This window comes from Burkholderia sp. YHN3-13 (genome assembly GCF_055810675.1).
The window spans coordinates 112,483-224,072 of sequence record NZ_JBVVNQ010000008.1 but is presented as its reverse complement, the minus strand read 5'-3'; the positions used below and the strand labels follow the sequence as shown (position 1 = coordinate 224,072).

At 66.4% G+C, this 111,590-nt stretch carries 105 protein-coding genes, 5 tRNA genes and 1 pseudogene (1 of these 111 running past the window's edge); 70 read left to right on the top strand and 41 right to left on the bottom strand.

The features are described from left to right. On the top strand, positions 1–472 hold the 3' portion of the coding sequence (locus AC0KUR_RS20100; protein WP_034190116.1) for a DUF2968 domain-containing protein. It extends 236 nt beyond the left edge of the window; 472 of the gene's 708 nt are visible here — the last part of the coding sequence; its start codon lies off the left edge, out of view; the stop codon is at positions 470–472. A 77-nt stretch (positions 473–549) separates the two neighbouring features. Here the strand turns inward: AC0KUR_RS20100 and hfq are convergent, their stop codons facing one another. Next, positions 550–1,104 (bottom strand): RNA chaperone Hfq, encoded by a 555-nt coding sequence (gene hfq, locus AC0KUR_RS20095; protein WP_034190115.1) that lies wholly within the window; start codon positions 1,102–1,104, stop codon positions 550–552. 295 nt (positions 1,105–1,399) lie between these two features. On the opposite strand from hfq, the gene AC0KUR_RS20090 reads away from it, so the two are divergent. After that, positions 1,400–1,678 carry a PXPV repeat protein gene (locus AC0KUR_RS20090; RefSeq protein ID WP_069705262.1) on the top strand — a complete coding sequence of 93 codons (279 nt, stop codon included), beginning with the start codon at positions 1,400–1,402 and terminating at the stop codon, positions 1,676–1,678. Positions 1,679–1,705: 27 nt separating this feature from the next. Here the strand turns inward: AC0KUR_RS20090 and AC0KUR_RS20085 are convergent, their stop codons facing one another. The 4 genes from AC0KUR_RS20085 to AC0KUR_RS20070 all read right to left on the bottom strand — a co-directional run bounded on the left by AC0KUR_RS20085 (position 1,706) and on the right by AC0KUR_RS20070 (position 6,822). Next, the gene (locus tag AC0KUR_RS20085; protein ID WP_175026993.1) at positions 1,706–2,623 is read right to left on the bottom strand and encodes a DUF1571 domain-containing protein; all 918 of its coding nucleotides are present in this window, start codon (positions 2,621–2,623) and stop codon (positions 1,706–1,708) included. A gap of 29 nt (positions 2,624–2,652) precedes the next feature. Then, positions 2,653–4,407: an AMP-binding protein gene (locus tag AC0KUR_RS20080; protein WP_473376341.1), complete on the bottom strand. Its 1,755-nt coding sequence runs from the start codon at positions 4,405–4,407 to the stop codon at positions 2,653–2,655. Positions 4,408–4,564: 157 nt separating this feature from the next. Then, the gene (locus tag AC0KUR_RS20075; protein ID WP_049035420.1) at positions 4,565–5,386 is read right to left on the bottom strand and encodes a helix-turn-helix domain-containing protein; all 822 of its coding nucleotides are present in this window, start codon (positions 5,384–5,386) and stop codon (positions 4,565–4,567) included. Positions 5,387–5,601: 215 nt separating this feature from the next. Next, a complete protein-coding gene (locus AC0KUR_RS20070) occupies positions 5,602–6,822 on the bottom strand; it encodes an MFS transporter (protein ID WP_049031897.1) in 1,221 nt (406 codons plus the stop codon). A gap of 282 nt (positions 6,823–7,104) precedes the next feature. Here AC0KUR_RS20070 and AC0KUR_RS20065 point away from each other — a divergent pair, with 282 nt between their 5' ends. The 3 genes from AC0KUR_RS20065 to AC0KUR_RS20055 all read left to right on the top strand — a co-directional run bounded on the left by AC0KUR_RS20065 (position 7,105) and on the right by AC0KUR_RS20055 (position 10,159). Further along, positions 7,105–7,647 carry a GNAT family N-acetyltransferase gene (locus AC0KUR_RS20065; RefSeq protein ID WP_049031896.1) on the top strand — a complete coding sequence of 181 codons (543 nt, stop codon included), beginning with the start codon at positions 7,105–7,107 and terminating at the stop codon, positions 7,645–7,647. A 130-nt stretch (positions 7,648–7,777) separates the two neighbouring features. Further along, positions 7,778–8,404, top strand: coding sequence for a ParB-like protein (locus AC0KUR_RS20060; RefSeq protein WP_034190110.1), 627 nt, complete (start codon positions 7,778–7,780; stop codon positions 8,402–8,404). Positions 8,405–8,428: 24 nt separating this feature from the next. Further along, positions 8,429–10,159: a SulP family inorganic anion transporter gene (locus AC0KUR_RS20055; RefSeq protein ID WP_473376340.1), complete on the top strand. Its 1,731-nt coding sequence runs from the start codon at positions 8,429–8,431 to the stop codon at positions 10,157–10,159. Between the two features lie 22 nt (positions 10,160–10,181). Here AC0KUR_RS20055 and AC0KUR_RS20050 read toward each other — a convergent pair whose 3' ends face one another. The 5 genes from AC0KUR_RS20050 to AC0KUR_RS20030 form a co-directional block, all read right to left on the bottom strand. Then, positions 10,182–11,117 carry a carbohydrate kinase family protein gene (locus AC0KUR_RS20050; protein WP_034190171.1) on the bottom strand — a complete coding sequence of 312 codons (936 nt, stop codon included), beginning with the start codon at positions 11,115–11,117 and terminating at the stop codon, positions 10,182–10,184. 130 nt (positions 11,118–11,247) lie between these two features. Next, complete coding sequence (locus tag AC0KUR_RS20045; protein ID WP_034190108.1) at positions 11,248–12,192, bottom strand: ABC transporter substrate-binding protein; 945 nt, start codon at positions 12,190–12,192, stop codon at positions 11,248–11,250. 83 nt (positions 12,193–12,275) lie between these two features. Continuing rightward, positions 12,276–13,313, bottom strand: a complete 1,038-nt coding sequence (locus tag AC0KUR_RS20040; RefSeq protein WP_034190107.1) for an ABC transporter permease subunit — start codon at positions 13,311–13,313, stop codon at positions 12,276–12,278. 40 nt (positions 13,314–13,353) lie between these two features. Continuing rightward, positions 13,354–14,907, bottom strand: coding sequence for a sugar ABC transporter ATP-binding protein (locus AC0KUR_RS20035; protein ID WP_034190106.1), 1,554 nt, complete (start codon positions 14,905–14,907; stop codon positions 13,354–13,356). Next, positions 14,894–16,141, bottom strand: coding sequence for an ROK family protein (locus AC0KUR_RS20030; protein ID WP_034190170.1), 1,248 nt, complete (start codon positions 16,139–16,141; stop codon positions 14,894–14,896). The genes AC0KUR_RS20035 and AC0KUR_RS20030 overlap by 14 nt, the downstream gene beginning before the upstream one ends. 361 nt (positions 16,142–16,502) lie before the next feature. Here AC0KUR_RS20030 and AC0KUR_RS20025 point away from each other — a divergent pair, with 361 nt between their 5' ends. After that, complete coding sequence (locus AC0KUR_RS20025) at positions 16,503–17,006, top strand: Ohr family peroxiredoxin (RefSeq protein ID WP_473376339.1); 504 nt, start codon at positions 16,503–16,505, stop codon at positions 17,004–17,006. Positions 17,007–17,225: 219 nt separating this feature from the next. Here the strand turns inward: AC0KUR_RS20025 and AC0KUR_RS20020 are convergent. Then, a tRNA-Leu gene (locus tag AC0KUR_RS20020) sits at positions 17,226–17,312 on the bottom strand. Positions 17,313–17,549: 237 nt separating this feature from the next. Between AC0KUR_RS20020 and AC0KUR_RS20015 the strand changes: the two genes are divergently transcribed. Next, positions 17,550–18,113, top strand: a complete 564-nt coding sequence (locus AC0KUR_RS20015; protein ID WP_473376338.1) for a flavodoxin family protein — start codon at positions 17,550–17,552, stop codon at positions 18,111–18,113. A 161-nt stretch (positions 18,114–18,274) separates the two neighbouring features. Here AC0KUR_RS20015 and AC0KUR_RS20010 read toward each other — a convergent pair. The 3 genes from AC0KUR_RS20010 to AC0KUR_RS20000 form a co-directional block, all read right to left on the bottom strand. After that, positions 18,275–18,361: transfer RNA gene (locus AC0KUR_RS20010), tRNA-Leu, on the bottom strand. Between the two features lie 109 nt (positions 18,362–18,470). Next, positions 18,471–19,460 carry an aliphatic sulfonate ABC transporter substrate-binding protein gene (locus AC0KUR_RS20005; RefSeq protein WP_059557801.1) on the bottom strand — a complete coding sequence of 330 codons (990 nt, stop codon included), beginning with the start codon at positions 19,458–19,460 and terminating at the stop codon, positions 18,471–18,473. A gap of 186 nt (positions 19,461–19,646) precedes the next feature. Continuing rightward, positions 19,647–19,733: transfer RNA gene (locus AC0KUR_RS20000), tRNA-Leu, on the bottom strand. 250 nt (positions 19,734–19,983) lie between these two features. On the opposite strand from AC0KUR_RS20000, the gene rnr reads away from it, so the two are divergent. From rnr to AC0KUR_RS19970, 6 genes are all read left to right on the top strand, one after another. Beyond that, the gene (gene rnr / locus AC0KUR_RS19995) at positions 19,984–22,461 is read left to right on the top strand and encodes a ribonuclease R (protein ID WP_034187001.1); all 2,478 of its coding nucleotides are present in this window, start codon (positions 19,984–19,986) and stop codon (positions 22,459–22,461) included. A gap of 148 nt (positions 22,462–22,609) precedes the next feature. Further along, positions 22,610–23,353 carry a 23S rRNA (guanosine(2251)-2'-O)-methyltransferase RlmB gene (rlmB, locus tag AC0KUR_RS19990; RefSeq protein WP_034187000.1) on the top strand — a complete coding sequence of 248 codons (744 nt, stop codon included), beginning with the start codon at positions 22,610–22,612 and terminating at the stop codon, positions 23,351–23,353. A gap of 99 nt (positions 23,354–23,452) precedes the next feature. Beyond that, a complete protein-coding gene (locus tag AC0KUR_RS19985; RefSeq protein ID WP_034186999.1) occupies positions 23,453–24,325 on the top strand; it encodes an N-acetylmuramoyl-L-alanine amidase in 873 nt (290 codons plus the stop codon). Positions 24,326–24,416: 91 nt separating this feature from the next. After that, positions 24,417–25,112 carry a ribose-5-phosphate isomerase RpiA gene (gene rpiA / locus AC0KUR_RS19980; RefSeq protein ID WP_034186998.1) on the top strand — a complete coding sequence of 232 codons (696 nt, stop codon included), beginning with the start codon at positions 24,417–24,419 and terminating at the stop codon, positions 25,110–25,112. A 280-nt stretch (positions 25,113–25,392) separates the two neighbouring features. Continuing rightward, positions 25,393–26,109, top strand: coding sequence for a FadR/GntR family transcriptional regulator (locus AC0KUR_RS19975; RefSeq protein ID WP_034186997.1), 717 nt, complete (start codon positions 25,393–25,395; stop codon positions 26,107–26,109). A 101-nt stretch (positions 26,110–26,210) separates the two neighbouring features. Beyond that, entirely contained in the window at positions 26,211–27,197 is a 987-nt protein-coding gene (locus tag AC0KUR_RS19970; RefSeq protein ID WP_059557797.1) for a Gfo/Idh/MocA family protein, read from the top strand. Between the two features lie 56 nt (positions 27,198–27,253). Here AC0KUR_RS19970 and AC0KUR_RS19965 read toward each other — a convergent pair whose 3' ends face one another. From AC0KUR_RS19965 to AC0KUR_RS19935, 7 genes are all read right to left on the bottom strand, one after another. After that, a complete protein-coding gene (locus AC0KUR_RS19965; RefSeq protein WP_034186995.1) occupies positions 27,254–27,946 on the bottom strand; it encodes an amino acid ABC transporter permease in 693 nt (230 codons plus the stop codon). 122 nt (positions 27,947–28,068) lie between these two features. Beyond that, the gene (locus AC0KUR_RS19960; protein ID WP_034186994.1) at positions 28,069–28,863 is read right to left on the bottom strand and encodes a cystine ABC transporter substrate-binding protein; all 795 of its coding nucleotides are present in this window, start codon (positions 28,861–28,863) and stop codon (positions 28,069–28,071) included. Positions 28,864–28,963: 100 nt separating this feature from the next. After that, positions 28,964–30,001: a quinone-dependent dihydroorotate dehydrogenase gene (locus tag AC0KUR_RS19955; RefSeq protein ID WP_059234588.1), complete on the bottom strand. Its 1,038-nt coding sequence runs from the start codon at positions 29,999–30,001 to the stop codon at positions 28,964–28,966. Between the two features lie 98 nt (positions 30,002–30,099). Beyond that, entirely contained in the window at positions 30,100–30,930 is an 831-nt protein-coding gene (locus AC0KUR_RS19950; protein WP_034186992.1) for an arginyltransferase, read from the bottom strand. Between the two features lie 33 nt (positions 30,931–30,963). Further along, complete coding sequence (gene aat, locus AC0KUR_RS19945) at positions 30,964–31,728, bottom strand: leucyl/phenylalanyl-tRNA--protein transferase (RefSeq protein WP_034186991.1); 765 nt, start codon at positions 31,726–31,728, stop codon at positions 30,964–30,966. A gap of 11 nt (positions 31,729–31,739) precedes the next feature. Continuing rightward, positions 31,740–32,285: an NUDIX hydrolase gene (locus AC0KUR_RS19940; protein WP_021161562.1), complete on the bottom strand. Its 546-nt coding sequence runs from the start codon at positions 32,283–32,285 to the stop codon at positions 31,740–31,742. Positions 32,286–32,471: 186 nt separating this feature from the next. Then, positions 32,472–32,548: transfer RNA gene (locus AC0KUR_RS19935), tRNA-Met, on the bottom strand. 197 nt (positions 32,549–32,745) lie between these two features. Between AC0KUR_RS19935 and AC0KUR_RS19930 the strand changes: the two genes are divergently transcribed. From AC0KUR_RS19930 to AC0KUR_RS19920, 3 genes are read left to right on the top strand one after another with little or no spacing between them, the layout of a single operon-like run. Then, on the top strand, positions 32,746–33,243 hold the full coding sequence (locus AC0KUR_RS19930; RefSeq protein WP_034186990.1) for a heme-degrading domain-containing protein: 498 nt from the start codon (positions 32,746–32,748) through the stop codon (positions 33,241–33,243). Positions 33,244–33,252: 9 nt separating this feature from the next. Beyond that, positions 33,253–33,585 carry a DMT family transporter gene (locus tag AC0KUR_RS19925; RefSeq protein WP_376698763.1) on the top strand — a complete coding sequence of 111 codons (333 nt, stop codon included), beginning with the start codon at positions 33,253–33,255 and terminating at the stop codon, positions 33,583–33,585. 31 nt (positions 33,586–33,616) lie between these two features. Continuing rightward, complete coding sequence (locus tag AC0KUR_RS19920; protein WP_175026983.1) at positions 33,617–34,771, top strand: enoyl-CoA hydratase/isomerase family protein; 1,155 nt, start codon at positions 33,617–33,619, stop codon at positions 34,769–34,771. Positions 34,772–34,879: 108 nt separating this feature from the next. Here the strand turns inward: AC0KUR_RS19920 and AC0KUR_RS19915 are convergent, their stop codons facing one another. After that, positions 34,880–35,308: a hypothetical protein gene (locus tag AC0KUR_RS19915; protein ID WP_034186987.1), complete on the bottom strand. Its 429-nt coding sequence runs from the start codon at positions 35,306–35,308 to the stop codon at positions 34,880–34,882. Positions 35,309–35,649: 341 nt separating this feature from the next. Here AC0KUR_RS19915 and ssuD point away from each other — a divergent pair, with 341 nt between their 5' ends. From ssuD to AC0KUR_RS19875, 8 genes are all read left to right on the top strand, one after another. Continuing rightward, the gene (gene ssuD / locus AC0KUR_RS19910) at positions 35,650–36,807 is read left to right on the top strand and encodes an FMNH2-dependent alkanesulfonate monooxygenase (protein WP_473376337.1); all 1,158 of its coding nucleotides are present in this window, start codon (positions 35,650–35,652) and stop codon (positions 36,805–36,807) included. A 17-nt stretch (positions 36,808–36,824) separates the two neighbouring features. Then, entirely contained in the window at positions 36,825–37,637 is an 813-nt protein-coding gene (gene ssuC / locus AC0KUR_RS19905) for an aliphatic sulfonate ABC transporter permease SsuC (protein WP_049036196.1), read from the top strand. Further along, positions 37,634–38,593, top strand: a complete 960-nt coding sequence (locus tag AC0KUR_RS19900; protein WP_473376336.1) for an ATP-binding cassette domain-containing protein — start codon at positions 37,634–37,636, stop codon at positions 38,591–38,593. The genes ssuC and AC0KUR_RS19900 overlap by 4 nt, the downstream gene beginning before the upstream one ends. Positions 38,594–38,650: 57 nt before the next feature. Next, complete coding sequence (locus AC0KUR_RS19895) at positions 38,651–38,866, top strand: TOBE domain-containing protein (protein WP_006476104.1); 216 nt, start codon at positions 38,651–38,653, stop codon at positions 38,864–38,866. Positions 38,867–39,008: 142 nt separating this feature from the next. Then, a complete protein-coding gene (locus tag AC0KUR_RS19890; RefSeq protein ID WP_034187036.1) occupies positions 39,009–39,206 on the top strand; it encodes a hypothetical protein in 198 nt (65 codons plus the stop codon). 55 nt (positions 39,207–39,261) lie between these two features. Continuing rightward, positions 39,262–39,510 carry a hypothetical protein gene (locus AC0KUR_RS19885; protein WP_034186983.1) on the top strand — a complete coding sequence of 83 codons (249 nt, stop codon included), beginning with the start codon at positions 39,262–39,264 and terminating at the stop codon, positions 39,508–39,510. Between the two features lie 128 nt (positions 39,511–39,638). Then, a complete protein-coding gene (gene dusA / locus AC0KUR_RS19880) occupies positions 39,639–40,625 on the top strand; it encodes a tRNA dihydrouridine(20/20a) synthase DusA (RefSeq protein ID WP_034186982.1) in 987 nt (328 codons plus the stop codon). 54 nt (positions 40,626–40,679) lie between these two features. Next, positions 40,680–40,755 (top strand) — tRNA-His (locus AC0KUR_RS19875). Positions 40,756–41,119: 364 nt separating this feature from the next. On the opposite strand, the gene AC0KUR_RS19870 is transcribed toward AC0KUR_RS19875, so the two are convergent. Then, positions 41,120–42,208 carry a methyltransferase domain-containing protein gene (locus tag AC0KUR_RS19870; protein WP_473376335.1) on the bottom strand — a complete coding sequence of 363 codons (1,089 nt, stop codon included), beginning with the start codon at positions 42,206–42,208 and terminating at the stop codon, positions 41,120–41,122. A gap of 417 nt (positions 42,209–42,625) precedes the next feature. Here AC0KUR_RS19870 and AC0KUR_RS19865 point away from each other — a divergent pair, with 417 nt between their 5' ends. Both AC0KUR_RS19865 and AC0KUR_RS19860 read left to right on the top strand, forming a co-directional pair. After that, a complete protein-coding gene (locus AC0KUR_RS19865; RefSeq protein WP_049036176.1) occupies positions 42,626–43,738 on the top strand; it encodes a hypothetical protein in 1,113 nt (370 codons plus the stop codon). A gap of 615 nt (positions 43,739–44,353) precedes the next feature. Next, positions 44,354–44,869 (top strand): GNAT family N-acetyltransferase, encoded by a 516-nt coding sequence (locus AC0KUR_RS19860; protein WP_124607997.1) that lies wholly within the window; start codon positions 44,354–44,356, stop codon positions 44,867–44,869. Between the two features lie 42 nt (positions 44,870–44,911). Here AC0KUR_RS19860 and AC0KUR_RS19855 read toward each other — a convergent pair whose 3' ends face one another. Beyond that, positions 44,912–45,376, bottom strand: coding sequence for a plasmid fertility inhibition factor family protein (locus AC0KUR_RS19855; protein WP_034186978.1), 465 nt, complete (start codon positions 45,374–45,376; stop codon positions 44,912–44,914). Between the two features lie 313 nt (positions 45,377–45,689). Here AC0KUR_RS19855 and AC0KUR_RS19850 point away from each other — a divergent pair, with 313 nt between their 5' ends. Continuing rightward, entirely contained in the window at positions 45,690–46,091 is a 402-nt protein-coding gene (locus tag AC0KUR_RS19850; protein ID WP_034186977.1) for a hypothetical protein, read from the top strand. Positions 46,092–46,879: 788 nt separating this feature from the next. Here AC0KUR_RS19850 and AC0KUR_RS19845 read toward each other — a convergent pair. Then, positions 46,880–47,623 carry a DUF695 domain-containing protein gene (locus tag AC0KUR_RS19845; protein ID WP_473376334.1) on the bottom strand — a complete coding sequence of 248 codons (744 nt, stop codon included), beginning with the start codon at positions 47,621–47,623 and terminating at the stop codon, positions 46,880–46,882. Positions 47,624–47,808: 185 nt separating this feature from the next. On the opposite strand from AC0KUR_RS19845, the gene AC0KUR_RS19840 reads away from it, so the two are divergent. From AC0KUR_RS19840 to AC0KUR_RS19825, 4 genes are all read left to right on the top strand, one after another. Further along, complete coding sequence (locus AC0KUR_RS19840; RefSeq protein ID WP_034187035.1) at positions 47,809–48,117, top strand: hypothetical protein; 309 nt, start codon at positions 47,809–47,811, stop codon at positions 48,115–48,117. 190 nt (positions 48,118–48,307) lie between these two features. Continuing rightward, a complete protein-coding gene (locus AC0KUR_RS19835) occupies positions 48,308–48,547 on the top strand; it encodes a hypothetical protein (RefSeq protein ID WP_320338947.1) in 240 nt (79 codons plus the stop codon). Positions 48,548–48,650: 103 nt separating this feature from the next. Next, positions 48,651–49,190 carry a hypothetical protein gene (locus AC0KUR_RS19830; RefSeq protein WP_034187034.1) on the top strand — a complete coding sequence of 180 codons (540 nt, stop codon included), beginning with the start codon at positions 48,651–48,653 and terminating at the stop codon, positions 49,188–49,190. Between the two features lie 178 nt (positions 49,191–49,368). Beyond that, on the top strand, positions 49,369–49,842 hold the full coding sequence (locus AC0KUR_RS19825; RefSeq protein ID WP_034186975.1) for a VOC family protein: 474 nt from the start codon (positions 49,369–49,371) through the stop codon (positions 49,840–49,842). A gap of 65 nt (positions 49,843–49,907) precedes the next feature. On the opposite strand, the gene AC0KUR_RS19820 is transcribed toward AC0KUR_RS19825, so the two are convergent. Next, positions 49,908–50,879, bottom strand: a complete 972-nt coding sequence (locus AC0KUR_RS19820) for a sensor domain-containing diguanylate cyclase (RefSeq protein WP_124669104.1) — start codon at positions 50,877–50,879, stop codon at positions 49,908–49,910. Between the two features lie 263 nt (positions 50,880–51,142). On the opposite strand from AC0KUR_RS19820, the gene AC0KUR_RS19815 reads away from it, so the two are divergent. Next, positions 51,143–51,358 (top strand): hypothetical protein, encoded by a 216-nt coding sequence (locus AC0KUR_RS19815; protein ID WP_034186973.1) that lies wholly within the window; start codon positions 51,143–51,145, stop codon positions 51,356–51,358. 150 nt (positions 51,359–51,508) lie between these two features. Here AC0KUR_RS19815 and AC0KUR_RS19810 read toward each other — a convergent pair whose 3' ends face one another. Both AC0KUR_RS19810 and AC0KUR_RS19805 read right to left on the bottom strand, forming a co-directional pair. Continuing rightward, positions 51,509–52,132 carry a phospholipase D family nuclease gene (locus tag AC0KUR_RS19810; RefSeq protein ID WP_034186972.1) on the bottom strand — a complete coding sequence of 208 codons (624 nt, stop codon included), beginning with the start codon at positions 52,130–52,132 and terminating at the stop codon, positions 51,509–51,511. A 140-nt stretch (positions 52,133–52,272) separates the two neighbouring features. Beyond that, positions 52,273–52,761, bottom strand: a complete 489-nt coding sequence (locus AC0KUR_RS19805; protein WP_034186971.1) for a winged helix-turn-helix transcriptional regulator — start codon at positions 52,759–52,761, stop codon at positions 52,273–52,275. A gap of 176 nt (positions 52,762–52,937) precedes the next feature. Here AC0KUR_RS19805 and AC0KUR_RS19800 point away from each other — a divergent pair, with 176 nt between their 5' ends. Beyond that, positions 52,938–53,375, top strand: coding sequence for a PaaI family thioesterase (locus AC0KUR_RS19800; protein ID WP_034186970.1), 438 nt, complete (start codon positions 52,938–52,940; stop codon positions 53,373–53,375). Positions 53,376–53,521: 146 nt separating this feature from the next. Then, positions 53,522–54,574, top strand: a complete 1,053-nt coding sequence (locus tag AC0KUR_RS19795; protein ID WP_473376333.1) for an NADP(H)-dependent aldo-keto reductase — start codon at positions 53,522–53,524, stop codon at positions 54,572–54,574. Positions 54,575–54,651: 77 nt separating this feature from the next. On the opposite strand, the gene AC0KUR_RS19790 is transcribed toward AC0KUR_RS19795, so the two are convergent. Then, on the bottom strand, positions 54,652–55,938 hold the full coding sequence (locus AC0KUR_RS19790; RefSeq protein ID WP_175026920.1) for an MFS transporter: 1,287 nt from the start codon (positions 55,936–55,938) through the stop codon (positions 54,652–54,654). A 35-nt stretch (positions 55,939–55,973) separates the two neighbouring features. After that, entirely contained in the window at positions 55,974–57,395 is a 1,422-nt protein-coding gene (locus tag AC0KUR_RS19785; RefSeq protein WP_473376332.1) for a M20 family metallopeptidase, read from the bottom strand. Between the two features lie 165 nt (positions 57,396–57,560). Here AC0KUR_RS19785 and AC0KUR_RS19780 point away from each other — a divergent pair. The 4 genes and pseudogenes from AC0KUR_RS19780 (at position 57,561) to AC0KUR_RS19765 (ending at position 61,281) form a co-directional block, all read left to right on the top strand. After that, positions 57,561–58,510: pseudogene (locus tag AC0KUR_RS19780) on the top strand (LysR family transcriptional regulator). A 69-nt stretch (positions 58,511–58,579) separates the two neighbouring features. Further along, positions 58,580–59,707: a tRNA 2-selenouridine(34) synthase MnmH gene (gene mnmH / locus AC0KUR_RS19775; protein ID WP_034186966.1), complete on the top strand. Its 1,128-nt coding sequence runs from the start codon at positions 58,580–58,582 to the stop codon at positions 59,705–59,707. Continuing rightward, a complete protein-coding gene (locus AC0KUR_RS19770; RefSeq protein ID WP_473376331.1) occupies positions 59,704–60,762 on the top strand; it encodes a permease in 1,059 nt (352 codons plus the stop codon). Before mnmH ends, AC0KUR_RS19770 begins: the two co-directional genes overlap by 4 nt. A 96-nt stretch (positions 60,763–60,858) precedes the next feature. Further along, positions 60,859–61,281 (top strand): hypothetical protein, encoded by a 423-nt coding sequence (locus AC0KUR_RS19765; protein WP_034186964.1) that lies wholly within the window; start codon positions 60,859–60,861, stop codon positions 61,279–61,281. Positions 61,282–61,318: 37 nt separating this feature from the next. Here the strand turns inward: AC0KUR_RS19765 and AC0KUR_RS19760 are convergent, their stop codons facing one another. Beyond that, entirely contained in the window at positions 61,319–62,152 is an 834-nt protein-coding gene (locus AC0KUR_RS19760) for an ABC transporter permease (protein WP_034186963.1), read from the bottom strand. Between the two features lie 12 nt (positions 62,153–62,164). Beyond that, on the bottom strand, positions 62,165–63,079 hold the full coding sequence (gene nodI, locus AC0KUR_RS19755) for a nodulation factor ABC transporter ATP-binding protein NodI (protein WP_034186962.1): 915 nt from the start codon (positions 63,077–63,079) through the stop codon (positions 62,165–62,167). Between the two features lie 332 nt (positions 63,080–63,411). Between nodI and AC0KUR_RS19750 the strand changes: the two genes are divergently transcribed. Continuing rightward, positions 63,412–63,909: a universal stress protein gene (locus AC0KUR_RS19750; RefSeq protein ID WP_034186961.1), complete on the top strand. Its 498-nt coding sequence runs from the start codon at positions 63,412–63,414 to the stop codon at positions 63,907–63,909. A gap of 83 nt (positions 63,910–63,992) precedes the next feature. On the opposite strand, the gene AC0KUR_RS19745 is transcribed toward AC0KUR_RS19750, so the two are convergent. From AC0KUR_RS19745 to lexA, 3 genes are read right to left on the bottom strand one after another with little or no spacing between them, the layout of a single operon-like run. Beyond that, complete coding sequence (locus AC0KUR_RS19745) at positions 63,993–64,697, bottom strand: DUF2939 domain-containing protein (protein ID WP_367189557.1); 705 nt, start codon at positions 64,695–64,697, stop codon at positions 63,993–63,995. Between the two features lie 29 nt (positions 64,698–64,726). Next, on the bottom strand, positions 64,727–65,062 hold the full coding sequence (locus AC0KUR_RS19740; RefSeq protein WP_006476078.1) for a hypothetical protein: 336 nt from the start codon (positions 65,060–65,062) through the stop codon (positions 64,727–64,729). 26 nt (positions 65,063–65,088) lie between these two features. Continuing rightward, positions 65,089–65,736: a transcriptional repressor LexA gene (gene lexA, locus AC0KUR_RS19735; RefSeq protein WP_006754655.1), complete on the bottom strand. Its 648-nt coding sequence runs from the start codon at positions 65,734–65,736 to the stop codon at positions 65,089–65,091. Positions 65,737–66,000: 264 nt separating this feature from the next. Here lexA and AC0KUR_RS19730 point away from each other — a divergent pair, with 264 nt between their 5' ends. The 16 genes from AC0KUR_RS19730 (at position 66,001) to AC0KUR_RS19655 (ending at position 86,926) form a co-directional block, all read left to right on the top strand. Next, positions 66,001–67,038 carry a sulfate ABC transporter substrate-binding protein gene (locus tag AC0KUR_RS19730; RefSeq protein WP_175026918.1) on the top strand — a complete coding sequence of 346 codons (1,038 nt, stop codon included), beginning with the start codon at positions 66,001–66,003 and terminating at the stop codon, positions 67,036–67,038. A gap of 121 nt (positions 67,039–67,159) precedes the next feature. Continuing rightward, complete coding sequence (cysT, locus tag AC0KUR_RS19725; protein WP_473376330.1) at positions 67,160–68,044, top strand: sulfate ABC transporter permease subunit CysT; 885 nt, start codon at positions 67,160–67,162, stop codon at positions 68,042–68,044. Beyond that, complete coding sequence (gene cysW / locus AC0KUR_RS19720; RefSeq protein ID WP_034186956.1) at positions 68,041–68,982, top strand: sulfate ABC transporter permease subunit CysW; 942 nt, start codon at positions 68,041–68,043, stop codon at positions 68,980–68,982. The genes cysT and cysW overlap by 4 nt, the downstream gene beginning before the upstream one ends. Positions 68,983–68,995: 13 nt before the next feature. Beyond that, positions 68,996–70,054, top strand: coding sequence for a sulfate/molybdate ABC transporter ATP-binding protein (locus AC0KUR_RS19715; RefSeq protein WP_473376329.1), 1,059 nt, complete (start codon positions 68,996–68,998; stop codon positions 70,052–70,054). 75 nt (positions 70,055–70,129) lie between these two features. Then, a complete protein-coding gene (locus AC0KUR_RS19710; protein WP_301742550.1) occupies positions 70,130–71,056 on the top strand; it encodes a CysB family HTH-type transcriptional regulator in 927 nt (308 codons plus the stop codon). 303 nt (positions 71,057–71,359) lie between these two features. Beyond that, a complete protein-coding gene (locus tag AC0KUR_RS19705) occupies positions 71,360–71,746 on the top strand; it encodes a DUF805 domain-containing protein (RefSeq protein ID WP_059557770.1) in 387 nt (128 codons plus the stop codon). A 313-nt stretch (positions 71,747–72,059) separates the two neighbouring features. Next, positions 72,060–73,010: a sugar ABC transporter substrate-binding protein gene (locus AC0KUR_RS19700; protein ID WP_034186953.1), complete on the top strand. Its 951-nt coding sequence runs from the start codon at positions 72,060–72,062 to the stop codon at positions 73,008–73,010. Between the two features lie 145 nt (positions 73,011–73,155). Further along, on the top strand, positions 73,156–74,769 hold the full coding sequence (locus AC0KUR_RS19695) for a sugar ABC transporter ATP-binding protein (protein ID WP_473376328.1): 1,614 nt from the start codon (positions 73,156–73,158) through the stop codon (positions 74,767–74,769). Next, positions 74,766–75,785: an ABC transporter permease gene (locus tag AC0KUR_RS19690; RefSeq protein WP_059557765.1), complete on the top strand. Its 1,020-nt coding sequence runs from the start codon at positions 74,766–74,768 to the stop codon at positions 75,783–75,785. The genes AC0KUR_RS19695 and AC0KUR_RS19690 overlap by 4 nt, the downstream gene beginning before the upstream one ends. 35 nt (positions 75,786–75,820) lie before the next feature. Continuing rightward, positions 75,821–76,852 carry a LacI family DNA-binding transcriptional regulator gene (locus tag AC0KUR_RS19685; protein ID WP_034186950.1) on the top strand — a complete coding sequence of 344 codons (1,032 nt, stop codon included), beginning with the start codon at positions 75,821–75,823 and terminating at the stop codon, positions 76,850–76,852. Further along, a complete protein-coding gene (rbsK, locus tag AC0KUR_RS19680; RefSeq protein WP_059557763.1) occupies positions 76,849–77,778 on the top strand; it encodes a ribokinase in 930 nt (309 codons plus the stop codon). Before AC0KUR_RS19685 ends, rbsK begins: the two co-directional genes overlap by 4 nt. Positions 77,779–78,079: 301 nt before the next feature. Continuing rightward, entirely contained in the window at positions 78,080–79,849 is a 1,770-nt protein-coding gene (locus AC0KUR_RS19675; RefSeq protein ID WP_069705257.1) for a methyl-accepting chemotaxis protein, read from the top strand. 545 nt (positions 79,850–80,394) lie between these two features. After that, the gene (locus AC0KUR_RS19670) at positions 80,395–82,317 is read left to right on the top strand and encodes a PrkA family serine protein kinase (RefSeq protein WP_034186948.1); all 1,923 of its coding nucleotides are present in this window, start codon (positions 80,395–80,397) and stop codon (positions 82,315–82,317) included. Between the two features lie 125 nt (positions 82,318–82,442). Continuing rightward, positions 82,443–83,711: a YeaH/YhbH family protein gene (locus AC0KUR_RS19665; RefSeq protein ID WP_034186947.1), complete on the top strand. Its 1,269-nt coding sequence runs from the start codon at positions 82,443–82,445 to the stop codon at positions 83,709–83,711. Beyond that, positions 83,708–85,387: a SpoVR family protein gene (locus tag AC0KUR_RS19660; RefSeq protein ID WP_049029302.1), complete on the top strand. Its 1,680-nt coding sequence runs from the start codon at positions 83,708–83,710 to the stop codon at positions 85,385–85,387. The genes AC0KUR_RS19665 and AC0KUR_RS19660 overlap by 4 nt, the downstream gene beginning before the upstream one ends. A gap of 234 nt (positions 85,388–85,621) precedes the next feature. Beyond that, entirely contained in the window at positions 85,622–86,926 is a 1,305-nt protein-coding gene (locus tag AC0KUR_RS19655; protein ID WP_034186945.1) for an MFS family transporter, read from the top strand. Between the two features lie 75 nt (positions 86,927–87,001). On the opposite strand, the gene AC0KUR_RS19650 is transcribed toward AC0KUR_RS19655, so the two are convergent. After that, the gene (locus AC0KUR_RS19650; protein ID WP_034186944.1) at positions 87,002–87,931 is read right to left on the bottom strand and encodes a LysR family transcriptional regulator; all 930 of its coding nucleotides are present in this window, start codon (positions 87,929–87,931) and stop codon (positions 87,002–87,004) included. A gap of 101 nt (positions 87,932–88,032) precedes the next feature. Here AC0KUR_RS19650 and AC0KUR_RS19645 point away from each other — a divergent pair, with 101 nt between their 5' ends. The 8 genes from AC0KUR_RS19645 to AC0KUR_RS19610 all read left to right on the top strand — a co-directional run bounded on the left by AC0KUR_RS19645 (position 88,033) and on the right by AC0KUR_RS19610 (position 96,653). Continuing rightward, positions 88,033–89,070, top strand: coding sequence for an agmatine deiminase family protein (locus tag AC0KUR_RS19645; protein WP_124669097.1), 1,038 nt, complete (start codon positions 88,033–88,035; stop codon positions 89,068–89,070). A 45-nt stretch (positions 89,071–89,115) separates the two neighbouring features. Further along, a complete protein-coding gene (aguB, locus tag AC0KUR_RS19640) occupies positions 89,116–90,030 on the top strand; it encodes an N-carbamoylputrescine amidase (RefSeq protein ID WP_059557758.1) in 915 nt (304 codons plus the stop codon). A gap of 10 nt (positions 90,031–90,040) precedes the next feature. Further along, positions 90,041–91,153, top strand: a complete 1,113-nt coding sequence (locus tag AC0KUR_RS19635) for a polyamine ABC transporter substrate-binding protein (protein ID WP_473376327.1) — start codon at positions 90,041–90,043, stop codon at positions 91,151–91,153. A gap of 50 nt (positions 91,154–91,203) precedes the next feature. Next, the gene (locus tag AC0KUR_RS19630) at positions 91,204–92,316 is read left to right on the top strand and encodes an agmatine deiminase family protein (protein ID WP_124607962.1); all 1,113 of its coding nucleotides are present in this window, start codon (positions 91,204–91,206) and stop codon (positions 92,314–92,316) included. 151 nt (positions 92,317–92,467) lie between these two features. Beyond that, positions 92,468–93,973 carry an agmatine deiminase family protein gene (locus tag AC0KUR_RS19625; protein WP_473376326.1) on the top strand — a complete coding sequence of 502 codons (1,506 nt, stop codon included), beginning with the start codon at positions 92,468–92,470 and terminating at the stop codon, positions 93,971–93,973. 315 nt (positions 93,974–94,288) lie between these two features. Next, positions 94,289–95,104 carry an ABC transporter substrate-binding protein gene (locus AC0KUR_RS19620; protein ID WP_034186939.1) on the top strand — a complete coding sequence of 272 codons (816 nt, stop codon included), beginning with the start codon at positions 94,289–94,291 and terminating at the stop codon, positions 95,102–95,104. Between the two features lie 101 nt (positions 95,105–95,205). Further along, positions 95,206–95,928, top strand: a complete 723-nt coding sequence (locus AC0KUR_RS19615; protein ID WP_069705165.1) for an amino acid ABC transporter permease — start codon at positions 95,206–95,208, stop codon at positions 95,926–95,928. A gap of 2 nt (positions 95,929–95,930) precedes the next feature. Further along, positions 95,931–96,653, top strand: coding sequence for an amino acid ABC transporter permease (locus AC0KUR_RS19610; RefSeq protein WP_034186937.1), 723 nt, complete (start codon positions 95,931–95,933; stop codon positions 96,651–96,653). A gap of 28 nt (positions 96,654–96,681) precedes the next feature. Here AC0KUR_RS19610 and AC0KUR_RS19605 read toward each other — a convergent pair whose 3' ends face one another. Continuing rightward, positions 96,682–97,947, bottom strand: a complete 1,266-nt coding sequence (locus AC0KUR_RS19605) for a M23 family metallopeptidase (RefSeq protein ID WP_059557754.1) — start codon at positions 97,945–97,947, stop codon at positions 96,682–96,684. Positions 97,948–98,282: 335 nt separating this feature from the next. Continuing rightward, complete coding sequence (locus AC0KUR_RS19600) at positions 98,283–98,933, bottom strand: TetR family transcriptional regulator (protein WP_034186935.1); 651 nt, start codon at positions 98,931–98,933, stop codon at positions 98,283–98,285. Positions 98,934–99,083: 150 nt separating this feature from the next. On the opposite strand from AC0KUR_RS19600, the gene AC0KUR_RS19595 reads away from it, so the two are divergent. From AC0KUR_RS19595 to AC0KUR_RS19585, 3 genes are read left to right on the top strand one after another with little or no spacing between them, the layout of a single operon-like run. Continuing rightward, on the top strand, positions 99,084–100,283 hold the full coding sequence (locus tag AC0KUR_RS19595; protein WP_034186934.1) for a MexX/AxyX family multidrug efflux RND transporter periplasmic adaptor subunit: 1,200 nt from the start codon (positions 99,084–99,086) through the stop codon (positions 100,281–100,283). Positions 100,284–100,298: 15 nt separating this feature from the next. After that, the gene (locus tag AC0KUR_RS19590) at positions 100,299–103,436 is read left to right on the top strand and encodes a multidrug efflux RND transporter permease subunit (protein ID WP_473376325.1); all 3,138 of its coding nucleotides are present in this window, start codon (positions 100,299–100,301) and stop codon (positions 103,434–103,436) included. Then, a complete protein-coding gene (locus tag AC0KUR_RS19585) occupies positions 103,436–104,896 on the top strand; it encodes an efflux transporter outer membrane subunit (RefSeq protein ID WP_473376357.1) in 1,461 nt (486 codons plus the stop codon). The genes AC0KUR_RS19590 and AC0KUR_RS19585 overlap by 1 nt, the downstream gene beginning before the upstream one ends. 615 nt (positions 104,897–105,511) lie before the next feature. On the opposite strand, the gene AC0KUR_RS19580 is transcribed toward AC0KUR_RS19585, so the two are convergent. After that, positions 105,512–105,730: a hypothetical protein gene (locus AC0KUR_RS19580; protein WP_473376324.1), complete on the bottom strand. Its 219-nt coding sequence runs from the start codon at positions 105,728–105,730 to the stop codon at positions 105,512–105,514. 23 nt (positions 105,731–105,753) lie between these two features. Between AC0KUR_RS19580 and AC0KUR_RS19575 the strand changes: the two genes are divergently transcribed. From AC0KUR_RS19575 to AC0KUR_RS19560, 4 genes are all read left to right on the top strand, one after another. Further along, entirely contained in the window at positions 105,754–106,266 is a 513-nt protein-coding gene (locus AC0KUR_RS19575; protein ID WP_034186931.1) for a fimbrial protein, read from the top strand. Positions 106,267–106,354: 88 nt separating this feature from the next. After that, positions 106,355–108,841 carry a fimbria/pilus outer membrane usher protein gene (locus tag AC0KUR_RS19570; RefSeq protein WP_473376323.1) on the top strand — a complete coding sequence of 829 codons (2,487 nt, stop codon included), beginning with the start codon at positions 106,355–106,357 and terminating at the stop codon, positions 108,839–108,841. 16 nt (positions 108,842–108,857) lie between these two features. Beyond that, the gene (locus AC0KUR_RS19565; RefSeq protein WP_034187029.1) at positions 108,858–109,604 is read left to right on the top strand and encodes a fimbrial biogenesis chaperone; all 747 of its coding nucleotides are present in this window, start codon (positions 108,858–108,860) and stop codon (positions 109,602–109,604) included. An 8-nt stretch (positions 109,605–109,612) separates the two neighbouring features. Beyond that, the gene (locus tag AC0KUR_RS19560; RefSeq protein WP_167361867.1) at positions 109,613–110,623 is read left to right on the top strand and encodes a fimbrial protein; all 1,011 of its coding nucleotides are present in this window, start codon (positions 109,613–109,615) and stop codon (positions 110,621–110,623) included. A 385-nt stretch (positions 110,624–111,008) separates the two neighbouring features. Here the strand turns inward: AC0KUR_RS19560 and AC0KUR_RS19555 are convergent, their stop codons facing one another. Together AC0KUR_RS19555 and AC0KUR_RS19550 are read right to left on the bottom strand one after the other, a co-directional pair. Further along, the gene (locus tag AC0KUR_RS19555; RefSeq protein ID WP_167361868.1) at positions 111,009–111,146 is read right to left on the bottom strand and encodes an HHHH-motif protein; all 138 of its coding nucleotides are present in this window, start codon (positions 111,144–111,146) and stop codon (positions 111,009–111,011) included. 46 nt (positions 111,147–111,192) lie between these two features. After that, on the bottom strand, positions 111,193–111,420 hold the full coding sequence (locus AC0KUR_RS19550) for a hypothetical protein (RefSeq protein ID WP_034187028.1): 228 nt from the start codon (positions 111,418–111,420) through the stop codon (positions 111,193–111,195). Positions 111,421–111,590: the final 170 nt, after the last annotated feature.

Sequence of the window (111,590 nt, the reverse complement as noted above, 5' to 3'; positions counted from 1 at the left end):
GCACTCGCTGACGGAAATGCGCACGAGCTACAACGGCAGCTACGGCGCGAGCCTGCTGTTCAATGTGAAGGACGGTGCGTACTTCGTCGCGCTGTTCCAGCAGAAGGCGTTCTGGCGCGTGATCAAGACGTACGACGAAACGCGCGCGGAAGCGATCTATCGCGATTTCTCGCGCCAGGCGGAGCGGTTGGCCGTCAACGAACTGCGGGCGGCGAAGCTGGAATCGCAGAAGGCGCAATTGGACAAGCAGCTCGAGGTCACGCAGGATCGCGCACGACGCCTGCAGGCCGACATCTCGATCGCACGCCAGCAGCAGGCGGCGGTCGCGGATCGCCAGAAGAGCGTTCGCAGCGAGACGGCGGCATTGCAGGCGCAACAAGCCGAACTCCAGTCGCAATTGCGCGCGTTGCAGCAGCAGGTGCGCTCGTTGCAGCGTGAGGCCGACGCGGGCCTGCCGACGTCGGCACGCTGAACCCGGCGGCGGTGCGGCGACATGCCGCGCCGGCTGCACAAGCGAAAAGGGCAAGCCGGTTGGCTTGCCCTTTTGTTTTACTGGCCGTCCGGCACGATCCGCCGGCGGCGTGTGACGATCACCGGACCGTTGCCGCCGCGTGTATCCGGCGACGACGTGTTGCCGGAGGCATCGCCGCTGTCGCGCGGCGCGCCATAGCTCTCGCGCGGTTCACGGGGTTCGCGCGGGGCGCCGTAGCCTTCGCGCGGCTCACGCGAGCCATAACCTTCACGCGGTTCGCGGGAGCCGTAGCCGCCGCCGTCGCCACGCGATTCGCGCGGGCCGCCGTGCGAGCCGTACGGGCTGTGACCGCCGCCTTCACGACCGCCGGGGCGGCCGCCGGTGCGCGGCCCGCGGGGGCCGCCGCCGCCCGGGCGCGAGCCGCCCGTGTCGAGCTGGATGGTGGAAATCGCGCGCTTGTAGATGCCTTGCAGACCCACGGGGGTGCGCAGCATCACCAGGTACTGGTCGAACGACTCGATACACCCCGTCAGACGAATGCCGTTGACGAGATAGATTTCAACGCGCTTACGTTCCTTGCGCGCCGAATTGATGAAGTCGTTTTGCGGATGGGATTCTGCGGGATTGGCCATTGAGGTGCGGCAGGAGCCTGCGTCAGAGAATATGTTGTGCGTGTGTGTGGCGTGTTCGTCCACAAGGTGTTTGGCGGGATTCTACCCTGTTCAATAGGGAAGCGCGCAGTCGTGATTGTGTCGAACCGTAACCCACTATAGACGTTCCAGCGCATTTTCGCGATTCGGCCGAATGGCCGAAGCCGTTTCGTTACGTCGCGTTACGACTCTCGCAGCGCCGTATCACCTCGTCGCGTGCGGTGCGCTTACATTGGCCGCGCGAGCCGGGCAGGCCGGCGTACCAGGGGTGCAGAACATGAACACGAGGCAATGGGCGGGGTGGGTCGGGGGTGTGGCGTTGCTGGCCTCCGGCAGTGCAATGGCGCATGTCGACCTGTCGGTCGGCATCGGCGTGCCGGTCGCGCCGGTCTATGTCGAGCCGGCACCGGTCTATGTGGCGCCGCAGCCGGCCGTCGTCGCCTATCCGGGCTACGGATACGGCTACTACGGCGATGACGACGACGACCGCTACCGGAAGTGGCGCAAGCACTATGACAAGCATTGGCGCAAGCACCACGGCGACGACGACGATTGATCCCGACTTCAGCCGCGCCGGCGCGAATCAGAATGCGTAGTCGGGGTTTTTCGGGTCAAATGCGGTGTCGTCGAGCGTGGCCGGCGCGATTTTCTCGATGACGATCCGCTCGAAGATCCTGCCGTCGTTGTCATAGGACTCGACGGTCCGGAAATAGGGCGCGTGCAGGTCGAGCCCGAGGACTTCCTTTTTCGCATAGAACTGCGGCCGGCCGGTCGGCGTCTCGTAGGTGAGCGCGACCACGCGCACGCCGCCGATCGATTTTGCCTCGATCTGGGTCGGTCGCTGCACGCCGGCTTCCAGGTACTTCTTCCCTTCGGTCAGGTACAGGTTCGTGATGAACTCGGTGCCGAGATCCTTCACCTGGTGATTCGACTGGGCACGCGCCAGCGCGCCGTCGAGCGACGTCCACAGCGGAATCTTGCCGAGCAGGCCGCCCAGGTGGCCATACATCTCGTCCTTGCGCTGCGTCGTGTCGTAGATGGTTTCCTGTCCCGCGTGCGCGCCGCCCGGCAGCCATTTCGCATAGACGCGCAGCGGCTCGCGGGTGGTCTTCACCAGCATGCGGTCGGGCGTGTCGGACCATTTTCCGCTGATGCGCTCCTGGCGCACCATCGTGAACTGGTACGACGGATAGCCGTTCGGACCGTTACGGATATAGAGCGGCACGGCAAGCGGATCGAGCGCCTTGAAGAGCGCGGTGAGCGTCGCGTCGTCGAGCTGCGCGAGCGTGCCGCGCTGCGCGGCCGTGCGCAGCCAGCGTGCCTGTTGCGCGAGCGGCTCGCGCGCGACTTTCGCCAGGTCCGCCGGCAATGCGGCCTCCTGCGCCGCACTCGCGGCATCGGCCGTTTCCTGCGCATGCAGGCCCGCGTGCGCGAGCGACAGCAGGCAGGCGACAGCCGCGGCGGCGGCATGTCGTGCGCGGCGCTTCATTCCTTCGTTCATCGACAGTGCCTCCCGGAGCGATGGATCGTTCAGCCTTGCTTCGCGGCCTTGATTTTGGCGAGCTCCTCGTCGCGCAGCGCGCGGCGCAGGATCTTGCCGACGTTCGTCTGCGGCAGCGCGTCGCGGAACTCGACGAATTTCGGCATCTTGTAGCCGGTCAGGTTCTTGCGGCAGTGCGCGAGCACGTCGTCGACCGTCAGCGACGGGTCGCGGCGCACGACGAACACCTTGATCCTTTCGCCCTGGACTTCGTCCGGAATGCCGATCGCCGCCGCCTCGCTGATGCCCGGATGCATCACGAGCACTTCCTCGATCTCGTTCGGATACACGTTGAAACCCGACACGAGGATCATGTCCTTCTTGCGGTCGATCAGGCGGATGAAGCCGCGTTCGTCCATCACGCCGATGTCGCCGGTGCCGAGCCAGCCGTCGGCGTCGAGCACCTTGGCGGTCTCGTCGGGGCGCTGCCAGTAGCCGCGCATCACCTGCGGGCCGTGCACGCACAGTTCGCCCGGCTCGCCGACGGGCGCCCAGGTGCCGTCCTCGCGGCGAAAGCGCACGGAGGTGGATGGCGCGGGCAGCCCGATCGAGCCGCTGAACGCGGCCATGTCGTTCAGGTCCACGGGGTTCATCGTGACGATCGGCGAGCACTCGGTGAGCCCGTAGCCCTCGACGACCGGCCGGCCCGTCACCTGCTGGAAGCGCTCCGCGACCGCGCGTTGCATCGCCATCCCGCCGGCCATCGCAAGCTTGAGCTTCGAGAAGTCGCGCTTGCGGAATTCCTCGTTGTCGAGGAACGCGTTGTACAGCGTGTTGATGCCGGTGATCCCCGTGAACGTTTCGTTGCGGATGATCTTCATCACCATCTTCATGTCGCGCGGGTTCGCGATCAGGATGTTGCGTCCGCCCAGTCCCATGAAGATGAACGCGTTCACCGTCAGCGAATAGATGTGATACAGCGGCAGCGGCGTGAGCACGGTCTCGACGTCGCCCGACACCTGGTCGGCGATCCACGCCTTCGCCTGCAGCAGGTTCGCGATCAGGTTGCCGTGCGTGAGCATCGCGCCTTTCGCGACCCCGGTCGTGCCGCCCGTGTATTGCAGGAACGCGAGGTCGTCGCGCGTCGTCTGCACGGGCTGCGGCTTGCCGTGCGCGCCGAGCGCGAGGGCGGAGCGCAGCCGGATGGCCTGCGGCAGGTGGTAGGCCGGCACGAGCTTCTTCACGTGCTTCAGCACGAAATTGATCAGGCGTCCTTTCGCATTGAAACCGTCGGCGAGCAGGTCGCCGAGTGCTGTGACGATGATGTGCTTCACCTGCGTTTCAGGCAGCGCGTCCTGCAGCGTGCGTGCGAAGTTCTCGAATACGACGATCGTCTGCGCGCCGCTGTCCTTCAGCTGGTGCGCGAGTTCGCGCACGGTGTAGAGCGGATTGACGTTGACGACGATCGCACCGGCCTTCAGCGTGCCGAACAGCGCGACCGGGTACTGGAACGTATTCGGCAGCATGATCGCGACGCGATCGCCCGGCTTCACGCCGAGGCTTTGCAGGTACGACGCGAATGCGTCGACCTTCCGCGCGAGCGTGCGGTAGGTCATCGACGCGCCGGCGCTCACGTATGCGACGCGGTCGGCGAAGCGGGTCGTGCATTCGTCGAAGAACTGCACGAGCGACGTGTATTGCGTGACGTCGATGTCGTGCGGGACGCCGGGCGGATATGACGCGTACCAGATGCCGTCGGTGTTCGGCGGGATCTGGGCCGCTGTGGTTGCTGCGGAAGATGACATGACGTGTCTCCGGTCTTTGCTTTCGGCGAGGGCGGGCGCTTCGGCGCCTGCCCATGCCCCGTGCTTCGCGGTTGATCGGCGCGGGCGCCTCGACGCCCCGCCTGACCGCGCGTATCAATCAAATCGTGAACAGGAAGCCGCGCGTGGCCTCGCGCGCTCAGTTCGCGGAATGCAGCGTCGTCGTGCCGGCGCTCGTCGCGCCCGATTGCGGCAGCCCGAACGCTTCGCTCGCGCCCGCGTCGTCGAGTACCGCGGCGAAGATCGACAACTGCGCGCTGTCGGGCATCGGCGCCTTCAGCGCGGCGACGATCAGCGACGACAGCCGCGCGATCATCTGTACGTCGTTCATCGTGCGACCTTGCGAGAATTCGTCGATCAGGCTCTCCGTTTCGGCGCCGGCGAGCGCGCCGGACAACGCGCCGATCGCGAAATGCAGCCGCCAGCCGAGCTCGGTGCGCGGCAGGTGCGGCAGCGCGCGCTGGAATGCGTCGAAGAAGCGGCCCGCGACGCTCGCGTAGTGGGCGGTCAGGAAGTTGCGTACGAACGGCGACGGATCGGTATAGGCGCGCCCGATCAGCCGGAGGAACCCGGGCCCGCCGCGTTCCGGGTCGCGCGACGCCTTCAGCGCGGGGATGAACATCGCGCCGAGCACGTGCTCGCAGGTGATGTGCGTGCCGAGCTGCGCATCGAAGCGGTCGAGGATACCGAGGCGTTCCTGGTTGAGCTGGTCGAGCCGGCGCGACAGCATCGCGTGGATCAGCGCCTCCTTGCTGCCGAAGTGGTAGTTGACCGCGGCGAGATTGACCGCCGCGCGCGACGTGATCTGCCGCATCGACATCGCCTCGAAGCCATGCTCGATGAACAGGTCCTCGGCCGCATCGAGGATGCGCGCCTTCGTCCCGCCGGTCTGCCGCGTGCCGGATGACCGTGCCCCGGACGGCCGTCCCGCGGATGGCCGCCCCTCCTGACTTACTGCCATGTTCCGCCTCCCATGCCGGTTTCCCGGCCGCGAACAGGTGATTTGATTATCTGATTCAAACAGTCGTTTTTATTAAGATAAAAAAACGCGGGCACGGCGGGCAAGCGGGGAATCTGGACAAATTCCTCTAGTTCGATGTGCGAATGCGGAAAGTACGACGCGCGGCCCCGGCCTGGCGGGGCGCGCGCGATGGTGCGATGCGCAAACGTGCGGATTCAGCCGACGGTGCTACGCGTATTGACTGATTGCGTCATGTCGATGCCGCGCCGTTCGCGGCTGAACAGGATCAGCACGGCGATCACGACCGCGACGGTGCCGGCCACGAGCGCAAGCGCGAGGCTGTAGTTGTTGCCGTGCGAAACGGCGAGCGACGCCTGCATCGTCGCGTTGCCGGACGCGAGCAGGTTGCCGAGCTGATAGACGACACCGGGAAAGGTTGCCCGGATTTCGTCGGGCGAGATCTCGTTCAGGTGAACCGGGATCACGCCCCACGCGCCCTGGACCGAGATCTGCATCAGGAACGCACCGGCGGCGAGGGCAACCGGCCCGCTCGAGAATGCCCACAGCGGCAGCACGGGCAGCGCGATCAGTGCGGCGATGAAGATCGCGCGGCGCCGGCCGATCCGCTCCGAGATCGTGCCGAACGACAGGCCGCCGACGATCGCGCCGAGGTTCAGCACGATCGTGATCCACGACACGGTATGCGGATCGAAGTGATGCTGTTCGCGCAGGAAGGTCGGGTAGAGATCCTGCGTGCCGTGCGAGAAGAAGTTGAACGCGGTCATCAGCACGATCGCGTAGACCGTGAGCTTCCAGTTCTGCTTCAGCGTGGCGCCGAGGCTCGGGCGCGGGCGCTTCTCCATCTGTTTCCATGCGGGCGATTCCGGCACGTGCGCCCGGACATACAGCACGAGCAGCGCGGGCAGCACCCCGATCATGAACATGCCGCGCCAGCCGATGTACTGGTAGAACAGGCCGAACACGACGGACGCGAGCAGGTAGCCGCTCGGATAGCCGGCCTGCAACAGCCCCGATACGAAGCCTCGCGCATGGGTCGGCACGGTCTCCATCGTCAGCGCGGAGCCGACACCCCATTCGCCGCCCATCGCGATGCCGAACAGCGCACGCAGCACGAGCAGCGCGGTGAGGCTCGGCGCGAAACCGGACGCGAGCTCGAGCAGCGAATAGCACGCGATGTTGACCATCAGCGTCGGGCGGCGGCCGAAGCGGTCGGCGAGCCGGCCGAAGATCAGCGCGCCGAGCGGGCGCATCGCAAGCGTCAGCGTGAGCGCGAACGCGACGGCGGGGATCGTCGACGCGAATTCCGCGGCGATGTCCTTCAGCACGAAAACCATCAGGAAAAAATCGAACGCATCGAGCGTCCAGCCCAGGTAGGCGGCGATCGTGACGTTGCGTTGTTCGCGGGTCCAGCTCATGTCCGGGGTCTCCTCGTTGGCTTGCGCGCTCGCGATATGCATGCGGATGCCGGCCCGGCATGCGCGCGGCGCGGGAGGCACTGATCGAGTGTAGGCCTCCGCGCCGCGCGATGTGGGGCGCGATAAGCCCGAATCGGGAATAATCCCTACGAAATGAACTGTTTCGGAAATGGCAACGAGGCGGCGCGAGCCAAGCGACAGGCGTCTGTATCATTCCGGAAGGCTTTTTGTATCAATTCTGTAATGCGCTCGATGCGCATCGTCACCGAATCAGGAGTCCGGATGAATCAACGTTCCGCCGCCGAATTGCCCGTGCTCGAAACCGACAGGCTGTGGCTGCGTCCGCGCGTGCTGGCCGACCTCGAGGCGTGCGTCGAGATGGATCGCGATCCGGAAGTCACGCGGCACATCGCGGGCCCGTGGCACGACCCCGACGCGCATCGCCGCTTCGTCACGCACCGGATCACGCGCGACTATCCGCCGGGCCTCGGCTACTGGTCGATCTTCGAGAAGGCCGCGCCCGACGCGTTCATCGGCTGGGTCCTGCTGATTCCCGACTACGCGGACGGCGCGCGCGACGTGGAGATCGGCTGGCGGCTCGTGCGTGCGGCCTGGGGGCGTGGCATCGCGAGCGAGGCTGCGCAAGCCCTCGTGCGTCACGCGTTCGACACCGTGCGCCTGCCGCGCGTGATCGCCGATATCGCGGAAGCCAACGGCGGCTCGCTGAACGTCGCGCGCAAGCTCGGGATGCAGCGTGTGAGCGTCGTGCACGACGGCATTCCTTACATTCGTCATCGTCTCGAACGCAACGACCTGCGCGCGTAGCGCCGTGTCGCGCGCAGGCGCGGACGGTTGTCAGGGATTGTCAATCGGAGGCGTATCGAGGTCATGACGGATTAACGGCCCATGCGATCCGGAGTATCGTTGCCGGAATTTCGCAACATGGGGTACGACCATGGCACTCGGCAACGACGTTCATCTCATTCCCGTCCGGCTCGACGCGCTGCGTCCGACGCAGATGACGGTCGGGTATCGCGAGGTCAAGGCGAAGCGCAAGCACTGGAAGGGGCTCGACAAGCGTGCGCGCAAGGCGGCGATCGAATCGCACTGGTTCCCGGCCGTCCTCGGCCCGGACGGGCTGCACTACATCACCGATCACCACCATCTCGGCCTCGCGCTGATCGAGGAGGGCGAGTCGCGCGTGAACGCGATGCTGCTGAAGGATCTGTCGTGGCTCGACGACACGATCTTCTGGCGGATGATGGAGCACAATCAGTGGGTGCATCCGTTCGGCGCGGACGGATCGCGGCGCGACTATGCGCATCTGCCGAAGGCGTTGACGGGGCTCGAGGACGATCCGTACCGCAGCCTCGCGGGCGAACTGCGCACGGCGGGCGGTTATGCGAAGGACGCGACGCCGTTCAGCGAATTCCTGTGGGCCGATTACCTGCGCCAGCACGTGTCGCTCGACCAGATCCGCAAGAATTTTTCGAAGGCGCTCGATATCGCGCTGCATCGCGCGCACGAGCAGGATGCGCGCTACCTGCCCGGCTGGTCGGGCGTCATCGCCGTCAAACCCTGACCGGCGCACGGCGCCGACCGACTCATGACGACCACCCCGATCCGCCCCGATGCCGGCCCGCAGCATGCGGACCATTTCGCCGCGCTCGATACGGCTTCGCCGCCGCCCAGGCGGCGCATCGGCCTCGATGCGCTGGCCGGCCTGTCGATCGCGGGGCTGCTGATTCCCGAAGCAGTCGCGTATGCGGGGCTGGCCAACCTGCCGCCGCAGGCCGGCCTGATCGCGCTGTTGTCGGGGCTCGTCGTCTATGCGCTCACGGGCAGCAGCCGCTTTGCGATCGTGTCGTCGACGTCGTCGTCGGCCGCGGTGCTCGCGGCAACCGTGCTCGCCGAATCGGGCATGGCGCTGGCCGCGCAACTCGCGCTCGCGGCGGCGCTCGTCGCGATGACGGGCGTGCTGTTCATCCTCGCGGGCGCCGCGCGGCTCGGCGGCATGTCGGATTTCGTCGCGCGGCCCGTGCTGCGCGGCTTCACGTTCGGCCTCGCGCTGACGATCGTTATCAAGCAGTTGCCGAAGATCCTCGCGATCTCCGTGCAGCACAGCGATGCGCCGCACGTCGCGCTCGACCTGATCGCCGGCGCGCCGCACGCGAACCTCGCGAGCATGGTGCTCGGCGCGACCGCGCTGGCGCTGCTGTTCGTGCTCGGGCGCGGCGCGCGCGTGCCCGCGACGCTCGTCGTGATCGTGCTGTCGATCGCGGCAGGTTACGCGATCGACTGGCAACGGTACGGCATCGCGATCGTCGGCCAGATCGACTTCCGGCACCTCGAATTCGGCTTGCCGCGTCTCGACCGCAACGCGTGGATGCAGACGGTCGAACTCGCGTTCGCGCTGATGCTGATCCTGTACGCGGAGTCGTACGGATCGATCCGCAATTTCGCGCTCAAGCATGGCGATACCGTGTCGCCGAACCGCGATCTCGTCGCGCTCGGCTGCGCGAATCTCGTGTCGGGCCTGCTGCACGGCATGCCGGTCGGCGCCGGTTATTCGGCGACGTCGGCGAACGAGGCGGCTGGCGCGCAGTCGCGCTTTGCCGGCCTGTGGGCGGCCGGCGTGGTCGCGCTGATCGTCTGGCTGCTGCTGCCGCAGCTTGCCCGCACGCCGGAGCCCGTGCTCGCGGCGATCGTGATCTTCGCGGTCAGCCACTCGCTGCATCCGTCCGTCTTCCGGCCGTATTGGGCGTGGCATCGCGACCGGCTCGTCGTGATCGCCGCGTTGCTCGCGGTGCTCGTGCTCGGCGTGCTGCACGGCCTGCTCGCGGCCATCGGCGTGAGCCTGCTGCTGACGCTGCGCAAGCTGTCCGAGCCGAACGTGAGCGTGCTCGGCCGGCTACGCGACAGCCACGATTTCGTCGATGTCGCGAGCCACGCCGATGCGAAACCGGTGCCGGGCGTGCTGATCGTGCGGCCCGAGGCGCAACTGTTCTTCGCGAACGCGGACCGGATGCTCAATCGCGTGCGTGCGCTGATGAAGGCCACGCCGGATACGCATACCGTGATGCTGAGCCTCGAGGAGACGCCGGACGTCGACGGTACGACGATCGAATCGCTGCGCACCTTTGCGGCCGAATGCGCGGCGCGCGGGTTGCGGCTCGCGATCGTGCGGCTCAAGGTGCATGCGCTGCATGCATTGCGCCGCGCGGCGGACGATACGCTTCACGGCGACGCGATGTCGGAGCTGAGCGTCGACGAAAGCCTGCAGCTGTTGCAGGCCGGCATGCCGCCGGACGGCGGCGACGGCGCGACTGCCGCATGACCGTCGGCCGTGTCGGTGCCGTCTATCGCGAAAGCGCGACGTCCGTCGTGCGACCGATCATGTCGGCCACTTCCCCGGCCGTCGGCGCATAGGCGCCTGCGTGCGCACAGGCGACCGCCGCGCATGCGGCCGCGTAGCGCAGATGGTCGGCGGCCGTTGCATCGGGGCGCGCAAGCTGGCTCGCGAGCCAGCCGCCGATGCTCGCATCGCCGCAGCCGACCGTATCGGCGACTTCGGCCGGGAATGCGGGCTGGAACAGCACGGTGTCGCGATGCAGGAGCTGCATGCCCGATGCGCCGCGCGTGACGAGCAGTGTCGCGTCGGGCGACCATGCGCGCAGTTGCGCGAGCGCGGCGGCTTCGTCGAGTTCGGGAAACAGCCCGCGCAGATCCTCGTCGGAAACCTTGATCCAGTCCGCGAGCGCGGACAGCCGGCGCAGCGTGTCGCGATACGACGGCGCGGCCATCGGTGCGCGGAAGTTCGGGTCGAACGAGATCCGCTTGCCGGCCGCACGCGCGGCCTGTGCGACCTCGATCAGGCGCGACGCGAGCGGTTCGCGCACGACGCCGAGCGAGCCGACGTGCACGATCTCGGCCGCGTCGAAGGCGCCGGCGGGCAGGTCCGCCGGATCGAATGCGAGATCGGCGCTGTTCTCGCCGATGAAGAAATAGTGGGGCGGCTGCTTCGACACGACCATCGCGAGCAGCGGTGCGCGGTCGACCTGCCGGATGAAGCGCATGTCGAGTCCGGCGTCGGCGCTCTTGCGCATCAGCTCGTCGCCGAAGGTGTCGCGGCTGACCGTGCCGGCGAAGGCCGTCGGCACGCCGAGTCGCGCGCCGACGCGTGCGACGTTCCAGCATGAGCCGCCGGCGACGCTGTGCCAGTGCTGCGCGTCGTCGCGGATGAAATCGGTCAGCGCTTCGCCGAATACGATCAGGCGGGGGAACGTGGTCGTCATGTCGAAACCTTGTGCCGTGGCGTCGCGCACGGCCGTACGGCGGTTGATCCGAAAGGGCGGGCAGCGCGGGCCGCCGCGCATGGCGACCCGGCCCGGCACTGCCCGGTTGCGCGGGCGGACGGCGGCGCGATCAGCGCGGCGCGCTCCAGCCCTTGTAGGTCTTCACGTTGTCGCGCGTGATGAGCGTCGGCTCGATCAGGATCATCGGATTGGCCGGCTTCTGGCCGTTCATGATCCCGTAGCCGACGTTGACGGCCTGCTGCGCCATCGCCCACGGGTCCTGGCTCGACGATGCCTGCACGAGCGTGTTGGACTTGAGCGCGACCTCGATGTCGGGTGCGCCGTCGACCGACGTGATCACGATGCCCGGACGGTTCAGCTGCTTCGCGGCGAGGTCGCTGCCGATCGCCTGCGGGTCGTTGATCGTGAACACCGCGTCGAGCTTCGGAAAGCGCGTCAGGTAGCCTTGCATCGCGTTCATCCCGCCTTCGCGCGAGCCCTTGCCGTCCTGGTCGCTCGACAGCAGCTTGATGCCGGCGTTTTTCGCGAGCACGGCCTTGCAGCCGTTGACGCGATCGATCACGGCCGACACCTGCGGGCCGTTCTCGATGATCACGTTCCCCTTGCCGTTGAGCTTCTTCGCGATGTAGTCGCAGGCGAGCTCGCCTGCCTTCACGTTGTTGGTCTGCACGGTCGCGTTCGCGCCGGCTGCCGCGACGTCGACCGCGATGACCGTGATGCCGGCCGCCTGCGCCTTCTTCACCGCCGGCTCGATGGCTTTCGGATCGGTTGCGTTGAGCAGGATCATGTCGACGTGCGCGGAGATGAAGTTGTCGATCTGCGTGAACTGCTTGTTCAGGTCGTAGTCGGCCGACACGGCCGTCACCTTCGCGTTCGGGTTGAGCTGCTTCGCGCGCGCTTCGGCGCCCTTGACGATGGTGACGAAGTACGGGTTGCCGAGCGATCCGACCGTGACGCCGATCGATTTGAGCGGCTTGTCGGCCGCGTGTGCGGCGGAAGCGCCGAAGGCAAGCGCGCAGGCGACGGCGGTCAGGGCGGCGGTGTGCTTGAACATGTCGTGGTGTCTCCGAGAGGTTTGTTGGCGAACGGGCGCAGGCGGACCGGCCTGCGCCGCGAGGTTGAATCGACGGGATGCTGTCAGGTGCGCGCCGAGTCGCGCTGGCGATAGCGGTCGAGCGCGACGGCGCCGATGATCACGAGCCCCTTGATGATGTACTGCCAGATGTCGGACACGCCGAGCAGCACGAGCCCGTTCGTCAGGACGGCGATGATCAGCGCGCCGATCAGCGTGCCGACGATCGAGCCGACGCCGCCGACGAAGCTCGTGCCGCCGAGGATCACCGCGGCGATCGCGTCGAGTTCGTAGGACTGGCCGAGCTGCAGGCCGTTGGCCGCATAGAGCCGCGCGGCCGACATCACCGCGCCGAGGCCGGCGAGCAGCCCCGACGCCGCATACACGAACATCTGGATCGCCCGCACGTTGATGCCCGACAGGCGCGCGGCTTCCGGGTTGCCGCCGACCGAATAGATCCGCATCCCGAGCACCGTGCGGCGCAGGATGAACCACGAGATCGCGATCACCGCGCACGCGATCACGACGAGCCACGGCACGCCGAGGATCGTGCCGTTGCCGATGAACGCGAACGGCAGCTGCGGGTTGAAGACGGTCGTGTCGTTGCCGATCAGGCGCGCGACGCCGCGCACGGCCGTCATCGCGCCGAGCGTGACGATGAACGGCGGCAGGCGCAGGAACGAGATCAGCCCGCCGTTGATCGCGCCGAACACGAGGCCGACGACGAGTGCGAAAGGCACGCCGAGCCAGCCCCAGCCGGGGATCGTCGACGCGAGCAGCGCGGCGACGGCCGCGGCGGCGAGCACCGAGCCGACCGACAGGTCGATGCCGCCCGTCAGGATCACGAAGGTCATGCCGGCCGCGAGCACGATGTTGATCGACGCCTGCTGCGTGACGATCGACAGGTTCTGCAGCGTGAAGAAGCCGTCGGTCAGGAAGCCGAAGCCGATGCACAGAACCAGCAGCACCGGCAGCATGCCGGCCGTGCGGATCAGCGATTGCATGCGGGCGCGTTGATCGGCGCCGCGCAGCAGCGGCGTACGGTTGGGCACCGGATGGGCCGTCGCGGAAGCGAGGTTCCGCTGCTTGGTCGGATTGATCATGTCGGTAACCTGAAGGTAAGAGTGAAATGAAAGGGCGGGCTCAGTGCGCGTCGGCGAGTTCGGCCTGCGAGCCGGTGGCGAGCGCGATGATCGCTTCCTGCGTGATGGGCGTATGCGTGTGGCCGCCGAGTTCGCCGGCGATCTCGCCCTCGCGCATCACGAGCACGCGGTCCGCGACGCCGATGATTTCCGGCAGCTCGCTGGAGATCACGATCACGCCCACGCCGGCGCGGGCCAGTTCGTTGATGATCCGGTAGATCTCGGATTTCGCGCCGATGTCGACGCCGCGTGTCGGTTCGTCGAGGATCAGCACGCGCGGCTTCGTCTCGAGCAGCCGCGACAGCAGCACCTTCTGCTGGTTGCCGCCCGACAGCGCGCCAACGTTGACGTTCGCGTGCGGGACACGGATCGACAACGACGCGATCGCGTCGCGTGCGCGTTCGGCGCCGCGTGCGAGGTCGAGCGCGCCGAGCCGTGCGTCGCGGTTGCACACCGAAATGTTGATGTTGTCGCGCACGCTCATGTCGAGGAACAGGCCCTGGCGCTTGCGGTCCTCGGTCAGGTAGACGAGGCCCGCGTCGATCGCGTCGCGCGGCGAGTGCGCGCCGAACGTGCGCTCGCCCAGCTTCACGTCGCCGCGCACGCGTGGTTCGGCGCCGAAGATCAGCCGCGCGAGCTCGGTGCGGCCCGCGCCGACGAGGCCCGCGATGCCGAGCACTTCGCCGGCGTGCAGGTCGAGGCTGCAGCCGCGCACGCGCGTGTCGTCGGCGATGTCGCGGACCGACAGCAGCAGGTGGCCGGGGTCGTACGGCGCATGTTCCTTCTTGTAGAAGCCGGAGATGTCGCGGCCGACCATCATCGCGACGAGCCGCTCGGCCGACAGCGATGCGCGTTCGAGCGTGCCGACGTATGCGCCGTCGCGCAGCACCGACACGCGATCGGACAGTTCGTAGATCTCCGCCATTCGGTGGCTGATGTAGATGATCGCGAGGCCTTCCTCGCGCAACTGGCGGATCAGGCTGAACAGGTGTTCCGTTTCGCGCGACGACAGCGGCGTCGTCGGCTCGTCCATCACGAGGATGCGGGCACGCGTATGCACCGCGCGCGCGATTTCGACGAGCTGCTGTTCGGCGATCGACAGCGTGTCGACGAGCGTGTCGGGGCCGAACGGCGCACCCAGGCGCGCGAGCACGTCCTGGCAGCCGCGCGCCATCGCCGCGCGGTCGATCGTGCCCCAGCGCCGGTTGCCGCGCCGCAGTTCGCGGCCGATGTAGATGTTTTCCGCGACGGTCAGGTTCGGTGACAGGCACAGCTCCTGGTAGATCACCGCGACACCCGCATCGCGTGCGGCGAGCGGTCCGTCGATCTCGATGCGTTCGCCGTCGATCAGGATTTCGCCGCCGGCGTCGGCGCGGTAGGCGCCGGACAGGATCTTCATCAGCGTCGATTTGCCCGCGCCGTTCTCGCCCATCAGCGAGTGGATCTCGCCGGGATAGACGGTCAGGCTGACCTTGTCGAGCGCGCGTACGGCCGGGAACGTCTTGCTGATCCCGCGCATCTCGAGCAACGGACGGGGCGACTCAGAACGCGACATGGTGGACCTCCTGCGAGTCGGTGCGGGCGCCCTTGAGGATGCCGGCCCGCGGGGAGAAGTTGAAGAACATCGGCAGCGTGGCGGCGCCGATCGCGCCGGCGTCCGCGCCGAACGTGCCGCGCACGAGCGTCGGCGTGCCGCGTGCTTCGGGGGCGGTCGCGACCAGCGCCGAGCGCAGGCGCGTCGTGACTGCGTCGAGCAGGCCCGCGTCGGTGTCGGCGTCGAGTACGACGACCGGCGCGTCGACCACGCACAGCACCGCGCGCAACGCCGGTGCGAGCGCGTCGACGCAGTCGTCGATCCACTCGTCGACGGCCGGCAGGCCGCGGGCGATGCACGCTTCGAGATCGGCGCGGTTCTCGACCGTCTCGCCGTGATGGCGCAGGTGACGCACGAGCGCGTGCAGCGACGCGCGCGCGAGCAGGATGTCCCACGCGCCGCGCGGCGGCGGTGCGGAGGCGAGCCGGCTCGGCAGTACCGGAATCACGGCGATGTCGCCTGCATTGCCGGTCACGCCGCGCAGACAGTCGCCGTCGATCGCGATGCCGCCGCCGATCGCCGGCCCGATGAACAGGTAGACGAAGTCGTCGCACTGCCGGCCGTAGCCGTAGAACAGCTCGGCGATCGCGGCCGCGTTGCCGTCGTTTTCGCCGAACACGGGCAGCGCCAGCATGCGGCCGAGGTCGGCCGCGAAATCGACGTCTTCCCACGCACGGAACGTGTCGGGCGCGAGGCCGAGCTCGCGCATCCACGCGCCGAGGTTGTAGGGTTGCGCGACGCCGACGCCGGTCAGGCGCGCGCGTTCATGGTCGGGGAGCAGGGCCTGCATCGCGTCGATGTCGCGACGCACGATCTCGAGCACGTCGGCGGGGGGCGGCAGCAGCGTGTCGTGCGAGCGGCGGCCGAGCACGTCGCCGGCGAAGTTGACCAGCGCGGTCTCGATGCGCATCCGGTCCAGGTGGACGCCGATGCCGAACGCGCCGCGCGGGTCGAGACGGATCAACGAGGCCGGCTGGCCGCGCTGGCCCTCGGTGCGGCCCGCGAATTCGATCAGCTTTGAGTCGGCGAGCGATTCGATGATGCTGCCGACCGCCGTGCCCGTCATGTTCGCGAGACGGGCGAGGTCGGCCTTCGACGCGCTGCCCACGCGGCGCAGCGTCTTCAGCAGCAGGCGCTCGTTGTAACGGCGCACGTTGGCCGAGTTGCTTCCCTGGCCGATGTGCGGGCTTCTCATGGCGTCTCCTTCCATGTTGCACCGTGTGGCGGTGCATTAAATAAATCACGTTGATTTATTTAACCGCGTGCGCGCCGACATGTCAGCCTAGGGAAATCCCGGTCGGGTGGTGGGGTGGGGGCGCTTCGTGTCGGCGCGGGGAATCGGGGATGGATCGTGAATGCCCTCAAATCGGGAAATTTGGAATTCGTCTGATGGACCGGGATGCGGCTGCGCGTCACGATTGCTCGCGGGATGGCGGGTCGCCGCGATCCGCGCGAGGCGAAGCCCGACGGTGCCTGCTGGCACGGTCCGGTATTGTTCATTGGACATCCGGCACGGCGCGATCGGGAGGGCGCCGTGCCTTTTCCGGGAGAAACCCATGCAACCTGCGACGCGGCCTTCGGTGTCGCTGCTTGATCCTTATTCCGGCAGCGAGCCGCTGCCGCTTTACACGACGACGGTGGTCGTGACCGGCGGCGAGGCGGCGCACGGCCGATCGTCCGGGCACGCACGCGCGGCAACCGGCGAACTCGATCTGTCGTTGCGTTTGCCGGTGGAGTTGGGCGGTGTGGGTGGCGGGACGAATCCGGAGCAGTTGTTTGCCGCTGGGTTTGCCGCATGTTTTCACGGCGCGCTGACGCTGGTCGCGATGAAGCGCAGGGTTCGCTTGCCGGCGGACCTCGCCGTCTCGGCCCGCGTGACGTTTCAGCGCGATCCGTCGGACGGCTTGTTCGAACTGGAACTGGATGTCGAGGTCGGCATGCCGGGCGTCGATCCCGATGACGCGCGTGCGCTGGTCGCGGAAACCGAAGCGATATGTCCGTATGCGAAGATGGTGAGAGGCGGCATCCGGCACGCGGTGCGTGTGATCGGGGCGAGGTAAGTCGCGATTCCGGAGCTTGGAATGAAAAAAGGCCGGCTGGAAGCCGACCTTTTTTATAAATCAAGTGGTGCCCAGGAGAGGACTCGGTCACACGGGCGCGACCCCGGCTGCGCTTGCAAGCGCAGCCCTTCGAGTCCTCGCGCAAAGCGCGCAGGCGCTTTGCTTCCTGGGCTGAAAATGAAAAAGGCCGGCTAGAAGCCGACCTTTTTATAAATCAAGTGGTGCCCAGGAGAGGACTCGAACCTCCACGATGTTGCCACCGCTAGGACCTGAACCTAGTGCGTCTACCAATTCCGCCACCTGGGCACGTTTCGCTTTTTGTTGCGAAGCGAAGACCGCAATTATAGCGTGGCCGGAATCGTTGTCAACAGTTTCCTGCAAAGTATCTTCATTGGCAGGACCCGGCAGCGCGTGACGATGGCTCGCACGTTGTTTCGTCCACGGAAGAGGGGGCAACCATACACATGAACCAAGAGGCCCGAGCCGGCATTTTATGTTACTGTCTCGGTAACGTTTTTTGTCCCTGCCAACAAGGAGTGCTGCATGTCTGAAATCGCAGTCGTTTTTCATAGCGGTTATGGCCACGCGGCCGTCATTGCGGACGCGGTCGCGCGCGGTGTCGAGAAAGTCGACGGTGCATCGGTCAAGCTGATTCCGGTCGATACGATCGATGAACACTGGGCGTATCTGGAGCGTGATGCCGATGCGATCATCTTCGGTTCGCCGACTTACATGGGCAGCGCATCCGCCCAGTTCAAGGGCTTCATGGATGCGTCGTCGAAGTATTGGGGAAAGTGGCGGGACAAGCTGGCGGCGGGGTTCACGGTGTCGGCTTCGCAAAGCGGCGACAAGCTGTCGACGTTGCAGCAGCTCGCCGTGTTTGCGGCCCAGCATCAGATGCTGTGGGTCAGCCTCGGCCTGATGCCCGGCAACAATAGCAGCACGGGGTCCGTCAACGATCTGAACCGGCTCGGCTCGTTTCTCGGCGCGATGGCGCAGGCGAATGCGGACCAGAGCGGCGACGCGATTCTCGAGAGTGACCACAAGACGGCTGAAGTGCTGGGCGAGCGCGTTGCGATTGCGGCGAAGCGCTGGAGCGGTGCCTGATCTGCGTCGAACGCCTGAGATTGCCGCGGCCGGTGTGCGCGACGCCGGCTGCGCTTGCAAGCGCAGCCCTTCGAGTCCTCGAGCAAAGCGCGCAGGCGTTTTGCTTCCTGGGCTGAAAATGAAAAAGGCCGGCTAGAAGCCGACCTTTTTTATAAATCAAGTGGTGCCCAGGAGAGGACTCGAACCTCCACGATGTTGCCACCGCTAGGACCTGAACCTAGTGCGTCTACCAATTCCGCCACCTGGGCACGTTTCGCTTGCTGCAGTGCGAAGACAGCTATTTTAGCGTGTGGCCGGAGTCTGTCAACAGAATTTCATCCGAAGTGATAAAAATATTTGCGCTTGCGCGGCAGGGCTTCACGCGCCGACCGGCTCCGCACGCTTTGCCGCGAAATTCCAGCGCAGCGCCTGTCCCGTATCGACGCGGGCGGGCAGCAGTCCCGCCGCGAGGAAGGTGTCGGCGATCTTCTGTTGTTCGCTGAAGTTTTGCGCGACCACGGTGCGGACGAGATAGCTGCGCCGCGCGTTTGCGCGCGCGATCGTTGCCGCGTCGAGCCCCCAGATCGGCGCGAGTGTGTTCGCGGCGTCCTGCGGGTGGTCACGCAGCCACGTGCCGGCCTGCGACAGCTGGTCGAACAGGACCTGGACGACGTCGGGTCGAGCGGTCGCGAAACTGCTCGAGGCAAGGTAGTAGCGCTGGTACGATGCGAGCCCCTCGCCGTCGGCGAGAATCCGCACGTCGGGATTCCGGTCGACCGATGCGACATAGGGATCCCACGTGATCCATGCATCCACGCTGCCGCGCTCGAACGCCGCGCGCCCATCCGCAGGCGTCAGGTAGTGGATCGCTGTATCGGCGGGCGCGAGCTTCGCGCGTGCGAGCGCCGCGAGCAGCAGGTAGTGGCTGCCGGCCGCCTTCGTGACCGCGATGCGTTTGCCCTTGAGATCGGCGAGCGTGTGCAGCGCGCTGTCCTGCTTCACGACGATCGCCTGCGCTTTCGGCGAAGGTGCTTCCTGCGCGATGTACACGAAACGCGCATGGGCTGCCTGCGCGAAGACCGGAACCGTGTCGGCCACGTCGGCGCTGAAATCGACGGCGCCGACGTTGAGCGCTTCGGTCAGCGGCAATCCGCTCGCGAATTCATGCCACGACACGCGCAGGCCGAGCGGTGTCAGCGCCTGCTCGAGCGTGCCGCGTGTCTTCAGTAACGTGATGAGCGTCGAAGATTTCTGGTAGCCGATGCGCAGCGTCGCGGGCGTGTTCTCGGCGCGGGCCCTGACGCCCGCGACAGTGAGGCCGGCGGCCAGCATCGCGCGCGCGAATGCGCGGCGGTTCATCGACGTCATGAGTCGTGCTCCTCGTTGGATGCATTGAAAGCAAGGCGGCTAACGTAGCAACGGGGAGGGCGATTGATAAGCGATAAATTCTGCTATCGATCGGAATGGCCGACATAAGGGCCGACGGCAGGCGCCGCGATGCGGGTGCCGAAATGAAAAAGGCCGGCTAGAAGCCGACCTTTTTTATAAATCAAGTGGTGCCCAGGAGAGGACTCGAACCTCCACGATGTTGCCACCGCTAGGACCTGAACCTAGTGCGTCTACCAATTCCGCCACCTGGGCACGTTTTGCAGTGAGCTGCTTGCTGCAAAGAAGCAAAATTATAGCGCCCCAATTATTCGTGTCAACACTTTTTTGCGATGCATCGCAAACCGGCTGCTGTCGCGCCCGCTCGCGGCATTCCCGTCATTTGGCGACTCAGGCGGGTGATAGAATGACCCGCCGCCGTCAATATAGAACTGTCTGACGGACACCTCTATGTTGATGCCGTGCACCATCAGTCAACGCAACGAGAACAATCATCGACAAACCCTTGAGCAAATATCCGTACCCCATTCCGAGCCGTGAAGAAATTCTCGGCGTGCTGCGTACGAGCGACGCGCCGCTGGCTGCCAACGACATCGCCGAGGCCCTGTCGATCAAGCGTCAGGAGCGCGAGGGGTTCTTCCGGCGTGTCGCCGCGATGGAGCGCGACGGCCAGATCCGCCTCGACAAGCGCGGCCATTACCAGTTGACCCATCCGTCGAACTTCGTCGCCGGGCGCGTGCAGGGGCATCGCGACGGCTACGGGTTCGTGATCCGCGACGACGGCCAGGACGATCTGTTCCTGCCGAACGGCGAAATGCAGAAGGTGATGCACAACGACCGCGTGCTCGCGCGGATCGTCGGCTACGATCGCCGGGGCCGCCCGGAAGGGCATGTCGTCGAAGTCACCGAACGCGCGAACAAGCGCGTGATCGGCCGCCTGCTCAACGAGAACGGTGCGCTGATCGTCGCGCCGGAAGACAAGCGCATCGGCCACGACATCCTGATCACGCAGAACGTGAAGAAGGCGAAGGTCGGGCAGGTCGTCGTCGTCGAGCTGACCGATTTCCCGAGCCGTCATTCGCAGCCGCTCGGCCGTGTCGTCGAAGTGCTCGGCGACATCGACGATCCGGGCATGGAAATCGAAATCGCGGTGCGCAAGTACGGCGTGCCGCACGAATTCAGCCAGCCGGCGCTCGACGAAGCCGCCGCGTTGCCGGACAAGGTCCGGCCGGGCGACCTGCGTTTCCGCGTCGACCTGCGCGACGTGCCGCTCGTGACGATCGACGGCGAGGACGCCCGCGACTTCGACGACGCCGTGTACTGCGAGCCGGTCAAGGTCGGCCGTGGCGACGGCTTCCGGCTGATCGTCGCGATCGCCGACGTGTCGCACTACGTCCAGCCGGGCACGGGCCTCGACGCCGATGCGCTCGAACGCAGCACCTCGGTCTATTTCCCGCGCCGCGTGATCCCGATGCTGCCGGAGAAGCTGTCGAACGGCCTGTGCTCGCTGAATCCGCACGTCGACCGCTGCGTGCTCGCGTGCGACATGGTGATCACCGCGCGCGGCGAGATCAAGGCCTACCAGTTCTATCCGGCCGTGATCCATTCGGCTGCACGCCTCACGTACACCGAGGTCGCGGCCGTGCTGTCGAACACGAAGGGGCCGGAGGCCGCGCGCCGCGCCGACCTGTTGCCGCACCTGCAGGATCTGTACGGCGTCTACAAGTCGCTGTTCGCCGCACGCCAGAAACGCGGTGCGATCGACTTCGACACAACCGAGACCTACATCGTCTGCAACTCGCAGGGCAAGATCGAGCAGATCGTGCCGCGCCAGCGCAACGACGCACACAAGCTGATCGAGGAATGCATGCTGGCCGCGAACGTCTGTGCGGCCGACTTCCTGAAGCGCAACAAGCATCCGGGCCTGTACCGCGTGCACGCGGGGCCGACGCCGGAGAAGCTCGAGAACCTGCGTGCCTTCCTGCGCGGCATGGGCCTGTCGCTCGGTGGCGGCGACAAGCCGCATGCGAGCGACTACGCGGCGCTGATGGCGCAGATCCGCGACCGGCCCGATGCGCAGATGCTGCAGCCGATGCTGCTGCGCTCGATGCAACAGGCCGTCTACAGCCCGGACAACATCGGCCACTTCGGCCTCGCCTACGACGCGTACGCGCACTTCACGAGCCCGATCCGCCGTTATCCGGACTTGCTCACGCACCGTGCGATCTACGCGATCCTGTCGGGCAAGAAGTACGTGCCGAAGGCGCCGGACGGCTTCGAGCTGAACACCGCGCTGTCGCCGCGCGCGCGCGCCATGCAGCAGGCCGACGACGAATCGCGCGGCCGCTCGCGCTCGAACACGGCGATCTGGGAAGAACTCGGCCTGCACTGCTCGGCGAACGAACGTCGTGCGGACGAAGCGTCGCGCGACGTCGAGGCATGGCTCAAGTGCTACTTCATGCGCGACAAGCTCGGCGAGGAGTACGGCGGGATGGTGAACGGCGTCACGTCGTTCGGCATCTTCGTGCAGCTCGACACGCTGTTCATCGAAGGGCTCGTTCACGTCACGGAACTCGGCTCGGACTACTTCCAGTACGACGAGATCAAGAACGAGCTGCGCGGCGAGCGGACGGGCATCCGCTATCGCCTGTCCGATCGCGTGCGCGTCCAGGTGAGCCGCGTCGATCTCGACGCGCGCAAGATCGACTTCCGCCTCGTGCGCGATACGCCGGTGAAGGCGCCGCGTCCGTCGCCCGCGCCGGCTGCCGCCGGTGCCGATCGCAACGGCAACGGTCCGCGCGTGCGCGCGCTGCCGCCGTCGGAAGAGTCGGCGCCGCGTCGCAAGCAGGCCGCGAGCGCGCCGAGCGTCGCGGTGAAGGACGCGCGCGCCGCGCGTGCCGCCGCGAAGAAGAAGGGCGGTGGCGGGAGCGGTGCACCCGCGAAGCCGACCGCGAAGAAGACTCGCGCCCGCAAGAAGTATTGAGCGTTCGGGGCGTCGCAAGCGCACGCTCCGCAGTATCGAGAGACGCCGCGTCACCGGTCATCGGCCGGCAACGCGGCGCTTTCCTTTTCCATGGATCGCGGCTGCGCGTGTCGCGCGGCCGCACGTTTGATCGAAGGTTGTTCCAGTCATGTCACGTCTGAAGGTTCTTTACGGTTTTCATGCGGTGACCGCACGTTTGCGGCACGATGCATCGACGGTTGCGGAGGTGCTGTACGACCAGACGCGCCGCGACCGCCGCATGCAGGACTTCCTGCACGCCGCGAAGGAAGCGGGCGTGCGATTGATTGCAGCCGACGAAACGCGCCTGTGGGGCCTCGCGCACACCGAGCGCCACCAGGGCGTTGTCGCGCGGGTCGAGGACATGCCGCTTGCGCAGAACCTGTCGGAGCTGCTCGACGGCATCCAGGGTCCCGCGCTGCTGCTCGTGCTCGACGGCGTCACCGATCCGCACAACCTCGGCGCGTGCCTGCGTGTCGCCGATTCGGCCGGCGCGCATGCGGTGATCGCCCCGCGCGACCGCGCAGTCGGCCTGAACGCGACGGCGGCCAAGGTGGCGAGCGGCGCGGCCGACACGGTGCCGTACATCACGGTGACGAACCTCGCCCGCGCGCTGCGCGAGCTGAAGGAAGCCGGCGTGTGGATCATCGGCACGTCGGACGAGGCGCCGGCGACGCTCTACGAGACCAAGCTCGACGGCCCCGTCGCGCTCGTGATGGGCGCCGAAGGCGAAGGCATGCGCCGGCTTACGCGCGACACCTGCGACGAAGTGATGAGCATCCCGATGGCCGGCAGCGTGGAAAGCCTGAACGTGTCGGTCGCGAGCGGCGTGTGCCTGTACGAGGCCGTGCGCCAGCGGCGCGCGAAGGGCTGACGCCCGCCCGTCCCGCGCGAGCCGCGCGGGGCTTCGAATGACCCGAACGACGCGTGCCGTGATGGGGTGCGGCACGCGGCTCTCCGGAACCCGCGACCGATGACCCTGCTCCGTGTTGGCGCCTCCTGCGCCGTGCTGTGCCTGCTGGCGGCCTGCACGTCGCCGTCGCTCGTCGAACGCGGGACCTACTACGCCGACACGAGCCTGCATGCGCGCGGCGCCGATTCGCGGGTTCGCTTTCTCGTGATGCACTACACCGAAAGCGACGAGGCGAAGTCGTTGCGCACGCTGACGGGCGATTCGGTCAGCGTGCATTACGTCGTCCCGCCGCAGCCGCGCATCGAGCGCGGGATGCCCGTCGTCTATCAGCTCGTGCCGGAAGCGCAGCGCGCCTGGCACGCGGGCGTGAGTGAATGGCAAGGCACGACCGAGCTGAACGCGGTGTCGATCGGCATCGAGAACGTGAACCGCGGCCCGCTCGATCCGCAGAATCGCACCTGGCAGCCGTATCCCCCCGAGCAGGTCGTCGCATTGATCGACCTGTCGAAGGACATCGTCGCGCGCTACGGCATTCCGCCGACACGCGTGGTCGGGCACAGCGACATCGCGCCGCAACGCAAGATCGATCCGGGGCCGCTGTTCCCGTGGCATGCGCTGGCGCAGGCCGGTGTCGGCGCGTGGCCGGACGAGGCGACCGTGGCCGCGCGGCTCGGCGGCCGCGACCCGCGCGCGCCGGTCGACGTGCGTGAACTGCAGCTCAAGCTCGCACGCTACGGCTACGACGTGCCGACCGACGGAATGCTCGATGTGCGCACGCGGCGCGTGTTCGCCGCGTTCCAGATGCATTTCCGACCGTCCGACTATGCGGGCAATCCGGACGCCGAAACCGACGCGATCGCACAGGCGTTGCTCGACAAGTACTTCCCCGGCACGCAGCCGGCGGATAACGCACCCGCGTCCGGCGCACCGTGAACACGCGGCGCGTCGCACGCCGAAAAACACGGGCCGTCCCCCGACTCCGGTAAACTGGCGGTTTTTCGCAATCCCGCAGCATTACCACGCCATGACTCAAGACGAACTCAAACGCCTCGTCGGCCAGGCCGCCGCCGACTACGTGATCCAGAACGTGCCGGAAGGCGCCGTGATCGGCGTCGGCACCGGCTCGACCGCCAACTGCTTCATCGACGCGCTCGCCGTCGTCAAGTCGCGCTATCGCGGCGCCGTATCGAGCTCGGTCGCGACGACCGAGCGCCTGAAAGCGCACGGCATCAAGGTGTTCGACCTGAACGAGGTCGACTCGCTGCAGGTGTACGTCGACGGCGCCGACGAGATCGACGCGAGCGGCGCGATGATCAAGGGCGGTGGCGGCGCGCTGACGCGCGAGAAGATCGTCGCGTCGGTGGCCGACACGTTCGTCTGCATCGCGGACGGCAGCAAGCGCGTGCCGGTGCTCGGCGCGTTCCCGCTCCCGATCGAGGTCGTGCCGATGGCGCGCACGGCGATCGGCCGGCGCGTCGCCGCGCTCGGCGGCGTGCCCGTGCTGCGCGTGACGAAGGACGGCGCACCGTACATCACCGACAACGGCAACGAGATCATCGACGTGAAGGGGCTGCAGATCGCCGATCCGCGCGGTTTCGAAGCGCAGGTGAATGCATGGCCGGGCGTCGTGACGGTCGGCCTGTTCGCCGGGCGCGGCGCGAATCTGTGCTTGCTTGGCACGGAAAACGGCGTTGAAACGATCGTTTATCCGGCTGGCTGAACCTGAATGAGAAGCAGTCCGTAACGGCGTTGTCGATCATTAATGGACTGAAGGTTTAAATCTTGTGGAAATCGGGGCCCGGCAAGCGCAGCGCGCTTCCCGGGCTTTTTTTTTAGCCGTATAAATCACCTCGTCAAAAAAGAGGGATAACCCTGTCAGGTGTTTACCAGATAGCGGAATATCGTCGAACTCATCAACTTATAGATCATAAGAACAGTGGTAACCAGGGCCGGCGGAACTGCGGAGCAGGTGTTCGCAAATCGACGCACGGGGAGGTGTCATGGAGCAGGGCAAAGACCGGTCACTGGTCGCCAAAGTGATGGATGGGCTTGTCTCGGGTATCGTCGAGGACAAGTATGGCGGCATCTTGCCGCCGCAAGACGTGCTGTCGAAAGAGTTCGATGTGAGTCGTACGGTGATGCGGGAAGCATTGTCGATGTTGCTTGCGCGCGACATGCTCGACGTGCGCCCGAAAGTCGGCACGCGTGTGCGCCCGATGCGCGACTGGCGCATGATCGACGAAGACGTCGTGAGCTGGCGATTTCGGGCGAAACCCGACCCGCAATTCATGCGCGACGTCATCGAGTTTCGGATGCTGATCGAGCCACGTGCGACCGCGCAGGCGGCGGTGCGTGCGACGGCGACTGACATCGCGGGCATTCGCGAAGCGTTCGATGCGTTCAAGGTGCTGCAGCCGGGGGATTCCGGCTACGACACGGCGGACGAGTTGCTGCATACGCGGATCGTCCAGGCCAGCGGCAACCAGTTCTTCCAGCAGATGGCGGCGATCGTGCGCGGTGCGGTGCGCCTCGTGAACCCGCGCGTCGTGCAGAAGGAAGGGGCGCACGAGATCGCGGTGAAGGCGCATGCGCGCGTCGTCGATGCGATCGAGCGGCGCGACCCGCGCGAGGCCGAGGCGGCGTCGCTCGCGCTGATCGATTTCAGCGCCGACGAAATTTCGCGCGATTTCTCGGTCGACGTGCCCGTGCGCGCCTGACGTTGCGCGTGTCGCTCATCCGTGTGCCGCCGGGCCGTTTATCATGACGGCCGGCCGGCAGCGTGCCGGCTACCGTCATACGACCGATACGGAAGATCAGGATGAACGACAACGACCATCGCCCGGTGCGCTTCGGCATCGTCGGCGTGGGCAGCATTGCGCGCCGCTTCGCGCAAAGCCTCGCGCACGTGCCGGGTGCCACGCTCGCCGGTGCCTGGGCTCGCCGCGCCGACGCCGCGGCCGCCTTTTGCGGGACTTGCGGCGGTACGCCTGCCGCGAGCCTCGACGCGCTCCTCGCGAGCGATATCGACGCGGTCTACATCGCGACGCTCCATGACAGTCATGCGCAGTACGCGCTGGCCGCGCTGGCCGCCGGCAAGGCCGTGCTGTGCGAAAAGCCCGCGACGCTGAACGCGGCGCAGCTCGACACCGTGCTGCAGGCGGCAAGCGAGGCCGGGCGGCTGTTCATGGAAGCGATGAAGCCGCCGTTCTTTCCGCTGTACCGTCAATTGCGCGCGCATCTGCGCAACGACCCGATCGGCGAGATCCGGCTCGTCCGGGCAGGATGCGCATCGTCGTCGGTGCCGGACGACCACTCCGTCTACCGCCTCGATCGCGCGGGCGGTGCGCTGCTCGATATCGGGATCTACGAGGCGTTTCTCGCGGTCGACTGGCTCGGGGCGGCGCTCGACGTGCAGACGCTCGGCCGCGTCGGCGCGACGGGCGTCGACCTGTTCGCGAGCCTGAACAGCGTGCATGCGAACGGCGGGATCGCCCAGCTCTTTTGCGGACTCGACGTGATGGGGCGCGGCGACGCGCTGATCGCCGCGGCCGGCGGCCACGTGACGATTCACGAGAAGTGGTGGAACCCGGCGCGCGCGACGATTTGCTATGCGGACGGGCGTACCGTCGAACTCGACGCGCCGGCCGAGGGCGGCGGGTTGAACTACGAGACCGCGCATTTCTGCGACCTGCTGCGCGCGGGCGAAACGGAAAGCCCGATCATGACGCACGACCATTCGCGGCGGATGATCGCGATGACCGATGCGGCGCGCGCCGCGCTCGGCGTGCGCTATTCGGGCGAGTAGGCGGGAAGACGGGGGTACGCCGGGCGCGCATGCGGAGCCCGGCGGAAGCGCGTGCGCTAGTGCCGCGACGGCAGCGACAGGCGCTTTTCGTACCAGCGCTGCACCCATTCGAGGATCTGGCACAGGATCCAGTACACGGCCGCGGCGGCGAGGTAGAGCGGCAGCGGCTGATAGGTCGCCGCGATCACTTCCTGCGCGCTGCGCAGCAGTTCGGTCACGGTGATCACGGAGACGAGCGACGTGTCCTTGATCAGGCTGATCAGGCTGTTCGACAGGCTCGGCACCGCGATGCGCAGCGCCTGCGGGCCGATCACGTAGCGCAGCGTCTGCCCCCACGACAGCCCGAGGCTGTACGCGGCGAGCCATTGGCCGCGCGCGATCCCGTTGATGGCGCCGCGCATGCTTTCGGACATGTAAGCCGCGACGTTCGCGGACAGCGCAATGACGCCGGCCGGCGTCGGGTCGAGCGAGATGCCGAGGCTCGGCAGCCCGTAGTAGATGACGAAGATCTGCACGAGCAGCGGCGTGCCGCGCATCAGGCTCACATACCCGCGCGCGAGCCACGCGAGCGCGTTGACCCAGACGCGTTCGAAGCCGTCGAGCGCTTCGCTTTGCCGGATGCCCATCATCGCGAGCACGACGGCGCCAAGCAGGCCGAACACCATCGACAGCACGGCGAACTTGACGGTCAGGACGGCGCCCTGGGCGAGCACCGGCAGCGATTGGACGAGCAGGGACGTTGTCGACATGGAGTACGAATCGAATGCGTGCGCGAAAGCGCAATCATAAACCGGACGCATAAAACAAAGGGCGGCATCGTGACGGATGCCGCCCTTTCCGGCCCGCCGTCAGGCGGGACATGCAGGCGTGCTTACTTGATCGGTTTGGTCACGTCGATGCCGAACCACTTGTCCGAGATCTTCGTGAACGTGCCGTCGGCCTCGAGTTGCGTCATCGCGTCGTCGATCGCCTTCTGGAACTTCGGGTTGCCCTTCTTGAACGGGATGCCCGACGGGTTCGCCGAGCCGACGTTCGCGCCCGGGCGCAGCGGCAGCTGCGCGTTCTTCGTCAGGTACGCGAGCATCAGGCGGTCGTTGAGCGCCGCGTCGAGGCGGCCGGCGGCGAGGTCGCGCAGGTACTCGGGCGCGCCCGGGTACGTCTTCACGTCGATGCCGGGCACCGACTTCGCCATGTCCATGTAGTTGGTGCCGAGCGCGACGCCGAGCTTCTTGCCCTTCAGGTCGTCCAGCGACTTGAACTCGCGCGTGTCGTCCTTGCGCTGGATCAGCTGCGCGGACGAGAACGTGTACGCCGGCGAGAAGTCGAGCGTTTCCTTGCGCTTGTCGGTGATGCCGACCTGGTTGGCGATCACGTCGAACTTGCCGGCCTGCAGGCCCGCGATGATGCCGCTCCATTCGGTCGTCACGAATTCGGCCTTCACGCCGAGCTTCGCGGCGACGGCCTTCGCGATGTCGACGTCGAAGCCGACGAGTTCGCCTTGCGGGTTCTTCGAGTTGAACGGGGGGAACGTGCCTTCGAGGCCGACGCGCAGCGTGCCGCGCTGTTTGACCTGGTCGAGGAGGTCGGCCGCGTGCGCGGTCGCGGCGGCGAACGACGTGCCGACCAGGCCGGCAACCAGCAGCTTCTTCAGCAGCGAAAATTTCATCGTGTGTGTCCTTGCCCGGTGCGGGTCAATGATTCTGATAGTGAGGCCGATGATAGCAAAAACGCTATCGATCATTAAATATAGTTTGTTTATGTCTATATTACGCGGTGCGCTCGCGGGCGATCGCCTTCACGCATTCCGACACGAGCGCCGGGCCGCGATAGATGAAGCCCGTGTAAAGCTGGACGAGCGCCGCGCCGGCCGCGAGCTTCGCGCGGGCGTCCTCGCCCGAGAAAATGCCGCCGACGCCGATGATCGGCACGTCGTTGCCGACTTCCGCGTGCAGCTTGCGGATCACTTCGTTCGACGCGTCGAACACGGGGCGGCCCGACAGGCCGCCGGCTTCGTCCGCATGCGGCAGGCCCTGGACGGCCGCGCGCGACAGCGTCGTGTTGGTGGCGATGACCGCTTCGATCTTGTGGCGCAGCAGCGTGTCGCCGATTTCCTTGACCTGTTCGTCGTCGAGATCGGGGGCGATCTTCAGCGCGAGCGGCACGAGCTTGCCGTGCAGGTCGGCGAGGCGCTGCTGCTTGTCCTTCAGCGCGGCGAGCAGTGCGTCGAGTTCGCCGGCGCCCTGCAGCTGGCGCAGGTTCTTCGTGTTCGGCGACGAAATGTTGATCGTCACGTAGCTCGCGAACGGGTATACGCGCTCGAGGCAGTACAGGTAGTCCTCGGCGGCGCGCTCGATCGGCGTGTCGGCGTTCTTGCCGATGTTCAGGCCGAGAATGCCGCGATAGCGGGCGGCCTGGACGTTCTTCACGAACTGGTCGACGCCATGGTTGTTGAAGCCCATCCGGTTGATCAGCGCTTCGGCTTGCGGCAGGCGGAACATCCGTGGGCGCGGGTTGCCCGGCTGCGCGCGCGGCGTGACCGTGCCGACCTCGATGAAGCCGAAGCCGAGCGCCGCGAGGCCGTCGATGGCCGCGCCGTCCTTGTCGAGGCCGGCCGCGAGGCCGACCGGGTTGCGGAACGTGAGCCCCATCACGGTGCGCGGTGCGTCGGGCACGCGGGCCGACAGCGCGCAGGCGAGGCCCGTGCGGCCGGCCGCGCCGAGCGCGCGCAGCGTGAGGTGGTGAGCATCTTCCGCATCCATTTTGAACAGGGATGCGCGGGCCAGCGGATAGAGGGAACTGAACACGGGAATGGGGCGGGCAGCCGGAATGAATGACAACCCGCTATTTTACCGGGAGTTGCGCGGCAGGGGCGTGCTTCGCTTCGTAGCCCCCGCCGCGTGCGTCAACCCGAGCCGGAATGCCCGCCCGGCAACGGCGCGCGGGCCAGCGCCGCGTCGACGGGCGGCAGGTCGATCCGTTCCGGATCGAGCGTCTTCCAGCGGCCGTCGATCAGCCCCTCGAGCGGGTGGAAGTTCGCCTTGTACGCCATCTTCGGGCTCTCGCGGATCCAGTAGCCGAGGTACACGTACGGCAGGTCGAGGCTCTTCGCCTGCTCGATCTGCCACAGGATGTTGTAGGTGCCGTAGCTCGTATGCCGGTCGTCGGGCTCGAAGAATGTGTAAACCGACGACAGCCCGTCGCCGAGGATGTCGATCATGCTGACCATGCGCAGCTTGCCGGGTTCGCCGCCCGGCGCGTCGAGGTCGCGGAATTCGACGAGGCGCGAGTTGATCCGGCTCTGCAGCAGGAACTGCTCGTACTGGTCGCGGCTGTCGCGATCCATGCCGCCGCCCGCGTGGCGCGCGGACTGGTAGCGCATGTAGAGCGCGTAGTGCTCTTCGTCGTAGTGCAGCGGCGAAACCGTCGCGATCAGCGCGCGGTGGCGCTTCCACATCCTGCGCTGCGTGCGCGACGGCGCGAACGCGCCCACGGGGACGCGCACCGGCACGCATGCGCGGCAGCCGTCGCAGTACGGGCGATACGTGAACACGCCCGAGCGGCGAAAGCCGGCCTTCACGAGTTCGGTGTAGATGTCGGAATTGATCAGGTGGCTCGGCGTCGCGACTTGCGAGCGCGCGATGCGACCGTCCAGATAGCTGCACGGATAGGGCGCCGTTGCATAGAATTGCAGCGCCGAAAGCGGTGAAAGCGGCAGCTCAGTCGGGTGAGTCATGGGCAGCTCTCGATGCAGGGAAGGAGTGCCGCGCTAGCGCTCGATCCCGGAGGGCGCCGCCTTCTCGGCGGAGCCCGTCAGCGCGGCGAGCACGCGCTTGTCGAACTGCCACGGAATCGGCGGTTCGGCCACCGCGCTGCGCACGTGAGCGACAAACGCCTTGCGTGCGATCTCGCGGCCGCCGAGCGACGCTAGATGCGACGTATTCTGCTGGCAGTCTATCATCTCCAGCCCCTGCTCGCGAAGGTGCGCGATGAGCGCGGCCAGCGCGATTTTCGACGCGTCGGTCACGTCCGCATACATCGACTCGCCGAAAAACATCCGCCCGAACGACACGCCGTACAGGCCGCCGACGCGGCGTCCGTCGTGCCACGTCTCGATGCTGTGCGCGTTGCCGGAGCGGTAGAGCGACGTATACGCGTCGATGATCTCGGCCGTGATCCACGTGCCGCGCTGCCCGCGCCGCGGCGCCTGCGCACAGGCGCGCATCACGCCCGGAAAGTCGTGGTCGACCCGCACTTCCCATTCGGGATCGCGCAGCACGCGCTTCAGCGTCTTGCGCAGCGACGGCGACACCTTGAATTCGGCCGGCACGAGGATCATGCGCGGATCGGGGCTCCACCACAGCACGGGCTGGCCGTCCGAGTACCACGGGAAAATGCCGCGCAGGTACGCCTCGATGAGGCGCGACGGCAGCAGGTCTGCGCTCGCGGCCAGCAGCCCGGGCGCGCCGGTCGCGGGGCCGAGCGCGCGCTCGATGGGCGGAAACGGATCGTCCGGGCCGAGCCAGGGGACCATGGGGCGCGGGCTCAGCCGTTGCGCAGCGAGCGGAAGATGTCGCCGGTGTGCACGCCGTAATCACCGGCGGCGCGATCGGCGAAGAAGAAACGCAGGGTCTGGCTGACGGTCGGGAACGCGATCTCGTCCCACGGAATGTCGGCTTCGTCGAACAGCTTCACTTCGAGGCTTTCCTCGCCGGCTTCGAACCCCGGATCGGTGAGCCGCGCGAGGTAGAACAGGTGGACCTGGTGCACGTGCGGCACATTGAGCAGCGTGAACAGGTTCTGCACCTCGACGCGTGCGCCGGCTTCCTCGAGCGTTTCGCGCGCGGCGGCTTCGGCCGTCGTTTCGCCCATTTCCATGAAGCCTGCCGGCAGCGTCCAGAATCCGTAGCGCGGTTCGATCGCGCGGCGACACAGCAGGATCTGGTCGCCCCAGACCGGGACCGTGCCGACGACGTTGCGCGGATTCTGGTAGTGGATCGTGCCGCAGTGATCGCAGACGAAGCGCTCGCGGTTGTCGCCCGGAGGAATGCGCGCGATGACTTCGTGACCGCAGACGGAGCAGAATTTCATGTCGAGTGGAAGGGACGAGGTGATGCGAGTGTATCACCGGGGCGCGCCATTCCAGAACGCCTGCGCATGCGGGCGGCATGTCGCGCGAAGCGGAGGTGCGCGTGCGCGAAAAGGGTGCCGTGCCCGGGCGCGGAAAAACAAAAAGCCCGGCGCGAGGCCGGGCTTTTTGCGGAATGCTGGACGGGTTGGTTGCGGGGGTAGGATTTGAACCTACGACCTTCGGGTTATGAGCCCGACGAGCTGCCAGACTGCTCCACCCCGCGTCCGTCGAAGAAATGAATTATAAGGAGTTACCCGAGGGCATGCAAGCACTTTCTGACAATCGCGTGTCGCGTCTCGTAGGGACGGTACGTGGAGCGCGTGCGCTAGAATCGAGCGGTTTGTGTCGTCATCCCGGCAGCAGGGCCGTGCGCGATCGCGTCGGCGCCGTTGCGGCTCCCTTTACTGTATCGACGGATTCATGGACATCGCTCACGATCTGCAATCGATCGGCGCGCAGGAACAGGCGCTCGTGTTTCCCCATTTCGATCCCGCGCGCGCATGGGCGCTCGGCAACCGGATGCATGCGCTCGCGACGACGCGCGGCCATGCGATCGCGATCGACATCGTCACGTTCGGCCAGCCGCTGTTCTACGCGGCGCTCGCCGGCGCGACGCCCGACAACGCCGACTGGGTGCGCCGCAAGCGCAACGTCGTCGCGCATTTCCGCCGCAGCTCGTACGCGATCGGCCTGCGCATGCAGCAGGCCGGCGCCACGCTCGCGGACAAGCACGGGCTGCCGATCGCCGAATATGCGCCGCACGGCGGCTCGTTCCCGCTGACCGTCGCCGGCGCCGGCGTGATCGGCTCGATCACCGCGTCGGGGCTGCCGCAGCGCGCGGATCACGAGTTCGTCGTCGAGGCGCTGTGCGCGGAGCTCGGCCACGACTACGCCGTGCTGGCCCTCGCCAGGAGCTGAGCGATGCAACTGCCCGGTTATGCATGGCTCGCGATCGCGATCGTCGCGGAAGTGGTCGGCACGTCCGCGTTGCGCGCGGCGGACGGCTTCACGCGCTTCTGGCCGTCGGCGCTCGTCGTCGCCGGTTACGGCATCGCGTTCTACTGTCTGTCGCTCACGTTGCGCACGATGCCCGTCGGCATCATCTATGCAGTCTGGTCGGGCGCCGGCATCGTGCTGATCACGCTCGTCGCGATGCTGCTCTATCGTCAGGTGCCTGACCTGCCGGCGGTGATCGGCCTCGGGCTGATCATCTCGGGCGTCGTGGTACTGAACCTGTTCTCGAAGATGCAGGCGCACTGACCGTGCGACTGCCGTTTGCCGGATGACTTCCATGACCGATTCCACTTCCGCCGTTGCTACCGCCGAATCCGTCCGGCCCGACGTCCACGCGTATGTCGCGAACCGCATCGGCTTTCTCGAGCTGAACCGGCCGAAGGCGCTGAATGCGCTGTCGGTCGGCATGATCCGGCTGATGCAGCAGGCACTCGACGCGTGGCGCAACGATCCCGAAGTCGTCGCCGTCGTCGTGCACAGCCCGCACCCGCGCGCGTTCTGCGCGGGCGGCGACGTGCGTTTCTTCCACGACGCATGGCAGCGCGGCGACCGCGACGCGGTCGACACGTTCTTCATCGAGGAATACACGCTGAACCATGCGATCTTCACGTATCCGAAGCCGTACATCGCGTTGATGCATGGTGTCGTGATGGGCGGCGGCATGGGTATTTCGCAGGCCGCGCGGCATACGGGCGGGCTGCGCGTCGTGACCGACTCGACCAAGATGGCGATGCCGGAAACGCGCATCGGCCTGTTCCCGGACGTCGGGATGAGCTGGTTTCTCGCGCGCACGCCCGGCGCGATCGGCCGTTATCTCGCCGTGACCGGTGCGGCGCTCGGCGCGGCCGACGCGCTGTACGCGCAACTCGCCGACGTCTATCTGCCCGATGCCGCGCTGCCGGCACTGCTCGATACGCTGCGCAGCGCGCCGATCGACAGCGGTGCGCGGGCGGTGGCTTGCGTCGCCGAGGCGGCTGCCGCGCACAAGGTCGTGCCGACGCCCGACACGTCGGCGCTGGCCGATGCGCGCGCCGGGATCGACCGGCATTTCGCGCAGCCCGACGTCAACGCGATCCTCGCATCGCTCGACGCCGAGCAGGATTGCGCGGCTGTCGACGGTTGGGTCGAAAAGGCGACCCATGCGATGCGCGAACAGCTGTCTCCGCTGTCGATGGCCGTGTCGCTCGAGGTCGTCGAACGCGCACGCGGCGCGACGATGGCCGATTGCCTGCGGCGCGATCTCGATCTCACGCGCTCGACGTTCGCGCGCGGCGACGTGATCGAGGGCGTGCGCGCGCTGATCGTCGACAAGGATCACCGGCCGGCCTGGCGCTTCAAGTCGGCCGCCGATGTCGATCGCGCCGACGTGCTCGCGATGTTCGACAGCCCGTGGGCGCCGGACACGCATCCGCTGCGGAATCTGCAGGACTGACGTCGGTCGGGCCGGCCGGCACGCTAGACAGAAACGAAAAGGCCGCCTGCGGATGCAGGCGGCCTTTTTTGCGGAGGGCGATCGAAGGGCATCGCGCCCGAGCGTGCGTTATTCGTCGCCCGCGTCGTCGGACATGAACGCGCGCATGAACACGAGCGCGCCGAAGCCCCACACCGCGTTCGCCGCGAAGCCGGCCGCGAGCACGGGCATCATGTTGCCCGACGGCCAGATGCCGCGCAGCGGATCGATCGCGAACACGCGGGCGGCCGTCAGCACGATGCCGCCGAATATGAGCGCACCGATCCACGATGCCTCGCGTTCCGGCGATACGCGCAGCAGCCACGCCATCGGAATGGCGCAGCATGCGCTGATCAGCGCATTCGCGACAAATTCAGGAATGCCGAGCGGCGCGAACGGCTGCGTCGAGAAGCCGGTTGCGGCGATCAGGTCGGCGGTGTGAAGGAGCGCGAGCGTCGCCTCGCGGAAGAACAGGGCGGCCAGGAAGCCGGACAGGAATGGCAGGATGACTTTCTGCATCGATGAGTGCACCGCAGGCGCGCACGGCCGGGGCCGGGCGCGCGGAGTTATTCGGATAGGTGCGCCATTATAGGGCCCGTCCGCGGCGATATTCGCTCCAGCGTCGTGCTAATCACGAAAGCGGAAAACCTAAGCTCAAAAAAATCGTTCCAAAGCCCTGCACCGATCCCTAGACTGATTTCCCAGAAACAGCCGTGCAATCGCGTCCTCGCCCGCCGCGCGGCCTGACCGGCGAGCTATCCCGAATCGAACGCACACCATGCATGCGCCGCGCATCCGCGACGCGAGCAGGGCGATGTCTTTTCCAAATTTCGGCAGTGACAGTCAAGCAGGAGCAGCAGATGAATGTGTTCTGGTTTATCCCCACGCATGGCGACAGCCGCTATCTCGGCACGGCCGAAGGTGCGCGCGCCGCGGATTACGATTACTTCAAGCAGGTCGCCGTCGCGGCCGATACGCTCGGCTACGAAGGTGTGCTGCTGCCGACCGGCCGTTCCTGCGAGGATGCGTGGGTCGTCGCGTCGAGCCTCATCCCGGCGACGCAGCGCCTGAAATTCCTGGTCGCCGTGCGTCCCGGCATCGCGTCGCCGGGCCTGGCGGCACGGATGGCCGCGACGTTCGACCGCCTGTCCGGCGGCCGCCTGCTGATCAACGTCGTGACGGGCGGCGACGCGGCCGAACTCGAAGGCGACGGCCTGTTTGCCGATCACGACACGCGCTACGAGATTACCGACGATTTCCTGAACATCTGGCGCGGGCTGCTGGCCGCGTCGCACGACAACGGCGGCTTCGACTACATCGGCAAGCACCTGCAGTCGAAGGGCGGCAAGGCGCTTTATCCGCCCGTGCAGCGTCCGCATCCGCCGCTGTGGTTCGGCGGTTCGTCGCCGGCCGCCCACGCGATTGCGGTCGATCACATCGATACCTACCTGACCTGGGGCGAGCCGCCCGAGGCCGTCGCGAAGAAGATCGCCGACATCCGGGCCCGCGCGGAGGCGCGCGGTCGCAAGATCAAGTTCGGCATCCGCTTGCACGTGATCGTGCGCGAAACCGAGGACGAAGCGTGGCGTGACGCCGAGCGCCTGATCAGCCGTCTGGACGACGACACGATCGCGCGTGCGCAGCAGGCGTTCGCGAACATGGATTCGGAAGGCCAGCGCCGGATGGCCGCGCTGCATGGCGGCAAGCGCGGCGGCCGCGACGCGCTCGAGGTGTACCCGAACCTGTGGGCCGGCGTCGGCCTGGTGCGCGGCGGCGCGGGCACGGCGCTCGTCGGCAATCCCGAGCAGGTCGCGGAACGCATGCGCGAATACGCGGATCTCGGCATCGAGACGTTCATCCTGTCCGGTTATCCGCACCTCGAGGAGTCGTATCGCTTCGCCGAGCTCGTGTTCCCGTTGATCAAGGGCAAGGGCGCGGAGAAGGCGACCGGCCCGCTGTCGGGGCCGTTCGGCGAAATCGTCGGCAACAACTATCTGCCGAAAGCCGCGCAGAGCTGAGCGACAGGAGGCCTGCGATGACAACGAAAACGTCGACGACGGGCGCCGTCGTGGCGGCCCGTGCCTGGCGCGGCGTCGCGCCGTGGCTCGTGCCGCTCGCGTTGCTGGTGGCGTGGGAGGTCGGTGCGCGCACCGGCTGGCTGTCGACCCGCGTGCTGCCCGAACCGGTGGCGGTCGTCCGCGCGGCCTGGTCGCTCGTGACGTCGGGTGAAATGTGGGCGAACGTGAAGGTCAGCACGTGGCGCGCGCTGTTCGGCTTTGCGATCGGCGGCGGCGTCGGCCTTGCGCTGGGGCTCGCGACCGGCCTGTCGAAGGCGGCCGAGGTCGCGCTCGATTCGACGATCCAGATGATCCGCAACATTCCGGCGCTCGCGATGATTCCGCTCGTGATCCTGTGGTTCGGCATCGACGAGAAGGCGAAGCTGTTTCTGGTCGCGCTCGGCGTGTTCTTCCCGGTCTACATCAACACGTATCACGGGATCCGTTCGGTCGACGCGAACCTGATCGAGATGGCGAAGAGTTACGGCGTGCGCGGCTTCGCGCTGTACCGCGACGTGATCCTGCCCGGTGCGCTGCCTTCGATCCTCGTCGGCGTGCGTTTCGCGCTCGGGCTGATGTGGGTGATGCTGATCGTCGCGGAAACGATCTCCGCGCAGTCGGGCATCGGCTACATGACGATGAACGCGCGTGAATTCCTGCAAACCGACGTGGTGGTGGTCGGCATCCTGTTGTACGCGGTGCTCGGCAAGCTGGCCGACGTGCTGGCGAAATGGCTCGAGCGCGTGACGCTGCGCTGGCATCCCGCTTATCAATCAGGAGCAAAGGCATGAATGCGACCACTTCGGCGGCCGCCTACGGCCCGCTCGCCGGCGCGGACCTCGAGGTCGAACTGGCACAGGCACGCGTCGCGGACGGCGATGCGCGCGACGCGGCGATTCTCGAGCGCGACGGCGGCGCATCGGTCGTGCCGCTCGCGCGACGACGCGCGGACAGCCCGGCACCCGACGACGCGGTGACGCTGTCGGGCGTCAGCAAGCGCTTCGGCGCACGCACGGTGCTCGACAACGTCGAGCTCGGTATCGCACGCGGCAGCTTCGTCGCGATCGTCGGCCGCAGCGGCTGCGGGAAATCGACGCTGCTGCGTCTCGTCGCGGGGCTCGAGCAGCCGAGCAGCGGCGCGCTCGTGACGCGCGGCGAGGGCGGCGGCGTGCTCGACACGCGGATCATGTACCAGGATGCGCGTCTGCTGCCGTGGAAGACCGTGCTGCAGAACGTGATGCTGGGCCTCGGGCGCGGCGCGCGCGATCAGGCGCGCGCGGTGCTCGATGAAGTCGGCCTGCTGGAGCGGGCCAACGACTGGCCCGCGCAATTGTCGGGCGGCCAGCGCCAACGCGTTGCACTGGCCCGCGCGCTCGTGCACCGGCCTCAACTGCTGTTGCTCGACGAGCCGCTCGGCGCGCTCGACGCGCTGACCCGCATCGAGATGCATGCGCTGATCGAGCGGTTGTGGCGCGAGCATCGGTTCACCGCGCTGCTCGTCACGCACGACGTGCAGGAGGCCGTCGCGCTCGGCGACCGCATCCTGCTGATCGAGCAGGGGCGTGTGGCGCTCGATCAGTCCGTGCCGCTCGACCGGCCGCGCGCCCGCGCCTCGGCCGCATTCGCGGCGCTGGAGGATCGCGTGCTGAAGCGCGTGCTTGCCGGCGGGCCCGGTGCGGTCGATCAGGACGCGGAGCATGAGGCAGACAAGGTTCGACCGGTCGGGCAGATCCGCTGGGCCGTTTAATTCCGGGCGGCTCCGGCCACCCGTCTTGAGACTTTTTTCTTCGGAGCGATCATCCCGATGAGCATCACTGCAATCAACGTACGTAACCAGTTCAAGGGCAAGGTGAAGGAGATCATTCGCGGGTCCGTGGTCTCCGAAGTCGACGTCGAGACGCCGTTCGGCATCGTCACGTCGGTGATCACGACCCGTTCGGTCGACGAACTCGAACTGAAGGTCGGCGCGGAAGTCGTCGCGCTCGTGAAGTCCACCGAAGTCTCGATCGCGCGTCTCTGACCGCGCGTGTCCTGCTCCGATGCGGCGCCGGCGGGCAGTGTGCCCCCCGCGCCGCATCGGCGTTCCCGCAGCGCGCATGCCTCGGTATTCGGCGTCCGGACGAAGTGCTAGGATGGAGCGACACGACGCCGGAGGCCAACGCATGACCCCCATTCTTTCCCCTGAAGCCATCGAGGCGCTGAAGTGGATCGACCAGTTCGGCGAAAGCCGGCCGGTTCCCGCTGCGTTCGACGACGTTGTCTATGCGTTGCTGAACGAGGGGCTGATCTATCAGGCGACGGCCGACCGGGTCGACCTGACGACCGACGGCAAATCCTTTTTGTCCAACGAATACGATTGAGCGCCCGGCGCCGGCTGCCCGGGCGGCCTGGCGCCGCGTCGCAACGGAGCGTGCGATGGAACCGAAAGGCAGCGACCTCGGCGATTTCAGCGAGCCGTACCGCGGTTTCGAGATCGAGGTGAAGACCGAGCAGGTCTGGGACGGCGAGCATGCGCACTACCGCGTGCTGCAAGGCGATGCCGTGCGGATCGACTGGCGGCTCGTCAAGGTCGACGGGATGCTGCTGACCGAGCGACGCGTGATCGAGCGCGTGCTCGACGAGGCGCGCCGGGCCGTCGATGCGGAGCTGGGCGAGGGCGGCTAGCGGAGCGCCGGCAGGAGTGGCCCGGGTTGCGGTAAAATACGCGGTTGTTCCCGTGCCGGCTGGCCTGTTGCCCGAATTCCATGTCCGTTTCGTCCTCGCTTCCTCCCCGCCGCGTTTCCGTCGCGCCCATGCTCGACTGGACCGACCGTCATTGCCGGTCGTTCCACCGTACGCTGACGCGCAACACGTGGCTGTATACGGAGATGATCACGACGGGCGCGCTGCTGTTCGGCGACGCGCAGCGGCATCTTGCGTTCACGCCGAGCGAATCGCCGATCGCGCTGCAACTGGGCGGCAGCGAGCGTGACGATCTCGCGCGCGCCGCGAAGCTCGGCGAGCAGTGGGGCTACGACGAAATCAACCTGAATTGTGGATGTCCGTCCGAGCGTGTGCAGCGCGGCGCGTTCGGCGCGTGCCTGATGAACGAGCCGCAGCTCGTTGCCGACGGCGTGAAGGCGATGCGCGATGCGGTGTCGGTGCCGGTCACGGTCAAGCACCGGATCGGTGTCGACGCGGTCGAAGATTACGCGTTCGTGCGGGACTTCGTCGGCACGGTGGCCGAGGCCGGTTGCGAAACGTTCGTCGTGCATGCGCGCAACGCGATCCTGAAGGGTTTGTCGCCGAAGGAGAATCGCGAGATCCCGCCGCTCAAGTACGACTATGCGTATCAGTTGAAGCGTGATTTTCCGTCGCTGGAGATCGTTATCAACGGCGGCATCACGACGCTCGACGAGGTTGCGCAGCACCTCGAACATGTCGACGGCGTGATGCTGGGTCGCGAGGCGTATCACAACCCGTTTGTGCTGGCCGAAGTCGATACGCGCTTCTACGGGTCGACCGCAGCGGTGCCGACGCGCGAGGAAGCCGAGGCGCAGCTGATCGAGTATTGCGCGGCCGAACTGAAGCGTGGGACCTATCTCGGCGCGATCGTTCGGCACGCGCTCGGACTGTATCGCGGCATGCCGGGCGCGCGTGGCTGGCGCCGCGTGCTGTCCGACAACAAGAAGCTCGCGCGCGGCGATCTGGCCGTGTTTGACGAGGCGCGCGCGCATCTGAACGAAGCCGAAGAAATTTTTGAAAAAAAGGCTTTGCAAGATTCAAAAGTCTTCGTATAATCTTGTTCTTCGCTGCTGAAACAAAACAGCGAAGCGAAGTAAGCAGTATCAGTGGTGGCTGTAGCTCAGTTGGTAGAGTCCAGGATTGTGATTCCTGTCGTCGTGGGTTCGAGTCCCATCAGCCACCCCACAGAATTCCTAGCGGTATCAAGAAGTTAAAAACGGCACTGTCCCAAAAGACAGTGCCGTTTTTGTTTTGACTTCCGCAAAGAGAATTTTCATGGGGCCTTTGCGTTTCACGATCTTGTTGCAGACGCATGCCGCGCGTGGCTGTTGCCGTATCTGCGAGTGGGGCAGGGCATGCACCGCGCTGCTTTACGCGAACGTGCCCGGAGTCGCGTCGATCTGCGGCCAGCCGAGATCAGAAACTTGATTTCCCGATTGCCGTCCAATGGCGCGTACTCGGCAGCCGTCGAGATTCCTGATGGCGCGCCGGTATGCACCTGTTACGGATACGGCGCGACCTTCGCAGAACCTTCCAACAACAAGGGAACTCACGCGCTGCGGCGAATGCAGATTCCGGCGGAGGTGGTTGTATAGCCGGCCAACCTCAATTTGAGATGCGGGTTGTTGCTGTACGGCGGCGCGTCGACGTGGAAATCGAGTGCGTGCGCGTGTGGTGCTGGCGCGAACGACTCAACCTCGTATCCTCGATTGCGTAACCGCATGACGAGTTCTTCCATATCGCGCTTTCGGTAAATCACGGTGCCGCCTTCGCTGGATGTATCGTCGTTCGACGAAAGATTGTATTCCGTCGTGTGAACGGCAACCCCACCGGGCTTCAGTGTATCCATGCTGTTGATGACGAACTGAAGGCCGGCCTCCAGATTGCCAAGGTGCTCGAAGCAGCAGGAGGACCAGTTGAAATCAAAATCGCGCAAAGACGGGGCAATGGCGTTCATGTCGCAATGTTGATGCGTCACGGCGCGATCGAAAATTTCGTCGGCCACGATGTTCGGGAATCGCAGCTCGTTGAGGGCGTTACTGTGTTGTCCGGTTTGGGACCATCCGCTGGATTGTCCAATTTCCGGTGGCGCGTCAGTGGCGACGATGAAGCATCCCAGTTTGGCGAAAAGCGCCGGCAATCGCTCCTGACCCACGCCAAAGCCGAGCCCGCGCCGACCGGGGGTGAGCATGCCTAGCCGGTTCAGGTGGTGGATGATGTATGTCCATTCCCAAAATTTTCGCTGACACATCGGGGGGAGGCAGAGCATCGCGCAAACTCGTGCATGCTCCGGGTGAAGCATATCGGCCGCACTACATGTCGAGTACTGCATGAACGGCGCTTGATCGTCGAGGACTGGATCGGATGGAACGAAGATTCGTTGTTCGATTGCATTCGCAATGCGTTTGTCCAGATCGAAATGCTCACTTGTGCATCCGCGCTCGACGTACAGGGAGTCGATCTTTTTTTGAAGGTCGACAGTCGCCTGCTTGAGCCGCGCAATTTCTGCCCGGTCAGATTCGATGCGCCGATCGATCGCAACATTGATACGGAACTGCACCCGCTTCCAGATCGGCCTGCCGATCGCCTTCAATGCCGCCTTCACCATTTCGGTCTCCATCGATGTGGTGGGGGTCACGGTTGGCAATCTTACGTCATGTAAGTGGGATCATCCATCCACTGTCGTTCGGCGTTTGCTTCATTCTCGGGAGTGCACTACCGACGGCGTATCGGCACGCACACGTGTCGAGGGGCAGCCGCACATGGAGGATTTGTCGTTTCTCGAAACTCGAACCGTGCCTCGACGCGACCTCGTGACAGGGTGGATTCGCGATTGGCCGGCGTGAGCATCTCCCGAGCCTCAAGCCGGAATGCGTGCGCGTCAGCCAAGCGACCACGGCGACCCACGACACTTCGGTTTTTCGGGTTCGATTACGACAATGCATACTGTGCAGGCCTCGATTTCGGGCCGTGTGAAGTGCCCACGATCGTCGCTCAGAACTTGCTCGATTACATGTTCGTTCTCGACGTTTCACTTCTCGGTTGACCACTCACCATGAAGAACATCCGCATTCGCTTGCTTGTCGCGCTCGTATCGTTGGCCGCGTTGCCGTCGCACGCTCAGCCGGCGGCCGGCCTGCCACGCACGGCTTCTCAACCCTACGGCGCGTCTTCCTCGAAAACCGGCCACACGGCACCCACCGTTGCATCATTCGGAAATCAATTCACCTGGCTTAACTCATTGATTCCATGTACGACCGCGTGCGCGCAAACATGGTCGCAATCGGCCGGTGGTGGAATGGGTTTGCTGGGAGCGACGCGCACGTCGGACAATTCGCTGACCGGGTCAATGGCCGCTCAGGGTGTTGCGGGCTATGCAATCAATGACAATACGGTTCACGTCCAAACTGCCTATGCCACCTACTCCGAAGCGCGGAGAAGGCCGGGCGCCGGAACGACTCAAGGGCATGAAATCGACGTTGTAAATCAGGGCTCCGTCGTTGGACTCGACCCGTACGACATGTTCCGGAGCGGTATCACCCCGGGGCTCTGGTTGTCATCGGGACGCCGTGATGTGAAGACCGGCGCGGCCAACGCCAGTGCCGCCGTCGGCATCGTAAACAACAACACTGCCTTCGAAAACGGGATCGTGTTTCAAAGCAGCGCCTTGAACACGACGACTGGCGAAGGCAACGCAATTGTATTGCCACGAAAGGACGCTGTCGTGTGGTTCGGCAGTGCAGGGAACAAGGTTGCGGCAATCCGAAGCGATGCAACGACCGCGTCGCTTCGCGCGATATTTGCGAACGGGCTGCTTGCGTTGCAGAATCTTTCCGGCGTCAACGAGCACTCGTTTTCAGATACCGGAAACTATTCCGCAAAAGGAAATATTTCGGCTGGCGGAACAGGTTCAATGCCGCTTTATAGCACGACCGGTGCCGGCGCGAATGCTCCGCACATGGTGCATGGGTCGGTCGCGTTGGCATCCGGCAGCGCCACGGTCAAACTCACCGGTCCGGCCGTTTATACGTCTGCGTCGAGTTATACCTGCACGGCCAACGACACGACCGCGGCGAACGCCGTGAAGGTCAGTCAAGATTCGGGTGCATCGGTCACTTTCACCGGAACCGGCACGAATACGGTTCAGTTTCTCTGCGCGGGCAACTGATCCGCTGCTCATTCGGAGCCAGCCGCTTTGGGGCGACATTCTTCAGGCGGTGTTCATCGCCACCGTCTGTTGTGCGGCGGGCCAACGGCACAAGCCGTCGAATCCCGCTAGAAGCACCGGCATCAATCCTCCTGGTTGCTCGTTCGCCAGGCAAAGCGGGCGTGTGTCGAAATTGGGCTCGACATCGAACGCAGCATCGGCTGATATCGCTGCTGCTTTCCGCTAAGGTTTGCGCGCGCCGTGCCGTTATCTCTCCTGGACAGCCCTCGTGCCTCGAATGCTGATCCGTTTTCTTGCCTGCTCGCGTGATGCGCGAGCAGGCTTTTTTCGTTTACGGCATTCCATCGAAGACTGGATTGGCGGAATGGAACAGGGACTTGGCGCCAACCGACAAAGCGCAACAGTCTTTCATGGGTGTAATGTATCGCCTTCCTCGTGCCCTCATGCTTTGCAGGGCCGTTCGATCCCGACGACCCATGAAGGCGCCGGGATTTTTTTTGCATATGCAGCGATACCCCCGCGATGCGTCACCGAGAAAGGCATTTCGCAAGGCACGGTATATTTTGCGACGACACATACCGATCGATAGAACACACTACAAGGAGTCGCCAACCCATGTCGGACACTCGGACCACGCTTCGCGCCGCGACTGCGCACGACGCGTCCCTCATCGCTCGCCTGCATACGCAGAGCTGGCAGAGCGCATACAGCCATATCCTTCCGGCCACCTACCTGTCGGATGAGGTGCCGACAGAGCACGCGATCCGGTGGCGCAAGTATCTCGATCGCAACGAAGACGAGTGGGGCCTGGTGCTGATCGCCGAGTCGGACGGCGCGCCCGTCGGCTTCGCCAGCGCGGAACGTCCTGACGATCCGGCGCTCGGTGTGCTGCTCGACTGCCTGCATGTCCATCCTTCGCATCACGGCTGCGGGACGGGCAAGCGCATGATCGAAGCCGTCCGTGCGTGGGCGCGGTCGATCGGCGCGGGCAAGGTCCACCTGCAGGTGCTGGACGGTAACGTGCGAGCGATCGGTTTCTACGAACACAACGGCTGGCAACTGGCCGGTATCGAAACGAGCCGCATCGGCCCGACGGAGGTCACCGATCGGATCTACGCGATCGACGCCTGAGGGCTTGCCGGTATCGGTGAGAAAGCCGGACGCGCTTCGCCGTTACTCGCCGCAATATCGAACGAGCAAATCAGCCTCGGTCTCGTGGATCTCGACGGGCAGCGTCGTCGCGCCCGCATGGGCAAGATAGCGCGCCCGATGCTGGCCGTTGCGAAACGAAGCGACGCCGATTTTCGACAGGCCGGGAATGCCGAGCAGCGTTCGCGCTCTGGTCTCGCGAAACGTGATGAACGGCATGTCGGGAATCCTGTCCTGATCCGGAGCGAGGAATGTGCGGATACCCGCGGCTTTTCCCGGGGCCCAGTACTGGACCGACGGCAGGACATAGTCCGTCGTGTCGCGGTCGGCGCACGCCAGCAACTTCTTCAGATCGATCATCACGACCCGATGTCGCGAGTCGTCGGACGAGAATACCCGCTTGAGGTGCGTATAGGCATACGGGGCATGCCCGGGGAGCTGGATAATCCAGACATCCACGCCGCTTTGTTGTGCGTGGGCGAGTGTCATTATTTCCTCTGGTGGTGCGAGCGGGTTCTTGGGTTCGAGTTTAGCAGTGCGATCACGGCAACGGAGCAGGTCGATACGCGGAATGGAAAAACGGAACGACTCGCCGCATAGGCTCAGGGGCAGGGAAAGCCGGTGGCAAAGTAGCGGCGGTCATGCATCGGCAGTCGATATCGACAGGGGGCGAGACTATCGTGATACTGCCAGTCGGAAGGACATACGTTGTAACAGTCATGCAAGATTCACGCAGTGGCGCGCAATGCGGCACGCGTGGTTCGTCATGAGACTGGAGAGGGCGGAGTGACGGGCGCAAATCATGTCGTCGAAACTTGAGATCGAGTATCTCGATTACTGCTTCACCGCGACGCTCGAAATCAGGGCGTCCGGCCGGACAGCCGTCGTCGACTGGCGACTCGAATCCGACTCACGTGGCAAGACGCTCGCTTGGATCGTGTTCGATCGCTTTCTCGCGCGCAACGACTTCGCCGACGAAGAAGATGCGCGTGCCAATATCGTCGACTGGCTGGAACGGCTTGCCGACCCGCGGTCCGGCGCATCCACCGAGATCGCGAAGGCCGGTGCGGCGGTTTCCGGGGGCGGCGTGGCGACGGACGCATCGGCTGCCGAAATCGTCGGCGAAACCGTCGTTGAAATCGTCAGCGATCCGGACTGGATCGACATGGTTGCCGACTGGTTTTCCAGCAGCGCGCCTGGATGATGAAACCGGGTTGCCGCGTTTCCGATGTGATTTATGCTATTGCGTTCGAAAAACGCCAATTCATAAAATCAGGCGCGAGAAAATGCAGCCGGAATCACGTCGCGTGAAAAATAGAATAAACCTGCTTTGACAATGCGCGTAATTTACCGGAAACTGGCCCGATTCCGAGGACGTCCGCGTGAACTAAAAAAATAGAAGACCAGACATGAAAAGAAAAACGCCGGTAACGGCTGACATTGATCAAAATCGCTGCCGACCTGGTGGGCCGCATGGCCATGCCGTTCAATGAAGGCAGAAATTTCCTGAATCGTCGACATACCCGATCGACATACCCGAGTATCGCCCGGCAATCGATCGGGAATTTCGCGCCCGGCTCATGAGGCTGTCGCCCGTTGCCGCATGTCATCAAAGGGTGAGTTGCCGCACAGACCGTCTTGTGACCCGCGATCACAATTTGGCCGGTTGACCGTTCTTCCCCGGCCCGGTCAACTATTTCCCCGCTCGCTCGCGCAGGAGCGGGGGCTTTTTGCCCGTCCGACGCCGGAAGACCGCGTCGGCGGAACCGGACAGGCGTTCGGCAGGCTGCGCGATGGCACCCACGGCGCGCCTCGGCAACCGTTCGCCTGATCCGCACGCATCGTTTTCCTCGTGCCTGAGCGAACCCTCAGGCCCATCGCCGGTTTCGGCCGGCGATGCCTTGATCCCGGCGGCGTGTCACAACGCTGCCGGGATGTTTTTTGCGCCGGACGCGTCGCGTCACGTCGTGCGCGACGGACATGCCAATCCGCTCAGCCAGCCTGTTCGACGCTGGTTTCCCATCCGTCGTATTCCCCGCCGAGTGAACGCACCTCGCGATTGATCGCGATCGTGTGACGCGTGATGTCGGCCAGCGCCATCGTGCCTTCGTGCGAAAACCGTACGGCCGACTTGCCGTCCTCGGTCGGCGCGACCGACTCGACCGGATAGCCTTTCCCTTCGGCCCAGTCCGCGAACTGGTGCGCGTCGCTCGGGTCTGGGAAGTACGCCCAGTGCATCACGCGCCGGCTCATGTCGCTGGCGTCGCCTTTCTGCCGCAGCGCATCCAGTACGCGCATGTCGCGCATCATCTGCCAGTCGTCGTCGGTCGGGTATAGGGTCTGCCAGTACGATGCCTTGTCCGGATCGTCCTGGTGCGCGTACTGAAGCGCGTAGGTCGTCTGTTCGGCCAGCGCGTCGACGATCTCGGCCGCAGCCTCTTCGTCGAACGGCACGTAGAACAGGAAATCCCGGTTGCCGTCGACGGTGATGCGGCCGACCTGCACGCCGCCTTTCGCGGTGATCGCCGTGTCCAGCAGATCCTCGATCTTTGCCAGGTCGGCGAATTCGTCGCCGGCCGGCAGGCCTTCGGGCGTCGGATGCGCGAACGGAACGCGCACGGTGAGCAGCGACGTGCGCGGATCGCCTTCGGCGATTTCCGCGAAGCTGTGGTTGAAGCTGATGAAAGCCTGATGGTCGCCCATTCTGGCAGGGAAGGTTCCCCAGGCGTCGGTCATGTGTTTCTCCCGTACACGATTGTCTGTTGACGGTTGCAAAGCGTCCCAATGTATCATCGAAAATCGCGTGGGCAGTGACGCGCGCATGATCGCGTGCCGCGCGCGAACGTCGGCGAGAGCCGTGGCCGACTGCGGCTTTCCGCAGGCGTGTGGCGGGCCGCGAGAAAAATCCGAAGGAGATTCCGATGTCGATGTTTGCGGTGAATGGTGTCCGAATCGATCCGCTCAGCGCGCGCGTGACGCACGTGCGCTGGGCGGCCGTGAATCCGGCCGACCGGTCGTGGGCGGCGACGCCGAGCGAGGCGCCGGTGGCGGACGTGGCACGCGCGCTTGCGTCCGGCAGCGATGTCCGCGCGATCTTTTCGGCATCGGACGCCACCGCGATCGGGCCCAGGCTGAAACGCGTGCTGTATCGGGATGCGTCGGAAGGCATCGAGCTCGACATCGATGCAACGAGCGAGTCGCGCACGTTGCGCGATCTTCCGCAAATCTGAGCGGACCGGCGCGCGCGCTGCGGCGTCGACTGCGGAACCCGGCCGAACGGCCGCTAGCACGACACTGATCGCGAGGCGTAGTATCGAATCGTCGCCATACTGCATGCGGGTTGCGCCGAACGGTCAGGAGGGGCGCGCGAGGTTCGGCGAGCCGGTATCCGAATCGAATCGCGCAAACGCGTACGAGATCATGTCCAGGCCTGTTATCGCTCCGTTGGGATCCGCGCTTTGTCTGGCGCTCGCAGCCTGCCAGGCCGCGCCCGAAGCGCCGCTTCCGCCGCCGTCGCCCGAGACCGCATCGGCAGCCGTGCCGGCAGCGTCGCCGGCCGAGCCGATTCGCGGCATGGGCATGGCACCTCATCTGGCAGGGCAGAGTCACTGGGCCGTCGGTCAGTGCACGACCAACGGTACCGTCAACGTGTGCAATTGACCGGCGCCGTCGGTGCGGGGCGCATGCCGCGTAAGCAAGACTGGAATCCTGATTGGGCACCCGCGTCGATGGGCCGGTTGCCGTCGACGCGAGCCAGCGAGTAATGAACGACGAACACGTAACAGACGATTCCGGCCTGCATGTCGATCCCGCCGAGGGAACGGTCATCGGCCAGTTGCCGATGACGCTGGCGGTCGATGGCAGGAGCCTGAAGAGAAGGGCGGTGGTGTGTGCGGTGCTGGCCGTCGCGAGCCTGTGCGGTTACGCGGCCGATCCGGCACTCTGGCCCGTGGCGGCGCTGGCCGCGATGCTGGCGCTGGCCAGCGCGGCCTTCTTCTTCGCGTCGCGGCGCAAGATGGCGCTGCATATCGACGAGACAGGCTTCAGACTGATCGGGGCCGCGCGTGAAAAACCCGTCACGCCATGGCGTGACGTCACCGAATTCCGGATCATCAGCGTGGCCGGAAATCGCTACATCGGCTACCAGTTCTCGCCGCATTCGTCGCGCACCAGGGTGCCGGGTGGCGTGATGCTGCCGATTGCCCGGTTTGTCGATCTTCCACTCGACGCGGTGGCCGGATTGCTGGAGGCATGCCGCCGTCAGTTCGGCGCGCCTGATGAGCGGGCCGACCGAATGGGGTGACGGCGGGGGTGACGGCGCCCGATTCGGGCGCTCGCGCGACCCGCGATGCGAAAAAACAAAAAATAGGCGGGGCGTCGTGTCGAATTCCACCGTGGTCGTCCGTCGTAGCATCGGAGGCGTGCGCATCGCGCGTCCGTCCCGATTTTCGATACGACAACCGACTGAAGGAGCGACACCCATGTCCACGTCCGTCAAACCGATCCCGGAAGGGATGCGCACGCTGACGCCGCACCTGATCTGCGCCGGCGCGACAGCCGCCATCGACTTCTACAAGCGCGCATTCAATGCAGTCGAACAGTTTCGCCTGGCAATGCCTGACGGCCGGCTCGCGCACGCGTGCCTCACGATTGGCGATTCGACGCTGATGCTGGTGGATGAAATGCCCGAACACGGCGCGCTCGGGCCGAAGGCGCTGAAAGGCACGTCGGTCTGCCTGCATCTGTACGTACCGGACACCGATGCGGCGATCGCGAAGGCGGTCGCAGCCGGTGCGACGGTCACGATGCCGGCCGCCGACATGTTCTGGGGCGATCGTTACGGCCAGGTCGAGGATCCGTTCGGCCATCGCTGGTCACTCGCGACGCATCAGCGCGACCTGACGCCCGAGCAGATCGCGGAGGCCATGGCCAGCGCGCCGCCCTGCGGGAGCTGACGCAGCGGCGCCCCCGCGGCTGAACGGCGGGGCGGCGGCAAGTACCCGCGGCCGGCTTGCCGCGGTTACGCGCCGGTCATCTTGCCGCGCTGCTTGTCCTCGTACATCAGTTGATCGGCCGATGCGAGCAGGTCGGCCACGCCCGGATGGCGGGCGGGATCGTACGCGACGTGGCCGACGCTGAATCGGATCGCGTAGCCGCGTGCGTCGGCCGCGTTGCGCAAGGCGAGCGCCTGCGTCACGCGTTCGACTGGCTCGACGACGTCGGCCGGATCGGTGGCGCTCAGCAGCACGACGAACTCGTCGCCGCCGAGCCGTGCGATCACGTCGCTGTCGCGCAGCGCACCGGTCAACGTGTCGGCGAACGTCTTGAGCGCACGATCGCCTTCGGCATGGCCAAAGCGATCGTTGATCGCCTTGAAATCGTTCAGGTCGAAGAACAGCAGCACCGCGTGACGGCCGAGGCGGTCGCACAGGCTCAGCACATGACGGGCGAGGATCTCGAAGCCGCGCCGGTTCGTCAGTTGCGTGAGTTCGTCGGTGGTCGCGAAATGCAGCGCAGCGATTTCGCGTTCCGTCATGTGGGCGAGATCGCCGAGCAGGGCGAGTTCTTCGGGTTCGAGCGAACGCGGCCGCGTGTCGATCAGGCAGAGCGTGCCGATGGGGGCGCCGTTCGGTGCCGCGAGCGGCCGGCCGGCGTAGAAGCGGATGCCCGGTGTGCCGGTGACGAGCGGGTTGTCGTGGAAGCGGCCGTCGTTCAGCGCGTCCTGGATGACCATCGTGTCGCCCGCGAGCAGCGCGTGCGCGCAGAACGATACGTCGCGCGATGTCTGCGTGGCGTCGAGGCCCGCGTGGCTCTTGAACCACTGACGATTCTCGTCGACGAGGCTGACGAGCGCGATCGGTACGTCGAACAGCCGGCGCGCGAGACGCGTCAAGCGGTCGAATCGCTCTTCGGGCGGCGTGTCGAGGATCGACAGCGAATGCAGCGCGTCGAGTCGAGCCGCCTCGTTGGCCGGTTTCGGTGCGATTTGCATGGGCCTGGTCGCTTGTCCCGGCTGCAAGGCCGGTCACAGGATCGTATGTTGGACAGTATCGCGCATTATTCGGCGCGTCGCCAACCCGCCCCTCGGTGACGGGCATTCCCGACGCTGTCCCGATCGACGCAGATGCAGTGAGAAGCGGGTGGCATGCGTCTGCGTTGCATCACGATGCAGAATCGGCTGCGCGATGTCTCAAGGTGCGCGGTGCAATGCCGTAAATAGGGCGAGTCCAATCGTTCTTCGCATCCCACCGCCCCATGGTTCGAATTCTGTACGCGGGTTATCTCGCATTTGCGCTGTATCTTCTTTACCCGATGGTTCAGAACACCCTGGCGTTCAGCACGGATTGCGTGCGCAATGCGCTGCCTGCTGTGTCGACGACGCCGGCAAGCAGCGTGGACGGGCACGCGAACCGCTGTGTCCCGACCACGCAGGCCGGTGCCGCGACAGGACGGATCGCTGAAATCCATTGAATGCGCCGTCCGGCGCGCATGTCGTTCGAGGCGTGAAGCGGCGACTGGCCATTCGGCCGAATTGAGCGTCGCGTCACGCTCGCCGATCATCTGCATCACGGCGGTGCGAGCGCGGGGTATCGGGAAGCGGCGCCCAGCCCGTGGCGTGCGTCAGTAGCTGGAGCGGTACGGCGCGCCCTGGTCGAAGCGGCTTTGCCAGTGCGTGAGGTAGCGCGACGCGAGTTGCGGATTGTTCCAGACCACGACGACGTTTTCCGAATTGCGGCTGGCCGCCGACGCGGAATAGTTGAACGAACCCGTTTCGACGTGTTCGGCGTCGATCACGAGGTACTTGTCGTGGTGGATCGCATAGGTGTCGATCGTGCGGGTCGGGATGCCGGCGTTGACGAGCAGGTTCAGTGCCTGCTTGCTGCTCTTGGCACGGTTGCCCTTGTCGTCGACGACCACCGCGACATTGACGCCGCGTCGCTTCGCGTCGAGCAGTGCGCGCGTGACGGGCGGCGACGTGAACGAATACGCGGCCACGCGGATCGAACTGCGCGCGGCGCCGATCGCTTTCAGCACGAGTGCCTCGGCGCCGCCGTCGGGCGAGAACGCCGATTCGACCACCTGCGTCGCGGGCGCTTCGTGCGTGGGCGTCGGCAGCCATCGCGACACGAGGTCGATCGCCTGCTGGAGCAGCGATTCACTTTGCGTCTTGCCGAAGGCGGCGAAGGGTGTGGCGAGCAGGGAGGCGGCGAGACAGGCAGCGGCGAGGCGATTGCGCGACAACATCTTGGACAGCGAATAATTTCGAGACAGCGGGCCGTGAGTGTAACGCAGACGTAGCAGTGCGGTCACGCGCGTATCGCGACGCGATCGCCCGCGCGATGTTCGCTCGCGGCAGAGGCGATGCAGTGAAGTTGCGTCGCGCGTCAATCCTCGACTGTCGGCGTGCCGGTTTCGCGCGCAGCGATCCACCCGGGGCCGGGCTCGGGTTGCACGTCGCGCGCATCGAGTGGTTCGCCGCAGGCCGAGCAAACGGTGACCGCATGCATCAGCTGGCCGCAGGTACGGTGGCGCAATTGCACCGGCGGCCCCTGGCCGTCGTCCTTCCAGCGATCGCCCCATGCCGTCAGCGCCAGCAGCGCCGGGTAGAGGTCGCGGCCCTTGTCCGTCAACCGGTATTCGAAGCGCGGCGGCCGCTCCTGATACGCACGCTTGACCAGCACGCCTTCGTCGACGAGCCGCGCGAGCCGTTCGGCCAGCACGTGGCGCGTGAGGCCAAGCTGGGTCTGGAACGCATCGAAGCGGCGGCAGCCGAGGAACGCGTTGCGCAGGATCAGCATGGTCCAGCGATCGCCGAGCACGGCGAGCGCGCGCGCGACCGAACAGTTCAGCGTGCCGATGTCATCCCATTTCATCGTCGAGTCTCTTGCGTCTTGCTGCGGTTCAGCGAAATAGCGGGTTCGATTATAGAACCCGCCTTCGGTTGTCACAGGCGCGGCTGCGTTGACAACGGCCAGCATCGTTGTCAATAATGAGTTCCAATTTAGAACTTACTCGCGCGGCGACGCGCTTTCAACCCGGAGACAACCCGATGAATCCGCTTTCCCTGTCAGGTCTTGATCTGCTGCGCGCAGCCGTCTCGGGCGATGCGCCGCTCGCGTCGATTTCCGAGACGATTCCGATGCGCCCGCTCGACGTCGAACTCGGTTACGTGAAGTTTTCCGCGCGGGCGGACGGCCGTCACCTGAATCCGCTCGGCGGCGTGCATGGCGGGTTCGCCGCGACGGTGCTCGATTCGGTCACGGGGTGCGCGGTGCATTCGATGCTCGACGCGGGCGTCGGCTACGGCACGGTCGACCTGCACGTGAAGATGCTGCGGCCGGTGCCGCGCGATGTCGATCTGGTCGCGGAAGGGCGCGTGATTCACCTGTCGCGTTCGCTGGGCGTCGCCGAGGGGACGCTGAAGACGCCGGACGACAAGATCGTCGCGCATGCGTCGGCGACCTGCTTTATCCAGCGGCCGCAGTAACGGCGGGCCGCAACGCTGCCGTCCGGGCCCGCGGGGGACGCGCCGGGCGGCGTCGAAGGCGGCTTGTAAGCGTGCGCGGCGCACATCTGAAGCGGTCGCTTCAATGTGATAGCGTTTCTGCTTTCCACCGACGCGACAGGAACAGCATGGAATACCGCACACTCGGCGATTCGGGCATCGAGGTCAGCCTGATCGGGCTCGGCACGATGACGTGGGGCGAACAGAACTCGGAGCGCGACGCGCACGAGCAGATCGACTACGCGATCGCGCGGGGCGTGACGCTGATCGATGCCGCGGAGATGTATCCGGTGCCGCCGAAGCCCGACACGCAAGGCCGCACCGAGCAGTACATCGGCACCTGGCTCGCGCAGCATCGTGCGCAGCGTGAGCGCATCGTGCTCGCGACGAAGATCGCGGGCCCCGCGCGGCAGCCGCACAACCCGCGCCATATCCGCGGCGAGGGCAACCAGTTCGATCGCAAGAACCTGACCGAAGCGCTCGACGGCAGTCTCAAGCGGCTGCAGACCGACTATGTCGACCTCTATCAACTGCACTGGCCCGATCGCAGCACGACGACGTTCGGCCGTCCCGCGTATCCGTGGGTCGACGACGCCTACACGGTGCCGATCGAGGAAACGCTCGGTGTGCTCGCGGAATTCGTGAAGGCCGGCAAGGTGCGCGCGATCGGCGTGTCGAACGAAACGCCGTGGGGCGTCGCGCAGTTCCTGCGCGCGGCCGAGAAACTCGGGCTGCCGCGTATCGCGAGCATCCAGAATCCGTACAGCCTGCTGAACCGCACGTTCGAGAACGGGCTGTCGGAATTCACGCATCGCGACGGCGTGGGCCTGCTCGCGTACTCGCCGCTCGCGTTCGGCTGGCTGTCCGGCAAGTACGAGAACGGCGCGCGTCCGGCCGGTGCGCGCATCACGCTGTTCGAGCGCTTCCAGCGCTACAGCAAGCCGCAGGCCGTCGAGGCGACGTCGCGTTACGTCGCGCTCGCGCAGCGCCACGGGCTGTCGCCCGCGCAGCTCGCGCTCGCGTTCGTCAACAGCCGGCCGGTCGTGCGCAGCAACCTGGTCGGCGCGACGTCGCTCGAGCAGTTGAAGGAGAACATCGGCAGCATCGACGTGAAACTGTCCGACGAGATCCTTGCCGAGATCGACGCGCTGCACGAACGGCAGCCGAACCCGGCGCCGTAAACGGCGCGCGGCCCGGGCGGCAGCGATGCCGCGACGGGCCGCACCGGCGGCGCAGCGATGCGCTGCCCCTGCCCGGGTTATCGCATCTTGAGCCGCGTGCGCGCGACGAACAGCGCGGCGAGGCTCAGCACCGCGCAGCCCATCAGATAGAGCGCGGGTGACAGCCGGTTGCCGGTCGCGCTGATCAGCCAGGTGATCATGAACGGCGCAAAGCCGCCGAACAACGTGACGCCCGTGTTGTAGCTGACCGCGAGCCCCGTTGCGCGCGTCTGCGACGGGAACAGTTCGGCCATCAGCGCCGGCAGCGCGCCGCAGTACATCGCCTTCAGCACGCCGATCCAGACCAGTGCGGCGAGCATCGTCGCGAACGACGCGTGATGTGTCAGCCACGCGAACGTCGGCCACACGGTGCCGAGCATCAGCAATGCCGCGGCCGCCATCATGCGGATGCGCCCGGTGCTGTCTGACAGATGGCCGACGACCGGCGTGACGAGCGTCAGCACGAAGCCGGTCGCGAGCGTTGCCGCGAATCCGGTCGACGCAGGCAGCCCGAGCTGCTTGATCGCGTAAGTCGGCATGTACAGGATCATGTAGTTGATCGCGGTCGAGATCACGAGCGCGCCGATCGACAGCAGCACCCGCACCTTCTGCTCCGCGAACAGCTCGCGCACCGGCGCTTCGGAGCGCGCCTGCGTCTTGAACTCGACGCCTTCGTCGACATAACGGCGGATATACAGCCCGACCGGGCCGATCGCGAGCCCGAACAGGAATGGCACGCGCCAGCCCCAGCTTTCGAGCTGCGCGGGTGTCAGCGTGGCCGTCAGCAATGCGCCGAAGCCCGACGCGAGCAGCGTCGCGAGGCCCTGGCTCGCGAACTGCCAGCTCGACATGAAGCCGCGCCGCTGCGGCGCGTGTTCGACGAGGAACGCGGTCGAGCTCGCGAATTCGCCGCCGGCGGAAAAGCCCTGCATCAACCGCGACAGCATGATCCCGAGCGGCGCGAGAATGCCGATCGACGCGTAGGTCGGCATCAGCGCGATCAGCAACGTGCCGGCCATCATCATCGCGATCGACAGCAGCAGCGATGCCTTGCGGCCCGCGCGGTCCGCATAGGCACCGAGCACGAAACCGCCGATCGGCCGGATCAGGTAGGACAGCCCGAACGTGCCGAGCGTCAGCATCAGCGACGTCGCTTCGCTCGTCGCGGGGAAGAACAGCTTGGCGATCGTCACCGCGAAGAAGCCGTAGACGATCAGGTCGAACCATTCGAGCGCGTTCCCGATCGACGCCGCGAAGATGATGCGCCGGATCTTCGCCGCGCTGGGGCGGGCGGCGTCCTGCGAGGTCAGGGTGGTCGTGTTCATCGTATGGGCAGGTCCCGAGAAAGGAGCAAAGCGCGTTACAGGGCGGCGCCGGCCGCGGCGGATGCCGGGCGGCGAACGGGCGGCGCGTCGTCGCCGAGATCCCAGAAGAGGCCGGCCATCATCTGCAGCCCCTCGCTGACGACGCTCGCGAGCAGGTGCTCGTCGGGTGCGTGTTGCGAGCACGCCGGGTACGAGTGCGGCACCCATAGCGTCGGCAGCCCGAGCGTGTCGGCGAACACCTCGTTCGGCAGCGTGCCGCCGAGATTCGGCAGGATCGCGGGCTTCTTGCCGGTGGTGCGCGCCAGCGACGCGACGGCCCAGCGGACCCACGGATCGTCCGGCGGCACACGCGTGGCCGGCGCGCCGCGTTCGACGTCGATTTCGATGTCGGTGAACCCGTGCGCGTCGAGGTGCGCGCGCAGGTGCGCATGCAGCGCTTCCCAGTCGGTGCCGACGACGAAACGCAACTGGCAGTGCGCGTACGCGACGGGCGGGATCGCGTTGACGGGATGCTCGGGATTGCCGGCCTTGAATGCGAGGATCTCGAACGTGTTCCAGCCGAACACGCGCTCGGCCGCGGTGAGGCCGGGCTCGCCCCAGTCGGCATCGAGGGCCGGGTCGCCCGGGCCGCCGCCGACGGAAAGGTCGGCGAGCGCGTCGCGCACGGCGGCCGGGATCGGCGGCGGGCGAAGTCCCTCGACGCGAATCGCGCCGCGCGCGTCGACGAGGCTCGCAAGCGCATGCGCGAGCACGATCGCCGGATTGCGCAACAACCCGCCCCAGTTGCCGGAATGGTGTGCGCCGTCGCGGGCGCGCAGGCTCAGCTTGAAGTTGACCGAGCCGCGCGAGCCGAGGAACACGGTCGGGCGCGCGGCGGCGATGCGCGGGCCGTCGGACGCGATCAGCACGTCGGCCGCGAGCGCGTCGCGCGCCTGGCGGCACAGCGCGTCGAGCCCCGGCGACCCCGTTTCCTCGCCCATTTCGATCAGCAGTTTCGCGTTGAAGCCGAGCCGGCCGCCGCGTGCGTCGAGCACGCTTGCGAGCGCGGCGAGGTTGATGGTGTGCTGGCCCTTGTTGTCGGCGCTGCCGCGGCCATACCAGCGGTCGCCGTCGGCCGTCAGCGTCCACGGCGACAGCGGCGCGCGCCACTGCGCGTCGTAGCCGCGCACGACGTCGCCGTGGCCGTAGATCAGCACGGTCGGCAGTGCATCGTCTTCATGGCGCGACGCGAGCAGGAACGGGCCGCCGCCAGCGACGGGGTTGTCGACGATCCGCGAGGTGAAGCCGAGGCGGGTGGCCTCGGGTGCGATCTCGTCGGTCAGGTACGCGCGCAGCGCGGCGTCGTTGCCGCTGTCCTGGCTTTCGGTGCGCAGGCCGACGCGGCGGCTCAGGGTCGTGAAGAACGCGCCGGATTCGAACTGGTTCAGCGCGTGCTGGATGGCGGCGGTACGGCTCAAGTCGTATCTCCTCTGACGGGGGCGCTACACGCGCGGACCGCGCATGTAACGTGAAGTGCGATCGATTCTAGGAAGCCGTTTTTTTTGTCACAATGATCGAATTTCGAACCTTTCTTTGCCGAAAAGGCAAAGCGGTGCGGCCGGATGCGGCGCGGAGACAGAACGATGGCGGCTTTCCTGCATGGCCTGGCGTTGCGGTATTTCGTCGAAGTGGCGCGCACCGGCTCGATCAGCGACGCGTCCGCGCGGCTGCACGTGGCCGTGTCGGCGATCAGCCGGCAGATCGCGAAGCTCGAGAGCGAGCTCGGCGCGCCGCTCTTCGAGCGGCGGCCGCGCGGGATGGCGCTGTCGGAGGCCGGCGAGCGGCTGCTGGCGTTCGCGCAGCGCAGCCTGCTGGAAGCCGAGCACGTGATGAAGGACATCGGCGGCCTCGACGCGCTGCACGGCAGCCTGCTGAAGATCGCGTGTTCCGAAGGGTTCGCGATCGATTTTCTGCCCGGCGCGCTCGCAAGCTTCAAGGCGCGCCACCCGGGCGTCGATTTCACCATGTGGGTCGTGTCGCCGGCGGAAGCGACGCGGCGCGTGCGCGACGGCGATGCGGACATCGCGCTGACGTTCAGTCTTGCACCGGAGAAGGGCGTGCGCGTCGAGCATACCGAGCGCGCGCCGGTCTTCGCGCTGGTGCGGCACGATCATCCGCTCGCGACGCGCGACGCGGTGTCGCTCGCCGATGTCGCGCGGCACGCGCATGTGCTGCCCGAGGCCGGCACGACGGTGCGCCAGCTGATCGACATTGCGTGCGCGCTCGACGGGCTGCTGCTCGAGCCCGAACTGACGAGCAACAACACGGCGGCGATGTACGGGGCTACGCGCGGCGCACGGGGGCGGTGATGTTCACGGGGCTGCTGTCGGTACGCGACCGTTTCGATGCGGACGGTTTCGTCGTCGTGCCCGTGACGAACCCGCAGCTGCGCGAGCGCAGCATCCAGGTGCAGACGATGGCGGGGCGCGATCTGCCCGCGTCGGTACGTGCGTTCCGCGACCACCTCGTCGACGCGATGCGGGTTGCATCGACGCCGCCGACGGCCGAGCGCGGCCCGAGACGCCGGCCGTGAGATAATCGTCAATCCGCCTTCCGTGCCCATGCGGCTCTTCGAGCCGCATCGCCCCTGTTCGACGCCAAATTGAAGAACCTGATTGTCACCCTCGATCGCGCCGGCGAGTTCGACGAGATCATCGACGTGCGCACGCCGCTCGAGTTCGCCGAGGATCATATCCCCGGCGCGCTGAACGCGCCCGTGCTCAGCAACGAGGAGCGCGTGCTCGTCGGCACGATGTACCGCCAGGTATCGCCGTACGAGGCGACGCGCGTCGGGGCGGCGATGGTCGCGCGCAACATCGCGCGCCATCTCGACACGACGTTCGCCGACCGGCCGCGCAACTGGCGGCCGCTGATCTACTGCTGGCGCGGCGGCAAGCGCTCGGGCTCGATGACGACCTGGTTCAACCTGATCGGCTGGAAGGCGCGCCAGCTCGACGGCGGGTACAAGTCGTACCGCCAGTCGGTGTGCGCGACGCTCGATTCGCTGCCGACGCGCTTTCGCTACATCGCGCTCGTCGGCCATACCGGCTGCGGCAAGACGCGCCTGCTGAACGCATTGCGCGACGTAGGCGCACAGACGCTCGATCTCGAGGCGCTCGCGTGCCATCGCGGCTCGCTGCTCGGCGCGCTGCCGGGCAAGCCGCAGCCCGCGCAGAAGGGGTTCGATTCGGGGCTCGTCGAAACGCTTGCACGTTTCGACCCCGAATGGCCGGTGTTCGTCGAATCGGAAAGCCGCAGGATCGGGCTCGTGCAGTTGCCGATCGCGCTGATCGAAGCGTTTCATGCCGGCCCGTGGGTACATGTCGAGGCGGCGCACGACGAACGGATCGCGTTCCTTCTCGACGATTACGCGCACCTGTTCGACGAACCGGACGCGTTCAAGGCGCAACTTCATCGGCTGATCGGCCTGCATAGCCGTGAACAGGTGACGCACTGGAAGGCATTGATCGATGCGAACGCGCGCGCCGAACTGTTCACCGAACTGATCGACAGGCATTACGATCCCGCCTACGCACGAACCTACCGCGCGGTCTACAACAAGCCGAACCGGGCGCTGACGTTCACGTTCCGGCCCAACGCCGCCGACGTGCGCGATCAGGCGCGCACGCTGCTGGCAGAACTCGCGCGAGCCGGGTTGCCCGCATCGGCCGCGCTTGCCGCGGGCACGCAATCCAAAACCGACAAAGACCAATCGACGACTACACGATGACGACCACACGCACCCAACCCAATCCGGCGCTCGGCTGGATGACCTTCCTGTTGATCGCGGTCGCGGGACTGTTCTATGTGAAATGGTTTCCGTACTACAACAAGGCGTTCGTCGCCGCCGAGCACCATTCGATCGGCCAGTCGATCCTGATGGGCACGTCGGCGAGCGCCCCCGAGCCGTCGTTGAAGGCCGCGCTCGACTACGCCTGGGCGTACGGCAAGGCGATCTGGCAGGCGATGGTGCTCGGCCTGCTGCTCGGCTCGGCCGTGCAGGCGCTGCTGCCCGCGCACTGGGTCGCGCGCGTGCTGGGCCGGACCGGATTCGGCAGCGTTGCCGCGGGCGGCCTGCTGTCGCTGCCCGGGATGATGTGCACGTGCTGCGCGGCGCCGGTCGTCGCGGGGCTGCGCGCACGCCATGCGTCGCCGGGCGGCGCGGTCGCGTTCTGGCTCGGCAACACGGTGCTGAACCCGGCCGCGCTGGTGTTCATGGGTTTCGTGCTCGGCTGGCACTGGAGCGCGCTGCGCCTCGTGCTCGGTATCGCGATGGTGTTCGGGATCGGCTATCTGCTGAACCGCATCGCGCGGCCTGAAGACCGCAGCATCGACGATGCGCAGCTCGCCGCGCTGGCGGCCGAGCAGGCCGCGGCCGGCAATCCGTTCGTCCGCTGGGTGAAGCTGCTCGCGCGCATGGCCGTGCGACTCGTGCCCGAATACATCGTGCTCGTGCTGCTGCTTGGCGCCGCGCGCGCATGGCTGTTCCCGCATATCGGCCCGGACATCGGCAATCATCTCGGCTGGATCGTCGCATTCGCGGTCGCGGGCATGCTGTTCGTGATCCCGACGGCCGGCGAGGTGCCGATCATCCAGGCGATGCTGTCGCTCGGCATGGGTGTCGGCCCGGCCGCCGCGCTGCTGATGACGCTGCCGCCGATCAGCGTGCCGTCGCTCGCGATGCTCGCGCGCTCGTTCAAGCCGTACATGCTGGCGATCGTCGCGACGCTCGTTGTCGTATTCGGGATCGTGAGCGGCTTGTTCGCGCTCGCGCTCGGGTTCTGACGCGCGCAGGCCCGGTGCGATAGCCGTATTCATATTCATCCGGCGCCGCCGCTTCACCCGTGCGGTGCCCTTTACAAGAAGCAAACAGGAAAACGCATGACCCAACCGAAGATTCATCCTCGACTCGAAAAGGCGCTGACGCGCGGCGATCTCGCGATCCGCCAGGCCAATTCCGCGCGGGCGACTGCCGTGTTGAACGCACTCGGCACGATGATCATCGAGGCCTCCGCAACGATCGGCGTCGAGGCCAGCATCGACATTCCGCAGGGCGACCGCATTTACGATCCCGTCAACGGCGTGTGGCCGCAGAAGATGCTGGTGTCGTTCGACGGCCCGGTGGAGGAGGCCGACAAGGAAGAGCTGCGCTCGGTCTATCTGGTGGCCGACGATCCGGGTACGCAGTTCCGCGTCGAATGGCACCGCGCGGACGGCAAGCTCGGTCGCCAGGAAGGCGGCCCGCTCGCGACCGTCGCGTTCCTGACCGACGTCGAGATCCCGTGGAGCGACGACGACGAGTAACGTCGTCGCATCAGACCGGCGCCTGGTGCGCCGGCCGTCAGCGCATCATCCGCCGCCGGAACAGCCACGCGGACAGCACGAATCCGCCGACCGCGTAGCCGGCGAGCACCGCGACGTGCAACGCGATGTCGGTTGCCGGGCGGCCGAGCATCGCGGGCCGGATCAGTTCGACCGCGTTCGCGAGCGGCAGCGCCTGGGCGGCGTGCTGCGCGACCGGCGGCAACTGCGTGATCGGGAAGAACACGCCCGACAGCAGCAGCATCGGCGTCAGCACGAGCGTCTGATAAAACATGAAGAAATCGTAGGACGGCGCAAGCGCCGTCACGATCATCGCGACGCTGGCAAACGCGAGGCCCGCGAGCGCGATCACGGGCAGCGCCGCGAGCATCGACGGAAATCGCGCATAGCCGAGCGCACCCGCGACCAGCATGATCGCAACCCCCGACAGCATCGCCTTGCTGGCCCCCCAGACGATCTCGCCGAGCACGATGTCGCCGAGCGCGAGCGGCGTATGCATGATCGCTTCCCAGGTACGCTGCACGTGCATCCGCGAGAAACCCGAATACATCGACTCGAAGCTCGCGGACATCATCACGCTCGACCCGACCGTGCCGGCCGCGAGGAACGCGATATACGACACCCCGTCGACGTGGCCGAGCATCAGGCCGAGCCCGAAACCCAGCCCGAACAGATAGATCATCGGATCGGCAAGATTGCCGAACATCGATGCGAGCGCGAGCTTGCGCCAGACGAGATAGTTGCGGCGCCAGACGGCAATCCAGTTGGTGGCGTTCGCGGGCATCGCGATCGCGAAGCGTGATTCGCGCGAAGGCGCGGACGGTGTGGCGGCGGAATAGTTGCGCACGTCCATGATCGATCAGTCCTAGTCCTGCATTTCGCGGCCCGTGAGCCGCAGGAATACATCTTCCAGATTGGCCGGGCGGTGCAGATAGCGCAACCCCGTGCGACCCTTGAGTCTCGCGCTGAGCGGCTCCGCGTCGCTCACATAGCAGAACAGCGTCTCGCCGCTGATCTCGGTGCGCTTCGCGAATGCCGACAACTCGTCGCGCAGCGCGGCCGGATCCGGCCCGTAGATCTCGATCACGTCGCAGCCGATCTCCGATTCGATCAGCGCGTGCGGCGCGCCCTCGGCGATCTTGCGGCCTTCCTCGATCACGCATAGCCGGTCGCACAGGCGTTCGGCTTCTTCCATGAAGTGCGTCGTGATCAGGATCGTCTTGCCGCGCGCGAGCAGCGAGCGCAAGCGCTCCCACATCAGGTGCCGCGCTTGCGGATCGAGGCCCGTCGTCGGTTCGTCGAGCACCAGCACGTCGGGATCGTTGACGAGCGCGCGGGCGAGCGTGAGGCGACGCCGCATGCCGCCCGACAGTTCACCGACCTTCGCCTCGGCCTTGCTCTCGAGCTTCGCGAATTCGAGCAGTGGCGGTACGAGTGCGCGCGCGGCTTGCGCCGATATCCCGAAATAGCGGCTGAACACGAGCAGATTCTCGCGGACGGTGAAGTCGGGGTCGAGATTGTCGAACTGCGGGACGACACCGACGCGCTGGCGTGCATGCCGCGCACGCGACGGAACCGGTTCGCCGCACAGGGAAATGGTGCCGGCATCGGGATGCGCGAGGCCGAGCAGCATCTTCAGCGTGGTGGTCTTGCCGGCGCCGTTCGGGCCGAGCAGGCCGTAGCATTCGCCGGCCTGCACGTTGAAGGACAGGCCGTTGACGACGAGCTTGTCGCCATAGCGTTTTTCGACGTTGCGGAAATCGATCGGTGCGACGGACATGGGCATGTTGTCGTTGTAAGCGGGCGCGCGTGGCTATCCGATGCGTGGCCGGCAAGCGAACGGATCGCGCGAATGCGTGTCACACGGGCATGACCGAAGCGCGCGACGCCGGCGTGGCGATGGCCCGCTGGAGTACGAACGGGCCATTCTAGTGCATCGGCTGCGTCTCTTCAGGGCATGCCTGCACGGTGCGATGCATGCGGGCACCGATCGTGCACTGCATCATCGCGCACGCGCCGAGCGGGGCGAATCAGCGTTTTCCATCCCTTGCATCCTGAATTGCGGCGCACCATGATGAATGCGTAGGCTCGTTGTCGCGATAGGGAGGTTTCATGGCCAGTTACAACAAGATTTTGCTGTGTTACGACGGCACGCTCGAAGGGCGCAAGGCACTGCGCTGCGGTGCCAATCTCGCAATGGACCTGAAGGCGGAGACGCACTTGCTGTCGGTTGTCGACATGCGTTCGAGCATTGCGCAAAGCGCAGGTCTGCTGACGGACGTCGCGTGCGGCCGGTTCGAGGAAACCGCGCGGGAAATCCTGCAGGAAGGCGTGAACTGGCTGCGTGAGCGCGGCGTGCAGGCCGAAGGCCATTTCGCATTCGGTTATCCGATCGACGAAATCGCGAATCTCGCGACGGAACTGAAGGTCGATCTCGTCGTCGTCGGCCACCGGTGCCGCAGCGGGCTGTCGAGATGGTGGATGGGGTCGGGCAATACGCAGCTGCTCGATCGCGTGAACTGCAGCATCCTGGTGGCGTGTTCGTCCGCGCAGGAGCAGAAGGAAGAAATCGCGCGCGAGCGTGAAGCGGCCATCGCGAACGGCAAATGATCGAATGATGCGATGACGGCCCGACCGGCGCTGCGAGCCGGTCGGGCGCCGCTGCATCAGCGGTGCGGGTACCGCGCAGCCTGCTACGCGTGCAGGTCGATCGCGGACAATTTCCACGAGAACAGGCCGAAGCGGTGGAATATCGCCGCATAGCGCGTGCCGTCGGCGGTGCGCTGGTACGTGACGACGAATTCATCGATATTCCGGTATCCCGCGCTGGTTTGCTGCTGATGCGGCGGATGCGTTGCATCGCCCGCGCTGGCCGGCGCGGCAGACGTGGATGCGGGTGATGACGCAGCCGTTGCGGCCGCGTTGCTGACGGGGCCGGCGGCGCTCGCCGGCGCCGGACGGGCGGGCGTGTCGGCTGACGCATCGACTTGCGGCTGATTCGACCATTCGGGCGGACGCTCGCCCGGATTGCCGCGCGGCGGCAATCCGCTCATCAGCGCGGCCACGCCCTCCGGCGTCGCGTACGCATCGACCAGCGGGCCGATCAGTGCGGACCCGATCAGCGCGCCGATCACCGCGAACGGATTGTTCTTCTTCACCGCGTCGATCCGGCGCATCAACTCTTCAGTCACCTGCTGCTTCAGGCTGATGCGCAGCGACGGAAAATCGACGTATTCGCTGATGGCCTGCGCGTCGCGCGCGTCGATCGCCGATTTCAGGCGACCGAGCGCGACGTACGGCGACGCGTACGCGTAGCCGACCGCCGCCACGACGGCGACGGCCAGCACGACGATCAGCAGGGGCTTGAGCCGCCATGCGCGGCCCGACGATCCAGTCACGTTGCCTCCGGTGCGGGGATGTTCCGCAATCAGAGACCACCCGGCGTAGCCGATCGTTCCTCCGCGATGCAGCGGTCGATCATCCGGCATACGGCGTCGATCGTGCCGACCATGATCAGCCGCGAACGGCCGTGATAGACGCGCACCGGCGCCCGGCGCGCGGGTTCCGCATGATTCAGGCCGGCGTTCAGCGATACCCGCGCGAACGCGGGGAGCGCCGACGGCAGCAGGGACGCCTGCCGTTCGACTGCGACTTCTTCTTGCACGGGCGCGGCCGCGGACAGCGGTGCGCAGGGCGTGCGGCCGCGCAGATGACGCAGGCGGCCGAATTGACGGAAAGGCAGCAGACGGGCAAGGCGTTCCATGATGTTCTCCTCAGCGAGACGGAATGTCAGAGTTCGCCTGATCGGATCAGTCCGACGGCGATGCCTTCCAGCGCGAACTCCGCGCTGCCGGCCTTGACGAAGATGTTTTCGTAATCCGGGTTCTCCGCGATCAGCTCGAGACCGCCAGGCCGGCGCATCAGGCGCTTGACCGTGACGTCGTCGCCGAGACGCGCGACGATGATCTGGCCGTCCTTTGCCTCCGTGCGCTTCTGCACGGCGAGGAGGTCGCCGTCGAGAATGCCGGCGTCGCGCATCGACAGGCCGCGCACCTTCAGCAGGTAGTCGGGCTTGCTCGTGAACAGCGCGGGATCGCACGCGTAGTGCTGCGAGATGTGCTCCTGCGCGAGGATCGGGCTACCGGCCGCGACGCGGCCGACGAGCGGCAGCGACAGCTGCATCAGGCCGGCGTGCGGCAGCGTGAACTGATGCGGGGCGTCGTCGATGCCGAGCAGGCGGATGCCGCGCGACGCGCCGGCGGCCAGCTCGATCACGCCCTTGCGCGCCAGCGCGCGCAGGTGCTCCTCGGCCGCATTCGGCGAACTGAAGCCCAACTCGGCCGCGATCTCGGCACGGGTGGGCGGGAATCCGGAGCGCTCGATCGCGCGACGGATCAAGTCGAACACTTGCTGCTGACGGGCGGTGAGTTTGGTCATGGCTCAACTGTATGGATAGACAGTGAGCTGTATTTTTATACAGTACTTCGCGAATTTCAAGTGTTACGTGAGGTTCGACGCGATCGCGCCGGTTCCGGCGTGATTTTGCGACGCCCCGACGGCGGTTTATCTGCCGCAACCGTCCGTCCCGTCTGCGTTAGCACTTTTGAGTATTAAAAAATGAGGAACGATTATTTTTAATCATGTAACCCGTTCGCTAGACTGGCCCGACATCGCAATACCGACAACACTGGAGAACCAAGGATGGCGAAGCGCAATACGGGGCTGGTGGGCGGAGTGGGCCGCCTGATCGCAACACTCGCGCTGGGCGCGGCGGCGGCGCTGGGCGTCGCGACGCATGCCCGGGCCGATACGACGTTCCTGAACGTGTCGTACGACCCGACGCGCGAGCTGTATCAGGACTTCAACCAGGCGTTCGGCAAGGAGTGGAAGGCGAAGACGGGCGAGACCGTCAACTTCAAGCAGTCGCACGGCGGGTCGGGCGCGCAGGCGCGCTCGGTGCTCGACGGCCTGCAGGCCGACGTCGTCACGCTGGCGCTCGCGTACGACATCGACGCGCTCGCGAACAAGGGGCTCGTGAACAAGGACTGGCAGAAGCGCCTGCCCGACAACGCGTCGCCGTACACGTCGACGATCGTGTTCCTGGTGCGCAAGGGCAATCCGAAGGGGATCAAGGACTGGGACGACCTGACCAAGCCGGGCATCTCGATCGTCACGCCGAACCCGAAGACGTCGGGCGGCGCACGCTGGAACTACCTGGCGGCATGGGCGTACGCGGTGCACAAGCCGGGCGGCAACGAGCAGACGGCCAAGGAATTCGTCACGAAGCTCTACAAGAACGCCGGCGTGCTCGATTCGGGCGCGCGGGGCGCGACGACGAGCTTCGTGCAGCGCGGCATCGGCGACGTGCTGATCGCGTGGGAAAACGAGGCATTCCTGTCGGTGAAGGAATTCGGCACCGACAAGTTCGAGATCGTCGTGCCGTCGGTGAGCATCCTGGCCGAGCCGCCCGTCGCGGTGGTCGACAAGGTGGTCGACAAGAAGGGCACGCGCAAGCTGGCCGAAGCGTACCTGAACTTCCTGTACAGCCCGCAGGGCCAGGAGATCGCGGCGCGCAACTACTACCGGCCGCGTTCGAAGAACGTGCCGGCGGAACTGACGAAGCAGTTCCCGAAGCTGAAGCTGTACACGGTCGACGACACGTTCGGCGGCTGGACGAATGCGCAGAAGACGCATTTCGCGGACGGCGGCGTGTTCGACTCGATCTACAAGCCGCAGTAACGCCATAACGACAGCGGCGCGCCACGCAGCGCGCCGCCTCCCCGACGGCCCGCCGGCGCGATTCACTGCGCCGGCGTTTGCGTCGGACCCGTGAGCAGCATCGACCCAGCAAGAGCATCCGATGACGACGTACACCTTTCGCAAGCCGAGCGCGCTGCCCGGTTTCGGCGTGACACTCGGCATCACGGTGGCCTATTTGAGCCTCGTGGTGCTGATCCCGCTCGCCGCCACGTTCCTGAAGACCGCGACGCTGTCGTGGGACCAGTTCGTCACCGCCGTCACGTCGCCGCGCGTGCTCGCGTCGTACCGGCTGACGTTCTCGGCCGCGCTCGGCGGCGCGCTGATCAACGCCGTGTTCGGTTTCCTCGTCGCGTGGGTGCTCGTGCGCTACACGTTCCCGTTCAAGCGCCTCGTCGATGCGATCGTCGACCTGCCGTTCGCGCTGCCGACGTCGGTCGCCGGCATCTCGCTCGCGGCCGTCTACGCGACCAACGGCTGGGTCGGCCAGTATCTCGCGCCGCTCGGCATCAAGATCGCGTTCACGCCGGCCGGCGTGCTGGTCGCGCTGACCTTCATCGGGCTGCCGTTCGTCGTGCGCACCGTGCAGCCGGTGCTCGAGGATTTCGAGCGCGAGCAGGAGGAAGCGGCCGCATGCCTCGGCGCGTCGCGCTGGCTCACGTTCCGCCGCGTCGTGCTGCCGGCCGTGCTGCCGGCGCTCCTCACCGGCTTCGCGCTCGCGTTCGCGCGTGCGCTCGGCGAATACGGCTCGGTGATCTTCATCGCCGGCAACGTGCCGATGAAATCCGAGATCACGTCGCTGCTGATCATCACGAAGCTCGAGCAGTACGACTACGCGGGCGCGACCGCGCTGGCGGTCGTGATGCTGGTCGTGTCGTTCCTGATGCTGCTGCTGATCAACACGCTGCAGTGGTATCTGCAGCGGCGGACGAGCAAGGGCGCAAGCGGCCCCGCGCCCGCCACCGTCGCGGCAGGAGGCCAGCAATGAGCCAGGAGGCCACCGTCGTGCTGAAAACCCCGTCGCCGGCCGTGCGCGCCACGAAACGGCTCGATCCCGTCAGCGAGTCGCGCGTCGTGCGCTGGCTGCTCACGGGCATCGCGCTGGCGTTCCTCGCGTTCTTCCTCGTCGTGCCGCTCGCCGCGGTGTTCGTCGAGGCGCTGCGCAAGGGCGTCGGCTTCTATCTCGAATCGCTGGCCGATCCCGACGCGTGGTCGGCGATCAAGCTGACGCTGACCGTCGCCGTGATCGCCGTGCCGCTGAACCTCGTGTTCGGCGTGTGCGCGTCGTGGGCGATCGCGAAGTTCGAATTCCGCGGCAAGGCGTTGCTGACGACGCTGATCGACCTGCCGTTCTCGGTGTCGCCGGTGATCTCGGGCCTCGTGTACGTGCTGCTGTTCGGCGCGCAGGGCTGGCTCGGGCCGTGGCTGCAGAACCACGACGTGCAGATCATCTTCGCGGTGCCGGGCATCGTGCTCGCGACGATCTTCGTCACGTTCCCGTTCGTCGCGCGCGAGCTGATCCCGCTGATGCAGGCGCAAGGCACCGACGAGGAGGAGGCCGCGCGCGTGCTCGGCGCGTCGGGCTGGCAGATCTTCCGCCGCGTGACGCTGCCGAACGTGAAGTGGGGCCTGCTGTACGGCGTGATCCTGTGCAATGCGCGCGCGATGGGCGAGTTCGGTGCGGTGTCGGTCGTGTCGGGCCATATCCGCGGCCAGACCGACACGATGCCGCTGCACGTCGAGATCCTGTACAACGAATACAACTTCGCGGCGGCGTTCGCGGTGGCGTCGGTGCTCGCGCTGCTCGCGCTCGTCACGCTCGCGCTGAAGCTGATCGCCGAGCGTCATCTCGCCGCCGAACTGGCCGGCGCGAGCGACACCGCGCCCGCACATGCCGGCCCCGCCGCCGTTTCGTCGAAATCGTAAAGAGGCAACCAGAATGGGTATCACCGTCCGTAACCTTCAGAAGCGCTTCGGCGATTTCACGGCGCTCGACAACGTCTCGCTCGACTTTCCGCCGGGCGAGCTGGTCGCGCTGCTCGGGCCGTCCGGCTGCGGCAAGACCACGCTGCTGCGCGTGATCGCGGGCCTCGAGCACGCGGACGCCGGCCAGGTCGTGCTGCAGGGGCTCGACGTCGCGTCGGTCGGCGCGCGCGACCGCCAGGTCGGCTTCGTGTTCCAGCACTACGCGCTGTTCCGCCACATGACCGTATTCGAGAACGTCGCGTTCGGGCTGCGCGTGAAGCCGCGCCGCGAGCGGCCGTCGGAAGCCGTGATCCGCGAGAAGGTGCACGAGTTGCTGAAACTGGTGCAGCTCGACTGGCTCGCGCAGCGCTATCCGTCCGAACTGTCCGGCGGCCAGCGCCAGCGTATCGCGCTCGCCCGCGCGCTCGCGGTCGAGCCGAAGGTGCTGCTGCTCGACGAGCCGTTCGGCGCGCTCGACGCGAAGGTCCGCAAGGAGCTGCGCGGCTGGCTGCGCCGGCTGCACGACGACCTGCACATCTCGACGATCTTCGTCACGCACGACCAGGAGGAGGCGCTGGAAGTCGCGGACCGCATCGTCGTGCTGAATCGCGGCCACGTCGAGCAGGTCGGCAGCCCGCAGGACGTCTACGATCATCCGCAAAGCGCGTTCGTGTACGAGTTCCTCGGCGCGGCGAACCGGCTGCCGGGCACGGTGGCCGGGCGCGGCTTCGTGGCCGAGGGCGCGGCCGCGCCGATCGAGGTCGACGCCGATTTCGCCGGCCCCGCGAATGCCTACGTGCGACCGCACGACCTGCAGCTGTGGCCGGCGGGCGAAGGGCACCGGGACGGCATCGCGGTGGACGTGCGCCGCGTGATCCCGCTCGGCGGTTCGGTGCGCGTGGAGCTCGAGGCGCGCGCGGGCGGCGCGCTCGAGGCGGAACTGGATCGCGATGCATGGCGTGCGCTGTCGCTGCAGGTCGGCGACGGTGCGACGGCCGTGCCGCGCGCGGTGCGTGTCTTTCCCACGCGTTGACGAGACAATACAGGGCAGGGGGCGGGACATGCTCCGAATCGACAATCAAACAACGACAGCCTAAGAGGCATACCCATGAATTTTCAGCAATTGCGGTTCGTGCGCGAAGCGGTGCGCCAGAACATGAACCTGACGGAAGTCGCGAACGTGCTGTATACGTCGCAGTCGGGCGTGTCGAAGCAGATCAAGGATCTCGAGGATGAACTGGGCGTCGACATCTTCATTCGGCGCGGCAAACGGCTGACGGGGCTCACGGAGCCCGGCAAGGCGGTGCACCAGCTGATCGAGCGGATGCTGCTCGACGCCGAGAACCTGCGCCGCGTCGCGCGCCAGTTCGCCGACCAGGACAGCGGCCACCTCGTCGTCGCGACGACGCACACGCAGGCGCGCTACGCGCTGCCGAAGGTGATCCGGCAGTTCACCGAGGTGTTCCCGAAGGTGCATCTGGCGTTGCGCCAGGGCAGCCCGCAGCAGATCGCGCAGATGATCCTGAACGGCGAAGCCGATCTCGGCATCTCGACCGAGGCGCTCGACCGCTATCCGGACATCGTGACGTTCCCGTGCTATTCGTGGCATCACACGGTCGTCGTGCCGAAGGGGCATCCACTCGTCGGCCGCGAGAACCTGACGCTCGAGGAAATCGCCGAGTATCCGATCATCACGTACGACCAGGACTTCACGGGCCGTTCGCACATCGACCAGGCTTTCGCGCAGGCGGGCGCCGTGCCGGACGTCGTGCTGACCGCGATCGACGCGGACGTGATCAAGACCTACGTCGAACTCGGGATGGGGATCGGCGTCGTCGCCGCGATGGCCTATGATCCGCAGCGCGACACCGGGCTCGTCGCGCTCGATACGCAGCACCTGTTCGAGGCGAGCACGACGCGCGTCGGGCTGCGCAAGGGCGCGTTCCTGCGCGCCTATGCGTATCGGCTGATCGAGATGTTCGCGCCGCACCTGAACGAAGCGGAAATCGCGGGGCTGTTGCGCGAAGCCGTTTGACGGTTGCGCGCCTCGCGCGCCGTGCGCGCACGGCACCGAACATCCGGCGGCGGCGAAATGGCCGCCGGCGCGATGACCTGATTCATCGAACCATCGGCTGTGCCCGCCGCTCCCGGCCGGGCCCTTCGCCGGATGCGGCGTTCAGCATGCGTTCTCCTGCCGACAGAACAACCAGAAACGGCACGGGCGAACGCGTCGATCCGGTTTCGGCCTCCCGGCCGGGCCATGATTCGGAAGATATGATTCAATGCGCGTGCATGGTCTGATGGCGGGCGTTCACGCCGCACGACGAAGGGGCGAGCAATGAATCCGACATGGTTTCTCTTTTCCTTCAAAGGCCGGACCGAGCGCCTGCCGTGGTGGATCTACTCGCTGGTTTCCGGGTTGATCGGCGCGTTCCTCGATGCCGGTTCGCGCGGCTCACCGGACGACGATCTGCCGCTGGCAGTGGTGCTCGTCGCCGGCGCGATCGCCGTCGTGGCAACGTGGTCGTGGCTGGCGGTTACCGTGAAGCGGCTGCACGACATCGACAAGTCGGGATGGTGGGTGCTGCTGCTCGTCGTGCCGATCGTCGGTGCGATCGCGTTGTTCGTGATGAACGGTTTCATCGCCGGTACGCCGCATGCGAACCGCTTCGGCGAGCCGCCGTCGGTCGATGAAGCGACGCCTGCGCCGCAGGACCCTGCGTGATGCGCGGCAAGCCGCGACTGTCGCATTTGCGCGTCGTGCAGCCCGATCGCACACTCCGAATAAACCCTTAAATATTGATCAGACAGGTTGCGCGGCGAAGCGAATCGGTACAGCATAGCCTTCACTCCGCCGGCGTCCCGCCGGCGGTGGCGCGTCAACGACAGCACGCGCCAGGCAGTCGGCCGTCTGCCTCGCTTCCATTCCGTGGTACCGATAGCAGCATTGATGGCCATTGCCCGGGTAGTGTGGCGCAAACGTTTGCTCACATTAAAACAACAGTCCGGCCCGACGGGCCAGTCGCCAGGAGATGTGTATGAATGTCCGCTTTCGCCGTCGCTTCCTGACCGCCGCGCTCGCCGCCGTCGCGGTCGCCGCCGCCCCGGCCGTCCACGCGCAGTCCGCGGCCAAGCCGAAGGTCGCGCTCGTGATGAAGTCGCTCGCCAACGAGTTCTTCCTGACCATGGAAACCGGCGCGAAGGATTACCAGAAGCACAACGCGAATCAGTTCGACCTGATCACCAACGGCATCAAGGACGAGACCGACACCGCGAACCAGATCCGCATCGTCGAGCAGATGATCGTGTCGAAGGTCGATGCGATCGTACTCGCGCCGGCCGATTCGAAGGCACTCGTGCCGGTCGTGAAGAAAGCCGTCGATGCGGGCATCGTCGTCGTGAACATCGACAACCGGCTCGATCCCGACGTGCTGAAGTCGAAGAACCTGAACGTGCCGTTCGTCGGCCCGGACAACCGCAAGGGGGCGCGCAAGATCGGCGACTACCTCGCGAAGCGGCTGAAGGCGGGCGACCAGGTCGGCATCGTCGAAGGCGTGTCGACGACGACCAACGCGCAGCAGCGCACGGCCGGCTTCCAGGACGCGATGAAGGCGGGCGGGATGAAGGTGGTGTCCGTGCAGTCGGGCGAATGGGAAATCGACAAGGGCAATGCGGTGGCTGCCGCGATGCTCAACGAATACCCGAACCTGAAGGCGCTGCTGTGCGGCAACGACAACATGGCGATCGGCGCCGTGTCGGCCGTGCGCGCGGCCGGCAAGCAGGGCAAGGTGCTCGTGGTCGGCTACGACAACATCAACGCGATCAAGCCGATGCTGAAGGACGGCCGCGTGCTCGCGACCGCCGACCAGTACGCGGCGAAGCAGGCCGTATTCGGCATCGACACGGCGCTGAAGGCGATCGCCGAGCATCGCAAGCAGGCCGACATGTCCGGCGTGGTCGAGACGCCGGTGGATCTCGTGACGAAGTAACGCGACTCCGGTCCGGCCGCCGCCCTCAAGAATCCGGCGTGGCGGCCGTTATCCGGAGTGAGCGCGATCACGGCCACTGCATGCACATGCACTTGTGAGCGTCATACCCGCGCGCCGCGTGCGCGCGGCCGCAATCAGGATCGCGATGGAACCGACCTTCCAACCCTCCCGTTCAGCCCAACCCGTGCTGTCCGTATCCGGCATCGGCAAGACCTATGGCGAACCCGTGCTCGCCGATGTCACGCTGACGCTCGAGGCGGGCCAGGCGCTCGCGCTGACGGGCGAGAACGGCGCCGGCAAGAGCACGCTGTCGAAGATCATCGGCGGGCTCGTCGATCCGACCACCGGCACGATGCAGCTCGGCGGCCACGCCTACGCGCCGGCGAGCCGCACGCAGGCCGAGGCGCTCGGCGTGCGCATGGTGATGCAGGAGCTGAACCTGCTGCCGACGCTGACGGTGGCCGAAAACCTGTTCCTGAACCGCCTGCCGCGGCGCTTCGGGATCATCGATCGCGCGCGGCTGCGCGAGGACGCGCGGGCCGCGATGGCGCAGGTCGGGCTCGATGCGGTCGATCCCGATACGCCGGTCGGCGCACTCGGCATCGGCCATCAGCAGATGGTCGAGATCGCGCGCAACCTGATCGGCGACTGCCGCGTGCTGATTCTCGACGAGCCGACCGCGATGCTGACCGCGCGCGAAGTCGAGCTGCTGTTCGAGCAGATCGACCGGCTGAAGGCGCGCGGCGTCGCGATCGTCTATATCTCGCACCGTCTCGAGGAGCTCGCGCGTGTCGCCGAGCGCGTCGCGGTGCTGCGCGACGGCCGGCTCGTGCACGCGGGCGACATGGCCGCGACGACGTCCGACGGGCTCGTCACGCTGATGGTCGGGCGCGAGATCGGCGAGCAGATCGATCTCGGCGAGCGCCATATCGGCGCGCCGCGGCTCGTCGTGTCGGGGCTCACGCGCGGGACGGCCGTGCGCGACGTGTCGCTCGAGGTGCGCGCGGGCGAGATCTTCGGCATTTCGGGATTGATCGGCGCGGGGCGCACCGAGTTGCTGCGGCTGATCTACGGCGCCGATACGCCGGATGCGGGGATGATCGCGGTCGGCCAGCCGCCGAAGCCGGCGAAGATCGATTCCCCCGTCGACGCGGTGAAGCTGGGCATCGCGCTGATTACCGAGGATCGCAAGGGTGAAGGGCTGCTGCTGTCGCAGTCGATCACCGCGAACGTGTCGCTCGGCCAGCTCGACCGGCTCGCGCGCGGCGGCATCGTCGATGCCGCACGCGAGACGGCGCTTGCCGAGCAGCAGATCGACGCGTTGCGGATCCGCACGCACGGTGCGGCGCAGGCGGTCGGCGAGCTGTCGGGCGGCAACCAGCAGAAGGTCGTGATCGGCCGCTGGCTCGCCCGCGACATGGGCGTGCTGCTGTTCGACGAGCCGACGCGCGGGATCGACGTCGGCGCCAAATTCGAGATTTACACGCTGATGGGCGCGCTCGCGCGCGAAGGCCGGTCGCTCGTCGTCGTGTCGAGCGACCTGCGCGAGCTGATGCTGATCTGCGACCGGATCGGCGTGATGTCGGCCGGCCGCATGACCGCCGTGTTCGAGCGCGGCAACTGGACCCAGGATGCGCTGCTGGCCGCGGCATTCGCCGGCTTCGGCCGCGAGACGCCGCCGGGCGGCGCGCAACATCCGGACGCGGGGCAGGCGCCAGGCGCCGCCCCCGGCAATTCGACGACAGGACCCCAGCAATGACCCAGCCTCCCGTATCCCCGACCGACGCAGGCGCCCAGCAGGACGTGACGGGGCGCCGCGCGCGCACGCTGTCCGGCACGCGCCTCGGCCTGTCGAACTATCTCGGGCTCGCCGGTGCGCTCGCCGCGATGATTGCGCTGTTTTCGGTGTTGAGCTCGCATTTCCTGACCTACGATACGTTCAGCACGATCGCGAACCAGATTCCCGATCTCGTCGTGATGTCGGTCGGGATGACCTTCGTGCTGATCATCGCCGGGATCGACCTGTCGGTCGGCTCGGTGCTCGCGCTCGCCGCGTCGATGGTCAGCGTCGCCGCGCTGAAATGGCAGTGGGGGCCGCTGCCGGCCGCGCTGATCGGGATCGCGGTCGCGACCGTCACGGGGGCGCTGACGGGGGCGGTCACGGTCGGCTGGCGAATTCCGTCGTTCATCGTGTCGCTCGGCGTGCTGGAGGCCGCGCGCGGCCTCGCGTACCAGCTGACGAATTCGCGGACGGCGTATATCGGCGACGCGTTCGATTTCCTGTCGAACCCGATCGCGCTCGGCATCTCGCCGGCGTTCCTGATCGCGGTCGCGGTGATGATCGCGGCCCAGTTCGTGCTCACGCGCACGGTGTTCGGGCGCTACCTCGTCGGGATCGGCACGAACGAAGAAGCCGTCCGACTTGCCGGGGTTAACCCGCGTCCGTATAAAATTCTCGTATTCGCGTTGATGGGGGCGCTCGCGGGGCTTGCGTCGCTGTTCCAGATTTCGCGGCTCGAGGCGGCCGATCCGAACGCGGGCGCGGGCCTCGAACTGCAGGTCATCGCGGCTGTCGTGATCGGCGGCACGAGCCTGATGGGCGGGCGCGGCTCGGTGATCAGCACGTTCTTCGGCGTGTTGATCATCTCCGTGCTGGCCGCGGGGCTGGCGCAGATCGGGGCGAACGAGCCGACGAAACGGATCATCACCGGCGCGGTGATCGTGGTGGCCGTCGTGCTCGATACGTATCGCAGCCGGCGGGCGCGCGCGCGGTAGAAAGACAGACAGAACAGACCAGAGAGAAACGGGAAATGGCGACGATCAAGGATGTGGCAGCCATGGCGGGCGTGTCGTTTACGACCGTCTCGCACGTGGTGAACAATTCGCGGCCGGTGTCCGCGGATGTGCGTGCGAAGGTCGAGGGCGCAATCCGCGAGCTCAATTACGTGCCGTCGGCCGTGGCGCGCTCGCTGAAGGCGCGGGCGACGGCGACCATCGGCCTCGTCGTGCCGAACAGCACGAATCCGTACTTCGCGGAGCTTGCGCGCGGCATCGAGGATCAGTGCGCGGCCAACGGCTATTGCGTGTTCTTCTGCAATTCGGACGACGATCCCGTGAAGCAGCGCAACTACCTGCGCGTGCTGCAGGAAAAGCGCATCGACGGGCTGATCGTCGCATCGGCGGGCGAGGATGCGGTGCTCGCGCAGACGCTCGCCGATATCCATGCGCCGCTCGTCGTCGTCGACCGCAACATCGAGGGGCTTGCGGCCGACCTCGTGCAGATCGACCACGAGCGCGGCGCGTACCTCGCGACGCGCCACCTGCTCGAACTCGGGCACGCGAAGATCGGCTGCATCACGGGGCCGACCGACACGGCCGTCAGCGCGATGCGCGTGCACGGCTTCATCCGCGCGATGGCCGAGCGCGGCGTCGACATCGTGCCGGGCGCGATCGCGGAAAGCGACTTCTCGTGCCTCGGCGGCTATCACGCGGCGTCGCGGCTGTTCGAATCGGTGCGGCCGAGCGCGATCTTCGCGGGCAACGACCTGATGGGCGTCGGCGCGCTGCGCGCGGCGGCCGAGCGCGGGCTGCGCGTGCCCGACGACTGCTCGATCATCGGTTTCGACGACATCGAGTTTTCCCGCTACACGTATCCCGCGCTGTCGACGGTCGGCCAGTCGGTGCGCGCGCTCGGCGAAATGGCCGCGCAGACGCTGATCGAGCGGATCGGCGGCGGCTCGACGGCCGTGCCGAGCCGTCGTCGCGTGGTGTCGCCGCGCCTCGTGCTGCGCGAGTCGACGGCGGTCTATCGCGAGCCGCCCGCGTCGGGCGGCCGCGCATGACGGCGCCCGCAGCGGGTGCCGGCCGCGTCACGGTGGTCGGCAGCCTCAACATGGATCTCGTCGTGCGGGCGCCGCGGCTGCCGCTGCCGGGCGAAACGCTCGCCGGGCATGCGTTTGCCCAGGCGGCCGGCGGCAAGGGCGGCAACCAGGCCGTCGCCGCCGCGCGGCTCGGCGCGCAGGTCGCGATGATCGGTTGCGTCGGCGCGGATGCGCACGGCGCGGCATTGCGCGCGGGCCTGGAAGCCGAGGGCATTGACTGCACCGGGCTCGCGACGAGCGCGTCGGCGTCGACCGGCGTCGCGCTGATCGTCGTCGACGACGCGAGCCAGAACGCGATCGTGATCGTCGCGGGCGGCAACGGCGAGGTCACGCCCGCGACGGTTGCACGGCACGAGGCCGCGCTGGCGTCGGCCGACGTGCTGATCTGCCAGCTCGAAACACCGCCGGACGCCGTATTCGCGGCGCTGTCGGCCGGGCGGCGGCTCGGCCGCACGGTGGTGCTCAATCCGGCGCCGGCCGTCGCGCCGCTGCCGGCGGGCTGGCTGCCGCTCGTCGATTACCTGATCCCGAACGAGGTCGAGGCGGCCGCGCTGACCGCGCTGCCGGTGCGCGACCCGGCGGAGGCGGAAACCGCCGCGCGTGCGCTGCAGGCCGGCGGCGCGCGCAACGTGCTGGTCACGCTCGGCGCGCGCGGCGTGCTCGCGCTGACGGCCGACGGCGTCGCGCGGCACTATCCGGCCCCGGTCGTGCAGGCCGTCGACACGACGGCGGCGGGCGATACCTTCATCGGCGGTTTTTCCGCACGGCTCGCGGCCGGCGCGGATGTCGATGCGGCCATCCGCTTCGCGCAACGCGCGGCGGCGCTGTCGGTCACGCGGGCGGGCGCGCAGCCGTCGATTCCGACGCGCGCCGAACTGGCCGACTAGGGCCGGATCGCCGGCTTCCGTTTCCCGATCTCGGCCGGCCGTCTCGTGCGACGGGCCAGCCGGCCGGTCGTGCTTGCGGCAACGTGCCCGCAGGTCGCCGGGCCTTCCCCCCATCCATTTCTCGAATTGGCCCGAATTTGCATCATTCGTTCAGCTATTTGTAATATACAGACAAATAATTCGAAAAAATCACGCCAAAATCATCAAGTTGTGCGTCGCGCAGTCGTAAATGCAACAAGTGAAGCAATGCTTCCAGCCAACGGGCCCGGCCCGTTCATGACGACGCAATACAGGATGGATGATGGTGTTCAGGAACCTGACGATTCGTGCGCGCATCGGTTTGACGATGGCGTTTCTGGCGATGCTGCTGGGCGTAACCGGCGTGCTCGGGCTGTACGGGATGACGCGTTCGAACGTGTCGACGCGCGAGATTTTCACGAACCAGATGCCGAGCGCGGTCGACGTGGCGGTCGCGGAAATGTTTTCGGCACGCGAACGGCTCGCACTCGACCGCGCGGCGCTGCTGGCCGGCACGCCCGAGTCGGCGGCCGCCGTCGAGCGCAGCCGCGCGATGCGCGCGCAGTCCGACGCCTGGTGGCAGAAATACCTCGCGCTGCCGCGCGGCCCCGAGGAAGACCGGCTCGCGCAGGACGTCGCCGCGAAGCGCGTGGCGCTGCAGCGCGCCTGTGACGCGTTCGCGAGCCTGCTCGGGGCGGACCAGCGCGATCGCTTCGGCGACGGCGCCAAGCAGCTCCAGGCGCTCTATACCGACCTCTCGGTGGCCGGCGAAGCGCTGCGCAACTTCCAGTTCACCAATGCGCAAGTACTCTTCGATCAAGCGGAATCGGTGTTCGACACGCTGCGCGTACTGTCGATCGTCGCGCTGCTGGCCGGTGTCGGCGCCGCACTGCTGTCATGGGTGGCGCTGAGCCGCGCGATCGGTCGCCCGATCGCCGACGCGCTGTCGCATTTCGACGCGATTTCCGCCGGCGACCTGCGCCGGCCGATCGTCGTGGACCGGCGCGACGAGATGGGCCAGCTTCTCGAAGGGCTCGCGAAGATGCAGCGCGGGCTGGTCGATACGGTGCGCACCGTGCGCGGCGGCAGCGAGTCGATCGCGACCGCGGCGCGCCAGATCGCGGCCGGCAACATCGATCTGTCGTCGCGCACCGAGGAGCAGGCCGCCGCGCTGCAGGAAACCGCGTCGAGCATGGAACAGCTGACCGGCACCGTGAAGCAGAACGCGGACAATGCGCGCCAGGCAAGCGCGCTGGCCGCGAATGCGTCGGAGATTGCAAACAAGGGCAATACGGTGGTCGGCCAGGTCGTCGGCACGATGGGCGAGATCAACGACAGCTCGGCGAAGATCGCCGACATCATCGCGATCATCGAGGGAATCGCGTTCCAGACCAACATTCTCGCGCTGAATGCGGCCGTCGAAGCCGCGCGCGCGGGCGAGGAAGGCCGCGGCTTCGCGGTCGTCGCCGGCGAGGTGCGCAGCCTCGCGCAACGCTCGTCGAGCGCGGCGAAGGAAATCAAGGCCCTGATCGACGCGTCGGTGGAGCGTATCCGGACGGGGTCGACGCTGGTCGACGAAGCCGGGCGCACGATGAGCGACGTGATCGGCGCGGTGCAGCGCGTGACCGACATCATGGGCGAGATCGCGGCGGCGTCGGAGGAGCAGAGCGGCGGGATCGACCAGGTCGCGCGCGCCGTGGCGCAGATGGACGAAGTCACGCAGCAGAATGCGGCGCTCGTCGAGGAAGCCGCCGCCGCCGCGCAGTCGCTCGACGAGCAGGCCGGGCGCCTGCGCGAAACGGCGGCGGTATTCCAGCTCGACGACGAAATGGCGCGCGCCGTCGCGCCGGTTGCGGCGCGTCGCGTGACGCACGTTCCGCGCTCGCCTTCCGCCGCGGTTGCCGCGCCCGTGCAGCCGGCCGCGCGCGACGATCGCGATGCACCGCCGCAGCGCACGGCCGCCCCGATGCCCGCGCGCAAGCCCGTCGTGGCCGCTGCCGCGCCGGCACCGGCTGCCGCCACCGCCGGCGGTGACGACTGGGAAACCTTCTGATTCGCGCGTGCCGCGCATCTATCCCCATTTGGTGACGAACGACGCCCGCGACATGCGGGCGTCGTCGTTTGCGCGGCGGACGCGACGTGACGGTGCGAACGCACGATCGCGTATCGCCGCGTGCATCGCGCGGCCCGCATCGATCGATGCGCGGCGGCGTGCGCGTCATGTTCCCGCATCCGTCGTACGGGTATCTCCGTAAGGGCGCTGCGAAAAAAATTTGTAACGGTGCACGCGGCGTGTCATCGCACGCGGCTGCTCGAACGTATAGGGATGAAGGGAGGCGGTGACGACGTCGGATGTCTCCAACGCACAAGACGTTTCGTCGTTCGACGAGAGGTGGCGGATGCAGTTTCTGCGGCTCGGGAGATTGATTGTAAAACGACGAAATGCGTTGTCAAAGCGATGTTGTCGAGAATGACGAACTTCATACGAAGAGTTCGTGAAAAAAAATAAGAAAGGGTTTAGGATGAATTCGAACGCGCTTGCTTCTGCGCAGTCGTACGAAGGCAGGCACGTCTTCAGACTTAGGCGAGGGAGGTAGCATGGATATTTACAGCAGCTTCGCGAACCGCTTCGAAAAAACGCGAGAGGAAGAGCTCTCGCTGGAGGAGTATCTCGCGCTCTGCAAGAACGATCCATCCGCGTACGCGACGGCTGGTGAACGCATGCTGGCAGCAATCGGGGAACCTGAACACATCGACACCCGCAACGATCCGCGCCTGTCGCGCATCTTTGCGAACAAGGTCATCAAGGTCTATCCGGCGTTCCGTGAGTTCTACGGAATGGAGGAAGTGATCGAGCAGGTGGTCGCGTATTTCCGCCATGCCGCGCAAGGGCTCGAAGAGAAGAAGCAGATCCTCTATCTGCTGGGCCCGGTGGGCGGCGGCAAGTCGTCGATCGCCGAGCGTCTGAAGCAACTGATGGAGCGCGTGCCGTTCTATTCGCTGAAGGGCTCGCCCGTCAACGAATCGCCGCTCGGGCTGTTCGACTACGACGAAGACGGCCCGATCCTCGAGGAACAGTACGGCATCCCGCGCCGCTACCTGAAAAGCATCCTGAGTCCGTGGGCCGTCAAGCGCCTGCACGAATACAACGGCGACATCCGCCAGTTCCGCGTGGTGCGCCGCTATCCGTCGATCCTGCGGCAGATCGGCATCGCGAAGACCGAGCCGGGCGACGAGAACAACCAGGACATCTCGTCGCTGGTCGGCAAGGTGGACATCCGCAAGCTCGAACAGTACGCGCAGGACGATGCCGACGCCTACAGCTACTCGGGCGGCCTGTGTCTCGCGAACCAGGGCCTGCTCGAATTCGTCGAAATGTTCAAGGCGCCGATCAAGGTGCTGCATCCGCTGCTCACCGCGACACAGGAAGGCAACTTCAAGGGCACCGAAGGCTTCGGCGCGATTCCGTTCGACGGCGTGATCCTCGCGCACTCGAACGAGTCGGAGTGGAAGGCGTTCCGCAACAACCGCAACAACGAGGCACTGCTCGACCGGATCTTCGTCGTGAAGGTGCCGTATTGCCTGCGCGTGTCGGAAGAAACCAAGATCTACGAGAAGCTGATCCGCAACTCGTCGCTGGCCGAAGCCGTGTGCGCGCCGGGCACGCTGAAGATGATGTCGCAGTTCTCGGTGCTGTCGCGCCTGCACGAGCCGGAGAATTCGAGCCTGTTCTCGAAGATGCAGGTGTACGACGGTGAAAACCTGAAGGACACCGATCCGAAGGCGAAGTCTTACCAGGAGTATCGCGACTACGCGGGCGTCGACGAAGGGATGACCGGCGTGTCGACCCGCTTCGCGTTCAAGATCCTGTCGCGCGTGTTCAACTTCGATTCGAGCGAGGTCGCGGCGAACCCCGTGCACCTGATGTACGTGCTCGAACAGCAGATCGAACGCGAGCAGTTCCCGCCGGAAATCGAGCAGAAGTACCTGTCCTTCGTGAAGGACGTGCTCGCGTCGCGCTACGCGGAGTTCATCGGCAAGGAGATCCAGACGGCTTACCTCGAGTCGTATTCGGAATATGGTCAGAACATCTTCGACCGTTATGTCACGTATGCGGATTTCTGGATCCAGGATCAGGAATTCCGCGACCACGATACCGGCGAAAGCTTCGACCGCGCCGCGCTGAACGCGGAGCTGGAGAAGATCGAGAAGCCGGCGGGCATCAGCAATCCGAAGGATTACCGCAACGAGATCGTGAACTTCGTGTTGCGCGCGCGGGCGGCGAACGCCGGCAAGAACCCGGTGTGGACGAGCTACGAGAAGTTGCGCGTCGTGATCGAGAAGAAGATGTTCTCGAACACCGAGGAACTGTTGCCGGTGATTTCGTTCAACGCCAAGGGCTCGGCGGAAGAGCAGCGCAAGCATGAGGACTTTGTGAACCGGATGGTCGCGAAGGGCTATACGCCGAAGCAGGTGAGGCTGCTTTGCGACTGGTACCTGCGCGTGCGCAAGTCGTCATGACGCGCGCGGTTCCGCGCCCGTACGGCGAGTCCGTACGGGCACTTTCAGAGACGCCGCCCGCATGACGGGAGACGGCATGTGCGGCGAGCGTCCCGGCATATCGACATTCGAGCGGGAGACCGGGAGTGCTTCATCAAATCATCGACCGCAGGCTGGCCGGCAAGAACAAGAGCATCGCCAATCGCGAACGCTTCCTGCGTCGCGTCAAGAACTACATTCGTCGTGCCGTGTCCGACGCGGTGCGCGACCGTAGCATCAAGGATATCCAGAGCACGCAGAGCATCACGATCCCGCGCAAGGACATCGCGGAGCCGAATTTCCGGCACGCGCCTGGCGGGCGTCGTGAGTACGTGCACCCCGGCAACGAGGACTACGTGCGCGGCGACAAGATCCCGCGCCCGCAGGGCGGCTCGGGCGGCGGCGGCAGTCAGGCGAGCAACGAAGGCGAAGGGCAGGACGACTTCGTGTTCGAACTGTCGCGCGACGAGTTCATGCAGTATTTCTTCGACGATCTCGAACTGCCGCGCCTCGTGAAGACGCATCTGCTGACGGTGCCGAGCTGGAAGAACGTGCGCGCGGGCTGGTCGGCGGAAGGCACGCCGAACAACATCGACGTCGTGCGTTCGCTGCGCAGCGCGCTTGGCCGGCGCATCGCGCTCGGCTCGCCGCTCGTCAACGAACTGCGCGAACTCGAAGCGCAACTCGAGGCACTGAAGAACGACCCCGAGGACCGCCGCACCGAAATCGCGACGCTCGAGGCCGAGATCCATCACCTGAAAGGGCGCATCTGGCGGATTCCGTTCATCGATCCGTTCGACCTGCGCTACATCAACCGCGTGAAGCAGCCGCAGCCGTCGAGCCAGGCCGTGATGTTCTGCCTGATGGACGTGTCGGGCTCGATGGACGAGCAGCGCAAGGATCTCGCGAAGCGCTTCTTCATCCTGCTGTACCTGTTCCTCAAGCGCAACTACGAACGGATCGAGGTCGTGTTCATCCGTCACCACACGCGCGCCGAGGAGGTCGACGAGGACACCTTCTTCCATTCGACCGAGAGCGGCGGCACGGTCGTGTCGAGCGCGCTCGAACTGATGCGCAAGGTGATGGACGAACGCTACTCGCCGACCGAGTGGAACATCTACGGCGCGCAGGCGTCCGACGGCGACAACTGGACCGACGATTCGCCCAAGTGTCGCAAAATCCTGGAAGAGGATATCCTCACGAAGACGCGTTACTTCGCGTATATCCAGGTCGCGCCGGAAGAGCAGAACCTGTGGCTGGAATACGCGCAACTGGCGTTGTCGCAGCCGCATCTCGCGATGAAAAAAGTGGAATCGGCTGCCGACATTTACCCGGTGTTTCGCGAATTGTTCGAAAAGCAGGTGGAAACGTCATGACAACCCGCCATCTGCACAACGAGTCGCGCGGCTACGAGCCGCGCCCTTCCGGCGACGCCCCGGCCGGCCCTGACGCAGTGCAGCAACGCGCGCAGGCCGAACCGCCGCCGCCGGCCGCCGACTTGCCCGGTTCCGGGCAGAAGGAAGCGCGTATGAACGTTGCCGAACGCAAGCCGCTGCCGTGCCCGTCCGACTGGACGTTCGAGTTGCTCGAGGAGTACGACACGCACATCTCGCAGGTCGCCGAACAGTACGAGCTCGATATCTACCCGATCCAGCTCGAACTGATCAGCGCCGAGCAGATGATGGATGCGTATGCGTCGGTCGGGATGCCCGTCAACTACCGTCACTGGTCGTTCGGCAAGCACTTCCTCGCGACCGAGAAGAGCTATCGCCGCGGCCAGATGGGCCTCGCGTACGAAATCGTCATCAATTCGAATCCGTGCATCGCGTACCTGATGGAAGAGAACACGATGACGATGCAGGCGCTCGTCATCGCGCACGCGGCGTACGGGCACAACTCGTTCTTCAAGGGCAACTACCTGTTCCGGCTGTGGACCGACGCGCACGCGATCATCGACTATCTCGTGTACGCGAAGAACTACGTCGCGGAATGCGAGGAGCGCTACGGCCTCGATCGCGTCGAGGAACTGCTCGATTCGTGCCATGCGCTGATGAATTACGGCGTCGACCGCTACAAGCGCCCGCAAAAACCGTCGCTGTCGAAGGAAGCGGCGCTGCGGCGCGAGCGCGAGGCATACCTGCAGTCGCAGGTGAACGAACTGTGGCGCACGCTGCCGGGCAAGAAGCCCGAGCTGATGGAGGAGCAAGAGGAGCGTTATCCGCCCGAGCCGCAGGAGAACCTGCTGTATTTCGCGGAGAAGAATGCGCCGCTGCTCGAGCCGTGGGAGCGGGAAGTGATCCGCATCGTGCGCAAGATCGGCCAGTATTTCTACCCGCAGCGGCAGACGCAGGTGATGAACGAAGGCTGGGCGACGTTCTGGCACTACACGCTGCTGAACACGCTGTACAACCAGGGGAAGCTGGAAGACGGCTTCATGATGGAGTTCCTGCATTCGCACAGCAACGTGGTCTACCAGCCGCCCGTCACGAAGCCGTACTACAGCGGGATCAACCCGTATGCGCTCGGTTTCTCGATGATGAGCGACATCCGAAGGATCTGCGAGGCGCCGACGGAGGAGGACTACAAGTGGTTCCCGGAGATCGCGGGCACCCCGTGGCTGCCGGCGATGCACTACGCGATGCGCAACTTCAAGGACGAGAGCTTCATCGCGCAGTACCTGTCGCCGAACCTGATCCGCGAGATGCGCCTCTTCTCGGTGCTCGACGACGACATGCGCGATTCGCTCGAGGTCTCGGCGATCCACGACGATTCCGGCTACCAGTACGTGCGGCAGGCGTTGTCGCGGCAGTACGACATCCATCACCGCGAGCCGAACATCCAGGTGTGGGCCGTCAACACGCGCGGCGACCGCAGCCTCACGCTGCGTCACTTCATGACCGACAACCGCCACCTGTCCAGCGACAGCGACGAAGTGCTCAAGCACATGGCGCGGCTCTGGCAGTTCGACGTGTATCTCGAAAGCGTCGACGAGGCCGGCACCGTGCGCAAGCGCTACGAGTGCCGCTACGTGCCGCCGGAGATCCGCGTTTGACCGGTGTCTTCGGCAATGTTTGCATCGGACGCCAGCCTGACGGCTGGCGTTTTCATATGACGAACGCGCGGCGGGAGAAAATTTTTCTACATCCGGACGAACCCGGAGCGCCTGTTACTTTACATTTCGCTAAAATCCCGTAGCGTCGGGCACCGGAACCGGTGCCACATGCGACCGCACGCGGCGGCCCCCAGCCGTCTCGCCCAGAAAGCACTAAAAGGAACAGACCAACCCATGGATGTCCAGACCGACCAAGCTGCGCTGTCCGCGCACGACACCCGGCGGCGCGTGTTCGCCATCGTCGGCGCCTCATCGGGCAACCTCGTCGAGTGGTTCGACTTCTACATCTACTCGTTCTGCGCGCTGTACTTCGCACCGGCATTCTTTCCGAGCGGCAACACGACGACGCAGTTGCTGAACACGGCCGGCGTGTTCGCCGCCGGCTTCCTGATGCGTCCGATCGGCGGCTGGCTGTTCGGCCGCATCGCCGACCGTCACGGCCGTCGCGCGGCGATGATGATCTCGGTGCTGATGATGTGCGGTGGGTCGCTCGTGATCGCGGTGCTGCCGACCTACGCGCAGATCGGCGCGCTCGCGCCGGCGCTGCTGCTGGTCGCGCGCCTGTTCCAGGGCCTGTCGGTGGGCGGCGAATATGGCACGAGCGCGACCTACATGAGCGAGGTTGCGCTGAAGGGGCGCCGCGGCTTCTTCGCGTCGTTCCAGTACGTGACGCTGATCGGCGGCCAGCTGTGCGCGCTGCTCGTGCTCGTGATCCTGCAGCAGACGCTGTCGGCCGGCGAACTGAAGGCGTGGGGCTGGCGCATTCCGTTCGTCGTCGGCGCGGCGGCCGCGCTGATCTCGCTGTACCTGCGGAAATCGCTCGACGAGACGTCGACGAGCGCTTCGCGCGACAAGAAGGACGCCGGCACGATCCGCGGCGTGTGGCAGCACAAGGGCGCGTTCTTCACGGTGGTCGGTTTCACGGCCGGCGGCTCGCTGATCTTCTACACGTTCACGACGTACATGCAGAAATACCTCGTGAACACGGCCGGCATGCATGCGAAGACGGCCAGCAACGTGATGACCGTCGCGCTGCTCGTCTACATGCTGATGCAGCCGGTGTTCGGCGCGCTGTCCGACAAGATCGGCCGTCGTACGTCGATGATCCTGTTCGGCTCGTTCGCGGTGATCGGCACGGTGCCGCTGATGCATGCGCTGAAGGACGTGACGAGCCCGGTGGCCGCATTCGTGCTGATCACGGTCGCGCTGGCGATCGTCAGCTTCTACACGTCGATCAGCGGCCTCATCAAGGCCGAGATGTTCCCGCCCGAAGTGCGCGCGATGGGCGTCGGCCTGTCGTATGCGGTGGCGAACGCCATCTTCGGCGGCTCGGCCGAGTACGTCGCGCTGTGGTTCAAGTCGATCGGCAGCGAGGAAACCTTCTACTGGTACGTGACCGCCCTGTGCGCGATCTCGCTGATCGTGTCGTGGCGGATGCGTGACCCGAGCAAGGAAGGGTATCTGCGTCACGAGCCGTGATCGGCGGCGCGTTGCGCACCCCGGCATCGTGACGAACGTCCCGCCCATCGGCGGGACTTTTTTTTGCGCGCGCGCTCACGCGGACGGCGGCTTCGCGTGGTCGGGCGCCGGGGCCGCCACGCTCGACCGGATGCCTTGCTCGACCAGCCAGTCGAACATTTGCCCGACGATCGGCGAGCGCGACGGGCCTTCCATCCGCGACAGCCACCACGTGGTGCCGGGCAGGCGCGGGTAGTCGGCCAGCACGGTCAGCGCGTGCTGGTCGAGGCCGGCCTGCGCGACGAGGCGCGGCAGGCACGCAATGCCGCGGCCGCGCTGCACGGCGTCCAGCACGAGCCGCTGGTCGTCATAGATCGCCTGCATCCGGAAGTCCGACAGTCGTTCGCGAAAGACGGTCGCCATGCGCTCGTCGGTCAGGCTCGCTTCGAGGCAGACGAGCCCCGCGTGCCGCGCGTGTTCGGCGCGCGGCACGCGGGCGAGCGTCTCGGCGAGCGGTGTCGCGCACACGGTCACCCACTCGTCGCGCATGAACGGGATATCGACCAGGCCCGGCTGCAGCATCGGCCGCGTGCCGATCGTCATGTCGACGTCGATCTCGTCGACGTAGCGCGCGGTTTCGTCGGTCGACAACAGCGGGCACAGGTCCGGCAGTGCCTGTTGCAATTGCTCGAGGCGCGGCTGCAGCCAGCCGTGCAGCAACGGCGCCGGACACACCAGCACGACGAGCCCCGGGTTCAGGTAGGTCGCGATGCGGTCGAGGCCGCCGCGCAACGTGTCCATCGCGCGCTGGACGCTGCGCTGCAGGACCTCGCCGGCAATGGTCAGCTCGACGCCGCGGCCGCGCCGGCGGAACAGCGGCTGCCCGAGCTGCGCTTCGAGTTGCTGGATCTGATGGCTGATCGCCGATTGCGACAGGTGCAGTTCATCGGCTGCGCGCGAGAAATTGCCCAGCCGGGCCGCGGCTTCGAAGCCGCTCAGCAGTTTCAGGGACGGAACGCGTTGCATCGAGATATGAGGTGAATTGATTGATCAAGCCAATAAATATCAATATTCATCAAGTTTAACCTGACGGAAAATCGCTCATCAATCACAACGGAGTCGGATCGATGGGTCGCTTTGATGCTCGCCAGCGCGGTTACCGGATGCCCGCCGAATGGGAATCCATGCACGCCACGTGGCTCGGATGGCCGGTGCTCGACAATCGCGAGGACCTCTGGGGGGCGCATTACGCGCAGGTCTGCCGCGAATTCGCGCTGGTCGCGCGGACGATCGCGCGTTACCAGCGCTGCGTGGTCGCGGTACACCACAGCCAGGCCGATGCCGCGCGCGAGTTGGTGGGCCCGAGCGTCGACGTGCTGCCGGTCGCGGCCGAGGACAACTGGCTGCGCGATTGCGGGCCGATCTTCCTCGTCAGCGAACGGCACGGGCTCGGCGCGGCCGTGTTCCGCTTCAACTGCTGGGGCGAGAAGTACCAGCCGTACGACGGCTGCCAGCAGGCCGGGCAGGACATCGCGCGTGCGGCCGGCGCCGAGATCTTCAATTCGCACATGGTGCTGGAGGGCGGTTCGTTCTACGTCGACGGGCAGGGTACGCTGGTCACGACCGAAAGCTGCCTGCTGCATCCCAATCGCAACCCGCACCTGAGCCGCGCGGAGATCGAGGCGGAGCTGCGCCGGATGCTGGGCGTCGAGAAGATCGTGTGGCTGCCGGGCAACCCGGACGAAGTGGAGACGAACGGGCACGTGGACGGCATCGCGTCGTTCGTCGCGCCGGGGCGGATGCTGTGCCAGACCGCAGCGCCCGAGCAGGGCGACTATTTCCGCGTGATGCGCGAAAACCGCCGTGCGCTGGAACTCGCGACCGATGCGGCGGGGCGCCGTTTCGAGCTGCTCGACCTGCCGTCGCCGATCGTCGGCGAACGCTTCGGCTCCGAGCGCTACTGCGATTGTTACGCGAACTACATCCTGGTGAACGGCGCGGTGATCGTGACCGCGTTCGGCGTCGAACAGGACGAGGCCGCACGCGATGCGTTCAGCCGCGCGTTCCCGACGCGCAAGGTGCAGATGCTGCCGATCCCGACGCTGTCGATCGGCGGCGGCAGCATTCATTGTTCGACGCAGCAGCAGCCGTCCGTCGCGCACTGAGCGACGTTTCGTCAGCAGTTTCCGGTTTCACCGAGGAGCAACGCAATGCCGTCCAAACACATTACCGTCGCCGCCGTGCAGATGGCGTCGGGCAGCTGGAATCTCGAAGACAACATGGCCACCGCGGAGCGCCTGATCCGCGCGGCCGCCGCACAGGGCGCGAATCTCGTGCTGTGCCCGGAACTGTTCGCGATGCCGTACTTCTGCCTCGACCAGAACGTGCGTCATCTCGAACACGCGCAGCCGTTCGAAGGCAACGCGCAGATCGCCCGTTTCGCGGCGCTGGCCGGCGAGCTCGGCATCGTGCTGCCGATCGGTTTCTTCGAGCGCGCGGGCAATGCCGCGTACAACTCGATCGCGGTGGCGGACGCCGACGGGCGCGTCCTCGGCGTCTATCGCAAGACGCATATTCCGGACGGGCCGGGCTATACGGAGAAGTTCTATTTCACACCGGGCGACACCGGCTTCAAGGTGTGGGACACGCGTTTCGGGCGGATCGGCATCGGCATCTGCTGGGACCAGTGGTATCCGGAGACGGCGCGCAGCCTCGCGCTGATGGGCGCGGAGATCCTGTGCTTTCCGACCATCATCGGCTCGGAGCCGTTCAGCAGCGCGTTCGATTCGGCCGGCCACTGGCAGCGCACGATGCAGGGTCACGCGGCGGCCAACATGGTGCCGGTCGTGGCGGCGAACCGGATCGGCCGCGAAGTCGGCATCGGCAACGGCAATCCGCGGCAGCAGGGGCTGACCGGCGTGTTCTACGGGTCGAGCTTCATCGCGGATCACACCGGCGAGAAGCGGGCCGAGGCGAACCGCACCGACGAAGCCGTGCTCGTGCAGACGTTCGACCTCGACGCGATCCGCGCCGACCGGCAATCGTGGGGCTTTTTTCGCGATCGCCGCCCCGAGATGTACCGCACGTTGCTGACCAGCGACGGCGTGTCGTCCTGTTATCGATGAGGGATTCGCGATGAAACACCAAGGGTGGCTGCGCTTCGCGGTGCCGGGCCTCGCGCTGTGCGTGCTGGCCGGTGCGGCCCGCGCCGACGAAGAGAACGTGCTGAACCTGTACAACTGGAGCAACTATTTCGCGCCGGACACGATTGCCGCGTTCGAGAAGGAAACCGGCATCAAGGTGCGCTACGACGCGTACGACAGCGACGAGACGCTGCAGTCGAAGCTGCTGACCGGCAACAGCGGCTACGACCTCGTGTGGCCGACCAACGACTTCATGGCCAGGCAGATCCAGGCCGGTGTGTACCGCAAGCTCGACAAGGGCCGGCTGCCGAACCTGAAGTATCTCGACCCGTCGCTGCTGAAGCAGATGGCGCAGTCCGATCCCGGCAACCAGTACGGCGTGCCGTACATGTGGGGCACCGTGGGCGTCGGCTACGACCGCGCGAAGGTGCGCGCGATCCTCGGCAAGGACATGCCGGCCGACAGCCTCGACCTCTTGTTCAACCCGGCGATCGCGGCGCGCGTCGCCGCGCAATGCGGGCTCGGCCTGCAGGACTCCGCGAGCACGGTGCTGCCGCTCGCGCTGCGCTACGTCGGCCGCGACCCGATGCGGCCGTCCGCGCAGGATTACGCGGCCGCGCAGGCGATGCTGATGAAGGTGCGGCCGTTCATCCGCCAGTTCGTCGGCTCGTCCGACGCCGACGCGCTGATCGACGGCGAGCTGTGCGTGACGGTCGGCTTCTCCGGTGCGATCAACCTGGCCGCGCAGAAGGCGAAGGCGCGCGATCCGAAGCGCGACATCGTGTACGACATCCCGCGCATCGGCAGCCTGATGTGGTTCGATGCGATGGTGATTCCGGCATCGGCGAAGCATCCGGACAACGCGCACGCGTTCATCGACTACATCCTGCGTCCGGACGTGATCGCGAAGATCTCGAATGCGACGCGCTACGCGAACGCGAACCGGGGCGCGCTGAAGCTGATGGACCCGGCACTGGTGCGCGATCCGGGCATCTATCCGGACGAGGCGACGCGGCGCACACTGTTCACGCCGATCGCCGAATCGCCGGCCGCGATGCGCCTGGAAGGCCGCACCTGGCTCGGCTTCAAGACCGCGCGGCCGTGACGGCCCGCGCAGAAACAATCGAAATAACCGGCAAGCGAAAGAGGAATGCGATGACCACACGACGTCAACTGTTGAAACGCGGCCTGTCCGTATCGGGCGCGGCGCTGGCCGCCGGCGCGATGGGCGGGTTGTTCGGCCGCGCCGCGCACGCGCAGCAGGGCGCGACCTGGCACATGCCGGACGAAGGCGCGCCGCACACGGCGACCTGGATGGCGTTCGGCCCGAGCGCGGACATCTGGGGCGCGCGGCTGTTGCCCGTGGTGCGCGAGAACCTGGCCGCGGTCGCGAAGGCGATCGCCGCGCACGAGCCGCTCAAGATGCTGGTGCGGGAGCAGGACTACGCGCTCGCATCGCGGCTGTGCGGCGCGTCGGTCGAGCTCGTCCAGCATCCGGTCGACGATCTGTGGATGCGCGATACGGGGCCCGTGTTCGTGAAGAACGCGTCGGGCCAGCTCGGCGGCGTGAGCTTCAATTTCAACGGCTGGGGCAACAAGCAGGAACACGACCAGGACGCGGAAGTCGCGCCGTTCGTGGCCGAACGCGCCGGCGCGCGGCCGATCGACACGAAGCTCGTGCTTGAAGGCGGCGGCATCGAGGTGGACGGCGAGGGCACGGCGATCATCACGCGCAGCTGCGTGCTCAATGCGAACCGCAATCCGGGCGTCAGCCAGGCGCAGTGCGAAGCCGAGCTGAGCCGCCTGCTCGGGCTGAAGAAGATCATCTGGCTGCCCGGCATTGCCGGCAAGGACATCACCGACGGGCATACCGACTTCTACGCGCGTTTCACGAGCCCGGGTGTCGTGGTGGCCGGGCTCGACACGGATCCGTCGTCGTACGACCATGCGGTGACGCGGCAGCACCTCGAGATCCTGCGCAAGTCCACCGATGCGAAGGGGCGCCCGCTGAAGGTCGTCGTGCTGCCGGGGCCGAGGACCGTCCGGCATGCGTACGAGAACGACGAGTTCGCGGCCGGCTACATCAATTTCTACGTATGCAATCGCGCGGTGATCGCGCCGCAATTCGGCGACAGTCGCGCCGACCGCAACACGCGCGACACGCTCGTCGACCTGTTTCCCGGCCGCGAAGTCATCCAGTTGAACATCGACGGCATCGCCGCGGGCGGCGGCGGCATTCACTGTACGACGCAGCAGCAGCCGGCCTGAGCGAGGTCGTGGACCGGTCCGCGTGACCGGTTCGATTGCCGCTGCCATTTTTATATATTTTCGGATTACTGAATAACAACGCGGAATCCGTTTCGTGGAACGGATTCCGGCGCGTACGCATGCGCGCCGTCCGCGCAATGGAGTGGAATACATGGCGAAGCAACGAAACGACGTGATCACGAACCCGAACGCGTCGCCCATGCCGGATGCCGGCCGACGCGGATTCATCCGCTGTTCGGCCGCCTGGCTCGGCATGCCGCTGCTGGGTGGACTGGCCGCATGCGGCGGCGACGGCGGTACGGCCGACGCGGCGTCCGCGTCGCGCCCGACACCGTCGGCACGGCAGGCCGTGTACCGGCTGCCGGCGGAAGATGCGCCGCACGCGTCGACCTACATGACCTTCGCGTCCGGCGTGGACGGCATCTGGTCGCCCGTCACGTCACAGAGTACGGATGCCGGCATCGATCGCGTGCGGGCCGACCTGATGGACGTCGCGAAGGCGATCGGCGCGACCGAACCGGTCACCATGCTGGTGCTGCCGGTCGATCTGGACGCGGCCCGCGCGCTGCTCGCGAGCGCGAGTGTCGCGAATCCGGACCTGCATGCGCGCTATGCGGCGCGCGCCGCGGGCACGGGCGGAATCACCCTCGTGCCGCTCGCCGACGGTTTCAACGATTTCTGGGTGCGCGACACGGGGTGCGTGTTCGTCCGCGACACGGCGAACGGCAATGCACTGAACGCGATCGGTTTCAATTTCAACGGCTGGGGCAACGCCAACACCGACGGCGCCGGCCAGAGCGCGGGCACGATTGCGCCGGCGATCCTGGCCGCGAGCAACCGGTCGAAGGCCGGCAAGTTCTTCCAGCCATTCAGCCAGGACGGCAGGGTGGCGGGCTGGATGGCGCAGACCCAAGGCGCGACCCTGGTCCGCAGCACGTTGACGCTCGAAGGCGGCGCGATCGAATTCGACGGCGACGCGACGGCGATCCTCACCGAATCGGCCGTGCTGCACGTGAACCGCAATCCGCAGCTGTTCGACATCCCGAATGGCGTGATCGCCAACGCCACGCTGCTGCCGACGGCCCGCGAGGTCGTGCTCGCCGAACTGCAGCGCACACTCGGGGTGCGGAAGATCATCTGGTTGCCGGGCACGCCGACCTATCCGCGCGGCAGCGGCGTGGGCGGTGCCGGCGGCGCGGCGACGCCGGCCGGCGAGAGCGACATCACGAACGGTCACGTCGATTTCTATGCACGTTTTCTCGCGCCCGGGGTGGTCGCTTGCTGTTACGACGCGTCGAATTCGACCGGCGAGCGTGCGTTGACGGACGCGAACCGGAAGCGCCTGGCCGGCCAGACCGACGCGAACGGCCGGCCGCTGCGGATCGTCGAGCTCGTGCCGCCCGTCAGCTTCGGGACCTCGGCCGGCACGACGCTGAGCGAGCGGCAGATGTCGCATTTCGCGGCCGGCTACATCAACTTCTATACGTGCAACGGCGCGATCGTGATGCCGAAGTTCAACGATGCGGCGGCGGACGCGGCCGCGGTTGCCGCGATCCGGCCATATGCGGGCAGTCGCGCGATCGTGCAGGTCGACATCCTCGGCATCGCGTCGGGCGGCGGCGGCATCCACTGCGCGACCCGGGAAGTACCGGCGTGAGCATGTCGCGTCATATCGATATGGAAATCGATTCGTTGTCCGTTTCACGCGAATTCCTTAATCTGGGCCTGTAGTTCGTGTGACACCTCCTTGACTGGGATTCGCGCCCGCTGCGTGCAGCGGGCGTCTTTTTTTGTGCGCCGTACCGCGCGCCTCATCACGAAACCCGCAGAGCAAAGCACCATTTGTTGGTTCGGATTCGCCGCACGCGCTGCTACGTTAGCGGCTTCGCGGCGACACACTGCGTCGCGATGTTCTTCGAACCGGGCCGCCGCGCGATCCGCGGCGGCCTTCATAACAAATCAGGTCGTGCTCATGAAATTCCACACTCTCGCTACGTGGCTCGTCGGGGCCGCGCTCATCACCGCAGGCACCGTCGCGCATGCGGACCGGCTCGACGACATCAAGAAGGCCGGCGTGCTGCGCGTCGCGACGTTCGACAGCAACCCGCCGTTCGGTTATGTCGACGCGAAGAACAACCACATCGTCGGCCTCGACGTCGACTACGCGAAGGCGCTCGCCGACAAGCTCGGCGTGAAGCTGCAACTGCAGCCGACCAATCCCGCGAACCGCATCCCGTTCCTGACGTCCGGCAAGGTCGATCTCGTGCTCGCGAACTTCACGATCACCGACGAGCGTGCGAAGCAGGTCGACTTCAGCATTCCGTATTTCTCGTCGGGCCAGCAGTTTCTCGCGAAGAAGGGCGTGCTGAAATCGGCCGACCAGCTGAACGGCCTGCGCGTCGGCGCGGACAAGGGCACGACCAACGAGATCACGCTGCGCGAGAAATTCCCGAAGGCGACGATCGTCGCGTACGACGATACGCCGTTCGCATTCGCCGCGCTGCGCGCCGGCAACGTGCAGGCGATCACGCAGGACGGCCCGAAGCTGATCGGCCTGCTCGCGAATGTGCCCGACAAGCAGAACTACGAGATCCCGGCATTCACGATCTCGAATGACTACATGGGTGTCGGCGTGCCGAAGGGCGAGACGCGCCTGCTCGGCTTCGTCAACGACACGCTGAAGGGCCTCGAGGCGAACGGCCGCGCGACGCAGATCTACGACGCGTGGTTCGGGCCGACGACGAAGACGCCGCTCACGCGCATCTTCCGCATCGGCGACAAGACCTGATTCAGGCTCCGGCCGCACGCGCGCCGCGTAAGCGCCGGGATACCGGCGTCGCGGCGCTTTTCGTTTTCTTTCGATCGCGCGTTTCGCGCCCGTCATACGACATGCTCGGGTTGGCTCCCAAATATCTGTCCTGGCTCTGGCAGGGCTTCCTGCTGACGCTCGGCCTCGCGGCCGCGTCGGCCGTTGCGGCGACCGTCGGCGGGCTGCTGCTCGCCGTCATGCGTCATGCACGCGGCGCGGCACCGCGCGCGGCCGCCGCCGCGTACATCGTCGCCTTTCGCAACACGCCGCTACTCGTGCAGTTGCTGTTCTGGTATTTCGGCGTCGCGTCGTTGCTGCCCGACACGTGGATCGCGTGGCTGAATGCGCGCCATGCGGTGAGCGCCGGTCCGTTCACGCTCGCGTGGCCGTCGTTCGAATTCGTCGCGGGCTGGGTCGGGTTGAGCGCCTACACGGCCGCGTTCGTCGCCGAGGAGTGCGAAGCCGGCCTGCGCGGCGTGCGGCGCGCGCAGCATGACGCGGCCGCCGCGCTCGGCCTCACGCCGATGCAGTCGCTGCGCTACGTGGTGCTGCCGCAGGCCGTGCGGATCGCGTTGCCGCCGTTGTTCGGCCAGTACATGAATCTCGTGAAGAACTCGTCGCTCGCGATGGCGATCGGCGTGGCCGAGCTGTCGTATGCGTCCAGGCAGGTCGAGACCGAGACGTTCAAGACCTTCGCCGCGTTCGGCGTCGCGACGCTGCTGTACGTCGCGGCGGTGGCCGCGATCGAGGCCGGTGCGTACGCGGCCACGCAATGGCGTGACCGGCTCGGCGCGGGGCGGTGACGATGGACCTTTCGCTGCTCCTCTCCAACCTGCCGTACCTGCTCGTCGGCGCATATCCCGACGGCCCGCTGGGCGGTGCCGCGCTGTCGTTGGTGCTGGCGATCGCGTCCGCCATCGCGTCGGCGGTGCTCGGTGTGGCGCTCGGCGTCGCGATGGCACTCGCACGCGGCCCGGCACGCGTGCTGTTGCTCGCGTTCATCGGCTTCTTCCGCGCGATTCCGGTGCTGATGCTGATCTTCTGGACGTATTTCCTGATGCCCGTGCTGCTGCACATGGACGTGCCGGGGCTCGCGACGGTCGTGTGCGCGCTTGCCCTGATCGGCGGCGCGTATCTCGCGCATGCGGTGCATGCGGGCATCGTCGCGGCGGGTGACGGGCAATGGCAGGCCGGGCTGTCGCTCGGGCTCACGCGCTGGCAGACGGTGCGCTACGTGCTGCTGCCGCAGGCGATCCGGATCATGACGCCGTCGTTCGTCAACCAGTGGGTCGCGCTCGTGAAGGACACGTCGCTCGCGTATATCGTCGGCGTGCCGGAGCTGTCGTTCGTCGCGACGCAGGTGAACAACCGGCTGATGGTGTATCCGGCACCGATCTTCCTGTTCGTCGCGGTGATCTATCTGGTGCTGTGCACGTCGCTCGACGGCGCGGCACGCTGGCTGCTGTCGCGCCGCCCGCGCGCGCAACGCGCCGTGCAGGCGGCGGAGTGCACGGAACCCGCGCAGTAACGGCGCGCCGCACGCCGCGGCACGCGCGTTACGACGCCGAGTAGTGCGTATTGAAGACCGCGCGCAGCGTCGATTTGTCGGTCGCGAAATCGCCCCACAGCGGCCCGTCGTTCTGCGCGAACGCGAACGGCGCCGTATTGATCGACGCGAGGCGGAAGCGCCATTGCGCGGCTTCCTGGCGGAACGCGGTGAGCTGCATGTCGGACAGCGCCGTCTGCGCGCTGGCGAGCGTGACGAGCGGGTCGACCGGATCGTTCGCGACACGCACCTCGAAATGCAGGTGCGGGCCCGTGGCGGCGCCCGTCATCCCGACCGAGCCGATGCGCTGGCCCTGCTTGACGGTTTCGCCGACCTTGAGCCCGCGCGCGAACGCGGACAGGTGCGCGTAGTAGGTCGAGTAGCCGTCCGCATGATCGACGATCACGTAGCGGCCGTAGCCGCCCGGATCGAACCCGGCGAACGATACGACGCCGTCGGCCGCCGCATCGACGGGCGTGCCGCTCGGCGCGGCGAGATCGACACCCGTATGGAACGCCATCGCCTGCGACAACGGATGGATGCGCTCGCCGAAGAACGAGCTGATGCGCGTCCACTTGACCGGCATCGTGAACGCGGCCGCTTCGAGCGGCGCGCCGTCGAGCGTGTAGTACGCGCCGTGCTGGGCGCCCGGCGCACGGAACCAGATCGCGCCGAACGTGCGGCCGGCGACGCGCAGCTCGAGCGCGGTGAGGCGCGGCGTGCCGTCGTTCGTGTCGAACGCGACGCGGTAGTAGTCGCCGCGCTGCGCGCTTGCGCGCATCGCGACCTTGCCGGTGACGAGATCGCCGAGCTGGATGCGCACTTCGGGCGGTACGTCGAGGCGGTTCAGCGTGTCGGACAGCGTGAGTTCGATGTCGCCCGCGCGCATTCCGTTCTGGTTCTCGGGCGCCGCGAACTGGAACAGGCTCGCATAGCCGAGCATGTCGTTCCGGTGCGCGCTGAGCGGGGCGAACAGGCCCGGCTGCTGGCTGCGGTCGTTGAGATCGACATGCTCGTTGCGTTCGCCGATCGTGCGGGCGAGTTCGCTCGTCACGAAATGCTGCGCGGTGGGAAACGGCGTGTCGGACAGTACGCGCTGCGGCAGCGCGGCCGTGCCGGAATCGACGGCGCCGGGCAGTTGCGATACGGCCGGCAGCGCGGCGGCGAGACCGAATGCGGCGAGGGCGCCGAGCACGGCGGCCGGCACGAGCGCGCGCGCGATGCGCTGCGCGCGGCCGGGCGCGAAAGCATCAGGAGTAGCGGCAGACTTGACCAAGGTGTCCACATCCAGGAAAGCGGTTCAAAGGGGTGTGGGCAGGGGCCGCCGGCGGCTCATCCGTCGAACGGCGACGGGGCGGGCGGCGGGCGTGCAACAAAACAGGCCCCGCCAGGGGCCTGTGTCGTTTCCGTTCGACCCAACATACGGGGCGAGCCCGCTTCGAACGGCGGCGTGCATACCGGGTCGAACCCGGTTATCACGAAGACGCTAAAGAAAGATGACAGCGTCAGTCTACCGATGTTCCGGGAAACGTTAAAAATTTTAAAGAGGGTCAGCTCATTCGTTTCGCAGTGCGGTAAATCGGGCTAAATCAGCATTTGTTACGACGTTTTTCACTGGCCTGGCAATTTTTGCGCGCGAACGCGCAACGCGGCCGATGTCCGGACGGTGTCGAAACCGGCGTCGAGCATCGCTTCGGCGTCGTTCCACAGATTGCCGCGCAGCCGGTTGGTCCAGATCATCGACGCGAACACGCCTTCAAGTAGCGACACGAGATAGACGGCGGCCAGGTGCACGTCGAGATCGGCGGCGATTTCGCCGGCCGCGATCGCGCGGCGCAGCAGCGCCTTCGTGATCCGCAGCATCTGCAGTTCGAGCAGCATGCGGCGCCGCTGCAGCGCGCCGTTTTCCTCGCTTTGCTCGCACTTCGTATAGAGGATCACCAGCACGCGCTGCATCGGGCCCGGTTCGCCGCATTCCTGCAGGTAGTGCGACGCCGCGCGCCGCAGCGTGGCGAGCGGCGGCAGGCCGTCGCCCGCGTCGAAGCCTTCCGACGTGCGCGCGAACGCGCGGTCGCACATCGCGAGACACACTTCCATCTTGTTGCGGTAATGGCCGTAGACGGCGCCCCGCGACATCCCGGCGGCCTCGGCGAGGTCCGCCATCGCGGTTTGCGCGACGCCTTTCTCGAGCAGCACGAGCTCGGCGGCGTCGAGGATCCGGTGCTTGATGGCGAGCGATTCTTCCCGGGTCTTGCGGGCCATGTCGTGAAGCTCCTTACAATTCGCTGTCGTTTTATTGAGACAGTGTGTCGGTCAGATTGAAGCGGCAAGTATTTAATCAGTCGTGACTGATTATAATCGGCCACCCTGAGCCGCCGCATTGTATCGGCGGCGAACGATCCGAGGTCACACATGAATAACAATCGCTCCCTGTCGCGCCACGGGCTGGCGCCGTTCGCGCTGGCGGCCGTGCTGGCCCTGGCCGGATGTGGAAAGGGCGACAAGGACGCCGCGCCGGAGACCGCGAAGCAGGCCACCGTCGTGACGGTACGTCCGACGGCCGTGCCGATGACCGTCGAACTGCCGGGCCGGCTCGACGCGTACCGGCAGGCGGAAGTGCGCGCGCGGGTCGCGGGCATCGTCACCGCGCGCACCTACGAGGAAGGTCAGGAAGTGAAGCAGGGCGCGGTGCTGTTCCGCATCGATCCCGCGCCGCTGAAGGCCGCCCGCGACGCCGCGCAGGGCGCGCTCGCGAAAGCGCAGGCCGCGGCGCTCGCGGCGAGCGACAAGCGCCGCCGCTACGACGATCTGGTGCGCGACCGCGCGGTGAGCGAGCGCGACCATACCGAAGCCGTTGCGGCCGATACGCAGGCGAAGGCCGAGGTTGCATCGGCGAAGGCCGAGCTCGCGCGTGCGCAACTGCAGCTCGACTATGCCACCGTCACCGCACCGATCGCGGGCCGCGCGCGACGCGCGCTCGTGACCGAAGGCGCGCTCGTCGGCCAGGACCAGGCGACGCCGCTCACGACCGTCGAGCAGCTCGATCCGATCTACGTGAACTTCTCGCAGCCGGCCGCCGATGTCGACGCGTTGCGCCGCGCGGTGAAGAGCGGGCGCGCGACGGGCATTGCGCAGCACGACGTCGCGGTGACGCTGCTGCGCGCCGACGGCACCGCGTATCCGTTGAAGGGCAAGCTGCTGTTCAGCGATCTCGCGGTCGATCCGACCACCGACACCGTCGCGATGCGCGCGCTGTTCCCGAATCCGGAGCGCGAACTGCTGCCGGGCGCGTACGTGCGGATCGCGCTCGACACGGCGGTCGACCAGCGCGCGATCCTCGTGCCGCGCGACGCGCTGCTGCGCACCGCCGACCGTACGTCGGTACGCGTGGTCGGCACGAACGGCAAGGTCAAGGACGTCGAGGTCACGGCCGACCAGATGAGCGGCCGTGACTGGCGCATCACGCGCGGCCTCGCGGGCGGCGAACGCGTGATCGTCGACGACGCGTCGCAGTTCGCGCCCGATACGGCCGTCAAGCCCGTCGAGAAGTCGCCGCCGTCGAAGGCGGCGCCGGCCGCGGCCGCTTCGCAGGCGGCCGCCCGTCAAACCTGACCGGTTCAAACCAACATGGCACGTTTCTTCATCGATCGCCCCGTCTTCGCGTGGGTGATCGCCATTTTCATCATGCTGGGCGGCATGTTCGCGATCCGCGCGCTGCCCGTTGCGCAGTACCCGGACATCGCACCGCCCGTCGTCAGTATCTATGCGACGTACCCGGGCGCGTCCGCGCAGGTCGTCGAGGAATCGGTGACCGCGCTGATCGAGCGCGAGATGAACGGCGCGCCGGGGCTGATGTATACGTCGGCCACCAGCAGCGTCGGGATGGCGTCGCTGTACCTGACGTTCAAGCAGGGCGTGAACGCCGATCTCGCGGCCGTCGAAGTGCAGAACCGGCTGAAGACGGTCGAGGCGCGCTTGCCCGAACCGGTGCGCCGCGACGGCATCCAGGTCGAGAAGGCCGCCGACAACATCCAGCTCGTCGTGTCGCTCACGTCCGACGACGGCCGGATGACCGACGTGCAGCTCGGCGAATATGCATCGGCGAACGTCGTGCAGGCGCTGCGTCGCGTCGAGGGTGTCGGCCGGGTGCAGTTCTGGGGCGCGGAGTACGCGATGCGGATCTGGCCCGACCCGGTGAAGATGGCCGGGCACGGCCTCACCGCGTCGGACATCGCGTCGGCCGTGCGCGCGCACAACGCGCGCGTGACGATCGGCGACATCGGGCGCGGCGCGGTGCCGGCCAGCGCGCCGATCGCGGCGACCGTGTTCGCCGATGCGCCGCTGAAGACGCCGGCCGAATTCGGCGCGATCGCGCTGCGCACGCAGGCCGACGGCTCCGCGCTGTTCCTGCGCGACGTCGCGCGTGTCGAGTTCGGCGGCAACGACTACAACTACCCGTCGTACGTGAACGGCAAGGTCGCGACCGGGATGGGCATCAAGCTCGCGCCGGGCTCGAACGCGGTATCGACCGAGAAACGCGTGCGCGCGACGATGGACGAGCTGTCCCGGTTCTTCCCGCCGGGCGTGAAGTACCAGATCCCGTACGAGACCTCGTCGTTCGTGCGCGTGTCGATGAACAAGGTCGTCACGACGCTGATCGAGGCCGGCGTGCTGGTGTTCCTCGTGATGTTCCTGTTCATGCAGAACCTGCGCGCGACGCTGATCCCGACGCTCGTCGTGCCGGTCGCGCTCGCGGGCACGTTCGGCGTGATGTATGCGGCCGGCTTCTCGATCAACGTGCTGACGATGTTCGGGATGGTGCTCGCGATCGGCATCCTCGTCGACGACGCGATCGTCGTCGTCGAGAACGTCGAGCGGCTGATGGTCGAGGAGGGGCTCGGGCCGTACGACGCGACCGTCAAGGCGATGAAGCAGATCAGCGGCGCGATCGTCGGGATCACCGTCGTGCTGACGTCGGTGTTCGTGCCGATGGCGTTCTTCGGCGGCGCGGTGGGCAACATCTACCGGCAGTTCGCGCTATCGCTCGCGGTGTCGATCGGCTTCTCCGCGTTCCTCGCGCTGTCGCTGACGCCCGCGCTGTGCGCGACGCTGCTCAAGCCCGTGTCCGGCGACCATCACGAGAAGCGCGGCTTCTTCGGCTGGTTCAACCGTTTCGTCGCGCGTGCGACGCAGCGCTACGCGACGCGGGTCGGCACGATGCTGAAGAAGCCCGTGCGCTGGCTCGTGGTGTACGGCGCGCTGATCGCGGCCGCGGTGCTGATGCTCGCGCAGCTGCCGACCGCGTTCCTGCCGGACGAGGACCAGGGCAACTTCATGGTGATGGTGATCCGCCCGCAAGGCACGCCGCTCGCGGAAACGATGCAGAGCGTGCGCGAGGTCGAGTCGTATATCCGCCAGGATGAGCCGGCCGCGTATACGTTCGCGCTCGGCGGCTTCAACCTGTACGGCGAAGGGCCGAACGGCGGGATGATCTTCGTCACGCTGAAGAACTGGAAGATGCGCCAGGCGGAACGCGATCACGTGCAGTCGATCGTCGCGCGCATCAACGCGCGATTCGCGGGCACGCCGAACACCACGGTGTTCGCGATGAACGCGCCAGCGCTGCCCGATCTCGGCTCGTCGAGCGGCTTCGACTTCCGGCTGCAGAACCGCGGCGGGCTCGATTACGCGACGTTCAGCGCCGCGCGCGAACAGCTGCTCGCCGCGGGCGGCAAGGACCGTGCGCTGACCGACCTGATGTTCGCGGGCACGCAGGATGCGCCGCAACTGAAGCTCGACATCGATCGCGCGAAGGCGTCCGCGCTCGGCGTGTCGATGGACGAGATCAATACGACGCTCGCGGTGATGTTCGGTTCGGACTATATCGGCGACTTCATGCACGGCACGCAGGTGCGGCGCGTGATGGTGCAGGCCGACGGGCTGCACCGGCTCGATCCGGACGACGTGAAGAAGCTGCGCGTGCGCAACGCGCGCGGCGAGATGGTGCCGCTCGCGGCGTTCACGACGCTGCACTGGACGCTCGGGCCGCCGCAGCTCACGCGCTACAACGGCTATCCGTCGTTCACGATCAACGGTTCGGCCGCGGCAGGCCACAGCAGCGGCGAGGCGATGACCGCGATCGAGCGGATCGCCGCGCAGCTGCCGGCCGGCATCGGTTATTCGTGGTCGGGGCAATCGTTCGAGGAGCGGCTGTCGGGCGCGCAGGCGCCGACGCTGTTCGCGCTGTCGGTGCTCGTCGTGTTCCTGGCGCTCGCGGCACTCTACGAGAGCTGGTCGATCCCGTTCGCGGTGATGCTGGTCGTCCCGCTCGGCGTGATCGGCGCGGTGCTCGGCGTCACGCTGCGGGCGATGCCGAACGACATCTATTTCAAGGTGGGGCTGATCGCGACGATCGGGCTGTCCGCGAAGAACGCGATCTTGATCGTCGAAGTCGCGAAGGATCTCGTCGCGCAGCGCATGTCGCTCGTCGACGCCGCGCTCGAGGCCGCACGCCTGCGGCTGCGGCCGATCGTGATGACGTCGCTCGCGTTCGGCGTCGGCGTGCTGCCGCTCGCGTTCGCGTCGGGCGCCGCGTCCGGCGCGCAGATGGCGATCGGCACCGGCGTGCTCGGCGGCGTGATCACGGCGACCGTGCTCGCGGTGTTCCTCGTCCCGCTGTTCTTCGTGATCGTCGGCCGCCTGTTCGACGTCGGCCCGCGCCGGCGCCGCGGGGCGCGGCCGGCGGCGATGGAGGGTTCGCAATGATGGTTGCGCTGAATGCACGCGCGGCGCTGCGGGTTCGGCTCGTGCTGGTCGCCGCGCTCGCGCTCGCCGGGTGCTCGCTCGCCCCGCGTTACGAGCGGCCCGCGGCACCGGTGCCGTCGAGCTATGCGCCGGTCGACGGCAGCGCGGCGCCGGCCGCCGAACCGGTTGCGGCGCGGGATGCCGCGCTGCTCGACGACTGGCACGCGTATTTCACCGATCCGGCGCTGCAGGCGTGGATAGACGCCGCGCTCGCCAACAACCGCGACCTGCGGATCGCGGCCGGCCGGCTCGACGAAGCGCGCGCGCTGTACGGCGTGCAGCGCGCGGACCGGATGCCGTCGGTCGATGCGAATCTCGGCTACGAGCGCGCCCGCCAGTACGACCCGGTCGTGCGCGAAAGCGCGATCAGCGGGCTGTACCGCGGGGGCGTCGGCGTCAGCGCGTACGAGCTCGACCTGTTCGGCCGCGTGCGCAACCTGTCCGATGCGGCGCTTGCCGAGTATTTCGCGACGGCCGATGCGCAGCGCACGGTTCGCATCGGCGTGATCGCCGAAGTGGCGGGCGCGTACGTGTCGGAACGCTCGCTGCACGAACAGCTTGCGCTCGCGCAGCGCACGCTCGATGCGCGCGAACGCATGGCCGCGCTCACGCAGCGTCGTTATGCGGCCGGCACGAGCGACGCGATCGAGCTGCGCTCGGCCGAGATGCTGGTGGCCTCCGCGCGTGCCTCGCAGGCCGCGCTGCAGCGCGAGCATGCGCAGGCCGTGCGGGCGCTGCAGCTGCTGGCGGGTGACTTCGCACGCAACGGGCCCGACGACGCGAGCGCGCTCGACACGCTGTCGATCGCACCGGTGGCGCCGGGCGCGCCGAGCGCGCTGCTCGAACGGCGGCCGGACATCCGGCAGGCCGAGGCGCGGCTCAAGGCCGCCAACGCGCAGATCGGCGCCGCGCGCGCGGCGTTCTTTCCGCGCATCGCGTTGACCACCGACTACGGCTCGGTCAGCGACGCGTTTTCGAGCCTGTTCTCCGCCGGCACGAGCGTATGGACGTTCGCGCCGCGCATCACGCTGCCGATCTTCGCGGGCGGCCGCAATCGCGCGAATCTCGACGTCGCGAACGCACGCAAGCACATCGCGGTCGCCGAATACGAGAAGGCGGTGCAGACCGCGTTCCGTGAAGTGGCCGACGCGTTCGCCGCGCGCGACTGGATCGATCGCCAGCTTGCCGCGCAACAGGCGGTGTATGCGGCAGACGGCGCGCGGCTGAAGCTCGCCGAGCGTCGTTATGCGGGCGGTGTCGCGACGTATCTCGAACTGCTCGACGCGCAGCGCAGCACGTACGAGTCGGGGCAGGAGCTGATCCGGCTCAAGCAGCTCAGGCTCGCGAATGCGATCGCGCTGTACCGCGCGCTCGGTGGCGGCTGGACGCCGGCCTCGGCCGAGGCGGCGATTTCCGCGTGACATGCGTGTCGTCGCCCGGTGCCGCGGCGCGACGCACGACATGATGGCGGCGGTACGATCCGGCGTGCGGCCGCCGCCGCGACAGTCGTGCTGCCGGCCGTATCGCCGGTCGCTGTCGGCACTTCCTTTCGCTGTCCGGCGAATCCTCCAGGTGTGATTCATTTCGCGGCGGGGCGCACGCGCGCCTTCCGCGGCAACCCGCATCCGGCGACCGCTCGTGTCGCCTGCCGGCGCAAACGTATGCGCTGCATTCTCGTCTCTTCGTCTCGTTCCTCCGGGCCGGCCAATCGCGTTCCGATGACCGCGCAAGCGTGCGATTTCAAATGGGCAATTGACGAATGGATTAATCAATGAATTGGAATTAATCATGGCGGCAAAGTGTCGCAGTAAAACGTTTGTATCTTTTCGCAATCGTTTGCGCGGCGATTCCGTATTGGTTAAATACCTCGGTTAATTTCCTGTCAGTTGGAAATGATTTGAGATTGCCGTTGTCTCCGGACAACGATGGCGGCATTGGACAATATTTTGTCTTTTGATTGGCGGTGATTGCTGGGGTCAATACAGGCGGGGCGATGCGGGGTGTCGACAGTTATCGGAAAGAATTTCCCTTAATCTTCAATCAGTTCCGTGAAATAAAAAAGGACTGCGGATGGAAAATGCGGGATTGGAAATCGAGCGGAAGGAATTTGATTCAAGAGGGGTAAATCGGAGATTGTCATAAGCATTTGACAATGATTTACAGAAAACTTTCACGATTATCTCGATAATGCCGCCTCGTGTCGGACGGGAGCCGCCATGCGCTGCCGTTTGTGTCCGATACGTCGTCCATTCCATTTGCATTCCTTACGGGAAACGTCATGAAAAAATCCATCCTGACCGCTGTCGCACTCGCGGCCCTGTCCACCTCGGCCTTCGCAGCGGGCACCGGCACGATCAACTTCACGGGCGAGATCGTCGCGGGCGCATGCGGCATCGACTCGGGCTCGGTCAACCAGACCGTGAACCTCGGCAAGGTGCCGACCAACGTGTTCAAGCAAGCCGGTGACAAGTCCACGCCGACCAACTTCGACATCAAGCTGACCGACTGCGACACGAGCATCGCGCAGAACGCTTACTTCACGTTCACGGGCACGTCGAGCGCGGGCCAGCCGAAGCTGCTCGCCACGATCGGTTCGGCGACCAACGTCGGCATCCGCCTGCAGGCGGCGTCGGGCGAATACCTCGACAACGGCGCCGAGCAAAAGGCACCGACCGTGCTGCAGAACGGCACGAACATCGCTCGCTTCGCAGCGATGTACGAAGCGACGGCAGCCGGCGTGACGCCGGGTACCGCCGACGGCGTCGCCAACTTCACGGTCCGCTACCAGTAAGCGGGCGTACCGGAGGAGGGATGCGCGCATCCCTTCCTCCTTCTCCCTTTCTCCCGTTTTCTTCTTCCTGGACTTCCGGTAGCGCCGCGTGCGAATCAGACATTCCTTCCTTTGCGTCTCCGTGCTGGTCGTCGGCAGCCAGAGCCATGCGACGGAATTCAATTCGTCGTTCCTGAACATCGACGGCACGAACAATGTCGATCTGTCGCAGTTCTCGCAGCCGGACTTCACGTTACCGGGCGAGTACATGCTCGACGTGCAGGTCAACGACCTGTTCTACGGGCTGCAGGCGATCCAGTTCATCGCGCTCGACTCATCCGGCGCGGGCAAGCCGTGCCTGCCCCCGGAACTCGTCGCGCAGTTCGGGCTGAAACCGTCGCTCGCGAAGGACCTGCCGCGCTTCCAGGGCGGACGTTGCGTCGACCTCGGCGCGATCGAGGGCGCGACCGTGCGTTACCTGAAGAGCGACGGGCGGCTCAAGATCACGATTCCGCAAGCCGCGCTCGAATTCACCGATTCGACCTATCTGCCGCCGGAGCGCTGGTCCGAAGGGATTCCGGGCGCGATGCTCGACTATCGCGTGATCGCCAACACGAACCGCAACTTCGGTGCGGGCGGCGGGCAGACGAATTCGGTCCAGGCCTACGGGACGGTTGGCGCGAACTGGGATGCATGGCGCTTTCGCGGCGACTACCAGGCGCAATCGAACGTGGGCAACACGGCGTACGCGGACCGCACGTTCCGCTTCAGCCGGCTGTATGCATTCCGCGCGCTGCCGTCGATCCAGTCGACGGTGACGTTCGGCGACGACTACCTGACCTCCGACATCTTCGACACGTTCGCGCTGACCGGCGCGTCGATCCGCAGCGACGACCGCATGCTGCCGCCTTCGCTGCGCGGCTATGCGCCGCTGATCTCGGGCGTCGCGCGCACCAACGCGACCGTGACGGTGTCGCAGGCGGGCCGCGTGCTGTACGTGACGCGCGTGTCGCCCGGCGCATTCGCGCTGCAGAACATCAACACGAGCGTGCAGGGCACGCTCGACGTCGCGGTCGAGGAGGAGGACGGCAGCGTCCAGCGCTTCCAGGTGACAACGGCCGCCGTGCCGTTTCTCGCGCGCACCGGGCAACTGCGCTACAAGGCCGCGGTCGGCAAGCCGCGCCTGTTCGGCGGCGCCGGCATCACGCCGTTCTTCGGCTTCGGCGAAATCGCGTACGGCTTGCCGTTCGACATCACCGCCTACGGCGGCTTCATCGCGGCATCGGGCTATACGTCGGTCGCGCTCGGCGTCGGCCGCGATTTCGGCGCGTTCGGCGCGGTGTCGGCCGACGTCACGCATGCGCGTGCACGGCTGTGGTGGAACGGCGCGACGCGCAACGGCAACTCGTATCGCATCAACTACTCGAAGCACTTCGACGGGCTCGATGCCGACGTGCGCTTCTTCGGCTATCGCTTTTCCGAGCGCGAGTACACGAACTTCGCGCAATTCTCGGGCGACCCGACCGCGTACGGTCTTGCCAACAGCAAGCAGCGCTATTCGGCGACGATGTCGAAGCGTTTCGGCGACACGTCGACCTATTTTTCATACGACCAGACGACCTACTGGGCGCGTTCGTCCGAGCAGCGTGTCGGCCTCACGCTGACGCGTGCGTTCTCGATCGGCACGCTGCGCAACCTGAACGTCAGCGTGTCGGCGTTTCGCACGCAGAGCGCGGGCGCGAGCGGCAACCAGTTCTCGGTGACCGCGACGCTGCCGATCGGCGGCCGCCACACGGTCACGTCGAACCTGACGACCGGCAGCGGCAGCACGAGCGTGAACGCCGGCTACATCTACGACGATCCGGCCGGCCGCACCTATCAGGTCAATGCGGGTGAAACCGACGGCCGCGCGTCGGCGAACGCGAGCTTCCGCCAGCGCACGTCGGCGTACCAGCTCACCGCGCAGGCGTCGACGCTCGCGAATGCCTACGCGGCCGCGTCGCTCGAAGTCGACGGCTCGTTCGTCGCGACGCAGTACGGCGTGTCCGCGCACGCGAACGGCAATGCGGGCGATACGCGCCTGCTGGTGTCGACCGACGGCGTGCCCGACGTGCCGCTGTCCGGCACGCTCGCGCGTACGGATTCGCGCGGCTACGCGGTGCTCGACGGCATCTCGCCGTACAACGTGTACGACGCGACGGTCAACGTCGAGAAGCTGCCGCTCGAAGTGCAGGTGACGAACCCGATCCAGCGCATGGTGCTGACCGATGGTGCGATCGGCTTCGTGAAGTTCTCCGCCGCGCGCGGCAGCAACCTGTACCTGACGCTGACGGATGCAGCCGGCAAGCCGTTGCCGTTCGGGGCGTCGGTGCAGGACGCGGCGAACGGCAAGGAGCTCGGCATCGTCGGCGAGGGCGGTGCGGTGTTCCTGACCCAGGTTCAGCCGAAGTCGACGCTGGCGGTGCGCGCGGGCGAACGCACGCTCTGCACGGTCGATGCACTGCCGAACCAGCTTCAACTCGAAGGCACGCCGATCCCGGTGACGTGCCAGACGTCCGGCGAGTCGCATGCAGCGGCCGCGCGGGTCGAACGATGATTTCATGGATCCAGCGATGAAGAACGCTTTCTCCCTTTCCTTTTCGCGGCGCGCGTGGTGCGTGCTCGCGACCGCCGGTACGTTGCTCGCGGGCGCCGCGCAGGCGGCGATCGTGCCCGACCGCACGCGCGTGATCTTCAACGAAGGCGAACAGGCGGCGATCGTCACGATCACCAACAAGAGCACGACGTATCCGTATCTCGTGCAGTCCTGGCTCGAGGACACGAAGGGCAACAAGATCGCGACGCCGCTGATGGTCGTGCCGCCGCTGCAGCGCGTCGAGGCGAACGAGCGCAACGTGCTGCGGATCGCGAAGCTGCCGGGCACCGAGCTGCCGGCCGACCGGGAATCGGTGTTCTACCTGAACATCCGCGAAGTGCCGCCGAAGACCGACACGCCGAACACGCTGCAGATCGCACTGCATACGCAGATGAAGCTGTTTTACCGGCCGAAGGCCGTGCAGCCCGCGCGCGACGAGGACTGGACGCTGCCGATGACGCTGCGCGTCGACGCGGCCGCGCACAAGCTGGTGTTCGACAACCCGACGCCGTATCACGTGACGGTGGTCGACGTGAGCGCGGGCGCGCAGAAGACGCCGGTGCCGATCGAGCCGGTGATGGTGAGCCCGATGAGCACGGCCGACGTGCCGTTCAAGGCCGCGACGCCGTCGACGCTGTTCGTCACGCATATCGACGATTACGGCGGCCAGGTGGCGGTCGAGTATGCGTGCGACGCCGGTGCCTGCAAGAGCGTGAAGAAATGAGCGGGCGAATGCATCTTCGGGCATCCTCCGCGGCCTGGTTACGCTGGATCGTGCTCCTGCTGCTGGTCGCGGCCGTGCAGCCCGCCTGGGCGCTGCGCTGCCTGACCAACAGCGGCGCAACTTCGTTGACGGAGCCAATCGGCGGCGTGGCGTCGTATCCGACCGATGCGCCGGACGGCTATGTGATCTGGGTGTCGCCCGTGCGCACAACCTCGGGTTATTGCTACAAGGACCTGGGTGACGACAGCAGCCTGAAAGTGGTCGACAACATCTATTTCTACGCGAATCCGAACCGCACGAATCCTGCCGCATGGGGGCTCGAGATCGGTATCCGCTACCAGGGGGTCGATTACTTCGACAAGACCAGCAACCGCGGGGGTGGGGTGTTCACCGGCTATTCGGTGCCGCCGTGCAGCAGGTACGACTTCGACCGTAAGCGTTGCCAGCAGACGCGAATCAGCATCGACTATCAGGTTGTCGTACGCAAGAAGGGCAACTGGGTTCAACCGCCGAGCGACATCTATACGGTGTTCCAGTTCGACGGCGAGTTCGGGCTGAATGCTTACAACCCGAGCTTCCAGTACCGCCTGAGCGGGCTACGCAATCTCAAGCCGACACCGTGCTTCGTCGACGTGCTCGTGACTCCCGAGCCGGGCATCGTCAATTTCGGGCAGGTGCAGGCGGTGGGCAACGGCTTCCTGCCGGCGGTGCCGCGCAAGCGGTTTTCGCTGTCGTTGACGAAGAAATGCAACGTTGCGGTACGCGTCGACGGGTACTTCGAAACGAGCTATCCGGTGCAGAACGGCTTGCTGGTGCCCGCGAAGGACAGTAATTTCGGGATCGGCATCGAGGACAGTCAGGGCAAGGCGATTCCGTTCAACGAACAGTTCAACCTGGCTCAATTCCCGTCCAACGTCATGAACCAGAGCGTATTGATGGACGCGGTGCTGAAGTCGTTCGGGCCGCCGAAGATTGGTCGGTTCGACGCGACGGCGACGATCCGGCTGTTCATCTACTGACGCGGGCGAATGCGAGGGGCGACAGCCGGGCGTTTTGTCCCGGAGGAGACGGGGATACGCTTGAAGGGCACCACGATGGCCGTCCTGTTCGTTGTCTCGACGATGGGCGCGGCGCATGCGCAGACGATGTCGGCCGGGAAGACGATCGCTGGCTTTTACCAGCGCGACGCGTCGCCCTCCCATGTCGAATCGCGCAGTCTCGCGAAGGGGCGGTCGAGTTGGCGGACGGTATCAACGGCGCCGGGCTCGCGGTGATCCTGTCGTTTCAGGCAGGGCTGGCGCCGGAGCACTGGCAGCGCTAGCGCCCGGCCATCCGGTCCGTTCCTGTCGCGACGATAAAAAAGCGCCGGCTTGCCGGCGCTTTTCCGCATCTGCCGCACGGCGCTCAACGCACCCAGCGGCACACCTTGTGGTGGTGATGCTCGAAGTGGCATACGCGATGCGGATGCGCTTCGGCCATGGCCGGTACGAGCACGGCGGCGGCGACGGCCGCGGCGGTCAGGGTTTTCAGTAGCGTTTTCATGTCGAGTTCCTGTCGTTGAATGGCGGATCAGGGGAGCGGCCTTTCTTTACCACTGCGGCCGCTGATCGTCGCGACGGTCGTCGCGGCGGTCGTCACGCGGGCCGGGGTGCCGGGCTTCCCAGTCGCGGCGCTCCCAATAGCGATTGCCGTCCCAGTACCGATCGCCATGCCAGCCGATCGTGACTTCGGCAGGGCCGGGGTAGGCAACGCATCCGGTCAGCATCACGCTCGACAACGCGCCAGCCATGACAGCGGACAACACGATGGATTTCATGGTTTTCTCCCTTGGAAACGGCAAGTCGATCGTACGAGCCCCCAAAATTTCACGTAGTAAGAAGTTGCTACCGCCCATGACACGTGCAGGCGTTTCGTCAGGCGCGTGAAAGATCGCGTCGGCCGCCCGCAAGCCGGGTACGCCGGACGAACGCACGCTCCCTCCGCTCG

Excerpts from the sequence above, each read along its gene's own strand:
- AC0KUR_RS19860 (WP_124607997.1), top strand. The coding sequence starts at position 44,354 with ATGTCGGACACTCGGACCACGCTTCGCGCCGCGACTGCGCACGACGCG.
- AC0KUR_RS20025 (WP_473376339.1), top strand. The coding sequence starts at position 16,503 with ATGCAACCTGCGACGCGGCCTTCGGTGTCGCTGCTTGATCCTTATTCC.
- AC0KUR_RS19895 (WP_006476104.1), top strand. The coding sequence starts at position 38,651 with ATGAGCATCACTGCAATCAACGTACGTAACCAGTTCAAGGGCAAGGTG.
- AC0KUR_RS19670 (WP_034186948.1), top strand. The coding sequence starts at position 80,395 with ATGGATATTTACAGCAGCTTCGCGAACCGCTTCGAAAAAACGCGAGAG.
- cysT (WP_473376330.1), top strand. The coding sequence starts at position 67,160 with ATGACGACGTACACCTTTCGCAAGCCGAGCGCGCTGCCCGGTTTCGGC.
- hfq (WP_034190115.1), bottom strand. The coding sequence starts at position 1,104 with ATGGCCAATCCCGCAGAATCCCATCCGCAAAACGACTTCATCAATTCG.
- AC0KUR_RS19655 (WP_034186945.1), top strand. The coding sequence starts at position 85,622 with ATGGATGTCCAGACCGACCAAGCTGCGCTGTCCGCGCACGACACCCGG.
- dusA (WP_034186982.1), top strand. The coding sequence starts at position 39,639 with ATGCTCGACTGGACCGACCGTCATTGCCGGTCGTTCCACCGTACGCTG.
- AC0KUR_RS19850 (WP_034186977.1), top strand. The coding sequence starts at position 45,690 with ATGTCGTCGAAACTTGAGATCGAGTATCTCGATTACTGCTTCACCGCG.
- AC0KUR_RS19975 (WP_034186997.1), top strand. The coding sequence starts at position 25,393 with ATGGAGCAGGGCAAAGACCGGTCACTGGTCGCCAAAGTGATGGATGGG.
- AC0KUR_RS19820 (WP_124669104.1), bottom strand. The coding sequence starts at position 50,879 with ATGCAAATCGCACCGAAACCGGCCAACGAGGCGGCTCGACTCGACGCG.
- AC0KUR_RS19730 (WP_175026918.1), top strand. The coding sequence starts at position 66,001 with ATGGCGAAGCGCAATACGGGGCTGGTGGGCGGAGTGGGCCGCCTGATC.
- AC0KUR_RS19960 (WP_034186994.1), bottom strand. The coding sequence starts at position 28,863 with ATGAAATTTTCGCTGCTGAAGAAGCTGCTGGTTGCCGGCCTGGTCGGC.
- AC0KUR_RS19970 (WP_059557797.1), top strand. The coding sequence starts at position 26,211 with ATGAACGACAACGACCATCGCCCGGTGCGCTTCGGCATCGTCGGCGTG.
- AC0KUR_RS19920 (WP_175026983.1), top strand. The coding sequence starts at position 33,617 with ATGACCGATTCCACTTCCGCCGTTGCTACCGCCGAATCCGTCCGGCCC.
- AC0KUR_RS19555 (WP_167361868.1), bottom strand. The coding sequence starts at position 111,146 with ATGAAAACGCTACTGAAAACCCTGACCGCCGCGGCCGTCGCCGCCGCC.
- AC0KUR_RS19835 (WP_320338947.1), top strand. The coding sequence starts at position 48,308 with ATGTCCAGGCCTGTTATCGCTCCGTTGGGATCCGCGCTTTGTCTGGCG.
- cysW (WP_034186956.1), top strand. The coding sequence starts at position 68,041 with ATGAGCCAGGAGGCCACCGTCGTGCTGAAAACCCCGTCGCCGGCCGTG.
- AC0KUR_RS19595 (WP_034186934.1), top strand. The coding sequence starts at position 99,084 with ATGAATAACAATCGCTCCCTGTCGCGCCACGGGCTGGCGCCGTTCGCG.
- AC0KUR_RS19825 (WP_034186975.1), top strand. The coding sequence starts at position 49,369 with ATGTCCACGTCCGTCAAACCGATCCCGGAAGGGATGCGCACGCTGACG.
- AC0KUR_RS19900 (WP_473376336.1), top strand. The coding sequence starts at position 37,634 with ATGAATGCGACCACTTCGGCGGCCGCCTACGGCCCGCTCGCCGGCGCG.
- AC0KUR_RS19660 (WP_049029302.1), top strand. The coding sequence starts at position 83,708 with ATGACAACCCGCCATCTGCACAACGAGTCGCGCGGCTACGAGCCGCGC.
- AC0KUR_RS19630 (WP_124607962.1), top strand. The coding sequence starts at position 91,204 with ATGACCACACGACGTCAACTGTTGAAACGCGGCCTGTCCGTATCGGGC.
- AC0KUR_RS20015 (WP_473376338.1), top strand. The coding sequence starts at position 17,550 with ATGTCTGAAATCGCAGTCGTTTTTCATAGCGGTTATGGCCACGCGGCC.
- nodI (WP_034186962.1), bottom strand. The coding sequence starts at position 63,079 with ATGTCCGTCGCACCGATCGATTTCCGCAACGTCGAAAAACGCTATGGC.
- AC0KUR_RS19805 (WP_034186971.1), bottom strand. The coding sequence starts at position 52,761 with ATGAAATGGGATGACATCGGCACGCTGAACTGTTCGGTCGCGCGCGCG.
- AC0KUR_RS19965 (WP_034186995.1), bottom strand. The coding sequence starts at position 27,946 with ATGTCGACAACGTCCCTGCTCGTCCAATCGCTGCCGGTGCTCGCCCAG.
- lexA (WP_006754655.1), bottom strand. The coding sequence starts at position 65,736 with ATGACCAAACTCACCGCCCGTCAGCAGCAAGTGTTCGACTTGATCCGT.
- aat (WP_034186991.1), bottom strand. The coding sequence starts at position 31,728 with ATGGTCCCCTGGCTCGGCCCGGACGATCCGTTTCCGCCCATCGAGCGC.
- AC0KUR_RS20065 (WP_049031896.1), top strand. The coding sequence starts at position 7,105 with ATGAATCAACGTTCCGCCGCCGAATTGCCCGTGCTCGAAACCGACAGG.
- rbsK (WP_059557763.1), top strand. The coding sequence starts at position 76,849 with ATGACGGCGCCCGCAGCGGGTGCCGGCCGCGTCACGGTGGTCGGCAGC.
- AC0KUR_RS19715 (WP_473376329.1), top strand. The coding sequence starts at position 68,996 with ATGGGTATCACCGTCCGTAACCTTCAGAAGCGCTTCGGCGATTTCACG.
- AC0KUR_RS19580 (WP_473376324.1), bottom strand. The coding sequence starts at position 105,730 with ATGGAATGGACGACGTATCGGACACAAACGGCAGCGCATGGCGGCTCC.
- AC0KUR_RS19790 (WP_175026920.1), bottom strand. The coding sequence starts at position 55,938 with ATGAACACGACCACCCTGACCTCGCAGGACGCCGCCCGCCCCAGCGCG.
- AC0KUR_RS20075 (WP_049035420.1), bottom strand. The coding sequence starts at position 5,386 with ATGGCAGTAAGTCAGGAGGGGCGGCCATCCGCGGGACGGCCGTCCGGG.
- AC0KUR_RS19800 (WP_034186970.1), top strand. The coding sequence starts at position 52,938 with ATGAATCCGCTTTCCCTGTCAGGTCTTGATCTGCTGCGCGCAGCCGTC.
- AC0KUR_RS20070 (WP_049031897.1), bottom strand. The coding sequence starts at position 6,822 with ATGAGCTGGACCCGCGAACAACGCAACGTCACGATCGCCGCCTACCTG.
- AC0KUR_RS19615 (WP_069705165.1), top strand. The coding sequence starts at position 95,206 with ATGCTCGGGTTGGCTCCCAAATATCTGTCCTGGCTCTGGCAGGGCTTC.
- AC0KUR_RS19690 (WP_059557765.1), top strand. The coding sequence starts at position 74,766 with ATGACCCAGCCTCCCGTATCCCCGACCGACGCAGGCGCCCAGCAGGAC.
- AC0KUR_RS19760 (WP_034186963.1), bottom strand. The coding sequence starts at position 62,152 with ATGGACGTGCGCAACTATTCCGCCGCCACACCGTCCGCGCCTTCGCGC.
- AC0KUR_RS19845 (WP_473376334.1), bottom strand. The coding sequence starts at position 47,623 with ATGACCGACGCCTGGGGAACCTTCCCTGCCAGAATGGGCGACCATCAG.
- AC0KUR_RS19750 (WP_034186961.1), top strand. The coding sequence starts at position 63,412 with ATGGCCAGTTACAACAAGATTTTGCTGTGTTACGACGGCACGCTCGAA.
- ssuD (WP_473376337.1), top strand. The coding sequence starts at position 35,650 with ATGAATGTGTTCTGGTTTATCCCCACGCATGGCGACAGCCGCTATCTC.
- AC0KUR_RS20005 (WP_059557801.1), bottom strand. The coding sequence starts at position 19,460 with ATGACGTCGATGAACCGCCGCGCATTCGCGCGCGCGATGCTGGCCGCC.
- AC0KUR_RS19635 (WP_473376327.1), top strand. The coding sequence starts at position 90,041 with ATGAAACACCAAGGGTGGCTGCGCTTCGCGGTGCCGGGCCTCGCGCTG.
- AC0KUR_RS19985 (WP_034186999.1), top strand. The coding sequence starts at position 23,453 with ATGACCCTGCTCCGTGTTGGCGCCTCCTGCGCCGTGCTGTGCCTGCTG.
- AC0KUR_RS19685 (WP_034186950.1), top strand. The coding sequence starts at position 75,821 with ATGGCGACGATCAAGGATGTGGCAGCCATGGCGGGCGTGTCGTTTACG.
- AC0KUR_RS19590 (WP_473376325.1), top strand. The coding sequence starts at position 100,299 with ATGGCACGTTTCTTCATCGATCGCCCCGTCTTCGCGTGGGTGATCGCC.
- AC0KUR_RS19625 (WP_473376326.1), top strand. The coding sequence starts at position 92,468 with ATGGCGAAGCAACGAAACGACGTGATCACGAACCCGAACGCGTCGCCC.
- AC0KUR_RS19650 (WP_034186944.1), bottom strand. The coding sequence starts at position 87,931 with ATGCAACGCGTTCCGTCCCTGAAACTGCTGAGCGGCTTCGAAGCCGCG.
- AC0KUR_RS20090 (WP_069705262.1), top strand. The coding sequence starts at position 1,400 with ATGAACACGAGGCAATGGGCGGGGTGGGTCGGGGGTGTGGCGTTGCTG.
- AC0KUR_RS19940 (WP_021161562.1), bottom strand. The coding sequence starts at position 32,285 with ATGAAATTCTGCTCCGTCTGCGGTCACGAAGTCATCGCGCGCATTCCT.
- AC0KUR_RS19890 (WP_034187036.1), top strand. The coding sequence starts at position 39,009 with ATGACCCCCATTCTTTCCCCTGAAGCCATCGAGGCGCTGAAGTGGATC.
- AC0KUR_RS19950 (WP_034186992.1), bottom strand. The coding sequence starts at position 30,930 with ATGACTCACCCGACTGAGCTGCCGCTTTCACCGCTTTCGGCGCTGCAA.
- AC0KUR_RS19675 (WP_069705257.1), top strand. The coding sequence starts at position 78,080 with ATGGTGTTCAGGAACCTGACGATTCGTGCGCGCATCGGTTTGACGATG.
- AC0KUR_RS19840 (WP_034187035.1), top strand. The coding sequence starts at position 47,809 with ATGTCGATGTTTGCGGTGAATGGTGTCCGAATCGATCCGCTCAGCGCG.
- AC0KUR_RS20045 (WP_034190108.1), bottom strand. The coding sequence starts at position 12,192 with ATGTTCAAGCACACCGCCGCCCTGACCGCCGTCGCCTGCGCGCTTGCC.
- AC0KUR_RS19830 (WP_034187034.1), top strand. The coding sequence starts at position 48,651 with ATGAACGACGAACACGTAACAGACGATTCCGGCCTGCATGTCGATCCC.
- AC0KUR_RS20080 (WP_473376341.1), bottom strand. The coding sequence starts at position 4,407 with ATGTCATCTTCCGCAGCAACCACAGCGGCCCAGATCCCGCCGAACACC.
- AC0KUR_RS20060 (WP_034190110.1), top strand. The coding sequence starts at position 7,778 with ATGGCACTCGGCAACGACGTTCATCTCATTCCCGTCCGGCTCGACGCG.
- AC0KUR_RS19620 (WP_034186939.1), top strand. The coding sequence starts at position 94,289 with ATGAAATTCCACACTCTCGCTACGTGGCTCGTCGGGGCCGCGCTCATC.
- AC0KUR_RS19915 (WP_034186987.1), bottom strand. The coding sequence starts at position 35,308 with ATGCAGAAAGTCATCCTGCCATTCCTGTCCGGCTTCCTGGCCGCCCTG.
- AC0KUR_RS19565 (WP_034187029.1), top strand. The coding sequence starts at position 108,858 with ATGAAGAACGCTTTCTCCCTTTCCTTTTCGCGGCGCGCGTGGTGCGTG.
- AC0KUR_RS20055 (WP_473376340.1), top strand. The coding sequence starts at position 8,429 with ATGACGACCACCCCGATCCGCCCCGATGCCGGCCCGCAGCATGCGGAC.
- AC0KUR_RS19610 (WP_034186937.1), top strand. The coding sequence starts at position 95,931 with ATGGACCTTTCGCTGCTCCTCTCCAACCTGCCGTACCTGCTCGTCGGC.
- AC0KUR_RS19600 (WP_034186935.1), bottom strand. The coding sequence starts at position 98,933 with ATGGCCCGCAAGACCCGGGAAGAATCGCTCGCCATCAAGCACCGGATC.
- AC0KUR_RS20030 (WP_034190170.1), bottom strand. The coding sequence starts at position 16,141 with ATGAGAAGCCCGCACATCGGCCAGGGAAGCAACTCGGCCAACGTGCGC.
- AC0KUR_RS19810 (WP_034186972.1), bottom strand. The coding sequence starts at position 52,132 with ATGTTGTCGCGCAATCGCCTCGCCGCTGCCTGTCTCGCCGCCTCCCTG.
- rpiA (WP_034186998.1), top strand. The coding sequence starts at position 24,417 with ATGACTCAAGACGAACTCAAACGCCTCGTCGGCCAGGCCGCCGCCGAC.
- AC0KUR_RS19560 (WP_167361867.1), top strand. The coding sequence starts at position 109,613 with ATGCATCTTCGGGCATCCTCCGCGGCCTGGTTACGCTGGATCGTGCTC.
- AC0KUR_RS20040 (WP_034190107.1), bottom strand. The coding sequence starts at position 13,313 with ATGATCAATCCGACCAAGCAGCGGAACCTCGCTTCCGCGACGGCCCAT.
- AC0KUR_RS20085 (WP_175026993.1), bottom strand. The coding sequence starts at position 2,623 with ATGAACGAAGGAATGAAGCGCCGCGCACGACATGCCGCCGCCGCGGCT.
- AC0KUR_RS19710 (WP_301742550.1), top strand. The coding sequence starts at position 70,130 with ATGAATTTTCAGCAATTGCGGTTCGTGCGCGAAGCGGTGCGCCAGAAC.
- AC0KUR_RS19765 (WP_034186964.1), top strand. The coding sequence starts at position 60,859 with ATGACCCAACCGAAGATTCATCCTCGACTCGAAAAGGCGCTGACGCGC.
- AC0KUR_RS20035 (WP_034190106.1), bottom strand. The coding sequence starts at position 14,907 with ATGTCGCGTTCTGAGTCGCCCCGTCCGTTGCTCGAGATGCGCGGGATC.
- AC0KUR_RS19770 (WP_473376331.1), top strand. The coding sequence starts at position 59,704 with ATGACGACCACACGCACCCAACCCAATCCGGCGCTCGGCTGGATGACC.
- rlmB (WP_034187000.1), top strand. The coding sequence starts at position 22,610 with ATGTCACGTCTGAAGGTTCTTTACGGTTTTCATGCGGTGACCGCACGT.
- AC0KUR_RS19815 (WP_034186973.1), top strand. The coding sequence starts at position 51,143 with ATGGTTCGAATTCTGTACGCGGGTTATCTCGCATTTGCGCTGTATCTT.
- AC0KUR_RS19695 (WP_473376328.1), top strand. The coding sequence starts at position 73,156 with ATGGAACCGACCTTCCAACCCTCCCGTTCAGCCCAACCCGTGCTGTCC.
- AC0KUR_RS20050 (WP_034190171.1), bottom strand. The coding sequence starts at position 11,117 with ATGACGACCACGTTCCCCCGCCTGATCGTATTCGGCGAAGCGCTGACC.
- AC0KUR_RS19795 (WP_473376333.1), top strand. The coding sequence starts at position 53,522 with ATGGAATACCGCACACTCGGCGATTCGGGCATCGAGGTCAGCCTGATC.
- AC0KUR_RS19740 (WP_006476078.1), bottom strand. The coding sequence starts at position 65,062 with ATGGAACGCCTTGCCCGTCTGCTGCCTTTCCGTCAATTCGGCCGCCTG.
- AC0KUR_RS19855 (WP_034186978.1), bottom strand. The coding sequence starts at position 45,376 with ATGACACTCGCCCACGCACAACAAAGCGGCGTGGATGTCTGGATTATC.
- AC0KUR_RS19930 (WP_034186990.1), top strand. The coding sequence starts at position 32,746 with ATGGACATCGCTCACGATCTGCAATCGATCGGCGCGCAGGAACAGGCG.
- AC0KUR_RS19865 (WP_049036176.1), top strand. The coding sequence starts at position 42,626 with ATGAAGAACATCCGCATTCGCTTGCTTGTCGCGCTCGTATCGTTGGCC.
- AC0KUR_RS19585 (WP_473376357.1), top strand. The coding sequence starts at position 103,436 with ATGGTTGCGCTGAATGCACGCGCGGCGCTGCGGGTTCGGCTCGTGCTG.
- AC0KUR_RS19885 (WP_034186983.1), top strand. The coding sequence starts at position 39,262 with ATGGAACCGAAAGGCAGCGACCTCGGCGATTTCAGCGAGCCGTACCGC.
- ssuC (WP_049036196.1), top strand. The coding sequence starts at position 36,825 with ATGACAACGAAAACGTCGACGACGGGCGCCGTCGTGGCGGCCCGTGCC.
- AC0KUR_RS19645 (WP_124669097.1), top strand. The coding sequence starts at position 88,033 with ATGGGTCGCTTTGATGCTCGCCAGCGCGGTTACCGGATGCCCGCCGAA.
- AC0KUR_RS19705 (WP_059557770.1), top strand. The coding sequence starts at position 71,360 with ATGAATCCGACATGGTTTCTCTTTTCCTTCAAAGGCCGGACCGAGCGC.
- aguB (WP_059557758.1), top strand. The coding sequence starts at position 89,116 with ATGCCGTCCAAACACATTACCGTCGCCGCCGTGCAGATGGCGTCGGGC.
- AC0KUR_RS19575 (WP_034186931.1), top strand. The coding sequence starts at position 105,754 with ATGAAAAAATCCATCCTGACCGCTGTCGCACTCGCGGCCCTGTCCACC.
- AC0KUR_RS19700 (WP_034186953.1), top strand. The coding sequence starts at position 72,060 with ATGAATGTCCGCTTTCGCCGTCGCTTCCTGACCGCCGCGCTCGCCGCC.
- AC0KUR_RS19550 (WP_034187028.1), bottom strand. The coding sequence starts at position 111,420 with ATGAAATCCATCGTGTTGTCCGCTGTCATGGCTGGCGCGTTGTCGAGC.